At 72.0% G+C, this 111,863-nt stretch carries 112 protein-coding genes (2 of these 112 cut by a window edge); 57 read left to right on the top strand and 55 right to left on the bottom strand.

Annotation, left to right across the window (positions count from 1 at the left end; genetic code table 11):
• A protein-coding gene (locus HAV40_RS08360; protein WP_239085697.1) for an FAD-binding oxidoreductase crosses the window boundary here: on the top strand, positions 1-80 show its 3' end. The gene continues 1,300 nt to the left of window position 1, outside the view; 80 of the gene's 1,380 nt are visible here — the last part of the coding sequence; its start codon lies beyond the left edge, outside the window; the stop codon is at positions 78-80.
• Between the two features lie 21 nt (positions 81-101).
• Here HAV40_RS08360 and HAV40_RS08355 read toward each other — a convergent pair whose 3' ends face one another.
• From HAV40_RS08355 to HAV40_RS08335, 5 genes are all read right to left on the bottom strand, one after another.
• Positions 102-710 carry a DUF6000 family protein gene (locus HAV40_RS08355; RefSeq protein WP_166380297.1) on the bottom strand — a complete coding sequence of 203 codons (609 nt, stop codon included), beginning with the start codon at positions 708-710 and terminating at the stop codon, positions 102-104.
• A gap of 59 nt (positions 711-769) precedes the next feature.
• Positions 770-1,249 carry a hypothetical protein gene (locus tag HAV40_RS08350; RefSeq protein ID WP_166380296.1) on the bottom strand — a complete coding sequence of 160 codons (480 nt, stop codon included), beginning with the start codon at positions 1,247-1,249 and terminating at the stop codon, positions 770-772.
• A gap of 383 nt (positions 1,250-1,632) precedes the next feature.
• A complete protein-coding gene (locus HAV40_RS08345; RefSeq protein WP_166380295.1) occupies positions 1,633-1,830 on the bottom strand; it encodes a hypothetical protein in 198 nt (65 codons plus the stop codon).
• A gap of 66 nt (positions 1,831-1,896) precedes the next feature.
• The gene (locus HAV40_RS08340) at positions 1,897-2,583 is read right to left on the bottom strand and encodes an ankyrin repeat domain-containing protein (protein WP_166380294.1); all 687 of its coding nucleotides are present in this window, start codon (positions 2,581-2,583) and stop codon (positions 1,897-1,899) included.
• A gap of 42 nt (positions 2,584-2,625) precedes the next feature.
• Entirely contained in the window at positions 2,626-5,190 is a 2,565-nt protein-coding gene (locus tag HAV40_RS08335) for an ATP-binding protein (protein WP_166380293.1), read from the bottom strand.
• Positions 5,191-5,343: 153 nt separating this feature from the next.
• Between HAV40_RS08335 and HAV40_RS08330 the strand changes: the two genes are divergently transcribed.
• Positions 5,344-5,880, top strand: a complete 537-nt coding sequence (locus HAV40_RS08330; protein ID WP_166380292.1) for an RICIN domain-containing protein — start codon at positions 5,344-5,346, stop codon at positions 5,878-5,880.
• Between the two features lie 110 nt (positions 5,881-5,990).
• Here the strand turns inward: HAV40_RS08330 and HAV40_RS08325 are convergent, their stop codons facing one another.
• Together HAV40_RS08325 and HAV40_RS08320 are read right to left on the bottom strand one after the other, a co-directional pair.
• Positions 5,991-6,590: a hypothetical protein gene (locus HAV40_RS08325; protein ID WP_166380291.1), complete on the bottom strand. Its 600-nt coding sequence runs from the start codon at positions 6,588-6,590 to the stop codon at positions 5,991-5,993.
• A 135-nt stretch (positions 6,591-6,725) separates the two neighbouring features.
• Positions 6,726-7,304, bottom strand: coding sequence for a hypothetical protein (locus HAV40_RS08320; protein ID WP_166380290.1), 579 nt, complete (start codon positions 7,302-7,304; stop codon positions 6,726-6,728).
• Between the two features lie 225 nt (positions 7,305-7,529).
• Here HAV40_RS08320 and HAV40_RS08315 point away from each other — a divergent pair, with 225 nt between their 5' ends.
• Positions 7,530-8,510, top strand: coding sequence for a hypothetical protein (locus tag HAV40_RS08315; RefSeq protein ID WP_166380289.1), 981 nt, complete (start codon positions 7,530-7,532; stop codon positions 8,508-8,510).
• A gap of 22 nt (positions 8,511-8,532) precedes the next feature.
• On the opposite strand, the gene HAV40_RS08310 is transcribed toward HAV40_RS08315, so the two are convergent.
• From HAV40_RS08310 to HAV40_RS08290, 5 genes are all read right to left on the bottom strand, one after another.
• The gene (locus HAV40_RS08310; RefSeq protein WP_166380288.1) at positions 8,533-8,814 is read right to left on the bottom strand and encodes a hypothetical protein; all 282 of its coding nucleotides are present in this window, start codon (positions 8,812-8,814) and stop codon (positions 8,533-8,535) included.
• A 167-nt stretch (positions 8,815-8,981) separates the two neighbouring features.
• Complete coding sequence (locus HAV40_RS08305) at positions 8,982-10,076, bottom strand: ABC transporter permease (protein WP_166380287.1); 1,095 nt, start codon at positions 10,074-10,076, stop codon at positions 8,982-8,984.
• Positions 10,073-10,966, bottom strand: coding sequence for an ABC transporter ATP-binding protein (locus tag HAV40_RS08300; RefSeq protein ID WP_166380286.1), 894 nt, complete (start codon positions 10,964-10,966; stop codon positions 10,073-10,075). Before HAV40_RS08300 ends, HAV40_RS08305 begins: the two co-directional genes overlap by 4 nt.
• Before the next feature lie 79 nt (positions 10,967-11,045).
• Complete coding sequence (locus HAV40_RS08295; protein WP_166380285.1) at positions 11,046-11,756, bottom strand: response regulator; 711 nt, start codon at positions 11,754-11,756, stop codon at positions 11,046-11,048.
• Positions 11,753-13,054: a sensor histidine kinase gene (locus tag HAV40_RS08290; RefSeq protein ID WP_166380284.1), complete on the bottom strand. Its 1,302-nt coding sequence runs from the start codon at positions 13,052-13,054 to the stop codon at positions 11,753-11,755. Before HAV40_RS08290 ends, HAV40_RS08295 begins: the two co-directional genes overlap by 4 nt.
• Before the next feature lie 102 nt (positions 13,055-13,156).
• Between HAV40_RS08290 and HAV40_RS08285 the strand changes: the two genes are divergently transcribed.
• The gene (locus HAV40_RS08285) at positions 13,157-13,588 is read left to right on the top strand and encodes a hypothetical protein (RefSeq protein WP_166380283.1); all 432 of its coding nucleotides are present in this window, start codon (positions 13,157-13,159) and stop codon (positions 13,586-13,588) included.
• Here HAV40_RS08285 and HAV40_RS08280 read toward each other — a convergent pair.
• The 5 genes from HAV40_RS08280 to HAV40_RS08260 all read right to left on the bottom strand — a co-directional run bounded on the left by HAV40_RS08280 (position 13,568) and on the right by HAV40_RS08260 (position 18,014).
• Entirely contained in the window at positions 13,568-14,842 is a 1,275-nt protein-coding gene (locus HAV40_RS08280; protein ID WP_166380282.1) for a CHAT domain-containing protein, read from the bottom strand. The two genes, HAV40_RS08285 and HAV40_RS08280, sit on opposite strands and share 21 nt — an antisense overlap.
• On the bottom strand, positions 14,839-15,927 hold the full coding sequence (locus HAV40_RS08275) for a PH domain-containing protein (protein WP_166380281.1): 1,089 nt from the start codon (positions 15,925-15,927) through the stop codon (positions 14,839-14,841). The genes HAV40_RS08280 and HAV40_RS08275 overlap by 4 nt, the downstream gene beginning before the upstream one ends.
• 130 nt (positions 15,928-16,057) lie before the next feature.
• The gene (locus tag HAV40_RS08270) at positions 16,058-16,858 is read right to left on the bottom strand and encodes a hypothetical protein (RefSeq protein WP_166380280.1); all 801 of its coding nucleotides are present in this window, start codon (positions 16,856-16,858) and stop codon (positions 16,058-16,060) included.
• A complete protein-coding gene (locus HAV40_RS08265) occupies positions 16,855-17,685 on the bottom strand; it encodes a hypothetical protein (RefSeq protein WP_166380279.1) in 831 nt (276 codons plus the stop codon). Before HAV40_RS08265 ends, HAV40_RS08270 begins: the two co-directional genes overlap by 4 nt.
• Entirely contained in the window at positions 17,682-18,014 is a 333-nt protein-coding gene (locus HAV40_RS08260) for a PadR family transcriptional regulator (RefSeq protein WP_239085698.1), read from the bottom strand. Before HAV40_RS08260 ends, HAV40_RS08265 begins: the two co-directional genes overlap by 4 nt.
• Before the next feature lie 482 nt (positions 18,015-18,496).
• On the opposite strand from HAV40_RS08260, the gene urtA reads away from it, so the two are divergent.
• From urtA to HAV40_RS08200, 12 genes are all read left to right on the top strand, one after another.
• Positions 18,497-19,741, top strand: a complete 1,245-nt coding sequence (gene urtA, locus HAV40_RS08255) for an urea ABC transporter substrate-binding protein (RefSeq protein WP_166380278.1) — start codon at positions 18,497-18,499, stop codon at positions 19,739-19,741.
• A gap of 60 nt (positions 19,742-19,801) precedes the next feature.
• Positions 19,802-20,689: an urea ABC transporter permease subunit UrtB gene (gene urtB / locus HAV40_RS08250; RefSeq protein WP_166380277.1), complete on the top strand. Its 888-nt coding sequence runs from the start codon at positions 19,802-19,804 to the stop codon at positions 20,687-20,689.
• Positions 20,686-21,789: an urea ABC transporter permease subunit UrtC gene (urtC, locus tag HAV40_RS08245; protein WP_166380276.1), complete on the top strand. Its 1,104-nt coding sequence runs from the start codon at positions 20,686-20,688 to the stop codon at positions 21,787-21,789. The genes urtB and urtC overlap by 4 nt, the downstream gene beginning before the upstream one ends.
• Positions 21,790-21,865: 76 nt before the next feature.
• Complete coding sequence (gene urtD / locus HAV40_RS08240; protein WP_166380275.1) at positions 21,866-22,633, top strand: urea ABC transporter ATP-binding protein UrtD; 768 nt, start codon at positions 21,866-21,868, stop codon at positions 22,631-22,633.
• Complete coding sequence (urtE, locus tag HAV40_RS08235) at positions 22,633-23,322, top strand: urea ABC transporter ATP-binding subunit UrtE (RefSeq protein WP_166380274.1); 690 nt, start codon at positions 22,633-22,635, stop codon at positions 23,320-23,322. The genes urtD and urtE overlap by 1 nt, the downstream gene beginning before the upstream one ends.
• Positions 23,323-23,333: 11 nt before the next feature.
• Complete coding sequence (locus tag HAV40_RS08230; protein WP_120320779.1) at positions 23,334-23,636, top strand: urease subunit gamma; 303 nt, start codon at positions 23,334-23,336, stop codon at positions 23,634-23,636.
• Positions 23,633-23,938: an urease subunit beta gene (locus HAV40_RS08225; RefSeq protein WP_166380273.1), complete on the top strand. Its 306-nt coding sequence runs from the start codon at positions 23,633-23,635 to the stop codon at positions 23,936-23,938. Before HAV40_RS08230 ends, HAV40_RS08225 begins: the two co-directional genes overlap by 4 nt.
• 148 nt (positions 23,939-24,086) lie before the next feature.
• Complete coding sequence (locus tag HAV40_RS08220; protein ID WP_239085699.1) at positions 24,087-25,793, top strand: urease subunit alpha; 1,707 nt, start codon at positions 24,087-24,089, stop codon at positions 25,791-25,793.
• 16 nt (positions 25,794-25,809) lie between these two features.
• Positions 25,810-26,517 carry an urease accessory protein UreF gene (locus HAV40_RS08215; protein WP_166380272.1) on the top strand — a complete coding sequence of 236 codons (708 nt, stop codon included), beginning with the start codon at positions 25,810-25,812 and terminating at the stop codon, positions 26,515-26,517.
• A complete protein-coding gene (ureG, locus tag HAV40_RS08210; protein ID WP_166380271.1) occupies positions 26,507-27,277 on the top strand; it encodes an urease accessory protein UreG in 771 nt (256 codons plus the stop codon). The genes HAV40_RS08215 and ureG overlap by 11 nt, the downstream gene beginning before the upstream one ends.
• Positions 27,277-28,017, top strand: a complete 741-nt coding sequence (locus tag HAV40_RS08205; protein ID WP_166380270.1) for an urease accessory protein UreD — start codon at positions 27,277-27,279, stop codon at positions 28,015-28,017. Before ureG ends, HAV40_RS08205 begins: the two co-directional genes overlap by 1 nt.
• A gap of 32 nt (positions 28,018-28,049) precedes the next feature.
• Positions 28,050-29,213 carry a hypothetical protein gene (locus HAV40_RS08200; protein WP_166380269.1) on the top strand — a complete coding sequence of 388 codons (1,164 nt, stop codon included), beginning with the start codon at positions 28,050-28,052 and terminating at the stop codon, positions 29,211-29,213.
• Here HAV40_RS08200 and HAV40_RS08195 read toward each other — a convergent pair whose 3' ends face one another.
• Together HAV40_RS08195 and HAV40_RS38825 are read right to left on the bottom strand one after the other, a co-directional pair.
• Positions 29,214-29,813, bottom strand: coding sequence for a hypothetical protein (locus tag HAV40_RS08195; RefSeq protein ID WP_166380268.1), 600 nt, complete (start codon positions 29,811-29,813; stop codon positions 29,214-29,216).
• Positions 29,803-29,934 (bottom strand): hypothetical protein, encoded by a 132-nt coding sequence (locus HAV40_RS38825; protein ID WP_275413431.1) that lies wholly within the window; start codon positions 29,932-29,934, stop codon positions 29,803-29,805. The genes HAV40_RS08195 and HAV40_RS38825 overlap by 11 nt, the downstream gene beginning before the upstream one ends.
• 188 nt (positions 29,935-30,122) lie before the next feature.
• Here HAV40_RS38825 and HAV40_RS08190 point away from each other — a divergent pair, with 188 nt between their 5' ends.
• Both HAV40_RS08190 and HAV40_RS08185 read left to right on the top strand, forming a co-directional pair.
• Positions 30,123-30,938 (top strand): hypothetical protein, encoded by an 816-nt coding sequence (locus tag HAV40_RS08190; protein WP_166380267.1) that lies wholly within the window; start codon positions 30,123-30,125, stop codon positions 30,936-30,938.
• A 125-nt stretch (positions 30,939-31,063) separates the two neighbouring features.
• Positions 31,064-32,338: a D-alanyl-D-alanine carboxypeptidase family protein gene (locus HAV40_RS08185; protein ID WP_166380266.1), complete on the top strand. Its 1,275-nt coding sequence runs from the start codon at positions 31,064-31,066 to the stop codon at positions 32,336-32,338.
• Between the two features lie 16 nt (positions 32,339-32,354).
• Here HAV40_RS08185 and HAV40_RS08180 read toward each other — a convergent pair whose 3' ends face one another.
• The gene (locus HAV40_RS08180) at positions 32,355-33,029 is read right to left on the bottom strand and encodes a macro domain-containing protein (RefSeq protein ID WP_166380265.1); all 675 of its coding nucleotides are present in this window, start codon (positions 33,027-33,029) and stop codon (positions 32,355-32,357) included.
• A gap of 172 nt (positions 33,030-33,201) precedes the next feature.
• Here HAV40_RS08180 and HAV40_RS08175 point away from each other — a divergent pair, with 172 nt between their 5' ends.
• A complete protein-coding gene (locus HAV40_RS08175; RefSeq protein ID WP_166380264.1) occupies positions 33,202-34,815 on the top strand; it encodes an ADP-ribosyltransferase domain-containing protein in 1,614 nt (537 codons plus the stop codon).
• 439 nt (positions 34,816-35,254) lie between these two features.
• Here the strand turns inward: HAV40_RS08175 and HAV40_RS08170 are convergent, their stop codons facing one another.
• Entirely contained in the window at positions 35,255-35,704 is a 450-nt protein-coding gene (locus tag HAV40_RS08170) for a MarR family winged helix-turn-helix transcriptional regulator (RefSeq protein WP_239085700.1), read from the bottom strand.
• Positions 35,705-35,801: 97 nt separating this feature from the next.
• Between HAV40_RS08170 and HAV40_RS08165 the strand changes: the two genes are divergently transcribed.
• Positions 35,802-36,920, top strand: coding sequence for a substrate-binding domain-containing protein (locus tag HAV40_RS08165; protein WP_166380263.1), 1,119 nt, complete (start codon positions 35,802-35,804; stop codon positions 36,918-36,920).
• Here HAV40_RS08165 and HAV40_RS08160 read toward each other — a convergent pair.
• Positions 36,907-37,701 carry a methyltransferase domain-containing protein gene (locus HAV40_RS08160; RefSeq protein WP_166380262.1) on the bottom strand — a complete coding sequence of 265 codons (795 nt, stop codon included), beginning with the start codon at positions 37,699-37,701 and terminating at the stop codon, positions 36,907-36,909. The genes HAV40_RS08165 and HAV40_RS08160 overlap by 14 nt on opposite strands.
• A 209-nt stretch (positions 37,702-37,910) precedes the next feature.
• Here HAV40_RS08160 and HAV40_RS08155 point away from each other — a divergent pair, with 209 nt between their 5' ends.
• The 3 genes from HAV40_RS08155 (at position 37,911) to HAV40_RS08145 (ending at position 41,547) form a co-directional block, all read left to right on the top strand.
• A complete protein-coding gene (locus tag HAV40_RS08155) occupies positions 37,911-38,651 on the top strand; it encodes an SAM-dependent methyltransferase (RefSeq protein ID WP_166380261.1) in 741 nt (246 codons plus the stop codon).
• A 99-nt stretch (positions 38,652-38,750) separates the two neighbouring features.
• Positions 38,751-40,766, top strand: coding sequence for an FAD-dependent oxidoreductase (locus HAV40_RS08150; protein ID WP_203670904.1), 2,016 nt, complete (start codon positions 38,751-38,753; stop codon positions 40,764-40,766).
• Positions 40,767-40,779: 13 nt separating this feature from the next.
• Positions 40,780-41,547: a metallophosphoesterase family protein gene (locus HAV40_RS08145; protein ID WP_239085701.1), complete on the top strand. Its 768-nt coding sequence runs from the start codon at positions 40,780-40,782 to the stop codon at positions 41,545-41,547.
• Between the two features lie 5 nt (positions 41,548-41,552).
• Here the strand turns inward: HAV40_RS08145 and HAV40_RS08140 are convergent, their stop codons facing one another.
• The 5 genes from HAV40_RS08140 to HAV40_RS08120 form a co-directional block, all read right to left on the bottom strand.
• The gene (locus tag HAV40_RS08140; RefSeq protein WP_166380260.1) at positions 41,553-41,879 is read right to left on the bottom strand and encodes a hypothetical protein; all 327 of its coding nucleotides are present in this window, start codon (positions 41,877-41,879) and stop codon (positions 41,553-41,555) included.
• A 202-nt stretch (positions 41,880-42,081) separates the two neighbouring features.
• On the bottom strand, positions 42,082-42,675 hold the full coding sequence (locus tag HAV40_RS08135) for a hypothetical protein (protein ID WP_166380259.1): 594 nt from the start codon (positions 42,673-42,675) through the stop codon (positions 42,082-42,084).
• A 162-nt stretch (positions 42,676-42,837) separates the two neighbouring features.
• Positions 42,838-43,611 (bottom strand): hypothetical protein, encoded by a 774-nt coding sequence (locus tag HAV40_RS08130; RefSeq protein ID WP_166380258.1) that lies wholly within the window; start codon positions 43,609-43,611, stop codon positions 42,838-42,840.
• Positions 43,608-44,231, bottom strand: coding sequence for an RNA polymerase sigma factor (locus tag HAV40_RS08125; protein WP_203670905.1), 624 nt, complete (start codon positions 44,229-44,231; stop codon positions 43,608-43,610). The genes HAV40_RS08130 and HAV40_RS08125 overlap by 4 nt, the downstream gene beginning before the upstream one ends.
• Before the next feature lie 272 nt (positions 44,232-44,503).
• A complete protein-coding gene (locus HAV40_RS08120; RefSeq protein WP_166380257.1) occupies positions 44,504-45,256 on the bottom strand; it encodes a hypothetical protein in 753 nt (250 codons plus the stop codon).
• Between the two features lie 535 nt (positions 45,257-45,791).
• Here HAV40_RS08120 and HAV40_RS08115 point away from each other — a divergent pair.
• From HAV40_RS08115 to HAV40_RS08105, 3 genes are read left to right on the top strand one after another with little or no spacing between them, the layout of a single operon-like run.
• The gene (locus HAV40_RS08115; RefSeq protein WP_166380256.1) at positions 45,792-47,189 is read left to right on the top strand and encodes a glycoside hydrolase family 43 protein; all 1,398 of its coding nucleotides are present in this window, start codon (positions 45,792-45,794) and stop codon (positions 47,187-47,189) included.
• Positions 47,190-47,201: 12 nt separating this feature from the next.
• The gene (locus HAV40_RS08110; RefSeq protein WP_203670906.1) at positions 47,202-48,659 is read left to right on the top strand and encodes a family 43 glycosylhydrolase; all 1,458 of its coding nucleotides are present in this window, start codon (positions 47,202-47,204) and stop codon (positions 48,657-48,659) included.
• Between the two features lie 13 nt (positions 48,660-48,672).
• Entirely contained in the window at positions 48,673-50,139 is a 1,467-nt protein-coding gene (locus HAV40_RS08105; protein ID WP_166380255.1) for a family 43 glycosylhydrolase, read from the top strand.
• Positions 50,140-50,200: 61 nt separating this feature from the next.
• Here HAV40_RS08105 and HAV40_RS08100 read toward each other — a convergent pair whose 3' ends face one another.
• Complete coding sequence (locus tag HAV40_RS08100; RefSeq protein WP_166380254.1) at positions 50,201-50,503, bottom strand: hypothetical protein; 303 nt, start codon at positions 50,501-50,503, stop codon at positions 50,201-50,203.
• 143 nt (positions 50,504-50,646) lie between these two features.
• On the bottom strand, positions 50,647-51,972 hold the full coding sequence (gene rho / locus HAV40_RS08095; RefSeq protein WP_308440992.1) for a transcription termination factor Rho: 1,326 nt from the start codon (positions 51,970-51,972) through the stop codon (positions 50,647-50,649).
• Between the two features lie 536 nt (positions 51,973-52,508).
• On the opposite strand from rho, the gene HAV40_RS08090 reads away from it, so the two are divergent.
• The 4 genes from HAV40_RS08090 to HAV40_RS08075 are packed head-to-tail and all read left to right on the top strand — an operon-like array spanning position 52,509 to position 55,465.
• Entirely contained in the window at positions 52,509-52,928 is a 420-nt protein-coding gene (locus HAV40_RS08090; protein WP_166380252.1) for a hypothetical protein, read from the top strand.
• Between the two features lie 11 nt (positions 52,929-52,939).
• Complete coding sequence (locus tag HAV40_RS08085) at positions 52,940-53,464, top strand: ImmA/IrrE family metallo-endopeptidase (protein WP_166380251.1); 525 nt, start codon at positions 52,940-52,942, stop codon at positions 53,462-53,464.
• Complete coding sequence (locus tag HAV40_RS08080) at positions 53,394-54,623, top strand: MAB_1171c family putative transporter (protein ID WP_166380250.1); 1,230 nt, start codon at positions 53,394-53,396, stop codon at positions 54,621-54,623. Before HAV40_RS08085 ends, HAV40_RS08080 begins: the two co-directional genes overlap by 71 nt.
• A complete protein-coding gene (locus tag HAV40_RS08075) occupies positions 54,620-55,465 on the top strand; it encodes an oxygenase MpaB family protein (RefSeq protein ID WP_166380249.1) in 846 nt (281 codons plus the stop codon). Before HAV40_RS08080 ends, HAV40_RS08075 begins: the two co-directional genes overlap by 4 nt.
• Before the next feature lie 49 nt (positions 55,466-55,514).
• On the opposite strand, the gene HAV40_RS08070 is transcribed toward HAV40_RS08075, so the two are convergent.
• Together HAV40_RS08070 and HAV40_RS08065 are read right to left on the bottom strand one after the other, a co-directional pair.
• Positions 55,515-55,811, bottom strand: coding sequence for a putative quinol monooxygenase (locus tag HAV40_RS08070; RefSeq protein WP_203670907.1), 297 nt, complete (start codon positions 55,809-55,811; stop codon positions 55,515-55,517).
• Between the two features lie 20 nt (positions 55,812-55,831).
• The gene (locus HAV40_RS08065; protein WP_239085702.1) at positions 55,832-56,659 is read right to left on the bottom strand and encodes an alpha/beta fold hydrolase; all 828 of its coding nucleotides are present in this window, start codon (positions 56,657-56,659) and stop codon (positions 55,832-55,834) included.
• A 703-nt stretch (positions 56,660-57,362) separates the two neighbouring features.
• Here HAV40_RS08065 and HAV40_RS08060 point away from each other — a divergent pair.
• Genes HAV40_RS08060 through HAV40_RS08045 form a run of 4 tightly spaced genes read left to right on the top strand, consistent with a single transcriptional unit; the run spans position 57,363 to position 61,036 of the window.
• Positions 57,363-58,391 (top strand): sulfate ABC transporter substrate-binding protein, encoded by a 1,029-nt coding sequence (locus HAV40_RS08060; RefSeq protein WP_166380248.1) that lies wholly within the window; start codon positions 57,363-57,365, stop codon positions 58,389-58,391.
• Complete coding sequence (gene cysT / locus HAV40_RS08055) at positions 58,388-59,236, top strand: sulfate ABC transporter permease subunit CysT (RefSeq protein ID WP_166380247.1); 849 nt, start codon at positions 58,388-58,390, stop codon at positions 59,234-59,236. The genes HAV40_RS08060 and cysT overlap by 4 nt, the downstream gene beginning before the upstream one ends.
• Complete coding sequence (locus HAV40_RS08050) at positions 59,229-60,056, top strand: sulfate ABC transporter permease (RefSeq protein WP_166380246.1); 828 nt, start codon at positions 59,229-59,231, stop codon at positions 60,054-60,056. Before cysT ends, HAV40_RS08050 begins: the two co-directional genes overlap by 8 nt.
• Positions 60,053-61,036 carry a sulfate/molybdate ABC transporter ATP-binding protein gene (locus HAV40_RS08045; protein ID WP_166380245.1) on the top strand — a complete coding sequence of 328 codons (984 nt, stop codon included), beginning with the start codon at positions 60,053-60,055 and terminating at the stop codon, positions 61,034-61,036. The genes HAV40_RS08050 and HAV40_RS08045 overlap by 4 nt, the downstream gene beginning before the upstream one ends.
• 90 nt (positions 61,037-61,126) lie before the next feature.
• On the opposite strand, the gene HAV40_RS08040 is transcribed toward HAV40_RS08045, so the two are convergent.
• The gene (locus HAV40_RS08040) at positions 61,127-61,636 is read right to left on the bottom strand and encodes an RrF2 family transcriptional regulator (RefSeq protein ID WP_275413433.1); all 510 of its coding nucleotides are present in this window, start codon (positions 61,634-61,636) and stop codon (positions 61,127-61,129) included.
• Between the two features lie 84 nt (positions 61,637-61,720).
• Complete coding sequence (locus HAV40_RS08035; protein ID WP_166380243.1) at positions 61,721-62,311, bottom strand: helix-turn-helix domain-containing protein; 591 nt, start codon at positions 62,309-62,311, stop codon at positions 61,721-61,723.
• A 108-nt stretch (positions 62,312-62,419) separates the two neighbouring features.
• Here HAV40_RS08035 and HAV40_RS08030 point away from each other — a divergent pair, with 108 nt between their 5' ends.
• Both HAV40_RS08030 and HAV40_RS08025 read left to right on the top strand, forming a co-directional pair.
• On the top strand, positions 62,420-63,112 hold the full coding sequence (locus HAV40_RS08030; protein ID WP_166380242.1) for a class I SAM-dependent methyltransferase: 693 nt from the start codon (positions 62,420-62,422) through the stop codon (positions 63,110-63,112).
• 23 nt (positions 63,113-63,135) lie between these two features.
• Complete coding sequence (locus HAV40_RS08025; RefSeq protein ID WP_166380241.1) at positions 63,136-63,285, top strand: hypothetical protein; 150 nt, start codon at positions 63,136-63,138, stop codon at positions 63,283-63,285.
• Between the two features lie 289 nt (positions 63,286-63,574).
• Here HAV40_RS08025 and HAV40_RS08020 read toward each other — a convergent pair whose 3' ends face one another.
• Positions 63,575-63,970: a MerR family transcriptional regulator gene (locus HAV40_RS08020; protein WP_203670910.1), complete on the bottom strand. Its 396-nt coding sequence runs from the start codon at positions 63,968-63,970 to the stop codon at positions 63,575-63,577.
• A gap of 273 nt (positions 63,971-64,243) precedes the next feature.
• Here HAV40_RS08020 and HAV40_RS08015 point away from each other — a divergent pair, with 273 nt between their 5' ends.
• From HAV40_RS08015 to HAV40_RS08000, 4 genes are all read left to right on the top strand, one after another.
• Entirely contained in the window at positions 64,244-65,395 is a 1,152-nt protein-coding gene (locus HAV40_RS08015) for a sporulation protein (RefSeq protein ID WP_166380240.1), read from the top strand.
• Positions 65,396-65,486: 91 nt separating this feature from the next.
• Positions 65,487-66,305: a Bax inhibitor-1/YccA family protein gene (locus HAV40_RS08010; RefSeq protein WP_166380239.1), complete on the top strand. Its 819-nt coding sequence runs from the start codon at positions 65,487-65,489 to the stop codon at positions 66,303-66,305.
• A 126-nt stretch (positions 66,306-66,431) separates the two neighbouring features.
• Positions 66,432-67,466: a zinc-binding dehydrogenase gene (locus tag HAV40_RS08005; protein WP_166380238.1), complete on the top strand. Its 1,035-nt coding sequence runs from the start codon at positions 66,432-66,434 to the stop codon at positions 67,464-67,466.
• A gap of 318 nt (positions 67,467-67,784) precedes the next feature.
• Complete coding sequence (locus HAV40_RS08000; RefSeq protein WP_166380237.1) at positions 67,785-69,041, top strand: sensor domain-containing phosphodiesterase; 1,257 nt, start codon at positions 67,785-67,787, stop codon at positions 69,039-69,041.
• A 10-nt stretch (positions 69,042-69,051) separates the two neighbouring features.
• Here HAV40_RS08000 and HAV40_RS07995 read toward each other — a convergent pair whose 3' ends face one another.
• The 4 genes from HAV40_RS07995 to HAV40_RS07980 form a co-directional block, all read right to left on the bottom strand.
• Positions 69,052-69,417, bottom strand: coding sequence for a Cif family virulence factor (locus tag HAV40_RS07995; RefSeq protein ID WP_166380236.1), 366 nt, complete (start codon positions 69,415-69,417; stop codon positions 69,052-69,054).
• Between the two features lie 29 nt (positions 69,418-69,446).
• Positions 69,447-70,475, bottom strand: coding sequence for a nitronate monooxygenase (locus tag HAV40_RS07990; protein ID WP_166380235.1), 1,029 nt, complete (start codon positions 70,473-70,475; stop codon positions 69,447-69,449).
• Positions 70,476-70,497: 22 nt separating this feature from the next.
• Positions 70,498-71,205 (bottom strand): SDR family NAD(P)-dependent oxidoreductase, encoded by a 708-nt coding sequence (locus HAV40_RS07985; protein WP_166380234.1) that lies wholly within the window; start codon positions 71,203-71,205, stop codon positions 70,498-70,500.
• A gap of 712 nt (positions 71,206-71,917) precedes the next feature.
• Positions 71,918-72,499, bottom strand: a complete 582-nt coding sequence (locus HAV40_RS07980; protein ID WP_203670911.1) for a TetR/AcrR family transcriptional regulator — start codon at positions 72,497-72,499, stop codon at positions 71,918-71,920.
• A 280-nt stretch (positions 72,500-72,779) separates the two neighbouring features.
• Here HAV40_RS07980 and HAV40_RS07975 point away from each other — a divergent pair, with 280 nt between their 5' ends.
• Positions 72,780-74,978: an MMPL family transporter gene (locus HAV40_RS07975; protein ID WP_166380233.1), complete on the top strand. Its 2,199-nt coding sequence runs from the start codon at positions 72,780-72,782 to the stop codon at positions 74,976-74,978.
• Between the two features lie 79 nt (positions 74,979-75,057).
• Here the strand turns inward: HAV40_RS07975 and HAV40_RS07970 are convergent, their stop codons facing one another.
• Both HAV40_RS07970 and HAV40_RS07965 read right to left on the bottom strand, forming a co-directional pair.
• Complete coding sequence (locus tag HAV40_RS07970) at positions 75,058-75,708, bottom strand: class I SAM-dependent methyltransferase (protein ID WP_166380232.1); 651 nt, start codon at positions 75,706-75,708, stop codon at positions 75,058-75,060.
• Between the two features lie 149 nt (positions 75,709-75,857).
• The gene (locus tag HAV40_RS07965) at positions 75,858-77,327 is read right to left on the bottom strand and encodes a cellulase family glycosylhydrolase (protein WP_166380231.1); all 1,470 of its coding nucleotides are present in this window, start codon (positions 77,325-77,327) and stop codon (positions 75,858-75,860) included.
• A gap of 285 nt (positions 77,328-77,612) precedes the next feature.
• Here HAV40_RS07965 and HAV40_RS07960 point away from each other — a divergent pair, with 285 nt between their 5' ends.
• Positions 77,613-78,239, top strand: a complete 627-nt coding sequence (locus HAV40_RS07960) for a HEAT repeat domain-containing protein (protein ID WP_166380230.1) — start codon at positions 77,613-77,615, stop codon at positions 78,237-78,239.
• 15 nt (positions 78,240-78,254) lie between these two features.
• Here the strand turns inward: HAV40_RS07960 and HAV40_RS07955 are convergent, their stop codons facing one another.
• Positions 78,255-78,746 (bottom strand): GNAT family N-acetyltransferase, encoded by a 492-nt coding sequence (locus HAV40_RS07955; RefSeq protein ID WP_166380229.1) that lies wholly within the window; start codon positions 78,744-78,746, stop codon positions 78,255-78,257.
• 223 nt (positions 78,747-78,969) lie between these two features.
• Here HAV40_RS07955 and HAV40_RS07950 point away from each other — a divergent pair, with 223 nt between their 5' ends.
• The 5 genes from HAV40_RS07950 to HAV40_RS07930 all read left to right on the top strand — a co-directional run bounded on the left by HAV40_RS07950 (position 78,970) and on the right by HAV40_RS07930 (position 86,158).
• Positions 78,970-80,205 carry an exonuclease domain-containing protein gene (locus tag HAV40_RS07950; RefSeq protein WP_166380228.1) on the top strand — a complete coding sequence of 412 codons (1,236 nt, stop codon included), beginning with the start codon at positions 78,970-78,972 and terminating at the stop codon, positions 80,203-80,205.
• A 108-nt stretch (positions 80,206-80,313) separates the two neighbouring features.
• A complete protein-coding gene (locus HAV40_RS07945; protein ID WP_166380227.1) occupies positions 80,314-83,823 on the top strand; it encodes an ABC transporter ATP-binding protein in 3,510 nt (1,169 codons plus the stop codon).
• 210 nt (positions 83,824-84,033) lie between these two features.
• On the top strand, positions 84,034-84,771 hold the full coding sequence (locus tag HAV40_RS07940; protein WP_166380226.1) for a lytic polysaccharide monooxygenase: 738 nt from the start codon (positions 84,034-84,036) through the stop codon (positions 84,769-84,771).
• A 92-nt stretch (positions 84,772-84,863) separates the two neighbouring features.
• A complete protein-coding gene (locus tag HAV40_RS07935) occupies positions 84,864-85,472 on the top strand; it encodes a DUF305 domain-containing protein (protein WP_166380225.1) in 609 nt (202 codons plus the stop codon).
• A gap of 89 nt (positions 85,473-85,561) precedes the next feature.
• Entirely contained in the window at positions 85,562-86,158 is a 597-nt protein-coding gene (locus tag HAV40_RS07930) for a hypothetical protein (RefSeq protein WP_166380224.1), read from the top strand.
• Between the two features lie 245 nt (positions 86,159-86,403).
• Here the strand turns inward: HAV40_RS07930 and HAV40_RS07925 are convergent, their stop codons facing one another.
• Together HAV40_RS07925 and HAV40_RS07920 are read right to left on the bottom strand one after the other, a co-directional pair.
• On the bottom strand, positions 86,404-88,899 hold the full coding sequence (locus HAV40_RS07925) for an FtsX-like permease family protein (RefSeq protein WP_166380223.1): 2,496 nt from the start codon (positions 88,897-88,899) through the stop codon (positions 86,404-86,406).
• On the bottom strand, positions 88,896-89,633 hold the full coding sequence (locus HAV40_RS07920) for an ABC transporter ATP-binding protein (RefSeq protein ID WP_166380222.1): 738 nt from the start codon (positions 89,631-89,633) through the stop codon (positions 88,896-88,898). The genes HAV40_RS07925 and HAV40_RS07920 overlap by 4 nt, the downstream gene beginning before the upstream one ends.
• Positions 89,634-89,741: 108 nt before the next feature.
• Between HAV40_RS07920 and HAV40_RS07915 the strand changes: the two genes are divergently transcribed.
• Both HAV40_RS07915 and HAV40_RS07910 read left to right on the top strand, forming a co-directional pair.
• Entirely contained in the window at positions 89,742-90,953 is a 1,212-nt protein-coding gene (locus HAV40_RS07915; RefSeq protein ID WP_166380221.1) for a sensor histidine kinase, read from the top strand.
• Positions 90,941-91,591, top strand: a complete 651-nt coding sequence (locus tag HAV40_RS07910; protein WP_166380220.1) for a response regulator — start codon at positions 90,941-90,943, stop codon at positions 91,589-91,591. The genes HAV40_RS07915 and HAV40_RS07910 overlap by 13 nt, the downstream gene beginning before the upstream one ends.
• On the opposite strand, the gene HAV40_RS07905 is transcribed toward HAV40_RS07910, so the two are convergent.
• Together HAV40_RS07905 and HAV40_RS07900 are read right to left on the bottom strand one after the other, a co-directional pair.
• A complete protein-coding gene (locus HAV40_RS07905; RefSeq protein WP_166380219.1) occupies positions 91,576-91,863 on the bottom strand; it encodes a hypothetical protein in 288 nt (95 codons plus the stop codon). The genes HAV40_RS07910 and HAV40_RS07905 overlap by 16 nt on opposite strands.
• A gap of 24 nt (positions 91,864-91,887) precedes the next feature.
• Positions 91,888-92,640, bottom strand: coding sequence for a carbon-nitrogen hydrolase family protein (locus HAV40_RS07900; RefSeq protein WP_166380218.1), 753 nt, complete (start codon positions 92,638-92,640; stop codon positions 91,888-91,890).
• Between the two features lie 281 nt (positions 92,641-92,921).
• Here HAV40_RS07900 and HAV40_RS07895 point away from each other — a divergent pair, with 281 nt between their 5' ends.
• The 3 genes from HAV40_RS07895 to HAV40_RS07885 all read left to right on the top strand — a co-directional run bounded on the left by HAV40_RS07895 (position 92,922) and on the right by HAV40_RS07885 (position 96,748).
• Positions 92,922-94,781, top strand: a complete 1,860-nt coding sequence (locus HAV40_RS07895; protein ID WP_203670912.1) for a Calx-beta domain-containing protein — start codon at positions 92,922-92,924, stop codon at positions 94,779-94,781.
• 163 nt (positions 94,782-94,944) lie between these two features.
• Positions 94,945-95,790 (top strand): META domain-containing protein, encoded by an 846-nt coding sequence (locus HAV40_RS07890; protein ID WP_166380217.1) that lies wholly within the window; start codon positions 94,945-94,947, stop codon positions 95,788-95,790.
• Between the two features lie 91 nt (positions 95,791-95,881).
• Positions 95,882-96,748, top strand: coding sequence for a hypothetical protein (locus HAV40_RS07885; protein WP_166380216.1), 867 nt, complete (start codon positions 95,882-95,884; stop codon positions 96,746-96,748).
• A gap of 97 nt (positions 96,749-96,845) precedes the next feature.
• On the opposite strand, the gene HAV40_RS07880 is transcribed toward HAV40_RS07885, so the two are convergent.
• The gene (locus HAV40_RS07880) at positions 96,846-98,495 is read right to left on the bottom strand and encodes an RICIN domain-containing protein (protein WP_166380215.1); all 1,650 of its coding nucleotides are present in this window, start codon (positions 98,493-98,495) and stop codon (positions 96,846-96,848) included.
• A gap of 174 nt (positions 98,496-98,669) precedes the next feature.
• Positions 98,670-100,283, bottom strand: a complete 1,614-nt coding sequence (locus HAV40_RS07875) for a RecQ family ATP-dependent DNA helicase (RefSeq protein ID WP_203670913.1) — start codon at positions 100,281-100,283, stop codon at positions 98,670-98,672.
• 225 nt (positions 100,284-100,508) lie between these two features.
• Here HAV40_RS07875 and HAV40_RS07870 point away from each other — a divergent pair, with 225 nt between their 5' ends.
• Together HAV40_RS07870 and HAV40_RS07865 are read left to right on the top strand one after the other, a co-directional pair.
• Positions 100,509-101,903, top strand: a complete 1,395-nt coding sequence (locus HAV40_RS07870; protein ID WP_166380214.1) for a glycoside hydrolase family 12 protein — start codon at positions 100,509-100,511, stop codon at positions 101,901-101,903.
• A 149-nt stretch (positions 101,904-102,052) separates the two neighbouring features.
• Positions 102,053-102,808: an alpha/beta fold hydrolase gene (locus tag HAV40_RS07865; RefSeq protein WP_166380213.1), complete on the top strand. Its 756-nt coding sequence runs from the start codon at positions 102,053-102,055 to the stop codon at positions 102,806-102,808.
• Between the two features lie 54 nt (positions 102,809-102,862).
• On the opposite strand, the gene HAV40_RS07860 is transcribed toward HAV40_RS07865, so the two are convergent.
• Positions 102,863-103,801 (bottom strand): SDR family NAD(P)-dependent oxidoreductase, encoded by a 939-nt coding sequence (locus HAV40_RS07860; RefSeq protein ID WP_166380212.1) that lies wholly within the window; start codon positions 103,799-103,801, stop codon positions 102,863-102,865.
• 161 nt (positions 103,802-103,962) lie between these two features.
• On the opposite strand from HAV40_RS07860, the gene HAV40_RS07855 reads away from it, so the two are divergent.
• Entirely contained in the window at positions 103,963-104,523 is a 561-nt protein-coding gene (locus HAV40_RS07855; RefSeq protein ID WP_239085704.1) for a TetR/AcrR family transcriptional regulator, read from the top strand.
• Here HAV40_RS07855 and HAV40_RS07850 read toward each other — a convergent pair.
• Positions 104,511-105,461, bottom strand: coding sequence for an NAD(P)/FAD-dependent oxidoreductase (locus tag HAV40_RS07850; RefSeq protein ID WP_409364910.1), 951 nt, complete (start codon positions 105,459-105,461; stop codon positions 104,511-104,513). The two genes, HAV40_RS07855 and HAV40_RS07850, sit on opposite strands and share 13 nt — an antisense overlap.
• 73 nt (positions 105,462-105,534) lie before the next feature.
• Positions 105,535-106,227, bottom strand: coding sequence for an HD domain-containing protein (locus HAV40_RS07845; RefSeq protein WP_239085705.1), 693 nt, complete (start codon positions 106,225-106,227; stop codon positions 105,535-105,537).
• 195 nt (positions 106,228-106,422) lie between these two features.
• Between HAV40_RS07845 and HAV40_RS07840 the strand changes: the two genes are divergently transcribed.
• Complete coding sequence (locus HAV40_RS07840) at positions 106,423-107,382, top strand: sulfite exporter TauE/SafE family protein (protein ID WP_166380209.1); 960 nt, start codon at positions 106,423-106,425, stop codon at positions 107,380-107,382.
• A 6-nt stretch (positions 107,383-107,388) separates the two neighbouring features.
• Here the strand turns inward: HAV40_RS07840 and sigJ are convergent, their stop codons facing one another.
• The 4 genes from sigJ to HAV40_RS07820 all read right to left on the bottom strand — a co-directional run bounded on the left by sigJ (position 107,389) and on the right by HAV40_RS07820 (position 111,331).
• The gene (gene sigJ / locus HAV40_RS07835) at positions 107,389-108,327 is read right to left on the bottom strand and encodes an RNA polymerase sigma factor SigJ (RefSeq protein ID WP_166380208.1); all 939 of its coding nucleotides are present in this window, start codon (positions 108,325-108,327) and stop codon (positions 107,389-107,391) included.
• On the bottom strand, positions 108,327-108,764 hold the full coding sequence (locus tag HAV40_RS07830) for a carboxymuconolactone decarboxylase family protein (protein WP_239085706.1): 438 nt from the start codon (positions 108,762-108,764) through the stop codon (positions 108,327-108,329). Before HAV40_RS07830 ends, sigJ begins: the two co-directional genes overlap by 1 nt.
• Before the next feature lie 227 nt (positions 108,765-108,991).
• Positions 108,992-110,650: an MDR family MFS transporter gene (locus HAV40_RS07825; RefSeq protein ID WP_166380207.1), complete on the bottom strand. Its 1,659-nt coding sequence runs from the start codon at positions 110,648-110,650 to the stop codon at positions 108,992-108,994.
• Between the two features lie 63 nt (positions 110,651-110,713).
• Positions 110,714-111,331, bottom strand: coding sequence for a TetR family transcriptional regulator (locus HAV40_RS07820; RefSeq protein ID WP_239085707.1), 618 nt, complete (start codon positions 111,329-111,331; stop codon positions 110,714-110,716).
• A gap of 239 nt (positions 111,332-111,570) precedes the next feature.
• On the opposite strand from HAV40_RS07820, the gene HAV40_RS07815 reads away from it, so the two are divergent.
• Entirely contained in the window at positions 111,571-111,777 is a 207-nt protein-coding gene (locus HAV40_RS07815; protein WP_166380206.1) for a S1 RNA-binding domain-containing protein, read from the top strand.
• Between the two features lie 35 nt (positions 111,778-111,812).
• Here the strand turns inward: HAV40_RS07815 and HAV40_RS07810 are convergent, their stop codons facing one another.
• Positions 111,813-111,863, bottom strand: partial view of a universal stress protein gene (locus tag HAV40_RS07810; protein WP_203670914.1) — the 3' portion only. It continues 819 nt past the right edge of the window; 51 of the gene's 870 nt are visible here — the last part of the coding sequence; its start codon lies off the right edge, out of view; the stop codon is at positions 111,813-111,815.

Genomic DNA, 111,863 nt, shown 5'->3' with positions numbered 1-111,863 from the left:
GCCCGGCCCTGCCCGGCATCCGCGCGGCAGCAGCCGCCAACGACCCGGACGGCCTGCTCAACCCGGGAAAGCTGCCGTAAGCACGGCCTGGTTCTGGCGGGTCAGCCCGACGTCGCCTCGGCCAGCGCGTACACCCTGGCGACCCGGTCGCCGAACCCGGTCGAACCGTCGGTGGGCAACCAGTTCCGCCACCACGGTCCGGCCGGGTCGACGAACCGGGCGGCATGGTCGGTGCCCAGGCGCGAGTCGAGATCCAGCAGCACGGCCAGGACATACCCCTGGTCGTAGGGCAGATCGGTCGGCAGGTAACGCTCCAGGTAACCGGTGAGGATCCCTATGTCAGCCGGCTCGGCGAACCTGGCCAGCGCGAATGCGTAGCCCTTGCCCGCGTGGGCGGACCCGCTTTCCAGCAGCAACTCGCCGAGACGATCCCGGAACCGGGTGCGCAGGTCGAGCCCGATGAGCCAGGCAGCCGACAGGCGTGGCCGCCAGTCGCGCAGCAGCAGCATCGCGGTGAGTTCACCGTCGGTGATCCGGCGGGCGTCGACCCAGAGGCCGCGCATCATCTCGGCGGCCTGCCCGTCCGGCAGGTTGTCCACGAAACTCCCGCCACCCAGCAGCTTCAGGTAGCGGCGATCGGTCTGACCGGGGCCCATGACGTATGGCCGGAACGGCGCGTGCGCAGCCGTCAAGTCGCTCGCCTCACCCATGACCGGCGAGTGTATCGACGGCGGTTCCCCCACCGACGCCTCTGGTCCGGTAATGCGGCTCAGGACGACCGGGCCGCCTTGGCGGCGGCTCCGCACCAACACGCGATGCCACTCGCGAAGAAGCTGGCCATGCCCAGGAAGACCCGCACGTCTTTCTCGCTGGTGGATGTGATGGCCAGCGCCACCACGACGAGGACGGTGAGGAGCAGCAGTGCGATCAGCCACGGAGGTGACTGGTCCGCTTCGTCGCTGAGCACGAAACCCCGGCCGCCCACCCGCAGGTATGGCCAGCAGAGCACGACGCCGACGCCCACCGTCACGAAGTCGGCCAGCCCGAGGGCGACGAACGCCGGCGACGGCACCACTGCGACGTGGCTGACGCCGATGACGGCCAGCCCCGTGATGACCAGCCCGGCGGCGAACCGGCTCACCAGCAGCAGCGCCTTGCCGCGGTACGCCGCAGCGGCGTACGCGAGGCGTGTCGCGCCGACTTCGGCCAGCAGGCTCAACCTCGAACTCGACCCGGTTTCAGCCGCCATGGCGCGAACGGTAGATCATCTGAGCGAGCGTGTCCACGCGCGGTGGCCGGCCTCTCATCATCGCCGTACGCAGGAATCGGCATGCGGTCCATGCTGTCCGCGACGGTTCTGGCCCCTCAGGAGGTCGTTTCGGGGCGGTGCCGGAAGGTGGTGCGGTAGTGCTGCGGGCTGGCGCCGACGATGCGCTTGAACCTGTCCCGGAACGCCGTCGGTGAGCCGACGTCGTCGTCGACGGGGCGTCGATGGCCGGGCAGGCCAGGGCGGGCAGGCTGCCCGCGTCGAAGGTCACCGGGCACCGCGCCACGCCGCCGGAGCGTTGACCGGCAGCCCGCGCGTCGTCGGTGCCACGGTGAGCGACGGTCTCGGCCGCGTAAGCCGTCGGCTCAGAGCGGGCCGCTCGAACTCGACCCGCCGGTGTTGGAGCCGTACGGGCCGTGCGGCGGGCGGGGCTCGCGGTCGCCGAAGTAGACGTCACGGTTCGGGTCGAGCCGGCTGCGCTGCCTGCTGCGCCGCGCGCCGACGACGACCATGGCGACTATCAGCAGCGCCGGCACCCCTACGACGATCAGCAGCCATTCCATGGCGCGAACGGTAGACCACCCGTACGAATCCCGTGCCACACGTGAGGCGGGCGGCTCGCGCCGGAGTCAGCGCGACAGGATGGTGACCAGCTCGCCGTACACGCGGCGGCGCGCGTGTTCGAGGGCGTCGACCCCGTCGTTGTCCCCGATGTCGACCCGCGCTCCGGCGGCCGTCAGGATGCGCGCGATCTCCTGGTACGGCGCTGACCCGTCGCCGAGCACGACGCACTCCAGCAGTGCGGTCCAGCCCAGGTTGTTGACGTGGTTCACGTCGATGCCGGTCTGGACGACCCGGCGCACGTAGTCGACGTGGCCGCGCTCGCTGGCCGGGATGACCGAGATCCCGCCGTACCGGTTGACGATGGTCAGATCCGGCTCGGCGGGCAGCAGCGCCTCCAGCATCGCGACGCTGCCGGTCACACCGGTGACCAGCCACGGGGTGTCGTGCCGGTCGTCGAGCGCGTCGGGGTCGGCGCCAGCCGCGACCAGGGCCTTCGCGGCCTCGACGTGGTCGGCGGCGGAGGCGAGCAGCAGCGCGGTGCGCTGGTTGCCGTCGCGGGCCTCCAGGTGGGCCCCGGCGGCCAGGGCCGCGCGCACTTGTGCGGCGTCGCCGCCTGCGGCGGCAGCCAGCAGCCGCTGGTCGGCGGTCTCGGTCACGATCTCCTCCTGGGACGGGTGCGGGGCGGGGGCGGTCCTGGCACATCCGGCGGCCGCCGCGAGCAGCGGCAGGGTGAGCAGGGTGCGGCGTCTCATCCGTGCGAGTATCCCGCACCTGGTGACGTGATCTGCCGGGAGTCAGGGGGTCTCGGTGCGGTGCGCTTCGGCCACGCCGAGGCCGTGGAACAGTTCCCGGGCCTGCGTGGCGTATCCGCCTGCGTCGGCCGGGTCTGCCGTGCGCGCCAGCCCGGCCAGGGCGCGGGCCCGCTCGTAGTCGTTGCCGGTCTGTCCGGCGAGGTCGAGTGCCCTGGTCAGTTGCTCCCGCGCCCGCGCGGACTGGCCCATCTCGTGCAGGATCGCGCCGAGGTCGGTGAGGGCGCAGGTCAGGATGTCGGCTTCGGCTATCGCGGTGCCGAGTGCCAGCGCCCGTTCGAGATGGTCGACCGCTTCCGGCCACCGGCGCAGCCCGCCCAGCGCCACGCCGAGCCCGCGCAGTGCCACCGCGTGGCCGACGCGGTAGCCGACGGCGCGGTTGATGTCGAGGGCGAGCCGGTGGTGCTCCAGCGCCAGGGTGAAGTCACCAAGGCGTTCGTGGGTCTCCCCGATGTTGTTGAGCACGGCCGCCTCGCCCGCACGGTCGCCGAGTTCGCGATACACGGCCAGCGCCTGTCGAAAGTTGTCCAGGGCGTGGCCGTAGTCGCCCAGGCGCAGTTGCACGATGCCGAGGTTGGCGCGGGCGTTGGCCTGTCCGGCCACGTTGCCGAGGTCGACCTGGATCGCCAGCGCGCGGCCGTAGTGAGCGCGCGCGTCGCGGTACTGGCCGAGACGGCGGTGGACGATGCCCAGGTGGTTGAGTGTGGCGGCCTGGCCGGGCCGGTCGCCGAGGCCCTGGTGCCAGGCCAGTGACGTACTCAGCGTGTCAAGGGCGTCGGTGTAGCGGCCGAGCCGCCACAGGCTGCTGCCGACGCCGAGCACGGCAGCGGCCTTTCCGGCGTCGTCGGACAGCTCGGTGTACTGGTCCAGGGCTGCCGCGTAGTGCTCGAGGCCGCGGGCGTAGTCGCCGAGCCGGCGGTGGATCGCGCCGAGGCGGCAGCGCGCTCCTGCCACGGCGGCCGGGTCGTGCTGCGCTCGGGCGGCCGCCAGGTCGAGTTCGGCGAGGGTGAGCGCGTCGTGGAAGTGGCTGCACGTCTCGAGGTGGCGGGTCAGCGCGGCGGCGAGGCCACGGGTGTGGTGCGGTGCGCCGTACGCGGCAGCATTGATCATGTTCGCGCGGTCGAGGTCGAGTACGCGGCGCGCGGCGGCCTGGTCGGCGGTGGGGTCGTAGGCGGCGCGGACGCTGTCGCGGGCAAGGGCGAGGTAGTGGTCGTGCAGCCGGTCGCGGGCCGCTTCCCGGTCGGCGGCGGGCAGCGCCCGGCCTAGTTCGGCGGCGTACGCGCGCAGCAGGTCGTGCATCGTGTAGCGGTCCCGCTGGTGCTGCTCCAGCAGGTGTGCCCGGGTCAGGGCGGTGACCGTGCGCAGTGTCGCGCCGGGGTCCGCGCCGCACAGGGCGGCAGCCGCGCCGAGGCCGAGATCCTGACCGGGGTGCAGGCCCAGCAGCGCGAAGCAGCGGGCGTCAGCCGGGCTCAGATGCCGCAGGGACCAGGACAGCACGCTGCGTACGGCCGCGTGCTCGTCGCCCATGTCGAGCAGGTCCAGCAGCCCCGGCTCCCGGTCCAGTTCCGCGACGAGTTCGGGCAGCGTGTCGTGGGGCCGGGCGGCGGCGAGCTCGGCGGCGATCCGGACGGCCAGCGGCAGCAGGGCACAGCGCTGGGCCAGGGCCGCCGCGGCGGCCGGTTGCGCGTCGACCCGTACGCCGACGAGTTCTTGCAGCAGTTCGAGCGCTTCGGCGGGGCTCAGCACGTCGACCGCGAGGCGGACGGCCCCGTGCCGGGCGCTCAGCGACGGCAACCGGTCGCGGCTGGTGACCAGCACGAAGCAGCCGGGTGAACCGGGCAGCAGCTCGCGTAGCTGGGCCAGCGAGTGGGCGTTGTCGAGCAGCAGCAGGGTCCTGCGCCCGGCGAGCGCGCTGCGCAGCCGGGCCGCCCGCGCGGCAACCCCGGCGGGGATCGCGTCGCGGGCGACGCCCAGCTGCGCCAGCAGGAACTCCAGTGCCTGGTCGGGTGGCACCGGATGGTCGGGGTCGTAGCCACGCAGATTGATGTAGAGCTGGCCGTCGGGGAACCGGGCGGCGACGCGGTGTGCCCAGTGCACGGCCAGTGCCGTCTTGCCCGCGCCCGCCGTGCCGGACAGCGCGCAGATGACCGTGGCGGTGCCGCCCGGCGCCGTGGCGCGGGCCAGCGTCTGGTCGAGTGCGGCGAGCTGTTCGCCGCGGCCGACGAAACTGCCGATGTCGGCAGGCAGCGTCTGCGGGACGGTGGAGGCGGTCGCGTCGCCGCCGGGGTCGGCCGGTGGGCGGCTGGCCGCCAGCCACAGCCGGTGGAACTGCGCGGTGTCGCCGTCCAGCGCTTCGACGATCAGTTCCAGCAGGCCCCAGCGCGGCAGCCGCGCCTCGGAGAACGCCGCCGAGACCGTGGTGTGGCTGCAGCCGACCTCCCGGGCCATGTCGCGCAGGCTGGGCCAGCCGGCGCGGTGGTGCAAGCGGTGCAGTTCGTCGAACAACACCCCGATCGCCCCGTCGAGGGCCGGCTTGGGCAGCCCGGCCAATGCCACCTCCGTAACGCGCTGTCGGTGAAGCCGCTGTCCAGCATCGTCCAGATTCGTCAACCCGCGTGCGCGGCGTTTCATTATGACCGGGTCGCCGATCCCCTGCATCGATGTGTCAATGGTCGGGATCGGAGTCCGATCGAGGGAGGAAACATGAGGACATTCGTACGGCGGCTCGCCGCGGTGACGGCCGCCGCCGTCGTGGGCGCGGTCATGACGGTGCCGGGAACGGCACAGGCCGAGGTGTCGCGCAATGACGGGATCTACGTGATCTCCGCGCTGCACAGCAGCAAGTGCCTGGACGTGCAGGACGCATCGATGAACCACATGGCCAACGTGTTGCAGGCCAACTGCACCGGCACCTGGAACCAGCAGTGGATCCGCAGATACGCCACGACGGGCTGGTTCATGCTGGTCGCCCGGCACAGTGGTAAGTGCCTGGACGTCGCGTGGGCGAGCACGGCTCACGGTGCCGACGTGATCCAGGGCGACTGCTGGGCCGGCTACAACCAGCAGTGGCGTGAGGGTCCGGTTCAGTCGGACGGCACGATCTCGCTGATCGCCCGGCACAGTGGCAAGTGCCTCGACGTCCAGGACGCGAGCACGGCCCACGGGGCCAACGTCCTGCAGGGCACCTGCTGGAACGGCCGCAACCAGCGCTGGTACATGAATCCGGTCTACGTTCCCTGACCGGCAGGCCCGCTGGTGGCGGCCTGTCCTTCCGGACCGTCACCGGTGTGGGCAGGACAGGCCGCCTCGCCGTCCCACGGGGCTGGCAGGATGGCGGAGACCGAAGCAGGTCAGGGGGCCGGGGTCGGCAGCGTCGCCGGTGGTTCGCAGACGCCGACCTCGGTCATACCGTGGACGGCCGCGACGGGAACGAGGGTGCGCGCCTTGGCGGTGATCCGGTTCGGGGCCTGGCCCGGATCGGGCAGCACGGTGACGTAGCCGTCAGGCTCCAGCGAGACCAGACCGCAGATGATCCCGTGGTCGTAAGTGAGCTGAATGAGCTTGGCAGGGGTGGGGGCAGCCGGGGCGAGCCAGCCGAGCAGCACCGTCGCGCCGAGCACGGCCAGCCCGACCACCGCGAGGCGGCGTACCGGCGTCAGGGCCGAGACAGGCTGCCCGGCAGGTGCCGACGCGGCCGCGATGGCGAGCAGGACCGCTCGCACCAGCAGCGCGAATCCGGCCAGCAGCAGGGCGGCGGACAGCACCCGCACGCTCCAGTGCACGCTGGCGAGTTCGGCGGGGCCGCGTAGCACGAGCACGGCGGCGAGCAGCGCGGTCACCGCGGTCAGTCCGTTGCGCCAGACCGCGGCCTGCGCGGCGTCGGGGGGATCCTGCGGCGGCTCCTCGGCGGCGAGGGACCGTTGTTCGGGTACGGGCTCGTTCTCGGTCATCGGGCGCTACCTCTGCTCTGTCCGTGGCGCACCACCCCGGGCAGGGGGCGCAGCGATGAGCGTAGATCAATGGGCACGCTCCCATCCAGAGTGTCCGGACCGGATCGGGTCCGTTTACACAGATATCGCGCCGGGTCAGACGATGCCGGCGTGCAGGTACACCTCGGTGGACTCGCCGGATGCGTACAGTGCCACGTCGACGTCGACCAGCGGGTCACCCGAGACGGGCCGACGGTGCACCGAGCGGTACCGGCGGTCGTGGTCCTGCGGCCAGCCGAAGCCCGCCGTCGTCTTCGGGTCGAAGGGCAGACCGGCCGACTCCTCCGGCTCGCCGGTCAGGAACATGCCGTTGAGCACGAGGAACTGGTTCATGCAGTGCCGGTCTCCCGCGAAGTGCAGGTAGAACGCGTCCGCCTCCCACTGGGCATACCGGTGGTAGCGCACGCTGCCGGTGGCGCAGTCGGGCAGGCCGAGACGGTAGCGGCGCAGGGTGCCGGGCAGGTCCTGTGACTGGCTGCCGGGGTAGGCGCGCGGGTCGTGCACCGTGTGGCCGCGCGACAGCACGTACCACAGCACCAGCAGGACGAGCACGATCAGCGCCGCCCCGGCCCGCAGCCAGCGCCGGGACAGGCCCGGCCGGCGGTGGCGGGCACGGCCACCCTGCGCCACCCGCTCAGCGGACTCCACGTCGAGCACGTCCATCGGTCCCCCCACCGGATCTTGCTTAGGCGACCCTATCGCGCGATCACGGCGACCACCCCGACTTGGCACGTGCCATGCCGAAGGCTCCTGCGAACGACCGTCCAGGTCGGAGTCCGCGGTCCGACCGCTGATCATGACATGCGCTCACGATCACGGACACCGCCCCGGACGGCGGACACCGGCCCGGCCGGGCGCGTGCCACACTGGGCCACCATCCCGCCGATCATGGAGTCCCGCGTGTCCACGACCGACCCCTACTCCCATCCCGGTCCCGTCCCGAGCGGCGGCTTCCTGCCCCCGGACGACGCCTTTCCGCCGGAGCTGCCGACCGGGCCCGAGGTGCTGGTGAACGTGCCCGGCGAGGGCCTGTCCGGCTGGGCGCGCAAGACGACCGGCGTGCTGCGGCGCGGCTGGCGGCAGCAGCTGGCGATCTTCGCGATCACGCACGCGGTGCCCGGCTTCCTGCTGTACACCGCGGCCGTGGCCGGTCTGATCACGCTCTGGAACAGCGACGCCGGCCAGGTCATGCTCGTCAGCGACCGGGTGGCCGAGGGCGTCGGCACGCTGGTCCTCACCGTGGTCGTGCTCATGCTGCTGACGGCGCTGCCGTTCCGGCTGCTGGGGTACGCCGCGGCGACCTGGTCCGCGGTCCGGCAGGCGGCGGGGCTGCCCGCCCCCGTCGGGCGTGCCCTGGCGTACGGGCTGCGCCGCGTCCCGGCGATGCTGGCCTGGAGCCTGGTCACCTACCTGATCACCGCTGTCGCCATCGTCAGCTTCTTCCTGTGCTTCGCCACCATCTTCTCCTTCGCCGCGCTGGTGCCCACCGTGATCGCGCTCGGCTACTTCATGATGATCGCGGGCATGGTCGGACCGGCCGTCCTGTTCGAACGCCGCAAGGCGCTGCAGCGCGCCTTCGACACGGTGAACAACGCCTTCTGGGCCAACGCCGTCCGGCTGGCGGTGCCCGGCGTGGTCCTGTACCTGGCGTACCGGTACAACCATGTGATCGAGGCCGCCGGCGCGGTGCTCGGGTTCTCGGCCGGGGTGGGTGACCAGCTGGGCCTCGGCCTCGCCATCGCCGCGGTGACCGCGTCGGCGGCGTTCGAGGTGCCGGTCGCGATGCTGCTGTTCCCGTCCGTGCTGGTGACCTACCTGGAACGGCGCGCGGTGGTGGCACGCAACCTGCGTACCCCGCACCTGCTGGCCGAGCTGGGCTGACCCCGCGCACCGCCTGCGGCGCTCAGCGCTGCAGACGGTGCCGGGACACGACCACCGCCAGCCAGGCCGAGCGGACCTGCCGGAACGCGTCGACCTGATCGCAGCCGCCGGGGTAGGGGCCCGCGGCACGTAACCGGCCCGCGGCCAGTTGCAGGTCGCGCACGGCGGCGAGATAGGAACGGCCCGCCCGGGACTGGGTCGACACCCGATGCCGGGTGCGCAGCCAGGTCACGCGCACGTACGTCCTGCCGTCGTTCCTGATCACAAGCCTGATCGACACGCCCTCGCGTTCCCGCACGATCATGTAACGAGCGAACGCGTCACAACCGCACATTCCCGTCGCCGAACGGTTTTCCGAGTGCGGGTTCGCCGCAGATCCTGCGCCGCGTGGTCGAACATCCGGGCGACCGTGACCCGTCCGCACGCATGCCGTGCCGCAGGTTCACGGTCGCCCGGAGCGGCGATCGCCGATCAGGCGGACTCGGCGTCGAGGTCGGCCAGGCGGCGGGCCTCACGGTCGCGCCAGGCGCTCGCCATCGAGATACGGCCGTTGCTGCGCAGCAGCGAGCCCTCGTAGAGCCGGGCGCCGACGAGCAGCACGCCCAGCGCGGTGACCGCGAGCAGCACCAGCGACACGACCGGCTCCCAGCCCGCCGCGTCACCCTGGAACAGCCGCACCGGCATCGCCGTCGGCGCCGTGAACGGGATGTACGACAGCACCTTCATCACGGCCGGGTCGCCGCTGAACATGGCCACCCCGAAGAACGGCAACAGGACGATCATCTGCACCGGCATCGACGCGCCGCTCAGATCCTCCTGCCGGTCGACCAGCGCGCCGACCGCGGCCCACAGGGCCGCCAGCATCACGAAGCCGACGAGGAAGAACGGCAGGAACCAGCCGATGGCGGGTCCGAGCAGGGTCAGCAGGCCACCGTCGGCGGGACCGGCCACCCGCATCCCGGCCAGCGCGACCACGGCGATCAGCGCGATCTGCCCCATCGCGAGCACCGCACCGGCCAGCACCTTGCCCGCCAGCAGCACCCGCACCGGCACCGCGGCGGCCAGGATCTCGACCACGCGGGTCTGCTTCTCCTCGGTGACGCTCTGCGCGATCTGCAGGCCGAACATCAGCGACACGAAGAAGAAGATCAGCGCGAAGAACATGGGCACCAGCACCATCAGCGTGTCGTCGAGCGCGCTCGGGTCGAGCAGCTCGACGGTCGGCCGGGTGCTCAGCGCGTTCACCAGGTCGCTGGGGGCGTCGGTCAGCGCGACCACGGTGCCGTCGCCGAGCAGTGCCGCGTCGACGTCGCCGTCGCGGACCTGGGCCCGCGCGGTCGCCTCGTCGGCGACCGTACGCACGTCCAGCTCGGCCGCGCCGAGTGCGGCCGGGGCCGTGCCGACCACCGCGACCGACGGCGGGCCGCCGCCCAGCAGCACCGGCAGCAGCGTCGCACCGACCGAGAACAGCAGGAAGAACACGGTGCTGAACAGGAACGTCTTGTCACGCAGCTTCACCCTGATCTCGCGGGCGGCCACGACGCGTACGGCTTCGAAGGTGTTCACTGGGAGACCTCCCGGAAGATCTCTGCGAGGGACGGGGTGACCGGGCCGAACGCGCGCACCGGGCCACGGGACAGGGCCGCCTGCAGCACCTGCTGCTCGTCGGCCGACGGGGTGAGCTCGAAGACCGCGTGCGCGCCGTCGAGGTCGAGCAGCCGCACGCCCGGATGGTCACGCAGCCAGCCCGCGTCGCCGTCGACGGTCAGGGTGTACCGGGGCAGCGTGTGCTCGGCGCGCAGCTGCCCGCGCGCGCCCGCGGCGCGGATCCGCCCGGCCGCGATGATGACCAGGTCGTCGCACAGGCGCTCGACGACGTCGAGCTGGTGGCTGGAGAACAGCACCGGCACGCCGCGCTTGGTCCGGTCCCGCAGCACCTCCACCACGGTGTCCACGGCGATCGGGTCGAGGCCGGAGAACGGCTCGTCGAGCACGAGGATGTCCGGTTCGTGGATCAGCGCCGCGGCGATCTGGGCCCGCTGCTGGTTGCCCAGCGACAGCTTCTCCAGCGGGTCACCGGCCCGCTCGCCCAGGCTCAGCCACTCGATCAGCTCCTCGGCGTTGCGGCGTACCGCGTCGTGGCCCAGCCCGTGCAGGCGGCCGAGGTAGATCAGCTGGTCGCGGACGGACATCTTCGGGTAGAGGCCGCGCTCCTCGGGCATGTAGCCGATCTTGCGGCGCACCTCGCGGGTCATCCGGGCACCCGCCCAGGTCACCTCGCCGGCGTCGGGGGCGAGCACGCCCATGATGATGCGCATGGAGGTGGTCTTGCCGGCGCCGTTCGCGCCGACGAACCCGGTCATGCGCCCGGCGGTCACGTCGAACGAGACGTCGTCGAGCACCTGCCGGTCGCCGAACCTGCGGCTCACCGCGTTCAGGCGGAGCACTGTCGTCATACCCGACGACGGTAGGCGCGGCGCGGCGCGCTGAAGTCAGCCCAGGGATCGATCTTGTCTCCGCCGCGAGGGGGATCCGTCAGCCGCCGGGGGTGACCACGCCGTGCTCGTACGCGAACACCACCGCCTGGGTGCGGTCGCGCAGCCGCAGCTTCGCCAGCACCCGGCTGACGTGCGTCTTCACGGTCGCCTCGCCCAGGTAGAGCCGGGTGGCGATCTCGGCGTTGGTCGCGCCGCCGGCCAGCAGGACCAGCACCTCGTACTCGCGCGGTGTCAGCTCCTTCAGCTCCTGCGCCGAGGCCGAGGGCGGCGTGGCGGCGGGCCGGGCGAACTTCGCGATGACCCGGCGGGTGATCTCCGGGGCGAGCAGCGCGTCGCCGCGCGCCAGCACCCGCACCGCCTCGATCAGCGCCTCCGGCGAGCCGTTCTTCAGCATGAACCCGCTGGCCCCCGCCTGCAGGGCGGCGAACAGGTAGTCGTCGCGGTCGAAGGTGGTGAGGATCAGCACCGCCGGGCCGTCACCGGCGGCGGCGATGCGCCGGGTCGCCTCCAGCCCGTCCGTGCCGGGCATCTCCACGTCCATCAGCACCACGTCCGGCGCGGTCTGCGCGGCCAGCGCGACAGCCTCCTCTCCGTCGGCGGCCTCACCGACGACCGTCAGGTCGTCCTCCGTCTCCAGGATGACCCGGAACCCGGTACGCACCAGCCGGTGGTCGTCGGCGACCAGGATCCGGATCACGTCCGGATCGTCGGCTCCGCCGCTGACCGGCTGCGTGGAACGCCCGCTCATGCGGCCGCCTCCGCCGACTCGACCGGGCACAGCGGCTGTGCCGCGAGCGGGAACCTGGCCCGCACCCGGAAGCCGCCCTGCGGCCGCGGGCCGACCTCCAGCGTGCCGTCGTGCGCGGCGACCCGCTCACGCATGCCGATCAGCCCCAGACCGGCGCCGGGCCGGTCGGCGCGGCTCCCGCGGCCGTCATCGGTGGACTCCACCTCCAGCTCCTGAGCCAGATAGCGGATGCGTACGTCGATGGTCGTCGCCCCGGCGTGCTTGAGGGTGTTGGTCACCGACTCCTGCACGATCCGGTACGCGGCCTGCGACAGCGAGTCCGGCAGCGGCACCGGCGCGCCGAACACGCCGAACCGGGCCGCCAGACCGGCGTCGCGGGCCCCGGCCAGCAGGCTCTCCACCCGCTCGACCCCGACCGTGGCGGGCCCCTCGTCGGTGCCGGTGCCCCGGCGCAGCAGGCTGAGCATGCGGCGCAGCTCGTCGACCGCGGTGCGGGCACTCTGCTCGATCGCCGCCAGCGCCGTACGCGCCCGCGCCGGGTCCTTGTCCATCACCCGGCGGCTCGCCGCGGCCTGCACACCCATCACCGACACGTGGTGGGCGACGACGTCGTGCAGCTCCCGGGCGATGCGCAGCCGCTCGCCCATGACCGCCCGCTCCCCCGCCTCGTCGCGGGCCCGGCGCAGCTGCTCGGCCTGTTCGTGCAGCTGGTGCTCCCGGCGCGCGGCCACCCAGGCCGTCTCGCCGAAGAAGAAGGCGAACCCGAACATCAGCGCGTTGACCAGCAGCGCGCTGACGATCGCCGCGAGCAGCGGCGGCACCGGCCCCCGCGCGCCCTCGAACGCGTCCGCGGGCACCGCGTCGATCGACAGCCCGATCGACAGCAGCAGCCAGGAGAACATCGCCGCGATGATGCCCGCCCGCACCTGCCGCGAGCGGCGGTGGTCGCCCGCCCAGGCCCCGGCGGTGTAGATGGCGCAGAACAGCGCCCCGGTCGCGAGCTGCATCTCCGGCGCGGCCCGGACCTGCGCGACGATGAACGCCGCCGACACGACCACGGCGATGGTCAGCGGGAAGCGGCGGCGCACCGCGAGCGGCACGGTGATCGCCAGGCACCAGCACACCTGCTCGGGCCAGCTCGGCGGCGGGCCGAGATGGAACGCGCCGGTGCTCGTGGTCAGGGTCAGGTTGAACAGCGCCACCGCGGTCACCGCCAGCCCGATGAACACATCGGCCCGGCGCTGCTCGGCGGTCGGGCCGGGGCGTCGCCAGGCGTCGGAGCTCCCCAGGGTGGTCATCCCGCGACACTGACACACCGGCGCACCCGGACGCCAACTCGTCCGCCCGGCGTACGCACGCATGGTGTTGAATGTCTTGATCCGCCGACCCCTGGAGTGGCCATGCCTCGCACCGTCGTCCCGCCCGTGCGGTTCCGCAGCCCGAACGCGGGCCCGGTCGGCGGGGACGGGCTGCCCGAGCGGCTGGTCAAGTACGTCCCGGCGGAGACGCTGGCGTTCTTCGTGCCGCTGGCCGCGGTGGTCGGGCCCGAGCGCCGGGCGCTGCTGATCACGCTGGTGGCGGTCGGCCTGGCGGGGACCGTCGGCTACCTGTGGCTGGCCGGGCAGAAGCTGCCCGCCGACGAGCGGCCGCTGCCGCACTTCTACGTGCTGGCGGCCGTGGCCTACCTGTGCTGGGCGGTGGGCACCAGCGCGCACGCCGCCGCGCTGATCGGGCTGGACCAGGTCGCGGCCGGGGTGGTGCTGACCATGGCGGTGTTCCTGGTGCCGCTGGCCGACGAGCTGCTGGTGCGCCTACGCCGCCCGGCCGGCTGACGCGCGGTAGATGCCGGGGCGGGCCCGCTCGACGGTGAGCTGGGTGTCGCCGTACATGACGTACAGCAGGCCGAGCGGGTTGCGGAAGTCGCGCAGCAGGTCGCGGCGGGCCCAGACGACGGCCTCGCCGAGCGGGCGGCGCGCCTCCAGCAGCCGGCCGTAGAACGCTGCCGCGAAGCCGCCCGCGACACCGTCGGGCACGTCGGTCTCGGTGCCGATGAACGCCCGGTGCCCGTGGTTGAGGAACCAGCGCGGGAACGAGTACGCCGTCAGCGGGTTGGTGCGCGAGGACGCGCACGCGTTCAGGATGATCACGGCGCGGTGGCCCGCCGTGCTCCGGTCGGCGAAGAACCGGTCGTAGTAGCCCTCGCGCAGCTCGCCGAAGGTCACCCGGCGGGTCTTGCCGTTGCGCGTCGACAGGACCAGCGCGTAGTCGTCGTCGAACTCGGCGCTGGTGTCGCAGTGGCAGGCGAAGTGCTGCACCTGGACGGGAACGCCGTCACCGGGGCCGCCGTCCAGCGGCGCGCCGTCGTACAGCGCCCGCAGCAGCGAGGTGCGGACGGCCTCCTCGTCCTGCGACACCGGCCACGGGCCCTCGACCTGCACGTGAGCGCCGAGGGAGGCCAGGAAGCGCTCCTCGTCGCGGGCGCTGCCGAGCTCGCGGTGCCGCAGGAACTGCACCGGCAGCGCGGGCTCGTTGCGCAGCACGGAGTCGGCGGTCGCGCGGGCGGGCACCACCCGGCGCACCACGGTCGCGAAGCCGAGGAAGCGCGACGCCGCCCGGACCAGGTCGTCGTACGTACGCAGCGGCGGTAGCGAACCGAAGTCGAACAGCGGCAGCAGCTCCAGCGGCAGGGTCTCGTCCCGGCAGTGCAGCTCGATCATCGGGAGCGGCCGGTGCGGGTCGTCCCACTGCGCGGCCTGCCACAGCGGCCACGCCGCCCGGAACGCCGACTCCAGCCGCAGGAACCGGGCGATGTCGTCCGGGATCAGCATTCCGGTGAGTTCCCGGCCCGCGTTGAGCAGGATGCGCAGCGCGGTGGCGGCCTGCTCGGTGGTCGCGTTGAGCCGGGCGACCAGCGGCACCACGCGGCGCAGGTACTCCCCGGCCTTGCGGCGCATCGCCTCCAGCGCGCGCCGGTCGGGCAGCGGCAGGTACACGGTCTCGCCCGTGGCGGGGAACTCGAAGCACACCTCGACGCCGGGGCCCGAACGCGGTGCGCGGATGGAGACGGTGGCGATGACCTCGCTCAACCGTGCTCCCCGTCCCCGGTGGCGAGGTCGGTCTCCAGCTCGATGCTCTGCAGCGTGCGCCTGCCCTGCGCGACCCGCACCCACAGCCACGGCGAGTCGCTGAGCGCGTCGTCCTCGCTGAACGGCCCCAGCGTGAACTCCGTCGAGGACGCGCGGTCGTGCCAGGCGGGCACGGCCACCGCCGTCCGGCGCAGCGCGGCCTGGTCGCTGTCGATCTCCACCTCGAATCGCACCCGATCGTCGGTGACACCACCGGTGACGACGAGCGGCTCGCTGACGCCACGGATCGGGTACGGCGCGATGGTGATCATCACGCGGTAGGTGCGCGCCGGGTGCAGCTCGAACCTGCGTCGCGGTGACACCGAGACGGGCCCGTTCTCGTCGGACACCTCGACGGCGATCCAGCCGTCGTAGTTGACCAGCGGCGGGCCGTAGAGGGCCTCCTGGACCGCTCCCGCCACGCTCGCGCCGAGCCGCGCCTCCACGGCCTCAGGCTCGTACATCTCCTCCACGATCCGCAGGTACAGCTCGTTCGGGTGGGGAAGGTCGGCGATGCGGCGCAGCGGGCTACGCCACCCCGCACTCTCCACGTGGAAATCGCCGAAGTCGAGCACCCGGCCGGCCGGGGTCTGGAAGTAGCTCATGTCCGTCACCCGCAGCAGCGGCATCATCGCCACCCGCCGGGTCAGCACGCCCTCGATGAGCATCAGCCGCCGGTTGGTGAGCACGAACCGGGAGAACCACCAGTGCGCGGCGCGGTGGGCCGCCAGCAGCAGCGCCCCGACGGCGATGAGCGTCACGACGAGGGTGGTGTACTCGGGCTTGATCCGCTGCACGGCCAGGGTGATCAGCAGCCCGGTGTAGACGGCGATCAGGCAGAGGCCCCTGACCAGCCTGATCACATGCCTGCGCCACTCACCTCGATACCGCTCGGTCGGGAACAGGTAGGGCGCCGTGGTCCGGGTGGGCTCGTCGCCCAGCGGCAGGACCGGCAGCGTGGCCGGCTCCAGCCCCAGTCCGGCCAGCTCGTCCTCGTTCAGCGGGTCGAACGCGACGTCGTCGCCGGGCACCTGATCGCGGCTCACGCCGTACCGGCCGAGGTCGGCTCCACCCTGGATGCTGGCATGGCGCCATGGTACGGGCGCGCTGCGTTCCGCAGTGGACGGACGTCGGCGTCACCCGGTTCGCGGGTGACGCCGACGGTGCGCCGCCGCGCTACGCCCGCGCGGCCGCGACCTCGGGTGCGGACGCCCGAGGTCGCCGGGCCAGGTGGTTGGCGTACACGAGCAGGAAGACCGCCACGTGCACGGGTGTCCGGACGGCGAGCGTGAACAGGTATTCGGCCAGCGGGCCGCTGCCGACGTACCCCGCCGCGATGATCTCGACGCTCATGGACAGGAACCAGAAGGAGACCGGCACGGCCGCCGCCACGATGCCCCAGGACACCAGCGCCGGGCGTGCCCTGGCCGCGAGGGTGCCCAGCGCGACCGCGCTCAACGCCCAGAGCGCCCCGGACGCGAGGTGGGACCGGTTGGGCAGGTGTCCGCTCAGCAGCGGCCAGGCCGCCAGTGTCGCGTACGGGCTGCCGAAGCACCACAACGGCAGCAGCACCGGGCGGATCAGCTGCGTCACCCCCGGGGTGACACGTGCGCAGATGATCGCCAGCCCGGCGGCGGCCAGGATGCTGCCCGCGCCGACCCAGGCCTGCCAGGTGACGGTGTCCTCGCTGTAACCGGTCGTCCAGCCCAGTGCGAGTTCCAGGTAGACCATGGGCAGCCCGGCGAGCAGCACGAGCGACAGCACCGCGTGCGCGAGGTTCCGTCCCGGCCGCACCACGACCGCCGCCTCGCGGTGCGGCCGCGACACGGCCAGGCTCGCCGCGTAGCGCAGCCGCCGGCCGCCTCCGGGCAGGGCGTGCAGCTCCGCCCGCCATTCGGCGAGCATCTCCGCGCGCAGGTCGGCGGGCCAGCGCCGGGCAGCGCTGCTGAGCAGTGCGTGGCACAGGCGCCTGATCACGCGGCAACCTCCTGCGACGCTTCGGCCACGGGTGCCGCGCGGTGTCGCAGCACCAGGACATGCGCGTACACGAACAGGAAGATGATGACGTGGAGCAGTTCCTGCTTGCCGACCGCGAAGAGGAAGGCGGGCAGGTATTCGCCGCCGAAGAAGTACTCCATGCCCAGTGCGGAGAAGTCGCTGAGGGCGCTGTGCAGGTGCGCGAACCAGAACGTCACCGGCACGGCGATCACCACGATCACCCAGGAGAGCAGCCTCCACCCGGCTCCGGCGACCTTGGCCGCCAGCGTGCACAGCGCCACGGCGCTCAGCGCCCAGTACGTCATGTCGGTCAGCATCGCCCCGTCCAGCCCTCCGCCGACCAGGTAGTAGGCCACGACGGTCACGTAGCCGACGCCGACCGTCCAGCGCGCCACCGACATCGGCTCGATCACGCGCGTCACGCCTGTGGTGAGGCTTCCGCAGACGGCGCCCAGCACGGCCGCCGCCACGACGCTCCCACCGGCCACCCAGGTCTGCCACACGACGGTGCCCGGATCCATGCCGGAGGTCCAATTGAGCGCCAGCGGCAGGTAGACCGTCGGCAGCACCGTGATCAGCGCCAGCCACAGCAGTCCGTGGGCGACGGCGCGCTGCGGGCTGATCAGGACAGCTCCTTCCCGATGCGGCCGGGAGGTGGCGAGGCTGGCCGCGTACCGCAGGCGCTGTGCCGTGGTGGGCAGGACGTGCAGTTCGGCCTGCCACTCGGCGAGCATCGCGGCGCGCAGGTCCACCGGCCAGCGCCGCGCCGCGCGGGCCAGCAGCGTGTGGCACAGTCGGCTGATCATGCGGTGGCCTCCTTGGCGGCGACGTGCGGGTGCGCCGGCCGGGTCTGCTCGTGCAGTTCGGCGAGCCGCTGCCGGGCGACCGGCAGGGCCGCGGGGGTGAGCCGGTAGTACGCGCGAGCGGGGCGGCCCGCCTCGGACGGGTCGATGTCTTCCCAGCGTTTGTCGAGCCAGCCGGCTTCGGTGAGGCGGGCCAGGATCGGGTACAGCGTCCCGCTGGGCAGCCCGGACGACTGCATCAACTCCATCCCGTAGTGGTCGCCGGACGGGTCGGCGACCAGGGCCGCGAGCACCCGTGCCACCGGCACGGTCAGGCGCAGTTCGGTGTTCATGGTAGGGACTCTACATAGGGTCGGGCTCCCGCGAGGGGCGCACTGTCCGTCTTGACACGACACCGGCCCCCCAAGATACTTCTCGCGTGAAGCATCCCGCTGACGCGGCGGTGCCGTCACCTGAATCCGAATAGCACGCCGAGCCGATGCCACGACCGCGACCTACGCGGTCCCATGGCGTCGGCTCTTGCTGTTTACGCAGGTCAGCGGCCACATTTCACACGGACAGATACAGCGTATTAAGAGCGATGAAACAGAACTGAAATCGCGCTCGCCGACGCTAGCCGTGCCTGGCATTCAGGCGGACGCCCACGGGCCGGCACAACCGGACGAAGCCTTCGCCGCGCGCTGCCGGCATCCGGATAGGACCGATCTCGCACCACCACGGGCCGGCACGTGACACGCCGAGGACGCCGACGTCTCCCGCCCCGGTGCTTCTCCCCCTTGACCTGTGCTCAGCCGATTCAGGGAGATACCCCACCATGCTCCGATTCCACCGACGCCGCCTCGCGGCATTCAGCGTCGCCCTGGCCGCCGCGCTGGCGGTCAGCGCCTGCGGCAGCAAGACCGGCGAAGGCGACGACACCGGCGGCGTCACCGCCGACACCTCGGGCGACACCGTCAAGGTGGGCCTGCTCAACTCACTGTCGGGCACCATGGCCATCAGCGAGGTCACCGTACGCGACGCCATCATGCTGGCCGTCGAGGAGATCAACGCCGCAGGCGGTGTACTCGGCAAGAAGCTCGCCCCGGTCGGCGAGGACGGCGGCTCGGACTGGCCGACGTTCGCCGAGAAGGCCGAGAAGCTGATCAAAGTGGACCGGGTCGCGGCCGTGTTCGGCTGCTGGACCTCGGCCAGCCGCAAGGCCGTGAAGCCGGTCTTCGAGGAGAACAAGGCGCTGCTGTTCTACCCCGTCCAGTACGAGGGCCTGGAGCAGTCGCCGTACATCTTCTACACCGGCGCGACCACCAACCAGCAGATCGTGCCCGGCCTGGACTACCTCAAGGCGCAGGGCAAGAAATCGGTCTACCTGGTCGGCAGCGACTACGTGTTCCCCCGCACCGCAAACAAGATCATCAAGGCGTACGCCGAGGCCAACGGCCTCAAGGTGCTCGGCGAGGACTACGCGCCCCTGGGCAGCACGGAGTTCGGCACGATCGTCAACAAGGTCAAGGCGTCCAAGGCCGAGGCCGTGTTCAACACCCTCAACGGCGACAGCAACGTGGCCTTCTTCAAGGAGTACAAGTCTGCGGGCCTGACCGCTGCGGCGATGCCGGTCGTGTCGGTGTCGATCGCCGAGGAGGAGGTCAAGAGCATCGGCACGCAGTACCTGTCGGGGCAGCTCACGGCGTGGAACTACTACCAGACGACCACGGGCGCGGCCAACGACAAGTTCGTCAAGGCGTACAAGGCGAAGTTCGGCGCGGACAAGCCGACCAGCGACCCGATGGAGGCCGCGTACGTGTCGGTCTACCTGTGGAAGGCCATGGTCGAGAAGGCCGGCTCGTTCGACGTCGAGAAGGTGAAGGGCGCCGCGGACGGCGTCACCTTCGAGGCTCCCGAGGGCCTGGTCACCATCGACGGCGCGACGCAGCACATCCACAAGACGGCACGCATCGGCAAGATCGGCGACGACGGCCTGATCACCGAGGTGTGGAACTCCGGCAGCCCGGTCAAGCCGGACCCGTACCTCAAGGGCTACCCCTGGGCGTCCGGCCTGTCCTGACCCACCGTCGGCGGTGGAGCGGCCCGGCCGCTCCACCGCCCCGTCCCAAGGCGGCAACGCATGACAGTGATCCTCGGGCAGCTGTTCACCGGCGTCAGCATCGGCGCGGTGCTGCTGCTCATCGCGCTCGGCCTGGCCCTGACCTTCGGCCAGATGAACGTCATCAACATGGCGCACGGCGAGTTCATCATGGCCGGCGCCTACACCACGTACGTGCTGCAGCAGACCGTCACCGACGCGGGCCTGTCGCTGCTCGTCGCCCTGCCCGTCGCCTTCGCCGTCGCGGGCGCGATGGGCGTGCTGCTGGAATGGGCGCTGATCCGCCGCCTCTACACCCGGCCGCTGGACACGCTGCTGGTCACCTGGGGCGTCTCGCTGATGCTCCAGCAACTGGCCCGCGATGTCTTCGGCGCACCGAACGTGCAGACCAAGGCCCCGGACATCCTCACCGAGAGCACCTCGCTCGGCACGGACCTCAGCATCGCCAACAGCCGCCTGTTCATCCTCGGCCTGGTCGTGCTCGCCGTCGCCGCGCTGACCGCCGCGCTCAGGTTCACCCCGCTGGGCCGCCGCATCCGGGCCGTGGTGCAGAACCGCGACCTGGCCGCGGTGTCCGGCATCGCGACCGGGCGCGTCGACCGGCTCACCTTCTTCATCGGCTCCGGCCTGGCCGGGGTCGCCGGGGTCGCGCTGACCCTGCTCGGCCCCATCGGCCCGACCATGGGCACCAACATCATCATCGACGCCTTCCTCGTCGTCGTGGTCGGCGGCATCGGGCAGCTCAAGGGGAGCGTGATCGTGGCCTTCGTGCTCGGCATGCTGCAGGCGATGGTCGAGTACCTGACCACGCTCAGCGTCGCCAAGGTGATCGTGTTCGTCGCCATCGTGGCGTTCCTGCAGTGGCGGCCGCAGGGCCTGTTCACGCTGCGGACCAGGAGCCTGGCATGACGAACCTGAGTCCGCGCACGCGGGTGTGGCTGGGGTTCGGGCTCGGCGCGGTGGTGCTGTTCGCGGCCGCCCCGGCGCTGCTGACCGACTTCCGGCTCAGCCTGCTGGCCAAGTACCTGTGCTTCGCGATCGTCGCCGTCGGCATCGGCCTGGCCTGGGGACGGGGCGGGCTGCTCACCCTCGGCCAGGGCGTCTTCTTCGGCCTGGGCGGCTACGCGATGGCCATGCACCTCAAGCTCGCCGACGCGGGCGAGGGCAACATGCCCGACTTCATGGAGCTGTACGGGCAGCTCGACGAGCTCCCCGCGTGGTGGGCCCCGTTCGCGAACCCGGTGTTCGCGCTGGCCGCCACGGTGCTGCTGCCGATGCTGGTCGCGTTCGGGCTCGGCTCGCTGGTGTTCCGGCGGCGCGTGCGGGGGGCGTACTTCGCGATCCTCAGCCAGGCCCTGGCCGCCGCGATGGTGATCCTGCTGATCGGCCAGCAGGGCACCACCGGGGGCACCAACGGGCTCACCGACATCGAGGGCTTCTTCGGCTACGACCTCGACGATCCGGTCAACCAGCGGATGGTCTACTTCATCATCGCCGGGGTGCTGCTGGCCCTGCTCGCGCTGACCCGCCAGCTGATGCACTCCCGCTACGGCGAGCTGCTGGTCGCCGTACGCGACTCCGAGAACCGGGTGCGCTTCCTCGGCTACAACCCCGCCAACGTCAAGCTCGTCGCGTACGTCGTCGCGGCGGGCATGGCGGGCCTGGCCGGGGCGCTGTTCGTGCCCGCGGTCGGCATCATCTCCCCCGCCCTGATCGGCATCGTGCCCTCGATCGAGTTCGTGATCGGGGTCGCGGTCGGCGGCCGGGCGGCGCTGCTCGGCCCCGTGCTCGGCGCGGTCGCCGTGGCGTGGGCGAAGACGGCCCTGTCCGAGCGTTTCCCCGGCACCTGGACCTACCTGCAGGGCGCGATGTTCGTGCTGGTGGTCGCGTTCCTGCCCGGTGGCCTGGCGTCGCTGTGGGGCATGGTGCGGCGCAGGCGCGAGCGCCAGCCGGACGCCACGGTCCCGGCCGACGGCGACCGGGTGCTGGTGCAGGAGGTGGCCGCGTGAGCGGGCAAGCGGCGGCGAGTGCCGCCGACCGGCGAGCACGGCTGATGGCGCGGGCGACCGGCCGGAGGAGGACGGCATGAGCGAGACGGCAGGCGGCCTGCGGATTCGCGGGCTGCGGGTGGTGTTCGACGGGTTCGTCGCCGTGGACGGCGTCGACCTCGATGTGGAGCCCGGTGACATCCGGTTCCTCATCGGACCCAACGGGGCGGGCAAGACGACGCTCGTCGACGCGGTGACCGGGCTGGTCAAGGCGACCGGTTCGGCGCGCTTCGGCGAGCAGGAACTGCTCGGCCGGGACGTGCACCGCGTCGCCCGGCTGGGCGTGGGGCGTACGTTCCAGACGGCGGCGCTGTTCGAGGAGCTGACGGTGCTGCAGAACCTCGACATCGCGGCCGGTGCGGGCCGCAGCCCGTGGACGATGCTGCGCCGTCGCGGCACGGTGCCCGACGACGTCGCGCAGGCGCTGGAGACGATCGGGCTGACCGGCCGGCGCGACGTGCTCGCGGGCACGCTCGCGCACGGGCAGAAGCAGTGGCTGGAGATCGGCATGCTGCTGGTGCAGAACGCCCGGCTGCTGCTGCTCGACGAACCCGTCGCCGGGATGAGCCACGAGGAGCGCGAGGCGACCGGCGAGCTGCTGGGCAAGGTCGCCAGCGACCGCACCGTCGTCGTCATCGAGCACGACATGGACTTCCTGCGCCGCTTCGCCCGCACCGTCACCGTGCTGCACGCCGGGAAGGTGCTCAGCGAGGGCACGGTCGCGCAGGTGCAGGCCGACCCGAAGGTGCAGGAGGTCTACCTCGGCCACACGGCCGACGCGGTGGCCCAGGGGGCGGAGGCGTGATGCTGCGGATCGAGGGCGTGCACGCCGGGTACGGCCGCAGCAGCGTGCTGCACGGCGTCGACGTGACCGTCGAGGACGGCACGGTCGCGGCCGTGCTCGGGCACAACGGCGCGGGCAAGAGCACCCTGCTCCGGGTCGCGATCGGCCTGCTGAAACCGAAGCAGGGCATGGTGCTGTTCGGCGGCGAGGACGTCACGAGGCTCGCCCCGCACGTGCGGGTGGCGCGCGGCATGGCGTACGTGCCGCAGGGCCAGCAGTGCTTCCCGCACCTGACCACGGCCGAGAACCTGCAGCTGGTCGCCGACGGGCGGCGCGGCGGCAGGCAGGCCATGGCGTCGGCGCTGGAGCTGTTCCCGGCCCTGCACGGGCTGCTGCGCCGCCGGGCCGGGCTGCTGTCCGGCGGGCAACGCCAGCAGCTCGCCATCGCCCGCGCCCTGATCACCCGGCCGAAGCTGCTGCTGCTCGACGAGCCGACCGAGGGCATCCAGCCCAACGTCGTCGCCGAGATCGAGCAGGCGGTGCTGTCCCTGGCCGGGGACGGGCTGTCGGTGCTGCTGGTCGAGCAGCATCTGGGGTTCGCGCTGCGCGCGGCGCACCGCTACCACGTGCTCGAATCGGGCAGAGTGACGTCATCCGGCGCGGGCGGCACCGGCGCCGAACCCGCCGTACGCGCTGCCCTCACCGTGTAGAAGGACGGTTCATGTTCCTCACCCAGCATGAGCAGGAACGGCTGCTCATCCATGTGGCGGCCGACGTCGCCGAGCGGCGCCGTGCCCGCGGCCTACTGCTCAACCACCCCGAGTCGGTCGCCATCATCACCCGTTTCCTGCTGGAGGGCGCCCGCGACGGGCGCACCGTGGTCGACCTGATGGACGCGGGGGCACAGGTGCTCACCCGCGCGGACGTGCTCGACGGCGTCCCCGAGATGCTGAAGGAGGTGCAGGTGGAGGCCACGTTCCCGGACGGCACCAAGCTGGTGACCGTGCACCACCCGATCCGATGATCCCGGGCGAGATCCTCTTCGGCGAGGGTCCGGTCGCGATCAACGTGGATCGGCCGATCACCACGCTGACCGTCGTCAACACCGCGGACCGGCCCGTACAGGTCGGCTCGCACTACCACTTCGCCGAGGCCAACCCGGGGCTGGACTTCGACCGGGCCGCGGCCTGGGGCCAGCGCCTGGCGGTGCCCGCGGGCACGGCGGTGCGCTTCGAACCCGGCGTGACGCGTGAGGTGGAGCTGGTCCCGCTGGGCGGGGCGCGCATCGTGCCCGGCCTGCGCGGCGAGTGCGGAGGCGAGCTGTGACCGCGACTTCCGGGCGGCGTCGGCGCCGATCGACCCCCATAGACGCTGGCCTATCACGTGGAAAATCCGGCCCCGAAATTCGACGTCATAGGCCAACGTCTATGCGCAAAAGCCGCGTCACACACACGCGCCAGTCGAGGGAGGGCCTGTGACGATCCTGGTCAGCCGCGAGCGCTACGCCGCGCTCTACGGCCCCACCACCGGTGACCGCATCCGGCTCGCCGACACGAACCTGCTCATCGAGGTCGAGGAGGACCGCTGCGCGGGCGGCGACGAGGCCGTCTTCGGCGGCGGCAAGGTGATCCGCGAGTCGATGGGCCAGTCGCGGGCCACCCGCGCGCAGGGCGCGGTCGACACGGTCATCACCGGGGCGGTGATCCTGGACCACTGGGGCATCGTCAAGGCCGACATCGGCATCCGCGACGGGCGGATCGTCGCGATCGGACGCGCCGGCAATCCCGACACCATGCCGGGCGTACACCCGGATCTGGTCATCGGACCGGCGACCGAGGTCGTCGCGGGCAACGGCAAGATCGTGACCGCCGGGGCCGTGGACACCCACGTGCACTTCATCTGTCCGCAGCTCGTGCACGAGGCCCTCGCGGGCGGCGTGACCACGCTGGTCGGGGGCGGCACCGGCCCGGCCGAGGGCACCAAGGCGACCACGGTCACCGCGAACGCCTGGCACCTGGCCCGCATGTTCGAGGCGCTGGACACGTTCCCGGTCAACGTGCTGCTGCTCGGCAAGGGCAACACGGTCTCCGAGGAGGCCATGTGGGAGCAGCTGCGCGCTGGGGCGGGCGGGTTCAAGCTGCACGAGGACTGGGGCACCACCCCGGCGGCGATCGACGCGTGCCTGCGCGTCGCCGACGCGTCCGGGGTGCAGGTGTCGATCCACACCGACACCCTGAACGAGGCCGGGTTCGTGCAGGACACCCTGGCCGCGATCAACGGGCGGGCGATCCACTCGTACCACACGGAAGGGGCCGGGGGCGGGCACGCGCCCGACATCATCACGGTGGCGAGCCTGCCCAACATCCTGCCGTCGTCGACGAACCCGACCCGGCCGTACACCCGCAACACCCTGGCCGAGCACCTGGACATGCTGATGGTGTGCCACCACCTGAACGCGGCCGTGCCCGAGGACCTGGCGTTCGCGGAGAGCCGCATCCGGCCGTCCACGATGGCCGCCGAGGACCTGCTGCACGACCTCGGCGCGATCTCGATCATCGGCTCGGACTCGCAGGCGATGGGCCGCATCGGCGAGGTGGTGCTGCGCACCTGGCAGACCGCGCACGTGATGAAGGACCGGGTCGGCTCGCTGCCCGGCGACTCGTCAGCCGACAACCACCGGGCCAAGCGGTACGTCGCGAAGTACACCATCTGCGCGGCGATGGCCAACGGGCTGGAGGAACAGATCGGCTCGGTCGAGCCCGGCAAGCTCGCCGACCTGGTGATCTGGGACCCGGCGTTCTTCGGGGTGCGGCCGCACCTGGTGATGAAGGGCGGCATGATCGCGTACGCGCAGATGGGCGACGCGAACGCGTCCATCCCCACTCCGCAGCCGATGCTGCCCCGCCCCATGTTCGGCGCGTACGGCGTCGTGCCCGCCAAGACCTCGCTCGCCTTCGTCGCCCCGGCGGCCCTGGACGCGGGTCTGGAGCTGGACGTCAAGCGGGCACTGGTGCCCGTCGCGGACGTGCGCTCGCGTGGCAAGGCCGACCTGCCGCACAACAGCGCGATGCCGCGCATCGAGGTCGACGCGGACACGTTCACGGTCCGCATCGACGGCGCGGTCGTCGAACCGGACCCGCCGACGGTCCTGCCCATGGCCCAGCGGTACTTCCTCTTCTGAGGCACGGTCTGTTCTGATGCACCGCACCGCATACCTGCTGCTGGCCGACGGGCGCTTCCCGTCCGGCGGCCACGCCCACTCCAGCGGCCTCGAAGCGGCCGTCGTCGCCGGCCGGGTCACCGACCTGGCCGGCCTGGAGCAGTTCCTGCACGGCCGACTCTCCTACGCCGCCCCCGTCACCGCCGCCTTCACCGCCGCCACGCACCTGTCCGCCACACGGATGGGAAGGGCACCTTCCTTCGCGGAATCCGATGTGAAGGTGCCCTTCCTCTCCCTGGACCGGGAGCTGGAGGCGCGGACGGTGTCACCGGCGCTGCGGCTGGCGTCGCGGCGGCAGGGCCGGGCGCTGCTGCGAGCGGGGCGGCTCACCTGGCCGAGCGAGCTGTACGGGCACCTGCCCAAGCACCCCGACGGCCCACACCAGCCGCTGGCGCTGGGCATGACGGCGGCCGCGGCGGGACTGTCCACGGAGGAGGCCGCCCAGCTCGCCGTGTACGGGGTGCTCACCGGACCGGCCAGCGCGGCGGTGCGGCTGCTCGGGCTGGACCCGTACCAGGTGCAGAATCTGCTGGCCAGGATGGCCGGCGCATGTGACGAGATCGCGGCAGCCGCCGCGGCGGTCGCGCACAAGTCCCCGCAGGAGTTGCCGGCCCACGCGGCGCCGCTGGCCGACATCTCCGCCGAACTGCACGCCACCTGGGAGGTGCGTCTCTTTGCGAGCTGACCACGCCTACGACCACGACGAATCGGTGCCCCACACCCACCCGGAGCCGGGCGTCGATCCGCACCCGCCGCTGCCCCGCCTGGACCGGGCGGTGCGCATCGGCATCGGCGGGCCGGTCGGCTCCGGCAAGACCGCGCTGGTCGCCGCCCTGTGCCGGGCGCTGGCCGGGGAGCTGCGGCTGGCGGTGGTGACCAACGACATCTACACCACCGAGGACGCCGACTTCCTCAAACGGGCCGGGGTGCTCGACCCGTCCCGTATCCGCGCCGTGGAGACCGGCTGCTGCCCGCACACCGCCATCCGTGACGACATCTCCGCCAACCTCGACGCCGTCGAGGAGCTGGAGGACACGCTCGGCCCGCTGGATCTGGTGCTGGTCGAGAGCGGCGGCGACAACCTCACCGCCACGTTCAGCAAGGGCCTGGTCGACCAGCAGATCTTCGTGGTCGACGTGGCCGGTGGCGACAAGGTGCCCCGCAAGGGCGGCCCCGGCGTCACCACGGCCGACCTGCTGGTCATCAACAAGACGGACCTGGCCCCGCTGGTCGGGGCGGACCTGGCCGTGATGGACCGCGACGCCCGCGCCCGCCGGGGCACGTTGCCCACGGTCTTCCAGTCGATCGCGAAGGACCCGCACGCGAGTCAGGTCGCCGACTGGGTACGCCACCTCGTCGCACACCGCCGAGGCGACGCCGAGGCGCACGGTCACGACCACGCCGACGAGCTCGGTCGCGGGCCCGCGACCGCCGGGATGCGCTGATGCGGGCGCTGGCCAGGATCGTCGCCGAGGCCGACGGGCGCGGCGGCACCCGGCTGGCGCGCCTGCGCGGCGAACCGCCCCTGCAACTGCGGCACACCCCGGACGGCTCGGCGGCGGCGACGGTGCACCTGATCGGCAGCGCCGCCGGGCCGCTCGGCGGCGACGACCTGCGCATCGAGATCGAGGTCGGCGAGGGAGCGGTGCTGTGCGTACGCTCCGTCGCCGCCTCGATCGCCCTGCCCGGCCGGGACGGGTCGCCGTCCCGCACGACGGTCACCGCGACCGTCGCGGCGGGCGGTGAGCTGCGCTGGCTGCCCGAGCAGCTGGTCGCCGCGGCGGGCTGCCGCCACCTGGCGTCGTCCACCGTGGAGCTGGCCGCCGGGGCGCGCCTGCTGTGGCGGGAGGAACTGATCTGCGGCCGCCACGCCGAGCAGCCGGGCGACGCCACGGTGAGCACGTCGGTCGACTACGACGGTGCCGCCCTGCTGCGGCAGTCGCTGACGGTCGGTCCGGGCACGCCGGGCTGGGACGGCCCGGCGGTGCTCGGCGGGGCCCGCGCGACCGGTTCGCTGCTGACCGTCGACGCCGCCGCGCCGCCCGCGCCACCGGCCGTGCTCGGCGCGACTGCGGTGCGGATGCCGCTGACCGGCGCGGCGACACTGGTCAGCGCCACCGCCCCGGACGCGCACGTGCTGCGCGGCTACCTCAGCACCGGAGAGCGCTCTCCGTACGGGGGATGACGCGATCACGATCGAAGGTGTTCACTGGCGGAGTGCGCGATTGGGAGGCCGACTACACCGACTTCGTCACCGTCTACGCCGGACGGCTGCGTCGCCTGGCGTACGTGCGCTGCGGCGACTGGGACACCGCCGACCGGCTCACCCGCCGGGTGCTGCTGGCCGTCTACCGGCGCGGCAACTCCCCCCACCAGGACCCGCCCGAGGTGTACGCCGAACGCGCCCTGCTCGGCCTCCTCGGCGCCCGCACCGGCCCGCAGGACGCCGGGGACGGGTCCGACGTGCTCGCGCCTCCGGTGCCGTTCCACTCCGACGAACTGCTGGCAGCCGGACGGGCCCGCCGCCGGGTGGTCCGCGCCGTCACCGCCGCCGTCACGGTGATCGGCGTCGTCGCGGCCGGTGCCGCCCTGATGCTGCTGCGCCCGGTCCCCGGCGGCACACCCGTGCCCGAGGCCGAGGACTGCATGGCCGGGCTCCCGTCGACGAGCGCGCCGCCGTCCCCGAGCGTGCTGTCACCGACCGGTACGCCGTCGCCCGGCCCCGCCGATGACGCCGGTATGGACCGGCTCACCGCGCTGACCGGCGACCTGCCGCTGCGCGGCGCGACCGTGATGCCCGAGCAGGTGCGGCGGGAACGGCTCAGCTGCGAGGTGGGCGCGTACTTCCGCAGCAAGGTGAACCCGGCCGGGCTGGAGCGGATCGACCTGGGACTCGACGGGCGCGGCGACGAGCGGCCGCTGGCGGCGCTGCTCGACCCGGCGATCGGGCCCGCCGCGCTGACGGTGAGCGTACGGGTCGCCACCGCCAGCGGGCAGGGCACCGTGACCATCTCGGCCGCGCCCACCGTCGCGGTCCCCGACCAGCGGCACTGCGCCCGTCTGGCCATCTGCCGGCTGTCCACGGTCACCGAGGACGGCCTGGTCATCGAGCAGTACGGCGTACACGACACCCCCGAGGCCCAAGCCGCCGGACACCGGCTGGGCGCCGACGCGGACTGGTGGTCGGTCGCCGTCTACACCGGGCACAGCATGGTGCTGGTGACCATCACGAACACCCTCGACGTCCGGGCGGCGCTACCGGCCAGCACCCAGTACACGCCGCTGGGCGAGCAGGTGACGGCCCTGGCCGCCGACCCCCGGCTGGCGGTGTTCGACCCGCCCGCCTCCGCGACCCCGACCGACCCCGCGACCAGCCGGTGATCACTTCGTCGCTGTGGCCCGATACTCGGACCACTGTCGTCGCACTTCGGCGATCGCGGCCGCATGCCGCTCGACGAATCGCGCCAACTCCGGCTGCACGGCAGACATGACGTGCGTGTGAAGATCCGAACGGCAGCCGCTGTCCACGTCGGCCGCAGTCCGCTCGAACGCCACCGCCGCAGTCCAGCGGGCGTCGGACTCCATGACCTTCCAGCCAGCTCCGGGGTCGGGAAACCTGCTCTCCACCAACTGATAAAGCTCAAGGAAGTTCCGAACGGGATAGCCAGTCTCCGTCATGCAGTCGCCGTAGGCCGTCAGTTTGACCGCGGCCGACGGACTCTTCTCCTGATCACCGAGCAGCTTTTCCAGTTCGGCGGCGAGTTCGCCCTGGCCGTCGGGGACGAAGGTCGCGACGTCCGGTGCCGCCGTGATGCAGGGGCCGAGCGCGGCACCGTAGGCGGCACAATCCGCATCCGTCCGCAGCGCCGTGTAGCCGGTGTTGGACCGCGCGTCGGCCGCCTTCGCGACGTTCTGCTTGAACGACGTGATGCCGAACCCGTACTCGCCCAGCGGGGCCAGCGACGTCAGGTCACCTAGCACGATGGGACGGCCAGTCGCCGCGTTCCCGGGCGTCGGCGCACTCGGCGATCATCCAGCCGGGCACCGCGTGCCGCTGGACCAGCCGCCGTTCGCCGAGGGTCGCCGCGATCCCGCTCACCACCGTGCCGTCCCCCGAGTCCGCGCGTGCGGGCCGGGACAGCCCCGGCCTCGTCGCGGCGGATCATACGAGGGGCCACCGATGTTTTCGGATACATCGCGGACGGCCGGATACGCGACCGCCGGGGCGGTATCAACGGCCCGTCGCCGCCGCTCTCCCCAACCGACATCGCTTCGGCCTCAGGAGAGAACATGCCACTCGTCAACGCCTCGATCGCGACCACTCTCGCCGCGCTGGTACAGCTCGGCGGCAGCAACCCGGCGACCGCCGCCGAGGGCACCGTCGGGCTGACCACCGACCCGGTGAACCCGCAGGCCCCGCAGTGGACGATCAACGTCACGCACTCCGGTGACGGCGACAACCGCCGCTACTTCGGCCAGGTCGTCGTCAACGCGAACTCCGACCAGGGCACCAACGCCTCGCACTACCTGGCCGCGGGCATCTACGAGACGAACCTGGCCATCGACATGACGGCCTACAACGCCGCCCCGAACGTACGCGACAGCCTGTGCCCGTTCGAGGGCTACGACGACGACCGGGTCTACCTGTACCTGACCGCCCCGATCGCGCTGCGCAACCGCGACGCCGAGCTGGAGCACTGCGCCGACCACGTGTACGCGTACAACAACTCGCTGGTGCAGCTGGACAACGCGCTGGCCGCGGTCGCCGCGCGGGGCAGGTTCGGCCCGTTCACCACGGCCGACGCGGCGACGGCGCGGGTGACCTCGGAGATCGGGCTGGCCCTGCCGGTGGCACTGCGCGGGGTCGCGATGACCCGCGCCGCGTGGGTCGCGGAGTACCTGCGGCTGTGCGGCGAGTCCAGCCAGCGTGACATCGCGGGCTACCACACGTTCGGCCTGCAGTTGCTGGGTGCGGCTCCGGCGGGGGCGATCACCTACCTGACCGGCGCGGCCCGCGACGGCGCGGGCGTGACGCCGCGGTTCGTGCAGCTGACGAACGGCACGACGGCGATCGGCGTACACGCGTCGGCGACGTTCATCGTGTGATGAGCCGTGCGAGCGCCGCGGGCCGGGCGTCGGCCCGTGGCGCTCGGCCTGGCAGGTCGTAGGGATGCATGCGGATTCTGCGAAGATATCTCCGCTCACGGGCGATTTTTACTAACGTGCCGTACATGAACCGTTTTGCGTACACCGGGCAGCGCCTTGCCGTCGCGGTGGCCACCGCCGCGCTGGCCGTCTCGGCGGCCGCCGCCCCCGCGACCGCCCATACCGGCACCGCCGTGTCGCGCGCACAGGATGTCGCGGCCCTGCCCGGCATCTCGAAACGGATCATGCCTTGTCCCAAGCCCGCCGGGCCGAAGGTGTCCGCGCCGACGCGCCCGTCGCCGCCCGCGGCCGATCCGGTCCAGCGCACCGTCGGCGGCGACCAGCTGGCCACCGCGGGCCTGGCCGTGCCCACGGGCGCGACCGCGCCGCCCGGTGTCAGCGCCACGTCGTGGCTGGTCGCCGACCTCGACAGCGGCGCGGTGCTCGGCGCGTGCGGGGCGCACGAGTACGCCACCCCGGCCAGCGTGCAGAAACTCCTGCTGGCGGCGGCCATGATCGCCAAGCTCGACCCGGAGCGGACCGTCACGATCACCCACGCCGACGTCGACATCGAGCCGGGCAGCTCCTCGGCCGGGCTGGTCGAGGGCGGTCGCTACACGATCGAGACGCTGTGGCTCGGGCTGCTGCTGGCGTCCGGCAACGACGCCGCCAACACGCTGGCCCGGCTCGGCGGCGGCACGGCAGCCGACGGCGTACGCGAGATGAACGCCGTCGCCGCGCGGCTGGGCGCGTTCCAGACGCACGCGGTGACCCCGTCCGGCCTCGACGCGCCGGGACAGTTCACCAGCGCCTACGACCTCGCCCTGATCATGCGGGCGTGCCTGGCCGAGCCCCTGTTCGGCAAGTACGCGCTCACCCGGTACACGCAGATGCCCGACCAGGGCAAGCACCACAAGGGCTTCCAGATCCAGAACCAGAACCTGCTCATCGACCACTACCCCGGCGCGCTGGGCGGCAAGACCGGCTACACCGACCTGGCCCGGCACACCTACGTCGGCGCGGCCGAACGCGACGGCAGGCGGCTGGTCGTCGCGCTGCTCGGCGCGGAGTACGTGCCGCTACGCGGCTGGGAGCAGGGCGCGGCACTGCTCGACTGGGGCTTCGCCCAGCCCGCCGACGCCGCCGTCGGCAGGCTCGTCGACCCGGGGGCCACCGCGGCGAACCCGTCCGCGGCGGCCCAGGCGGCCGACACACCCGGCACCGGCGCCAACGCGCTCGCCGGCGCCGGTGGCACGGGCACGCCGTCCCTGCTCGTCTTCGGTGCGGTGATCGCGGCGGCCGGGCTCCTGCTGTCCCTGGCCGCCCGGCGTCGCCGCGCCAGCCACGTGGCCCGCCGCTGACGGCACCGGGCCGGGTTCAGCGGCGGGCGGCGGGCCGCGCCGGGGGCGTGATCCGCACCCGCTGCACCGGACGGCTGTCGATGTCGCCGAGCTGGCCGCAGACCGTCGCGCGCAGCTCGTCGTAGTCGCCGAACGAGTGGTCCTGGAACAGGGTGTAACCGGCCCACATCAGGTTCGCGCACACCTGCGGCGGCACCTTGCCGGTGGCCGCGCCCATGCCGACCAGCGCGATCGACGTGATGCTGCCGGGCTGGCGCTCGTTCTGCAGGTGTACGGCCTGGAATGCGGCCGCGCAGGCCAGTGCCACGTTGAGCGTCTCACGTACGTTCTCCGCCGAGTGGTGCATCGTCGGCGTCGAGATCAGGAACTTGGGGTTGGCCGCGCCGGACGGCACGCACACCGCGCTGCCGATCGGCAGCGCGCCGCCGAACCCGTCCCGGATCGCGCGCTGGACCCGCAGCTCGATGCCCGCGCCGAGGTGCCGCTTGATGACCGCGTCGACGCCGCCGTTCATCGCGCCGTGCGCGTTCGTCGGGCTGACCCACGCGTCGACGTGCCGGTCGATGATCGAGCCACGGGAGATCTCGACCTCGGGGGTGTCGGCGAACGCCGACTGCCACGCCTGCACCACCTTCGCGTTGACGTCGCTCAGCACTACCTTGAGCTGGGGCTTGGAGTTGCTGACAGTCATGATTCGCTCCGGTCGCGACTAGGGATTCGGTGCAGCGGCTCGAAAGATAGCGGTCCGCACCGACGAAATCCGAGCGGGACAGTCGAGATCGAACTGCCCGCGGAGAGTTGTCGTCGGGCGGTGTTAGCGTCCGCCGGTCCGCCGTCAGCACGACCGCTCCGGGAGCACGTTCATGAGTGACAACGCCGCGCCGCCGCCGTCCGGGCAGGACGACCCGCTCGCCCTCGCCGACCTGTTCAACGGTGGTGGCGAGCCGTGGCTGCCGCTGTTGAAGCCGGTCATCGAGGCGCAGCCCGCCGCGGCGACGTTCATCGGCCCCGGCCGTGGGCCGCAGGTCGTGCCGGTCCGCGAGCTGACGTTCCAGGCGCTCAAGCCGCATCCGCCGCAGAAGTGGAAGGTCGTCGTCTTCGGGCAGAACCCCTACCCGCGCCCGGAGAGCGCGACCGGCATCGCCATGTTCGACAACACGTTCCACGACTGGAACGACAGCCAGTTCGGCAAGGTGATCAGCATCCGCTGCATCATCAAGGCCGCGGCGATGTGGAAGCACGGCATCCCGAAGAAGACCCCGATCGCCGACATCCGCAAGCTGCTGCGCGAGCACGACACCGTGCAGCCGCCGGAGTGGTTCCAGGCGATGCTGACCCAGGGCGTACTGCTGCTGAACGCCTCGCTGACCGCCAGCGCCGACGGGGCCATGGGCGTCGACCAGCACACCGCGTTCTGGCGGCCGGTCGTCGAGAAGCTCGTCGAGGAGATCCTGCGCGCCAAGCAGGCGACCGACGACGAGCAGGACAAGGGCGTCGTGTTCGCATGGTGGGGCGCGCACGCCCGCACCCTGAAGAACCTGGTCGTACGCCTGCAGAAGAAGTATCCCGGCGTCGAGGTCCGCCACATCGACCACCCCAACCCCGCCGCGCAGGGCGACATCTTCTGCGACGGCGACCACTTCGGCGCGGTCAACGAGGCGCTGCGCACGCTCGGGGCCGACGAGATCGACTGGCTGCCCGCCAAGGGCTGGAACACGGACGCGGGGTCTGACGGCCAGCCGGGCACGGCCGACCGGATGGGCGCGTTCATCGCCTCCACGATGGAACTGCACAAGCTCTACCTGGAGCGCCTCGCCAGCGTCAAGGACGAGGGCTTGGCCCTGCCCGCGATCACCGGCGTGTTCGACACCCCGCTGATGGACTTCCGCGAGGCCGTCGCCCCGGCCGCAAAACTGCTGTCCGGGCTCGACTGGTACGTGCAGAGCTCACACGACTTCGGCCGCCAGCACGCCGCGCAGGCGACCGGTGGGCTGTCGGCCGACGAGGTCGCCGCGCTGTACCTCTACACCTGCGAGTCGGCGTTCTACCGGCAGATCAACGCGACGCTGCGCCACCCCGACCGCACCCGGATCGAGCCGTACCTGCCGTACCTGCGGCTGCTGTTCTCGGCCGTGTCGCGGCTGCCCGCCCGCACCGAGCCGCTGTGGCGCGGCGTGGCGCTGGACCTGCGGGCGCCGTACCCGGTGGGCCAGACCGTGACCTGGTGGGGTGTGTCGTCCTGCACGTCGAAGCTGGGCGTGGCGCGGGCGTTCCTCGGCAGCCGGGGCAAGCGGACCATCTTCGAGGTGACCCCGGTGCGGGCGGTCGGCATCCGCAGCTTCTCCGCCTTCACCGGCGAGGAGGAGTACATCCTCGCCCCCGGCACCCAACTCACCGTGACCGACGTCCAAACCGACCGCGGCGGCCTGTGCACCGTCCACCTGACCGAACTCACCGACCAACACATGGTCTCCTGACCACCCACCCACCCACCCCCAACCCCGCCCCACCCTGCGACAACTCTTAAAGAGTCGCGGCCTCAGGGGGCTGCCGAGGCCGCGACTCTTTAAGAGTTGCGACAGGGGAAGCGGCGGGGTGGGCGGGTGGAGGCGTCCCGGTGCGCGGGCTGTACCCCCAGGCACCGGGACGGGTCGGCATGCCCCTCGGGGGCGTCGATCATCAAGTGGTGAAGTGGAGTGGCGCGGCGCGTGCGGCACGGGTCCGGTGGCGGGACGCGGGCGCATCGCGCCTCCCGCGATCTGCCACACCGCGACCGATGTGGACTCCGGCGTCGTGGCCCTTCGCCCGATGTCATCGCGGAACGCTTCGCACCTGCCCGAGCCGTGGAAACGCTCCCGCCCACCGCAGCCTCATATTAAGGCAGGTCGATCCCCTTGGCAATGACCGTCGCGCCGGTCAGGCGGCGGCAGGGTGGCGTGACAGCGCGCCGGTCAGCGCGCCCAGCAACGCTCCGAGCTGATCGCGCTCGGCCACGGGCATGGCCAGCTCTCCGATGCTCGCGCGCACCCGCTCGGCGACGCGATCGTGCAGCTGGCGGCCGCGTGGGCTGAGGTAGGCGCGGACGCGCCGGCGGTCCAGTGGATCGACCCGCCGGTACACCAGGCTGTGCTCGACGAGCTGGTCGACGACCTTGGTCAGGGTGCCGGGCGGCAGGAACGCCCCGTCGGCGACCTCGGTCATCGGGCGTCCGCCCTCGGCGGCCAGCAGCGTCAGCACCCGCCACGCCTCGGGCGAACACTGCTCGGCGCGCAGGATCGCCGACAGCCGCCGCTGCAGCAGCCGCTCCGCCTGGGTCAGCAGCTGCAGCAGATCGGGGGTCGGACCGTGGGGAGCTGGGGCGGGCAAGGTCCCTCCTCGGCCGATGGACGTGACTCATCCTATCGAACGGCTTAAGGTTCGGGAACGGCTGGAGATCGTGCCCGGTCCACGGGAACATGTGCCCATGCCCGTACCGCCGCAGCGGTTGCCAGGCCTGGTCGTCCCCGGACTGCCCGGCCGGAACACGGGCACCCTCGGTGAGACCGTGCACGTGGCACTGGTGTTCCCGATGCAGGGCCCGGCCGGGATCTTCGGTCCGACCTGCGAGCTGTGCGCGCAGCTCGCCGTCGAGGAGGTCAACCGCAACGGCGGGGTGCTGGGCCGGGAGCTGAGCCTGGTGCCGGTCGACGGCGGGGCGGCTCCGGGGCGGGTCGCCGCCGAGGTCGAGGCGCTGGTGGCGCTCGGCGCGGTGCACGGGGTGACCGGCTGGCACATCTCGTCGGTGCGCCAGGCGCTCGCGCCGCGCATCGCGCACCGTGTGCCGTACGTCTACACCGCCCTGTACGAGGGCGGCGAGCGCACCGACGGCGTCTACCTGACCAGCGAGACGCCCGACGAGCAGCTGCTGCCCGCGATGCGGCTGCTGGCCGGGGAGCACCGGGTCCGGCGCTGGTTCATCGTCGGCAACGACTACGTGTGGCCCCGGCGCACCGCGGCGGCCGCCCACCGGTACGCGGTCGAGTCCGGTACGCGGGTGTGCGGGCAGGCGTTCCTGCCGCTGGGCGTGCACGGCTTCGCCGACGTGCTGCGCCGGGTCGAGGCCAGCGCGGCCGACGCGGTGCTGATGCTGCTGGTCGGCAACGACGCGGTGCGCTTCAACCGGGCGTTCGCCGCGTCCGGCCTGGACCAGCGATGCCTGCGGCTGAGCACGCTGATGGACGAGAACATGCTGATGGCCAGCGGCGCGCACGCCACCCGTGGCCTGTTCAGCACAGCCGGGTTCTTCGCGACGCTGGTGACGCCGGAGAACCTGGACTTCCACGGCCAGTACGCGCGCCGCTTCGGCGTCGAGGCGCCGCAGCCGGGCAGCCTCGGCGAGTCCTGTTACGAGGGCGTGCTGCTGCTCGCCGCGCTGATCAACCGGGCGGGGTCGCTGGACGTGCGGGCGATCGGATCGGGTGCGGACACGGTCACCTACGAGGGCCCGCGCGGCGCGATCGCGATGCGCCGCAGGCACGCCCGCCAGCGCATCTACCTCGCCGAAGCCGACCGGCTCGACTTCAACGTGCTCACCCAGCTGTGACCGGCGCGCTGGCGATCACGTGGAACAGCCGCGCGGTCAGCGGGAACGGCATCCGGTCCGACAGCGCGATCTCCAGCCGCTCCAGCTCGGCGAAGAACGACGCGTCGTACTTGCGCTCGTCGTCGGGGATGTAGTCGCACACCGAGCGGATGCCGTAGTGCCCGAGCACGCCCGCGCCGAGCCGCCGCAGCGCGGTGCACACCTCGTCGGCGGTACGCGGATACACCGGGGTGTTGAACGTGTGGGTGAACCGCTCGGACGCGTCGAGGGTCTCGTACGCGGCGGTGAGGTCCATGTCGCGGATCGCCGCGCGCAGCGGCTCGGAGTGGGCGTTGCCCGCGATGACGCTCAGCAGCCCGCCCTCGGCCAGCGGCGCCATCACCGTCTGCAGCGTCGACTCGACGTCGGCGACGTACGGCAGCAGGTTGTGGCACAGCACCAGGTCGAAGCCCTGCTCGACGACGTCGCCGAGCTTGGCGACGTCGGACTCGATCACGGTGACCCGGTGCGCGACGCCGGTCGACTCGGCCAGCGAGCGCGCCGACACCAGCATCTGCGGCGAGTAGTCCACCAGGGTGACCTGGTGCCCGGCGACGGCGTAGCGGACCGCCTCGACGCCGTTGCCGCCGGCCACGTCGAGGATGCGCAGGCGGCGTCCGTCGAGGTGGCGGGCGATGTTGTGCTCGGCCAGGGTGTAGCGCAACCGGCCCCAGGGCGCGTCCTGCCACTGCCGCCAGGCGGACACCTTGTCGTCGAACACGTCACGGGTCACGTTGCTCATGGGTTCGACCGTAACGGTTGTCAAGCCGCCCGGCACCCCGGAACACGCGTTTACTCCATACGACGTCAGGTGCGCTTTTTCGGTCGTACGGGGGTGCGCGGGCGGCCCTCGCCCGCCACGCCGGTGAACGCGCTGGCACGGCCGCGCGGACACCGTCCGGTCACGACGGTGCGAGACTGTACGCCGCACCTCGCATAAGGAGAAGATCGATGACGACGCAGCCGCAGGCCCCGAGCACCGCCCGAATGATCGACTATTGGCTGGGCGGCACCGGCCATCACCCGGTCGACGTCGCCGCCGCGCAGGCGTTCGAGGGGGCCTACGGGCCGTGCGCGGAGATCTTCCGCTCGCTGCGGGCGTTCTCCGGGCGGGCGACACGGCAGCTGGCGACCGAGGGCGTGGACCAGTTCCTGGTCTTCGGCGCGGGCATCCCCGCCCAGGGCAACGTGCACGAGACCGCACCGGGCGCGCGGGTCCTCTACACCGACGTCGACCCGGAGATCGTCGCGGCCGGTCGCGAGCTGCTGGCCGGGCACCCGAACGTGGACTACGTGCTGGGTGACGCGGCGAATCCGGGCGGCATCGACCCGGCCGCGCTGGACCGGGCGCTGCCCGACCACGCCACCCGCCCCGTCGGGCTGATCTTCCTGGGCCTGGCCGCGTTCCTCGACGACGCGACCCTGGCCCGCGCCCTGGACGCCATGTACGACCTGGTCCCGGCGGGCAGCCAGCTGGCGTTCGACTTCGACGCCATGGAGCTGGCCGCCTACCCCGAGGCGCTGGCCATGATGGGCCCCGGCTTCCACATGCGCGAACCCGCCGACTTCGGCAAGCTGCTCGGCCGCTGGCAGGTCACCGCCGACGGCATCGTCCCGGTCGCCGACTGGCGCCCCGACGCCACCCCCGAGCAGGTCCCCGACGCCTTCTGGGGCGGCCTCGCGACCAAGTAGCCCACGGAGCGCTTGACAGGGGTCGATGGACGCATGATCCTTGTGGCCGGGTGCGGCGGCGCGTTCCCTGACCGATCGTCTGCCGATCAGGAGCGTCCCATGCCGTACACCCGCCGCCATGTCCTGCGACTGGGCACCGCGACCCTGGTCGTCGCCGCCGTCCCGGCCGTCTCGCTGCCCGCCCTCGCCGCCGCCGCCGTCACCGCCGACCTGGTGATCTACGGCGCGACGTCGGCGGGCATCGCCGCCGCCGTCACCGCCCGGCGGCTGGGCCGCAGCGCGCTGATCGTCGAGCCGGGTGCGCACGTCGGCGGCCTGTCCACCGGCGGCCTCGGCATGACCGACAGCGGCGTCAAGGCCGCCATCGGCGGCCTCGCGGGCGAGTTCTACCGCCGGGTGTACGCCAAGTACAACGGCACCGCCGTCACCCCGACCTCGCCCGCCCGGTTCACGTTCGAACCGCACGTCGCGGCCACCATCTTCGACGAGCTGCTGGCCGAGGCGGCCGTGCCCGTCTACCTGAACACGCGGCTGTCCGGGGTGACCATGTCCGGCAACCGGATCACGGAGCTGGCCTGCGACAACGGTCAGGCGTTCCGGGCGCCGATGTTCGTCGACGCGACGTACGAGGGTGACCTGATGGCGCGGGCCGGGGTCGGCTGGACGGCGGGGCGCGAGGCCAACAGCGCCTACGGCGAGACGATCAACGGGGTGCAGCTGCGCAGCGGGCACCAGTTCAACCGGTTCGTGGACCCGTACGTGACCGCGGGCAGCGCGGCCAGCGGGCTGCTGCCCGGCATCTCGGCGGCCCCGGTCGCGCCCACCGGCAGCGGGGACGGGCGGATCCAGGCCTACAACTTCCGGATGTGCCTGACCCAGGCCGCCAACCGGATCCCGTTCGCCAAGCCCACGGGCTACGACGCGATCGGCTACGAGCCGCTGGCCCGCTACGTGCAGGCCGGATACACCGGCCCGTTCTTCACCACGCACCAGGTCGGCGGCGGCAAGACCGACTCCAACAACGACGGGGCGTTCTCCACCGACTTCATCGGCCAGAACTACACCTACCCGACCGCGTCGTACGCCACCCGCGCGAGCATGGTCGAGGAGCACCGCGTCTACCAGCAGGGACTCATGTGGTTCCTGGCCAACGACCCGCGCCTGCCCGCCTCGGTGCGCAGCGCGACCGCGTCGTGGGGCCTGGCCGCCGACGAGTTCACCGGCAACGGCGGCTGGCCGACCCAGCTGTACATCCGCGAGGCGCGGCGCATGGTCTCGGCGTACGTGATGACCGAGGCCGACTGCCGCGGCGGCCGGACCGCGGCCGACTCGGTCGGGCTGGCCAGCTACACCATGGACTCGCACAACTGCCAGCGCGTCGTGGTCGCGGGTGCGCTGAAGAACGAGGGCGACGTGCAGATCGGTGTGCCGCAGCCGTTCGGGATCAGCTACCGCTCGATCGTGCCCGTGGAGTCGCAGTGCGCGAACCTGCTGGTGCCGGTGTGCCTGTCGGCGAGCCACATCGCGTACGGCTCGATCCGGATGGAACCCGTGTTCATGATCCTCGCGCAGTCGGCGGCGACCGCCGCGCACCTGGCGATCACCGCCGGGTCGGCCGTGCAGCAGGTGCCGATCGCGTCCCTGCAGGCCCGGCTGCGCGCCGACGGGCAGCTGCTGACCTGGCCGCTCACCACGCCCGGCGAGATCGTCGTGGACAGTTCGACGTCGGCCGGGGTGACCCGGGCGGGTGTCTGGCTGAAGTCCACCTCGATCGCCGGATACCACGGCGCGGACTACGAGCACGACGACAACACCAACAAGGGCGTCAACCGGCTGCGGTTCACCCCGGCGATCCCGGTGACCGGCTCCTACCAGGTGTTCCTGCGGTGGACGTCGCACGCCAACCGGGCGAGCAACGTGCCCGTCGACGTCTGCGCGGGCGGCACGGTCACCACCCGCACCGTCGACCAGCGCACCGGCGGCGGCCAGTGGGTGTCACTGGGCACGTTCACCCTGCCCGCCGGGTCCTCCCCCACCGCCGCCAGCGTGCTGATCCGCACCGAGGCCACCGACGGGTACGTGGTCGCCGACGCCGCCCGCTTCGTCGCGGCGTGACAGGATCGGCGGTGTGACGACTGCTCGTTTCGGCCCGGTGTCGCGGGTCGCGGCCCTGGCCGACGTGCACGGCAACGTGCCCGCGCTGCTCGCGGTGCTCGACGAGGTCGCCGCCGTCGGCGTCGACCTGATCGTGTTCCTGGGCGACCTGAGCTGGGGACCCGAACCGCAGACCACCGTCGACCTGGTACGGGAGCTGGGGCGGCGGGCGGTGTTAGTACGCGGCAATGCCGACCGTGCCGTCGTCGAGCTGGCCCGTGGCGAACGTGAGCACACCCGCCCCCGCGACCCGTGGATGGTCCGGCAGCACACGCCCGAAGCGGTCGAGTTCCTTGCCACGTTCCCGCTCAGCGTCGTCGTCGACGTGACCGGCCTGGGCGCGGTGCGGTTCTGCCACGGCTCACCGCGCGACGACACCGAGTGCGTGACGCCGCAGACGTCCGAGGAGCGGTTCGCCGACCTGTCCCGTGACGTCGACGAGCAGGTCATCGTCACCGGGCACACCCACCTGCAGTTCGACCGCCAGGTCGCCGAGCGGCGCAGCGTCAACCCCGGCAGCGTCGGCCTGCCCTACCACCTGGGCGCACCCGGCACCGCCTACTGGGCCCTGCTCGGCCCCGGCGTCGACCTGCGCGCTACCCGGTACGACGTCCAGGAGGCGGTCGACCGCTGCCGGACGACCGGCGACCCGAGCGGCGACACCGTCGTGCGCTACCTGCTGACCCCGCCGACGCCGGACGAGGTCGTCGCCGACGCCGAGAGCCGCGTCTTCGCCGACTGACCGGCCTACCGTTGTCCGGGCGGCGGCATCGGCATCGTGCCGTTCTCGATCTGCGTTACGGCCTTGACCGCGTCGGCCCAGGGGACCCCGGTCGCGTCGCGCCAGACCTTCACGGCCTGGACGAGTCGCCGCCGGTCCAGGAGCATCCGCACCTGCTGCACCAGCGCGACGGCGTCCGGATCCGGGGCGGCCGTCCGGGCGTGCGCCGCCGCCCGCACCGCGAGCGCGGACCCGAGCAGGTCCTTCGGGTCGACGCGCCGGCGCCGCCGGGAGATCCACACGCCGATCCGCACGAGCATCAGAACGACGGCGGCCACCATGAACGGGGTCATCCGCACAAGCTACCGGGCAGTCACCCGCCACACCCGCCCCGATGCCATCGAGGCGGGTGCGAGTCCGGCCCTCGCCGGCCTGGGGGTCCCACGCGCCGCCCACCCCCGGCGCAACTCTTAAAGAGTCGCGGCCTGCGTGTCTGTCCGAAGGCGTGACTCCTTAAGAGTTGCGGCAGAGGGGTGGGCGGCGGCAGGCTGCCCATCAGGCCTGGGCGGCGACGGCGCGCAGTTGGCCGAGCGTGGTGCGGAAGCCCTTGCTCGAGGCGGCCGGGTCCTCGGCGAGCAGGCCGCTGACGGCCATCGCCTGCGAGCGCGTCGTCGCGGAGGCCGCGTCGTCGGAACCGGTCACGTCGAACACGCCGAAGTCGCCGCTCAGCGTGGCGAACGCGTCCCCGTCCTGGGCCAGGTAGAGCACGACCGTCTGGCCGGGCTCCAGCTTCGACATGTGCGCCATGTCGACGGTCTGGCCGTTGAGGCCGGTGAGGGTGATCCGGTCCCCGGCCTTGGCGGTGGCTCCGTTGGCGGCGCGCAGCACCTCGTCGACCCGGAACCCGCTCGCCTCGACCTGCCCGCGGGCGATGACGTCGGCGGCGGCGGTCAGTTCCTTGACCGTGGTGTACCCGCGCAGCTTGCCCTTGATCGGCGGCGCGGCGGGCTCGCTCGGCGCGGCGGCCGCGCTGGTGGCCGGAGCCGCCGCCGGGGTGGCCGGGTCGGCGGTGCAGGCGGCCAGCCCGGCCGCGGCGAACAGGGCCACGGTCGCTGCCAGAGCGCGGGTGCGGTGGGGGTGGTCGTTCATGGCACGCTCCTAGCGTCTCGGCGCCGGTCCACGCGGTTCCCGCCCGGACCACGGCGCTGCTTTCGCCATGTATCTGTGCGTCCCGGCCGCCGAGTTCCCGATTTTCCCGGACTGATTCCCGGGCGCGCTCGCGGTGAGGCGCCGCCCAGCGGTCGGCGTCGCTCAGCCGCGTTCGCGGGCGAGCGCGCGCAGTTCCGCCAGTGTCGCGGTGAACCGCCGGTCGGCGGCGGTCGCGTCCTCTTCCCGCAGCCCGCTGACCGAGAACATCGACGAGCGCGCCGTGACCGTGTCGCCGGTGACGTCGAACACGCCGAAGTCACCGCTGAGCGGGGTGTAGACGGGCACGGCCGCCTGCGGATCGTCGGCGCTGAGGTAGAGGACCGCGTGCTGGCCGCCCTCCAGCCGGGACATTACCGAGACCTCGGGCACCCGCAGCGTGATGACGGCGGTCGCGGGCAGCCGGGGCAGCCGGTAGAGCACCTCGGCGACGCCGAACACCGCCGTCCGGTCGGCCCCGGCCCCGTCGACGCGCAGCACGTCGCCGCGCACCACCAGGTCGGCGGTGTCGGTGAGCTGGCGGACGGTGCCGTACGCCCGGATCTTGAGCGAGGCTCCCCCGCCGGTGGGTTCGGCGGCCGGGGTGGAGGCGCCCGGCGTCGGGATCGCGACCACGGGATCGCCGCCGCCGGTCGCGATCACCGCCGCGACCGTGCCCGCGACGGCGACCAGCGCGGCCGTCGCCAGGGCGGGCCGCAGCAGGCCCCACCGGGGCGTACGGCGCGCCGGGACGGCGGTCCGGGCGGGCTCGGTGATCGCCGACAGCAGGCGCTCGCGGTGCAGTTCGCGGCGTCCCGGGGGCAGCTCACGCTGGCCGGGGTCGGGCAGCAGTTCGGCGAGCTCCGCCCACTCGGACGGATCCAGCGGCGGGTGCTTCATCGGTGGCCCTCCTCTGCCAGACGAACGGTGGTGTCTTTCATCTGTCCGGCAGGACCGGCCGGGTTCCGTGCTGATCGCGGTCTGTCGTCGACGAGCTGCCGCAGTTTGGTCCGCGCCCGCGAGAGCCGGGACCGCACCGTGCCGACCGGGATGCCCAGCGCCTGCGCGGCGGCCTCGTACTCCAGGCCCTCCCACAGGCACAGCGTGATCACCTCCCGCTCCTGGCGGCGCAGCGACGCCAGCGCGTCGATCGCGGCGGTGAGCCGACCGCTGTCGTCGAGCCGCCCGGCGACCTCGTCGGCGTGGTCGGGCGCGGTGAACTCGGCCGCGTGCAGCGCCGACGCCGCGGCCCGGTAGCGGCGGTTGCTGCGGGTGTGGTTACGTGCCTCGTTGGTGGCGATGCCGAGCAGCCACGGCCGCAGCGAGCCGCCGTCGTCGCTGATCCGGTCCCGCGAGCGCCAGGCCTGCAGGTACGTGGCGGCCATCACGTCCTCCGCGGTCGACCAGTCGGCGGTGAGCCGGAACGCGTGGTTGTAGACCGACCGCGCGTACTGGTCGAACAGCTCGGCGAACGCGCTGGCATCGCCCGCCCTGATCCGGGCGCGCAGACTCGACTCCATGACCACTTCTCTGTCCGGCGGACGCCGCGAGTTCCCGTGATCCAGGCCACTCCGGTCGCGCCCCTTGGCACCCCGCGACCCTATCCACCTGCGGTCCCGCACGGCCACCGCCGCCCGCCCCGGCCCCGGCACCGCCCGCCCCGCCGGTGATGATCACCGTTTGTGGTCAGAACGTGGGGTCAGAGCGCAGTTCTTGACCGGAAACAGTGATCTTCGCCCGGAAGCTGGCCCACTCCCCGCGCCGGACCGGGCGGTCCGGCGCGGAAGACCGCTCAGCCGCGCCGCTCGATCTGGGCGCGGACACGCAGGAAGGCGGACTTGGCCTCACTCTGGTCGTAGTCCCAGAGCATGATCATGCCGATGCTGCCGCTGTCGGCCCAGATGCACACGAAGACGCTGCCGAGGATCTGCTGGTGGCCACACTTCGCCGCGCCGCCGAGCCAACCGGCGGGCACGGTGGCGAAACCGGTGAACCCGTCCTCGCCCATGCGCTGCGACAGCCACTGCACCTCGCTCGCGGGGGTGCCGAGCCTGCTCGACGTGGCCGCGTAGAAGGCGAGCTTCTTCCCGGCGACCTCCTCCTCGTCGCCGTATGCTCCCGACACCCACTTGGCCTGCGGATAGTGCTGCTTGATGTCATCGGGCAGCGGGCCACCAGTCCCCGGCGCCTTGGCGATGCCCTCCAGCGACGCCGGAACCCGCAGCGTGATCTTCACCGCGGCCTTGCTCGGCGACCTCGACGGCGTGGGCTTCACCGACGGTTTCACCGAGGGGGACGGCAGCGCGGACGGCGACACCGACGGCTGAACGGACGGCGACGGCGATGCCGACACGTCCGCGGTGTTGAACGCGGCCGGCGCGGTGGCGAGTGGGGTCTGCCCGTCGTCGCCGGAGGACACCCAGGCCACCGCCCCGCCGCCGACGGCGAGCACCGCCACCAGGGCGAGCGCCGCCCACAGCCCGCGGCGGGGCCGGTCGGCCGACGGCACGACCTCGGTGTCGCCGCCCTGCGAGTGCTCCTGCATGTGCCCACTCCCTGCCATCCACGATGAACCCGGTCCGCGGTGACCACCGGGCCGGGTCCAACGAAGTTAGGGCACGACGGCGAGCCGCCGACACCCACGAACGGTCGGAGATCCTCTTCGTACGATCACTTGACCGTCCATGATCGAGTAGCGATAAAGTTTCGGGAAGATGACGGGCAGCCCTTGTGAGCGTTCGCCTGACCCCCTAACCTCAGATCCACGACGCGTCCGGGATCGTCGAACACCGATCTGTGGGCCGGGTGGGGAACACCGCAGCCACCCAGCGTCGTGGCACCGGCGCAACGCCCGTTCACGCACCCGCAGGCTCCGATCCCTGCGGCGGCCGTCCACCTCCGACGATGGCGCTCCCTGGCCGCAAATGTGAGCGCTCACAAGGAGTAGATCGCCTCAATCACGACAACTTAACAACGCCCCGATCAGGACCGACGCCCACGGCGACGGCCCCGACCACGTCTGTGCCCGATCACGGCCACGCCGCCGGGCACCCGCCCTCCGCTCCCCGGAAGGAACCACCTTGACCACCAGACGCGAGCTGCTGTCCGGCCTGCTGTCCACCGCCGCGGCCACCGCGACCGGCGGGCTGGCCCTGGCCGCCACCGGCTCCCCCGCCCACGCCGCCGCGCCGCTGACCGGCTACGTGATGGGCTACTTCACCGAGTCGCCCAACCGGCTGGCCGACAACTACGGCCTGCACCTGGCGATCAGCACCGACGGGCTGAACTGGACTCCGCTCAACCACAACAACGCCGTGGTCACCCCGACCGCCGGCACCGGCGGCCTGCGCGACCCGTTCATCCTGCGCAGACGCGACGACACGTTCGTCGTGCTGGCCACCGACCTGACCGGCACCGACTTCACCCAGCCGAACCAGTACATCCACGTCTGGGACTCGGCCGACCTGCGCAGCTTCACCGGCTACCGGCGGGTCCGGATGCACACCATGAACACCCACACCTGGGCCCCGGAGGCGTTCTGGGACAGCGCCCGCGGCCAGTACGGCATCATCTACTCCGCGCACAACGGCACCCGCGACGTGTTCATGGTCAACTACACGACCGACTTCGTGAACGTCGGCAGCGCGCAGGTGTTCTTCGACCCCGGCTTCAACGTCCTCGACGCGACCGTGCACCTGGGCGGCGGCACGAACTACCTGTACTACAAGAACCTCGCCGACGGCAGGCTCTACGGGGCGCGCTCCAACACCCTCAACCCCCACAGCTTCAGCACGTACACCAGCGGCATCGTCAACGGCGGCATCGAAGCCCCGATCGTGGTCAAAGCCAACGACCGCAACGAGTGGTGGCTGTGGGGCGACTCCTTCAGCCCCGTCAACGGCGAGTTCTACGTGTGGCGCAGCGGCGACGTCAACGCCAACGCGTGGACGGCGCTGGACAAGGCCGCCTACACGCAGCCGCTCAACGCCAAGCACGCCACCATCGCGGCGATCACCGCCACCGAGCACGCCAACCTGCTCAGCCGGTGGGGCGCGCCGACGTGGAACCGGATCAAGTCGTACAACCTCCCGGACCGGCTGATCCGCCACGCCAACCGGGTCGGGCGCATCGACCCGTACCCGTTCGACCCGTACGCCGACAGCCAGTGGCGGCTGCGGCCCGGCCTGGCCGACGCGTCAGGGGTGTCGTTCGAGTCGGTCAACCTGCCCGGCAACTACCTGCGCCACAGCGGCTACGTGGTCGGCCTGGCCGCCAACGACGGCACCGCCCTGTTCGCCGCCGACGCGACGTTCCACCGCACCGCGGGCCTGGCCAACAGCGCCTGGACGTCGTTCCGCTCGCACAACTTCCCCGACCGCCACCTGCGCCACAGCAACTACCTGCTGCGCATCGACGTGCTCGGCTCCGGCTCGCCCGCCGCCGACCGGGCCGACGCGACCTTCCAGCTCGGCTACTGAAAGGACCCGGACATGTCTCCGCTCCCCGCGAAACCGGCCCGGCGCTGGTGGCGCCTGGCCGCCATGACGGTGCTGTGCGCGCTGGCCGCCACCGGCCTGCACGCGCCCGCCGCGTCGGCCTCCCCCGCCGTGAACCACACGAACCCACTGGTCAACCAGCGCGCCGACGCCCAGATCCACAAGCACACCGACGGCTACTACTACTTCACCGCGACCGTGCCCGAGTACGACCGGATCGTCCTGCGCCGGGCCACCACCCTGCAGGGCCTGTCCAGCGCCCCGGAGACGGTGATCTGGCGCAAGCACTCCAGCGGCGTCATGGGCGCGCACATCTGGGCCCCGGAGATCCACTTCATCGACGGCAAGTGGTACGTCTACTTCGCCGCCGGGGCCACCAACGACGTCTGGGCCATCCGGATGTACGTACTCGAGGGCACCGGCGCGAACCCGCTGACCGCGAGCTGGGCCGAGAAGGGCCAGATCCGCACCCCGTGGGAGACGTTCGCCCTGGACGCGTCGACGTTCACGGCCAGCGGTGTGCGCTACCTGATCTGGGCGCAGGCCGAGCCGGGCATCGCCACCAACACCAATCTCTACATCGCCCGGCTGGCCAACCCGTGGACCATCACCGGCACGACCACCCGGTTGACGATTCCGACGCTGGCCTGGGAGACGCGCGGCTACAAGGTCGCCGAGGGGCCGACCGTCATCCAGCGCAACGGCAGGCTGTTCATGACGTACTCGGCCAGCGCCACCGACGCCAACTACTGCCTGGGCATGCTCACCGCGACCGCGGGCAGCAACCTGCTCAGCGCGTCGTCGTGGACCAAGTCGGCCAATCCGGTGTTCGCCAGCAACGCCGCGACCGGGCAGTGGGGGCCGGGACACAACTCGTTCACCGTGTCCGAGGACGGGGCCAGCGACATCCTGGTCTACCACGACCGCAACTACCGCGACATCAGCGGCGACCCGCTCAACGACCCGAACCGGCGCACCCGCCTGCAGAAGCTCTACTGGAACGCCGACGGCACCCCCAACTTCGGCATCCCGGTGCCCGACGGCGCGACGCCGGTACGGCTGAAGTCCTACAACTTCCCGGACCGCTTCGTACGCCACTGGGAGTACCGGGCCCGGATCGACCCCAACGTCACCAACCTCGCCGACTCCCAGTTCCGGATCGTCACCGGCCTCAACGGCGGCGGCAGCGTGTCGCTGGAGTCGACCAACTTCCCCGGCTACTTCCTGCGCCAGCGCGGCAACGGCGAGGCCTGGGTGGACCGCAACGACGGCACGGCGGCCTTCCGCGTCGACGCGAGCTACTTCCAGCGTTCCGGGCTGGCCGGTGCGGCCGTGTCGTTCGAGTCGCAGAGCTACTCCGGCCGCTACCTGCGCCACAGCAACTACCTGCTGTACGTCCAGGCGGTCACCGACACCGTCGGGCGCGCCGACGCCACCTTCATCCTCGAATGACCCTGGAGTCATCATGTTGTTCACCTGGCCACCTGCTCTCACCAGGCGGGCGCTGTCGCTCGTCTTCGCCGCCCTGCTCGCGATGTCCCTGGCCGTCGTCGTGCACCCCGGCCGGGCCGACGCCGCACCGGGCCCGACGTTCCGCAACCCGGCCGTCGACGTGCCCAACAGCGGCGACCCGACGCTGACGTACTACAACGGTTACTACTACTACGTCGCCACCACCTGGTCCTCCGATGTGGTGATGCGCCGGGCGCGGACCATCTCCGCGCTGCGCGGCGCGCCCGAGCAGGTCGTCGTGCGCACCGGCGGAACGACGATGTGGGCCCCGCACCTCGAAATGATCAACAATCGGTGGTACCTGTACTACTCCGTCGAGCAGAGCGGCGGCGCGCGGCGTACGCACGTCGCCGAGAGCGCCGGGACCGACCCGCTGGGCCCGTACACCATCCGGGGCATCCTCAACCTGATGCCCGGCAACGGCTGGGCCATCGACGCCGCGATCCTCAAGCTCAACGGCGCGAACTACGTGATGTTCTCGGCGTTCCACCCGAGCGACAACCTGCAGTCGCTCTACATCGCCCCGCTGACCAACCCGTGGACGGCCGGGGCGTACGGCACGCGCATCTCCGCGCCGACGCTGTCCTGGGAGACCCAGAACGGTGCGGTCAACGAGGGCGCGTTCGCCCTGCAGCGCAACGGCCGGACCTGGATCACCTACTCGGCCAGCCACTGCAACGGCCCGAACTACAAGCTCGGCATGCTCGAATACCGGGGCGGCGATCCGCTGGCCATGGCCTCGTGGGCCAAGACCGCCAACCCGATCTTCCAGCGCAGCGACGCCAACGGCGTGTACGGGCCGGGTCACCACTCGTTCTTCACCTCACCCGACGGCACCGAGACCTGGATCGCGTACCACGCGAACAGCTCGGCCGCGCAGGGCTGCGGCACCACCCGGACCACCCGCGTGCAGAAGATCTCCTGGAACGCCGACGGCACCCCGAACCTGGGCGTGCCGGTGTCGCTGTCGACGGTGCTGCCCGGACCGGCCGGGGAGACCGGAGCGACCCCGGTGGAGATCCGCAATCGGCACAGCAACCTGTGCCTGGACGACTTCGACTTCGTCACCACGCCCGGGGCCGAGGTGCGGCAGTGGACCTGCAGCACGGCCACGGTGCAGGACTGGTACCTGACCCCGCTGGCCGACGGCTACTACCAGATCAGCAACCGGCACAGCGGCCTGTGCCTGGACGACAAGGATTTCGGCACCGCGGCCGGAGCGCCGGTGCAGCAGTGGACCTGCAACGGGCTGGCCGTGCAGCAGTGGCGCACGACCGACGCCGGCGGCGGGTACGTCACGCTCGTCAACCGGCACAGCGGCCTCTGCCTCGACGACTACAACTGGAGCACCACCCCCGGCGCGGAAGTGCGCCAGTGGACCTGCCTGAACAACAACGCCCAGCACTGGCGTATCGCGTGACGACAGCGCGGGCGCCGGTGCGATCCCGCACCGGCGCCCGCGCCCATCGAACAGCCCGCCGCTACGGGCTGACGGAGTACGTGCCGCCCAGCGCCTGCCGGCCGCCGGAGCAGGTCGCGTAGGAGTAGCCACCGACCTTCACCCAGGCGCCGTACGCGGTGCTGCCGCCGAGGCACCCGGTGCGCGCCTGGACCTTGTAGCTGCTCGGGTAGCCGGTGCACGCGCCCGCCCGGAAGGTGGAGTAGCTGGTGTTACCCGTGTTGCAGCCCGCGGCGGCCGCTGGAGCGGACGTGGCGGCGACGAAGCTGGCGGCCATGAGGCCACTGACGGCGGCGATCCGGACAGCCGACTTGAGGGTGCGCAATGTTCCTCCTGCTGGGGACGTTACAGGGACATGAACACGCATGAATTTACCGTTCACGTTCCATACAATCAAGAGAGAAAGTCGAATTCTTGCATGCCTCGATTGCACCAGCTTGCATAATTCTTCGGATATCTTGCGCTTGTTCAGTTCGCGCCGCGAGCTAGCTGCATGAGGAACTCGGCGTTGCTGCCGGTCTTGCGCAGCCCGTCGACCAGTTGCTCGCCGGTCTGCTGGGTGTCCATCGTGTGCATGGCCCGGCGCAGGCGGCGGATCAGCACCAGCTCCTGCTCGCCGACCAGCAGCTCCTCCCGGCGGGTGCCGGAGGAGTCGACGTCGACGGCCGGGAAGACCCGCCGGTCGGCGAGCCCGCGCAGCAGCCGCAGCTCGGCGTTGCCGGTGCTCTTGAACTCCTCGAAGATGACGGTGTCGCCCAGCGAACCGGTCTCGACCAGCGCGGTGGCGATGATGGTCAGCGATCCGCCGCCCTCGATGGTGCGGGCCGCGCCGAGGAAACGCTTGGGCGCGTGCAGCGCACCCGCTTCTATGCCACCGGACATGACGCGGCCGTTGGACGGCGCGGCGAGGTTGTAGGCCCGGCCCAGCCGGGTGATCGAGTCGAGCAGCACGACGACGTCGCGGCCCTGCTCGACGAGGCGCTTGGCGCGTTCGATGGCCAGCTCGGCGACCGCGATGTGGTCCGACGGCGGCCGGTCGAACGCCGAGGAGACGACCTCGCCGCGTACGGTGCGCCGCATGTCGGTGACCTCCTCGGGGCGCTCGTCGATGAGGATCGCCATGACGTGCACGTCGGGGTGGTTGACCGCGAACGCGTGGGCGATGGCCTGCAGCACCATGGTCTTGCCCGCCTTGGGCGGGGACACGACCAGGGCGCGCTGCCCCTTGCCGATCGGGGTGAGCAGGTCGATGACGCGCGTGGTGAGGATGTGCGGCTCGGTCTCCAGGCGCATGCGCTCGCGTGGGTAGATCGGGGTCAGCGCGTAGAAGTCGGGCCGGTCGCCCAGCTGCTCGGCGGGTTCGCCGTTGACGGTGTCCACCGCGGACACGGTGAGCCGCTGGGCACGGCGGGTGTCGGCGCGCTCGGCCGCGCCGGTGCGCCGGTTCCCTCCCGGCTGCGCGGCGGTGCCGGTGACGACGTCACCGCGGCGCAGGCCGAGGCGCTGCACCAGGCCCGGCGGCAGGTAGGGGTCGGCCGGGTCGGGCAGGTAGCCGGTCACGCGCAGGAAGAAGTTCTTGTCGCGCACGTCGACGATGCCGCTGACGGCGGCCGCCGGGGCGGGCTCGGCTACGCCGGGTTCGGTGCCGCCGTGATCGGCGTCGTTCGGCGTGGCAGGGCGGGTCCGCACGGGCACGCGACGTCGGCGGATGGTGGTCGCCGGTCCCGTCACACCGTTGCCGGCGGCGGGGTTCCCGGCGGCTGCGGCCGGGGCCAGCAGGTCGAGATCGGTCATGGGGTACTCCTCGGAGACGGTGCGCCAGGACACGGGCGCGCTGGGGCGCGATGAGGCACCGTGCGCGTGTTCACGTTCGCCCTGGTAGGTGTCGGAAGCGTGCCGAGGCGCCAAGGCTGTGGCGGCGGTGCGATGAAGATCGAACTCCGGCGGGCACAGATGCGCGACCGGTGATCGGGGAAGGGGCATCCTCGGGGCGGAGACTCACGCCTGCATCGAGTGATGCTTGATCAAAGGTACCTCATCGCGCCGGGCGCGGCAACCCGGGTGCCGGGCGCGTCACAAGGAGAGTGGCCTCGGGCCGCTCCCCTTGTGCCCCCGTTACGCCACTGGGCAGGCCCTTCGCCCCCGAAAGCCTGCCGCCCGCGCGAGTCGCCGCCCGCGCGGTCCTGATCGTCCCGGCCCAGAACGCAAGCAGCGCACGGCCTTCGGCCGTGCACGGCTCAGAATTGAGTCTTGGACCTCGACAGCATAGGCTGTCGACTATGGATTCTGTCAACCACAGATAACAGTTCCGTGGTTGGCGTCAGCTTCAGATGACTAGGGGAGTCATGGGCGTCAACAGCGGCCCGGGAACGGTCGCCGAGCGCTTGAGCAGGCTTTTCGACACCGTCACCAGCCCGCACACCGGCAAGCGCTTCACCGACCGCGAGGTGGGAGCGGCGGTCGGCTGCTCCCATACGCTGATCTTCGATCTACGCAAGGGCAACACCCCGCCCGAGAAGACCCAGGCAGGCATCCTGATGCGGCTGGCCAGGCACTTCGGCATGGACGACAACCACCTCATGCCGGCCGGCTCCAGCCCGGTCGACCCCGAGGTCTGGTCCTTCGCGATGCGCGCCAAGACCATCTCGCCGCAGGGCCTGGCGATGCTCAACGGTGTCCTGGATCACATCGCCGAACTGGAGGCCCGCGCGGCGACCCGGCCGGAGGCGGCCGGGAACGCATCGATCTAGGCTCTGGCCCTATGCCAGCCAGCCGCGAGGTCGTCGCCGAGTGCCGCAGCGCGCTGGACGGGCTGGCCATTCCCGACCCCTGGGACGTGGTCGCCCTGGTCGAGTGGCTGGGCCAGCGGCGCGGCCGGCCGATCATCCTGATCCCGTGGCCGACCGCCGGCGGGGTCACGGGCTGCTGGGTGGCGGCCGCGCACCAGGACTACATCGTGTACGAGCGCACGGCCACGCCGCTGCACCGCTCGGTGATCGTCTGTCACGAGATCGCGCACATCTGGCTGGGCCACCGTGGACACCCCACGACCGCCCTGGCCGACCAGCCGGTGCTGCCGCACGGCTACAGCCACGACGAGGAACTGCGCGCCGAGACCCTGGCCGAGCTCATCCTCGAACGCGCCGCCCTGCCGACCCCCCAGGTGCCCGACGACGTCCTGCGGGTGATGAAGACACTGGATCAAGGAGTGACCGTTGATTCCCTGGCTGACCAGCGGGGCGTTTCTGCTCGCCGCCGTCGTCGTTGGCTCGGTCCTCGCGCGTAGGCCGCGGGCCCGCACCCCCGCGGGCAAGGCGCTGCTCACCTGGAACCTGCTCGGCGGCGTCGCGCAGGTGGTGACCATCCACCCGGTGTACGAGGCGATCACCTCGCTGACCGGGCACCACAACACAGCGATCGTGCTCAGCCACGGGCTCGGCCTGGTCGCCGCGTTCTTCGCCGAGATCATGATGCTGTGCTGGACCCGCGGAACCGACGGCGCGCGGGCCGCGGCCCGCTACCGCGCCGCGATCATCGCCACGGCGATCGCCGTGCTCGCGGTGCTGTTCGCGCTCACGCCCGAGGTCGCCGACACCCCGTCGAGCTGGCGGCTGGACAACATCGAACGGCCCACCGTGGCGCTCTACTCGGTGGTGTACGCCCTGGCGTACTCCTGGGTGCTGCTGGACCTGTGCCGGCTGAGCGTCCGCTACTCCCGGATGGTCGTCACCGCGCAGACCCGGATCGGGTTGCAGCTGTTCACCACAGGCACCGCGTTCGGCCTGGCCTACCAGCTGATGGCCGCGGTCGACGGGCTGGTCGGCCTGACCGGGCACCGGCTGCCGCCGCACACGCCGCTGAGCCTGGCGCTGGTCTGCACCGGTGTGGTGTTCCTCTGCCTCGGCGCGGTCGTCCCGCTGGTCACCACCGCCGTGATCGAGTTCGTGCGCCGCTGTCGCCAGGCTCGACTGTGCCGCCGTATGGAACCCCTCTACCGGGACCTGGCCACCGAGTACCCGCAGGTCCTGAAAGGCCCGGTCTGGTACGGCACCACGGGCTGGCTGGTCAACTGGTACGGCAACGGCAGGCGGCTGATGCAGCGCACCATCGAGATCCACGACGGGCTGTCCGAGCTGCGGCCGTGGATGGACGAGCTGGCGTACCGGGTCGGCGCGGCGGAGGCGATGCGGGAGGGCTTCGACGCCGCGACCGTGGCGCTGGTGGCGCAGTCGACGCAGGTGGCCGACGCGCTGCGGGCCAAACGCGGCGGCGCGGCCGGGCACCGGATCCACGTGGAGATGGTCGAGGTCGCCAAGGACCGGGAGGCGGTGTGGCTGGCGCAGCTCGCCCGGACCTACCAGACCCGCCTGGTCGAGCACGCCCTCGACGAGCTGACGACGCGGCGGGACCCCGCCGCTCAGCAGGCAGTGAGGAATCCCTCGTGACATCACCGGCGGCCCGCGACACCCCGCTGACGGACGATCACCTGGCCGTCTACCGGCGACTCGCGCTGCGCGAGTTCGGCGCGGACGTGCGCATCGGCCTGAACCTCGCCTTCTACCGTACGTTCGCGGTCCCGGGCATCGCCCGGCTGCTGGCCGACACCGGCGAGATGACCGAGCGCACCCAGCAGCGGGCCGACGACACCGGGCTGATGATGTACGAGCTGATCGCCCACGGGCCGCACCACCCGCGCGGCCGCGAGGTGATCGCGTCGCTCAACCGCATCCACCGCGTCTACGACATCACCCCGGACGAGTACCGCTACGTGCTGGGCACGTTCGTCTTCATCCCGACCCGGTGGATCGACCGCTACGGCCCGCGCCGCCTGCGCCCGCACGAGCGCGAGGCGACGTGGCGGTTCTGGCGCGAGGTCGGCAGGCTGATGAACGTGCGCGACGTGCCGGACACCTGGGACGCGTACGAGCGGTGGTTCAACGCCTTCGAGCGGGCGAACTTCGGCCACGACGAGGCCGCCACCCGGCTCCTCGACGCCACCCGGGACCTGCTGGCCTCGCGTTTCCCGAAGGCGCTGCGCCGGTGGGCGGGCGCGGCCAGCGACGCCCTGCTCGACGAGGACGTGCGCCGCGCCCTGGGCGTGAGCGCGCCGCGCCCGGCGATCCGGATCGCGGTACGCGGCCTGCTCCGGGTCAACGCCCTGGTGCGGCGGTTCAGGGCCGTGCCGCCGGAGGTCTTCACGCCCGGCCAGGCCACCCGCCACTACCCCCGCGGCTACGCGGTCGCGGAGCTGGGCCCGGACCCGGTGCGGCCCGCGGCACGGCGCTGACGCGGCGGAGCCCCGTCCACCACCGGGACGGGGCTCCGCCGTGATCCGATCACGGCATCTTGTAGGTCAGCAGGTCCACCGGGTTGATCCGCGGTGGCGGGTCGAACAGGTCCGCGCGGGCCTCCAGGCCCTGGCGCACCTTGCCGGCCAGGTGGAACTGCCGGTCGTCCTCGTTGTCGAACGCGTCGAAGATGCGGAACGAGGTCGGGCCGACCTGGAAGGCGTACCAGACGATCGTGCCAGGTTCGGCGTCGACGAGCGCCTTGGCCTGCTTGAGGAACTCGGCGACCTCGCCCTCCCGGCCCGGCTTGGCCTCCATCTCGACGAGGAATCCCAGGGTGAGCACGTGGTGCTCCTCTCCGACGGTCAGCCCTTCAGGAAGGCGAGCAGGTCGGCGTTGAACTCGTCCTGGTTGGTGGCGAACAGGCCGTGCGGCGCGCCCTTGTAGATCTTGAACGTGTTGTTCGGAATGATCTTCGACGACTTCATGCCGGACGCGACGATCGGCACGATCTGGTCGTCGTCGCCCTGGATGATGAGCACCGGGACGTCGATCTTCTTGCAGTCCTCGGTGAGGTCGGTCTCGGAGAAGGCCTTGATGCAGTCGTACGCGGCCTTGAAGCCCACGGTCATGCCCATGAGCCAGAACGAATCGCGCAGTCCCTGGCTGACCTTGTTGCCCTCGCGGTTGCCGCCGTAGAACGGTGCGCTCAGGTCCTGCCAGAACTGCGACCGGTCGCGCTCGACGCCTTCGCGCAGCCCGTCGAAGACGCTGCGGGGCAGGCCCTCCGGGTTGGCGTCGGTCTGCAGCATCAGCGGCGGGATCGCGCCGACCAGCACGGCCTTGGACACGCGGTCGGTGCCGTGGCGTCCCATGTAGCGCACGACCTCGCCGCCGCCGGTGGAGTGTCCGACCAGGACGATGTCGCGCAGGTCGAGCTTCTCGATCACCGCGGCGAGGTCGTCGGCGTACGTGTTGAGGTCGTTGCCCTCCCAGGGCTGGCTGGAGCGGCCGTGGCCGCGGCGGTCGTGCGCCACACCGCGGAAGCCGTTGGAGACGACGTACCACATCTGGTCGTCCCAGGCGTCGGCGGTCAGCGGCCAGCCGTGACTGAACACGACCGGCTGCCCTGTCCCCCAGTCCTTGTAGAAGATCTGGGTCCCGTCCTTGGTGGTTGCCATGCCGGTGCTCATGGGGCGACTCCCTGCTGCGAAGCGCTGGAAACGAGTACGTCGCGGCACACCGTCGGGCCGACTCCCCGAAGCTAGCATTACCGGCTAGTCGGACTTGTCGGTTCAGAGATGAAACAACCTACCTGGTCTTCTGCCACATTTCATGGGTTTTCGTCTGGTTTCATGCCTCGCGGCCGATCAGTGGCTCCGCATAGAGGAAGGTGCCCCTCTTAACGCGCACCGTTTCGGGCGGCTGGCGATGATCACCGTTTCGGGTCGAAACCTATGGTCAGACCGCACTTTCTGACCACAGACGGTGATCTTCGTCCGGCGGCGGCTCGCATCACCCGGTGGCGATCGGGTCGCGGGGCTTACCGGAGAGACCTATCGACTCTCCACGTGGGGTGCAGCGGATGACGGCGGCTCGTCCGTTCGGCTGCTCATAATTTCCCAAATACGGGCATATGTCTTGTATGTGCAGGGCCCGCTCGGCAAACCATTGAAAGTCTAGCGGATTAGTGGGATATTCACTGCGTGGCCGTTCCGGACCACGTCCCGCCCGGCTCAGGCCAGGCGGTCGTGGCATCGGAGCCCGACGTCGCACGTGCCGGACGGCCATGCCCCGCACCAGAACTGCACCCCCAAACATTGATGATTGCCGATCACGCCGAGCTCTCGGCGTTAATCGGTGTGCGCATTTGCGCTCGAGGAGGACAGGTTCCGCATGAAGAACCGGATCAGAGCAGCCGCCGCACTCGCCGTCACCGCCGTACTGGCGCTGTCGGCCTGCGGTGGAACTGACGACGGCGGCACCACCGGATCCAGCACCACGCTGAACATCGTCGGCTTCGCCGTGCCGGAGGCGGCGAACAAGGCGATCGCGGCCGAGTGGAACAAGACCGACGCCGGCAAGGGCGTCAAGTTCCAGACGTCGTACGGCGCGTCCGGCGACCAGAGCCGCGCCGTCGTGGCCGGCCTCAAGGCCGACTACGTGCACTTCTCCGTCTCCAGCGACGTGACCCGGCTCGTCGACGCGAACCTGGTGGCCAAGGACTGGAACACCGGCCCGAACAAGGGCATCGTGTCGTCCTCGATCGTGGTGCTCGCGGTGCGGGCGGGCAACCCGAAGAACATCCAGGGCTGGGACGACCTGATCAAGCCGGGCGTCCAGATCGTCACTCCGAACCCGGCCTCCTCGGGCGCCGCCCGCTGGAACGCGCTCGCCGCGTGGGGCCACATCGCCGCCAACGGCGGCACCGACGCCCAGGCCACCGAGTTCCTGACGAAGCTGTTCGGCAACGTCGTCGCCCTGCCGGGCAGCGGCCGCGACGCCACCACCGCCTTCGTCGGCGGCACCGGTGACGTCCTGCTCGCCTACGAGAACGAGGCCATCCTGGCGACCCAGGCGGGCGAGAAGTTCGACTGGATCGTGCCCAACACCACGATCCTGATCGAGAACCCGGGCGCGATCACCGTCAACGCCGACCCCAAGGCCAAGGACTGGCTGAGCTTCGTGCTGAGCAAGGACGGCCAGCGTCAGTTCGCGCTCAAGGGCTTCCGCCCGATCATCGAGGGCGTCGACACCACCGGCGTCGAGGGCGCCAAGGACCCGGCCAACCCCTTCCCGGCCCCGCAGAAGCTGCTCACCGTGTCGAAGGACTTCGAGAGCTGGTCCAAGCTGTCGAAGAAGTTCTTCGACGAGAAGGAGGGCATCATCGTCAAGATCATCGCTGCCTCGGGCAAGGCTAAGTGACCTCGACCGCGCTCTCCCCGGACCGGCCGGCGACCTCTCGCCGGCCGGTCCGGACCGGCCGCCCGCTGACCCGAGTCTCCGGACTCGGGTTCGGCGTGGCGATGATGTGGTTCAGCCTGCTCGTGCTCATCCCGCTCGCCGCCGTGGTGGTCACCGCGTCGGCCGGCGGGTGGAGCACGTTCTGGCAGGCGGTGACCAACGAGCAGACCGCCGCGGCGATCGAGCTCACCGTTGGCACCGCGTTCGCCGTGACGCTGGTGAACATCGTCATGGGGACCATGATCGCGTGGGTGCTGGTCAGGGACCGCTTCTTCGGCAAGCGCGCGCTGGAGATCCTGATCGACGTCCCGTTCGCCCTGCCGACCATCGTGGCCGGTCTGGTCCTGCTGTCGCTGTACGGCAGGAACAGCCCGCTCGGCGTCGACATCGCCAACACCCGCCCCGCGGTGTTCCTCGCGTTCCTGTTCGTCACCCTGCCGTTCGTGGTCCGCACGGTGCAGCCGGTGCTGGCCGAACTGGAGCGCGACGTCGAGGAGGCGGCGATGTCACTGGGCGCGAGCCGGTTCACCGTCTTCCGGCGGATCATCCTGCCCAGCCTGACGCCCGCGATCGCCGCGGGCGCGGCGCTGTCGTTCGCCCGCGGCGTCAGCGAGTACGGCTCGCTGGTGCTGCTGTCGGGCAACCTGCCGATGAAGACGGAGGTCACCTCGGTGCGCATCCTCAGCAGCATCGAGAACGACAACCTGGACAGCGCCGCCGCGGTCGCGACGATCCTGCTGCTCATCTCGTTCGTCGTGATCGTGCTGCTCGACGTCATCCAGCGCCGGATGGTGCGCCGTGGCTAGCCACCCCGCCACCCGCACCCGCCGCGGCCCGGTCGCGTACCTGGTCCGGCTGCTGGTCATCGTCTACCTGTTCCTCCTGGTGGCGTGGCCGGTCTACCTGGTCGGCAAGAACACGTTCGCCGACGGCATGGACAACATCAACGGCATCCTCGAAGACCCCGACATCGTGCACGCGATCAGCCTGACGGTGCAGGTCGCGATCATCGCGGTCATCATCAACACGCTGTTCGGCGTCGGCATCTCGCTGCTGCTGGTGCGCTACGACTTCCGCGGCAAACGCCTGCTCAGCGCCATGCTGGACATGCCGCTGTCGGTGTCGCCGATCGTCGTCGGCCTGGCCCTCGTGCTGGTCTACGGCGGGCGCACCGGCTGGTTCGGGCCGGCCCTGGAGGGCATGGGCTTCCAGGTCATCTTCGCCACCCCCGGCATCGTGCTGGCCACGGTGTTCGTGGCGCTGCCGCTGGTGATCCGCGAAGTGGTGCCCGTGCTCGAAGAGGTCGGCGAGGAGCAGGAACAGGCCGCCCGCAGCCTCGGCGCCAACGCCTGGCAGACGTTCCGCCGGATCACCCTGCCGTCGATCAAGTGGGGTGTCGTCTACGGCGTCGTGCTGAGCCTGGCCCGGTCGCTGGGCGAGTTCGGCGCGGTCAAGGTCGTGTCCGGCAACGTGCTCGGCGAGACCCGCACCGCCACCCTGGTCGTCGAGGAGAAGTACCTCAACTTCGACAAGGGCGGCGCGTACGCCACCGCGTTCCTGCTCGCCCTGGTGGCGGTGGCCTGCATCATCATCGTCTCAGTCATTCGGCCGAAGGAAGACCGTTGAGTATCGAGATCGTCAACGTTTCCAAGCGCTTCGGGGACTTCGTCGCGCTCGACAACGTGAACGTGAGCATCCCCGCCGGGCAGCTCACCGCGCTGCTCGGCCCGTCCGGCGGCGGCAAGTCGACCCTGCTGCGCATCATCGCCGGGCTGGAGACGGCCGACAGCGGCCGCATCGAGATCGAGGGCGTCGACGCGACGAAGCTGTCGCCGCAGAAACGCAACGTCGGCTTCGTGTTCCAGCACTACGCCGCGTTCAAGCACCTGTCGGTCGCGCGCAACGTCGCGTTCGGACTGGAGATCCGCAAGCGGCCCAAGGACGAGATCCGCGAGCGGGTCCACGAGCTGCTCAAGCTGGTGCACCTGGCACAGTTCGCCGACCGGCTGCCCTCGCAGCTGTCCGGCGGGCAGCGCCAGCGCATGGCCCTGGCCCGCGCCCTGGCCGTGCAGCCGACCGTGCTGCTGCTCGACGAACCGTTCGGCGCCCTCGACGCCAAGGTGCGCAAGGAGCTGCGCGACTGGCTGCGCCGCCTGCACGACGAGGTGCACGTGACGACGGTGTTCGTCACGCACGACCAGGAGGAGGCGCTGGAGGTCGCCGACGAGATCGTGGTGATCAACGAGGGTCGGGTGGAGCAGATCGGCTCGCCCGACGCGCTCTACGACACCCCCGCGAACGACTTCGTGATGCGCTTCCTGGGCCCGGTCACCGAGCTGGGCGACCGCCTGGTGCGGCCGCACGACCTCCAGCTGCTCACCGGTGGCGGCGAGAGCGGCGCGGTGCCCGGCCGGATCACCCGGATCACCCGGGTCGGCTTCGAGATCAGGGTCGTGGTCGCCGTACGCGACCAGTTCGTCACGGTCACCCTGACCCGCAACGAGTTCCTGTCCCTGGACCTGCACGTCGGTTCCGAGGTGCAGGTGCGGGTCGCGCCCGAGGTCGCGAACTCGGTCGGGCAGTCGCGGGTGCTCGGCGCGGTCTGAGCCGCGACACGGAGGCCTCCGGGCGGTATGGCACGGTCCTGACGCGCCATCACCCGCTCCGGAGGCCTCCGTGCGCGGTGGTCTGCGCGCTCACGAGTGGCGGCCGTCGGCCGTGGCGTCGCGATCGGACCGCCGGTCCGCCTCGTCGTCCCGGAGCAGGTCGAGCAGCGTGGTGCTGTCCAGCAGGTCGCTGGTGGAAGCGTGCACCGACCGCCAGAGTCCGGGCAGCGCGGTGGCCGCACCGGTGTACGTGATGGTGTGCGGCGGGCGGCCGCGCACGCTGGCCAGGGCTCCGCTCACCGCGCGCATGATGTCCCCGACGCTGATCCGCTCGATCCGGCGGGCCAGGCTGAAGCCGCCGTCGGTGCCGGGCCGGCTGCTGAGCAGTTCGGCACGGCGCAGGTCGGCGAGGATGGACGGCAGGTAGCTGACGGGTATGCCCTGCAGGGCGGCCAGATCGCTCGTCTTCACCGGACCGCCGCCCGCCGCGGCGATGGCCAGCATGGCCTGCACCGCATAGTCGTGTCGCGCTGAAATGTGCACGGCCCCATGGATTCCTGCTCGTGACGCGCAGCGGCGCGCAGCTTGCGGTGACGGCATATTCCTATAACTTCGATAGATAATATAGGGGTTAGCCGCCGGGGGCAATGCCAGGTCACGATCCGATCTCGACACCCGCGCCGATCAGCTCTCCTTCGGCTTGGGCCGGGCCCGCAGGTGCGCCCGCTCCCCCTGGGTGCCGAACAGGCTCAGGAACTCCACCGGCTCCGGACCGGCCGCGCCGAACCAGTGCGGCACCCGCGTGTCGAACTCGGCCGCCTCACCCGGCACGAGCACCAGGTCCTGGTCACCGAGCACCACCCGCAGCCGGCCGTTGAGCACGTACAGCCACTCGTAACCCTCGTGGGTCTTGGGCTCCGGAACCTTGCGCCGACTGTCCGCCGCGATGATCAGCTTGTACGCCTGGATGCCGCCCGCCCGGCGGGTCAGCGGCAGCATGGTCATCCCGTGCCGAGTGACCGGGCGCAGGTGGATGCGCGGATCGCCGGTCGGCGGGGCGTCCACCAGCTCGTCGAGGGTGACACCATGCGCCCTGGCCAGCGGGAGCAGCAGCTCCAGGGTCGGCTTGCGGGACCCGGACTCCAGCCGGGACAGGGTGCTCACCGAGATACCGGTGGCCGTCGACAGGTCGGCCAGGGTCGTCTCCCGCTGCTGGCGCAGGGCACGCAACCGGGGTCCCACCGCGCCGAGCGCTTGATCAAGGTCGTCGTCCATGCCACCACCTTGCCAGATCAGCAACAGGATTTGCGACTTCGGCCGGTCGTCTCGCATGGTTGACCCTGGCCACGACCGCGGCCTGGGCGAGCACGGAAGGAACCCGGCATGACCGAGGAGTTCAGCAAGGCGTACTGGGAAGACCACTACGCTTACGGCCACGATCACGGCCACGATCACGGCCACGATCACGGCCACGGGCACGGACACGCCGCGGGTCACCGTCAGCCGCCGAACCCGCACCTGCTGGCTGAGATCGGTGCGCTGGCCCCCGGCGCGGCGCTGGACGCGGGCTGCGGCGAGGGAGCCGAGGCGATCTGGCTCGCCACCCAGGGTTGGCAGGTCACGGCAGTGGACATCGCCGACGGCGCGCTGCGTTCGGCACGCGAGCACGCGCGCGGCGCCGGGGACGAGGTCGCCGCGCGGATCGACTGGCGGCAGGCCGACCTCGCCGACTGGACGCCGCCGGTGGACCGGTTCGACCTGGTGTGCGCGTTCTACGTACACCCGAAGGCGTCGCGGGAGTCGCTGGCGGCCCGGCTGGCCGCCGCGGTGGCACCCGGCGGCACGCTGCTGATCGTCGGCCACCACCCGGCGGACCCCCGGCCCGGGGTGTCCCCCGCCGCCGTCCGCGACGTGCACTTCACCGCCCAGGACGTCGCCGACGGCCTCGACCCCGACCGGTGGGAGATCGGCGTCGCCGAGAGTCGGCAGCGCCCGGTCCACGGTCCCGACGGCGGCGAGCGCACCCTGCACGACACCGTGCTGCGCGCCCGCAGGCGCACTGACGACCGGGCGTAGCGCCCCGGTGGGAACAGTCCGACGTGCTGTTCTCGCTGGCGGTCGCGGCGATGTTCGCCCTGATGGGATACTTCGCGTTCGGCCGGGCCGTGCTGCGCCACGACCTGGCCGAGCGGGGCATGACCGTCGACGCGCGGGGGTGGATGAGGAACGCCCGCACGGTGGCGGTATGAACGCGACGGTCAGCTACCCGGTCGACGGCACCCGGATGACCTCACAGCTGGCGTCCTACCACTCCTCCGCGACCAGCATGACGCCGCGGATCCGTTAGGACCCCGAGGATCCGGCGCGGGTGATGCTCGCCTCCGACGTGGACGCTCCGGTGCAGGCGTACGGTGCGGTCGCGCAGGCGCTGTTCTGGATGGCGCTGGCGCTCGCCGCGGCGGTGTGGCTGGCCCGCGAATCCCCCGGCGACCACGGCCGACCCTGCCGAGTAGGGCCCGGTCCGGTCGGCAGACGGGGTCAGGGCGGCGGCATCGTCGACAGCAGTTCCATGGCTGTGGTCAGCAGCTGGTTGGCGCGCACGGCGAGCGTGGCGGCCAGGCCCTGGGCCGTGTCCCCGGCGTTCTCGGCCAGCGCCCGCAGCGCGGCCAGGTCCTGGTCCAGGCGGGTCAGCACCCCGGTCAGATCGGTCGCTCCCGCGCCGCGCAGCTGCGCCGCGATGTCGTCGAGGGCCATGCCGCTGGACTCCAGGTGCTGCACGGTGGCGATCTGCTCGACGGCCGCCGGGTCGTAGAGCCGGAAACCGCCCGTGGTGCGCGACGCCGGGGTCAGCAGGCCGAGGCTGGTGTAGAAGTCCACGGTGCGGTTGCTCACGCCCGCGGCAGCCGCGAGCTCACCTATTCGCATCAGCGTCATGAGCAGCCTCGTTCCAGCAACCGTACAGTTTCACGTGTTAGTGTCAGCCTCGTGGCTGATCATACCGCCGGCCGCCGCGAACGGCACCGGTCCCGACCGCAGGCGACAGCGCCACGGCGGAGCCGAGGAGCGCCCGCGCGGCCAGGCTGATCCCCTGCGCCCGATGAGGCGGCCACCCCCGCGGCCCTGCACACCGCCCGATTCCCGGCCGCCGCCTCCGCACACCACCGCCGTGGTCCACACCCGGCGGCGTTCCACAGGAGAGGGAAACACATGGTCTTCAAGAAGCTGCTCGCCGGACTCGGACTGGGCGGCGTCGAGGTCGACACCGTGCTGTCGCCGCACCCCGCGGTCCCCGGCGGCCAGCTGAGCGGCCAGGTGAACCTGCGCGCCAAGTCCGACACCGACATCACCACGATCTCGCTGCTGCTGGTCGCGACCGGCCCGGCCGGTGAGCTGGAACTGGCCCGCTACCAGGTCGCCCAGCACCTGCGCCTGCCCTCGGGCAGCAGCCAGGCCGTGCCGTTCTCGGTGCCGGTCCCGGTGCACGCCCCCTTCACCACCCTGTACGGCCAGACCCTGCCGGGCGTCGGGGTCGGCGTGCGCACCGAGGTCGCGGTCGCCTCGGGCAGCGCCAAGGGCGACTTCGACCCCGCGCGCATCGACGCGGCACCGGTCCAGCAGCAGATCATGGACGCGCTCGGCACGATCGGCTGCCGCTTCGTCCGCACCGAACTGCGCCCCGGCGGCGCGGGCAACCTGCCCGTGCCCGTCGCACAGGCGATCACCTGCTACGCCCCGCTGCCCGAGGGCGACCGGCACGGCCCGCACATCCCGCTGCTCACATTAACCCTCGCCCCGCTCGGCGACGGGCTCGTGGTGCTGGCCGAGCTCACGGGCCGGTTCGGCGCGCCCGACCGGCACCAGCTGTCGGCCGACGACCTGCAGCGGCTGGCCGCGACCGACGGCGGCTGGATCGCCGAGGTCGACCGCTGGCTGACCACCGCCCTCGAGAGGCTCGGCGCGCCGGCGGCCGCCGCGCCCGGGGCCTTCCTCCAGTCACCCGCCCCCGGCCAGCCCGGCTACGGCCACGCGCCCGGCGGCTACGGCCAGCCCGCCTACGGGCAGCAGGCACACGGCCGTCCCGGTTACGCCTACGGCGGCCACGGCGGGCACCACGGCGGCTACAAGTACGGCGGCTACCGGGGCAAGCCCAGCATGGCCGGGGCGATGGCGGCCGGGGTCGGCGGCGCGGCGCTCGGCTTCCTCGGCGGCATGGTGATCGGCGACATGATCGGCGACGCGATGATGCCCGACCTGGGCGACGCCGCCTCCGCGGCGGGTCTGCCGGACACCGGCGCGGTCGACGCCGGTTTCGACGACTTCGGCGGTGGAGATCTCGGAGGCGACTTCGGCGATTTCTGACCGCCCGAGCCGGGTGGTGCGGGCCTGTCCTAGCCGGAGGCCCGCACCACCCACCCCTTGCACCTACCGCCCGTGATTAAGGAGTCCCTGCGTGAAGTCCTCCAACCCGGTGCTCGGGCGGATCACCGCCGCCGCGCAGCAGCAGCCGACCTACACCGTTCCCGGCGGCCAGCCGTACAGCTACGGCGGCCAGACCTACCAGCAGCCGCCCGGCCACGGCTACCCCGAGACGGTCCAGGCGTCGCGTGACGTCATGACGGTCGACGACGTCGTGGTCAAGACCGTGTCGCTGCTCGGGGTGGCGGTGGCCGTGGCCGCCGTGACCTGGATCCTGGTGCCGCCGCCCGCGCTGGGCCTGGTCTGGATCGGCGCGATGCTCATCGGCCTGGTGCTGGGCCTGGTCATCTCGTTCGCCCAGATCACCAACCCGGCCATCCTGTTCACCTACGCCATCGTCGAGGGCGCGTTCCTCGGCGCGGTGTCCAAGGCCTTCGAGACACGCTGGCAGGGCATCGTCCTGCAGGCGGTCATCGCGACCCTGGGCGTCTTCTTCATCATGGCCGCGCTGTACAAGGCCCGGATCATCCGGGCCACGCCGAAGTTCATGAAGGTCGTCATCGGCGCCGCGGCGGGGCTCGCGGTGGTCATGCTGGTCAACTTCGGGATCAGCCTGTTCACCGGGTCGGCCGGGCCGCTGCGCGACGGCGGCACCTTCGCGATCATCTTCTCGCTGGTCTGCATCGTGGTCGCGGCGCTGATGTTCGTGGTCAGCTTCCAGCAGATCGAGGACGGCGTCGCCGCCGGGCTGCCGCGCAAGTACGGCTGGCTCGCCGCGTTCGGCATCCTCGTCGAACTCGTCTGGCTCTACCTGGAGATGCTGCGCCTCATCTCGTACTTCCAGGAGGACTGACACCGGCCAGGCGGTCCGGGCACCCTCCCCTGCCCGGACCGCCGCCGATTGCCCGCAATGACCGGATGCCGCGCCCGCCGGACCCCGATACTGATCGTTGGACGAGATCACGGAACGGGGAGTCCCATGCGAGCCACGTTGATCTACGGCGCCGGTGACATACGGGTCGAGGACGTGCCCGACCCGGTGCTGCACGAGCCCACCGACGCACTCGTACGCGTGCTGCGGTCCTGTATCTGCGGCAGCGACCTGTGGCCGTACGCGTCCCGGCCCGCCAGCGCGCAGGGCGACCGCATCGGCCACGAGTTCCTCGGCGTCGTCGAGGACACCGGCTCGGACGTGTCCGGGCTGAAGAAGGGCGACGTGGTCGTCGCGCCGTTCGTCTGGGCCGACAACACCTGCGACTTCTGCCGCGAGGGCCTGCAGACCTCCTGCCGCCACGGCGGCTTCTGGGGCGCGGACGGCGTCGACGGCGGCCAGGGCGAGGCCGTCCGCGTGCCGCAGGCCCAGGGCACCCTGGTCAAACTGCCCGTCGGCGAGGACTCGGCGCTGTTGCCGTCGCTGCTGTCGCTGTCCGACGTGTTCCCGACCGGCCACCACTGCGCGGTGACCGCCGGGGTCGGTCCCGGCAAGACGGTGACCGTGATCGGTGACGGCGCGGTCGGGCTGTGCGCGGTGCTGGCCGCGCAGCGGCTCGGCGCGGAACAGATCATCCTGATGGGCCGCCACCCGGCCCGCACCGACCTCGGGCGCGACTTCGGGGCGACCGACGTGGTCGCCGAGCGCGGCGACGAGGGCGTGGCCAAGGTCCTGGAACTGACCGGCGGTGACGGCACCCACGCCGTGCTGGAGTGCGTCGGCCTGCGGCCCGCGATCGAGACGGCGTTCGCTGTGGCGCGTGCGGGCGGCAGGGTCAGCCGGGTCGGCGCGCCGCAGTATCCGGAGGTGCCGGCCGGGTCCGACGCGTTCCGCCGCAACATCACCCTGACCGGCGGCATCGCCCCGGCCCGCGCCTACATCGAGGAACTGATGCCCGACGTGCTCGCCGGTGACATCGAGCCCGGCCGGGTGTTCGACTCCACGATCGGCTTCGACGAGGTGCCGTCCGGCTACCAGTCCATGGCCGACCGCACCGCCCTCAAGGTCCTCATCCGCCCCTGAGCCGCGACTCCGCAGTCCGGCGCGCGTTCACCACAGCCAGGCTCCCGGCCATGATGGCTGATTCGTGCCACAACCTGCGGTGGAACCGTGTACATCGACACGAAACCGCGATCTTCACCGAGGAGCCGCCAGCAGGCCCGCCTATGTGGCAAGCGGTCATGCGCCGAGCTTGGCCGCCACCGCGCCTCGATATAGCCATTTACGGTAATTTGCTGTTAATTTGGCAAGTCCACAGAAGTCCGGAACCGGAGTGCCGTCGGACCGTTAGCCTTACAACCGGTATAAAACGCGCGAACTAGCTGGCGGGCTGGAGACGTAGTGAACGATCCGCAGGACGGGTCCACCGAGCTCGACCGGACGGTGACCAGGCGTGCCGTCTACCCGGTGTTCCAACCGGTCATCTCGCTGCGCAGCGGCCGCGTCGCCGGCTACGAGGCGCTGGCGCGCGGCCCGGCGGGCTCCGAACTGCGCAACCCGGCGGAGCTGTTCGCCCAGGCACAGCGGGCCGGGCGGCTGACCGAGCTGGACTGGGTCGCCCGCGCGGCGGCGTGCCGGGCCGCGCTCGCTGCGGGCCTGCCGTGGGACATCCCGCTGTTCGTCAACGTCGAACCCGCCACTATGGGCACCGACTGCCCGCCGGGGCTGGCCGAGACGATCGAGACGGCCAACCGCGAGCTGCAGGTCGTCATGGAGATCACCGAGCGCTCGCTCAGCGACGACCCCGCCGCGCTGCTCACCTCGGTGGCGCGGGTGCGCGGGCGCTCGAACCGCATCGCGCTCGACGACGTCGGCGTGAATCCGGCCAGCCTGTCCCTGCTGGCGCTGCTCAGCCCCGAGATCATCAAACTGGACCGGCACATCGTGCAGGGCCGCCCGACGCACGAGACCGCGCAGGTCGTCAACGCGGTGCTGGCCGAGTCCGAGCGCACCGGGGCGATCATCCTGGCCGAGGGTATCGAGACCGAGCGGCACCTCGCGGCGGCCATCTCGATGGGCGCGACCCTCGGGCAGGGCTGGCTGCTGGGGCGGCCCGGCCCGCTGCCCGGCCAGTTCGAGCGGCCCGACACCGACCTGCCCTACAGCACCGCCCCGGACTCGGGGGCGCGTACGCCGTTCGAGGTCGCGCGGCGGCAGCGCCGGGCCACCCGCGCCACCAAGCGGCAACTGATCCCGCTCAGCAACCACCTGGAGAGCATGAGCGAGCACGCCCCCGAGGCGACGGTGCTGCTGGGCGCGTTCCAGGACGCGTCGTACTTCACCGAGCACACCCGCCACCGCTACCAGGCCATCGCCGACAAGGGCGCGCTGACGGCCGCGTTCGGCCGCGGCATCTCCGCGCAGCCCGCTCCGGGCATCCGGGGCGGGTCGCTGAGCGCCGACGACCCGCTGACCGCCGAGTGGTCCGTGATCGTGCTGGGCAGCTACTTCTCGGGCGGCCTGTTCGCCCGGCAGCTACCGACGTCGGCCCGGTGCCGCGAGGCCGACCGCGAGTTCGACGTCATCATCAGCTACGACCGATCCCTGGTCGCCGAGGCGGCCCGCACGCTGCTGAGCAGGCTCGCGCCGATCTCCTGAGGCGCTCCGGTCACAGCTGCGAGACCTGGTAGTGGGCGATGAGCCAGTCAACTTCGCCGACCCGGCGTGCGATGACGCACAGGAACACGTTCCTGGTCGGGCGGTCGGTGAACGAGAAGTCCACGTTCGCGTAGCCCAGGACCAGATCGTCGGCGAGCCGCCGGGTCTCCAGCAGGCGGTACTCGGCTTTCATGCCGATCGGCTGGCTGTCGTAGTACGCGGCCACCGACCCCGGCCCGACGCTGTACGGATGCAGGCCCTGGAAGATCACGTCGTGGGTGAAGTGCTCGGCGACCCGCTGGGGCTCGTGGGCGTCCACGGCAGACTTCCAGCGGTCGAGCACGCCGCCGATGATCTCGGCGTCGGTGCTGGTCATGGGGTTCTCCTCGCGTTCGGATGGGGTGGTCAGAGCCGGGCGGCCAGGCCGGTGACGATCGCGGCGGCCGGACCGGTGGCGGCCTGGCGGTAACCGGTCCCCGCCCACAGGTGTACGCGTTCGGCGTCGCCCGCCGCGGCGGCCGCGCGGCGCAGCCCGGTGGTGAGGTGATGCACGGCCGGGTAGCCGTACGGGGCGTGCTCGCCGTGCTCGTCGATGAAGCCGTTGCGCAGCGCCCGCGCGGGGCGGCCGGTGAACGCGTGCGTGATGACGGTGCCGGTGCGCGCCGGGTCGGTCAGCGCCGCGCGGTGCACCGCCGAGGTGCCCGCCTCGTCGCTGCGCAGCAGCACCGTGCCGACCGAGACCGCGTCCGCGCCCGCCCGTACGGCCGCGGCGACGTCCTCGGGTGTCGTGATCCCGCCGGCGGCGACCAGTGGCAGGCCCACCGCGTTCCTGATCGCGGCGAGCAGGTCGGTGAGCGGCACCGCCGCGGCCGGGCGCGTCGGGGTGAAGGTGCCGTAGTGGCCGCCCGCGGCCGCGCCCTGCACCGCTAGCGCATCGACGCCCGCCTCGGCGGCCGCCTTCGCCTCTTCCACGTTGGTGACGGCCTGCAGCAGCAGCGCCCCGGTGGCACGCAGCGCGACCAGGTCGGCGGGTGCCGGGATGCCGAAGGCAAGGCTGACCAGGGGCACCCTCCGCTGCCGGAGCAGGTCGAGTTTGTCGTGCCAGTGGTCGTCGTCCTCGACGGGTTCCGGATCCAGGGTGATGCCGTGCCGTCGCGCGTCGGCCGCGAGCCGCTCGGCGTAGCGGCGGAAGGCGACCGGATCGACCGGCACCAGGCTGGGCACGAACAGGTTCACGCCGAACGGCACCCCGGCAGCGGTCACCGTGGTGATCTCGTCGGCGAGAGCCTGGGGCGTCTTGTAACCGGCGGCGACGAACCCGAGCCCACCGGCGCGGGCCGCGGCGACGGCCAGGGCGGGCGTGCCCGCGCCGCCTGCCATCGGCGCGGCGAGCACGGGCAGGTCGAGGCCCAGCGTACGGAGGAACGTGCTCAACAGTGCTCCAGTCCCGTCCTGTTCAGTGTCCGGCGCTCTGTCCGCCGTCGACGTGCAGGATCTCACCGGTGACGAATCCCGCGCCTTCGAGGTACATGACCGCGTCGACGACGTCGGACACCTCACCCATCCGGCCGACGGGATGCAGCGCGGCCAGGAAGTCGTGGTCGTCGTCGGCGTGCATCGGGGTACGGATGACGCCCAGCGACACCGCGTTGACCCGGATGCCGCGGCTGGCGTACTCGATGGCCAGGGAGCGGGTGACCGCGTTGAGCCCGCCCTTGGTGAGCGCGGCGATGGCAGCGGGGACCTCCGAACTCGCGTGCTCGACGAGGCTGGTGGTGATGCTCACGACGTGGCCGCCGCCCTGGTCGAGCATCGCCGACACGGCCTGCTGCGTGATCGCGAACAGCCCGCGCATGTTCACACCGGCGACCAGGTCATAGTCGGCGGCGGTGTACTCGGTGAACGGCTTGGCGATGAACAGCCCCGCATTGTTGACCAGCGTGTCGATGCGCCCGAACGCGGCCAGGCCCTCGCCGACGACCCGGACCGCGACAGCCCGGTCGGCGATGTCGCCCGCCACGGACAGCACCATCGGATCACTGCTCGGCGGGATCGTCCGCGAGTTCGCGACGACCGCATAACCCAGCTTCCGGTACGCGACCACGAGCGCCGCCCCGATGCCCTGCGACGCGCCGGTGACGACGGCGACCTTCTGCGTGCTCATCGGATACGTCCTTGTCTGACGGTGAACGGCCGGCCTGTGCGCCCGACCGACGTCTCCAGGGTGCGCCCTGGTGAACGGCCCGCGCAGGCGCTCGCCGACACCGGCGGGTCAGCGTTCGGGCTGGTCCTCTCGCCACGCCGCCGACATCGGCCAGTCGCGATCGAAGATCCGTCTTCGTAGACGCTTGCGCAGGTCCGGGACGGCTGTCACCGAGGCTGGCCGGTGATGTCGTGATCGACAATGGCGGTCGGGTGCCCGCACTTGCACCTTTTGCCATTGATTGTCTGGTGCGCTACCACGGAGTGCCGTGTCATCAGAGCCGTGCGGTGCCGCCCGAGCATGCCGCGCGCCCAGCTGCGTGCCCGCATACCTTGCATTCCGGGCATATCGCGGTGGCCAGCGCCAGCCGCACTGGCCTTGATCGCTGTTTCGGGTCAAAAAGTGCGTTCTCACCTCACGTTCTGACCCGAAACAGCGATCAAGGCCGGTGGACGCGCTTCTCGGGACGAGAAGGAGGGGCGGTAGGGGCACTTTGTCCGTTTCGGAGCATGCGCGGGCCGAAGGCGCCGGGCGGGCGGCGCAGGCCGGGAGGCGCGGGCGGGCGGCGCAGGCCGGGAGGCGCGGGCGGGCGGCGCAGGCCGGGAGGCGCGGGCGGGCGGCGCAGGCCGGGAGGCGCGGGCGGGCGGCGCAGGTCGGCTGGATGGTTCGTGGGTCAGGTTTTGCGGGCGCGGAGGCCGAGGATGCGGCGGCCGGCGGCGAGCAGGTGGCGGCGTAGCACGTCGGCGTCGTGGTGTTGCATCACCGGAGAGGAGGCTGTGGTGGCGATCCCGGCCAGGGCGAGCGTCGCGTTGATCTCGGCTTCGGCGGAGCCGTCGAGGGCCATCAGCTCGCCGGGGCGGCGGAACAGTTCGACCACGTCGGGATGGCTCTGCAGCGCGCTGGTCACGCCGGGGTCCGTGCCGATCATGGCGATCAGGCCGCGGTGCTTGACGGTCAGGTCGACCAGGCCCGACAGCATCGCGTCGGCGCGGGCGGACGGGGTGCGCTGGGCCTCGGCGGCCTCGATGATGGCGTACATCTCGGAGATCGCGGGCTGGATCACGGCGGTCAGGATGTCGTCGCGGGTCCGGAAGTGGTGGTAGACGGCCGCCTTGGTGACGCCGAGGGTGTCGGCGATCATCTGCAGCGAGGTGCCGGCGAAGCTGTGCATGGCGAACAGCCGGCAGGCCTCGTCGAGCAGGCGCTGCCGGGTGCGCTCCGGGCCGCGCGAGTCGGCGTGTGTCGCAGCTCTCACGGCACCCTCCTTACCAGATCATCGACGGCGGGGGAAGTCGCCCGTCCTGAGCAAATCTAGCTGATCAGCAGCCATTCGCCTAGCCGACCGGCAAGCTGCAAGCTTGCCGAATGACTAGCTGAAAACTTGCCGATCGACAGGTTCACTCCTTGCCGATCGGCTTGCTCACTCCTTGCCGAACGGCTAGGGTCGGCCGTGGTGCGGCGACCCCTGAACACGCACATGAACAGCGTGTTTCGCCGCGATGACGGCCACCCATCCCTCGTTTGGAGTACCTACCGTGGCGACATTCCTCTACCGGATCGGACGGTTCTCCTACCGCCGACGCTGGATCGTCCTCGGCCTCTGGGTGGTGCTGATCGCGCTCGCCGGGGCCGGCGCGGCGACGCTTTCGGGCAAGATGTCCAACGACTTCAGCATTCCGGGCACCGAGGCCCAGCGGGCCATCGACCAGCTCGGCGAGCGCTTCCCCGAGGCGCACGCGGGCGGGGCGCGCGCCCGCGTCGTGTTCGCCACGCCCGAGGGCAAGACCGTCGCCGACCCGGACATGCAGGCCGCCATCGGCCGCGTGGTGGGCGCGCTGAACGGAGCGCCGCAGGTCGCACGGGTGCTCGACCCGTACACCGCGAGGTCCATCTCCCCCGACGGCCGTTACGCCTTCGCCCACGTGACATACGCCGTGCAGGGTATGGAGCTGACCGACGGCGACCGGGACGCGCTGCTGGACGCCGCTGCCCTCGGCCGCGACGCGGGCCTGACCGTGGAGGTCGGCGGCGACGCGCTGCGGGCCAACCCGAAGACCGGCGTCGTCGAGGTCATCGGCATCGCCATCGCCGCCCTGGTCCTCATCATCACGCTGGGCTCGCTGGTCTCCGCCGGCCTGCCGCTGCTCACCGCCGTCGCCGGGATCGGCATCGGCCTGTCCGGCGTCGCCATCGCGTCCCGGTTCGTCGACATCAACTCCAACAGCCTCATCCTGGCGCTGATGCTGGGCCTGGCCGTCGGCATCGACTACGCGCTGTTCATCGTCTCCCGGTTCCGGCACGAGCTGCTGGTACGCAAGGACGGCGCCGAAGCCGCCGGGCGCGCGGTCGGCACGGCGGGCTCGGCCGTGGTGTTCGCCGGGCTCACCGTCATCATCGCGCTGGCCGCGCTGACCATCGTCGGCATCCCGCTGCTGGCCGGACTCGGCCTGTCCGCCGCGGCGACCGTCGCGGTGGCGGTGCTGGTCGCGGTCACGCTGCTGCCCGCACTGCTAGGCTTCACCGGCGACCGCCTGGTCAAGGGCCGCCTGTTCGGCCGCTCGACGCCCGACCCGGAGGCCGACGGCGGCCCGGTGCCGATGGGCGAGCGCTGGGCCAGGTTCGTGGTCCGGTTCCGGATCCCCGTGCTGGTGCTCAGCATCGCCGCGCTCGGCGTGCTCGCGATCCCGGCCGCGGACCTGCGCCTCGGCCTGCCCGACGACGGCATGCAGGGCGCCGACACCACCCAGCACAAGGCGTACGACCTGGTCACCAACGGCTTCGGGCCGGGCTTCAACGGCGAGCTGGTCGTCGTGGCCGAACTGCCCGCCGGGGCCGACCCGCAGGCCGTGCCCGGCCAGCTCGCCGGGCGGCTGATGACGGTCGACAACGTGCTGTACGCCGCACCCAACGGCGTGAGCGCCGACGGGCGCACCGCCCTGCTCGCCGTCATCCCGAAGACCGGCCCGAACGACGTGGCGACCGCCGACCTGGTGCACGAGCTCCGCGCCGAGCGGGCCGCGATCACCGAGGGGACCGGCGCGACCATCGCGGTCACCGGTGTCACCGCGCTGGCCATCGACGTGTCCACCCGGCTCGACGAGGCGCTGCTGCCGTACCTGGCGGTCGTGGTCGGGCTGGCGTTCCTGCTGCTGCTGCTCGTGTTCCGGTCGGTGCTGGTGCCGCTGAAGGCGACGCTCGGCTTCCTGCTCAGCGTCGCGGCGACGTTCGGCGCGGTGGTGGCCGTGTTCCAGTGGGGCTGGCTGGGCGACGTGTTCGGCGTACAGGAGACCGGCCCGATCATGAGCATGCTGCCGGTGCTGCTGATCGGCATCCTGTTCGGCCTGGCCATGGACTACCAGGTGTTCCTGGTGACCCGGATGCGCGAGGACTTCGTGCACGGCGCTTCGGCGCGCGACGCCGTCGTGACCGGCTTCCGGCACGGGGCGCGGGTGGTCACCGCCGCCGCCATCATCATGATCAGCGTGTTCGGCGGGTTCGTGTTCTCCGGTGAGACGCTGATCCAGTCGATCGGTTTCGCGCTGGCGTTCGGTGTGCTGATCGACGCGTTCGTGGTACGCATGACCATCGTGCCCGCGCTGATGTCGCTGCTCGGCCGGGCCGCCTGGTGGCTGCCGCGCTGGCTGGACCGCGTCCTGCCCAACGTGGACGTCGAGGGCGAGCGGCTGCACAAGGCTGAGGAGCCGGTCCTCGAACCGGTCGCCGCAGGCGTCTGACCAGCGGCTCTCACCGCCAGACCGAAGGAAGGGCACCTTCCACGACGCACAGCGTTGGGAAGGTGCCCTTCCTTCGCCGTCAGCGGCGGGTCGCCGTGAGCACGGCGTCGTGGATGGTCACGGGGTTGCCGTCGGGGTCGGTGATGTCGCGGCCCGGGGTCGTCGCGCTGATCTGCCAGTCGCGCTCGTCCAGCGTGGCCGCGACCTGCTCGGCGGTGAACATCAGCTCCGGCAGGCGGGGGCGGCCGATCGTGGTCTCCAGGTCGGACGGGTGGTGGCCGACGATGAGCAGCGTTCCGCCGGGGCGGACCACTGCGGCCAGGCGGCGGTGCAGCGCCTCCAGCGCGGGACGGGGCAGGTGCATGAACTGGGCCGAGACCAGGTCGTACCGGGCCGGGGCGGGATCCCAGGACAGGACGTCGACCTGCTGCCAGGTGATGCGCTCGGCGAGTTCGCCCCGCTCGGCGGCGACGGCGGCCGCCCGGCCCAGTGCCACGCCCGACACGTCGACCCCCGTGACCCGCCAGCCCTGCGCGGCCAGCCAGATCGCGTCCGCGCCCTCACCACAGCCGACGTCGAGCGCCTCCCCCGGCGTGAACCCGGCGACGGTGGCCACCAGGTGCGGATTCGGATTGCCGCTCCAGATCCGCTCCTTCGAGCCGTACCGCTCGTCCCAGAACTCCGCCGTGAACATGATCTCGGTTGCCTGCTGCGTGTGCGCGTCGGTCATGGTGACCACCTCCGCCACCCACCCTGCTGCCACCACCGGCATCGGGGCAAACCCCGTTGCCGTTCCAGCAAACAGCCCGGGGCGAGGGCAGCTCGTCAGCCGCCCTCGCCCCGGACCTCGGCCCCACCCGCTGAGCGGACGGCGGCGGATCAGAAGTCGTCGGGGGTGCGGATGCGGTCGCGGACCCAGGCCCCGGCGGGCTTGAGGCGGCCGGTGCCGCCGTACTGGCCGGTGGCGCAGGTGCCGGTGGTGAAGACGGCTCCGGAGCGGAAGTCGTCGGAGTAGTTCCAGTTGGTCCAGCTGACCTTTTTGGCCGCCATGAGGTCCAGGTAGCGCTGGGCGTTGGTGAAGTCGTTCGGGCCGTCGCCAGTGGCCTGCTGGGTGCCGAACTCGGTGACGAACATCGGCAGGGTGTCGACGGCCTGGGCGAAGGTGTTGTAGTAGGCGTTGCCGTGCGAGGCGGCGTAGAAGTGGAAGACGTACATCAGGTTGCCTGCGGTGACGGGGTTGGCGGTGATGGTGGCTACGCCGTTGCCGTTGCCGGACACCGACAGCGAGGACCAGTCGGGGGTGCCGACGAGGACGACAGCCTCCGGGTCGCGCTGGCGGATCACCGGGATGACCTGGTCGGCGTAGCTCTTGATGGACGACCAGCTGACCTCGTTGGGCTCGTTGGCGATCTCGTACAGCACGTTGACCTTGCCGGCGTGCCGCTCGGCGATCTCGGCGAAGAAGGTCTTCGCGCGGGCCAGGTTGACGTTCGGGTCGCCGGGGTCGAGCATGTGCCAGTCGACGATGGCGTACATGCCGCGGGCGGTGGCCAGCTCGATGTAGTTGTGCACCAGGTCGGTGAAGCGGCGCGGGTCGGTCTCGTACCCGCCCTCCTGGATGTACATCGAGATGCGCAGCACGTCGGCTTTCCACTCGTTGGCCAGCACGTCCAGCGAGCCTGCGGTCGCGCAGTCGGCGTACCACTGGATGCCGTGCGTGCTCATGCCGCGCAACTGGATCGCCTTGCCGTTCTTGTTGCACAGCTGCCGCCCGCAGACCCGCAGCTGGCCGTTGGCGGCCACGGGGGTGCCGGTGGGGCCGGAACTGGCCGACGGGCTCGGCGACGGCGGCTTCGAGGGCGACGCGGACGGCGACGGCGGGCGTGACGGGGAGGCCGAGGGCGACGGTGGGCGGGGCGTGGACGCCGACGGGCTGGGCTGGGTGCCGCCGGCGCACGGCTGGCCGTTGAGCAGGCAGCCGGTGGGGCTGCCGGTGCCCGTGCCGATGAATCCGAACACGACCGAAGCGCCCGGGGCGACGGTGCCGTTCCAGGACAGGTTGGCGAAGACGACCTGCTGGCCGCTGCCCGAGCGCGTGGCGTCCCAGTGCGAGCTGATGCCGGTGCCGGAAGGCAGGGTGAACGACACCTGCCAGGAGTTCATCGTGCTGCTGCCGCCGTTGGTGATCGTGTAGCGGCCCTCGAATCCGGAGCCCCACTCGGACACCTTGGTGAAGGTGGCGGTCGGGGTGGTCGCGGCGCTGGCGGAACCCACCGCGACGGCCAGCGAAACGGCGGCCAGCACGGACACCGTACCGGCGACCAGGACGTTTCTCAGGTTTCGTGACATGCGCGCCTCCACGGGGCGTCGACTTCGGACGGGTTCGGTGGCGTGGCAGATGTGCGGCCCGGGGCAGGGCCGCACATCTGTTAGGAAAATTAACTTACTATCGATCACCCTAAGTTCGTCGATGGAGCACGTCAAGGCGAGCAGGCTTAATGATCGCTTAAATCGACGGCACCGCGGATGGTCGCGTCCCGCGACCCCGCTGACGGACGGCGCGCGGATCGCGATCTGCCCGTCCGGCACAATGACCGGGTGGGAATCGCCAGGAGCCGACGAAACGCAGGCCGTATGCATCAGGAGCCGACCGTCGACGGCGGCGGCACGCCCGTGCCGCGGCCCGACCAGCCCGAACCCGACGCGGCGTACGACGAGCGCCCGGCCGAGGGCGAGCACTGGGGCCCGTTCGCCCGCCGCCTGCAGGCGACCCGCCACCCGCGAGCGCTGCCGGCGCTGCTGGAGGCGCACGACGACCTGCACCGCGAGCCCCGGTTCTGCTGCGTCGGCGCGGTACGGGCCGCGATCTACGAGATCGCGACGGCCCGCGAGAACGCGGCCAGCGGGCCGGTCGCCGACCTCGTCGACCGGTGGTGGGACTCGCCCGACCCGTGGGAGGAGATGGTCGCGGTCACCGCCCGCGCCGGAGCCCTGGACGAGGCGGAGCGGCCCGCGCTGCTGGAGAAGGTGCGCTCGCCCCTGCCGACGGTGGCCACCGCCGCCATCGAGGGCCTGTGCGGCATGTCCGACGCGGCCGAGATCGAGGCGCTGCGCGACATCGTCAGCCGCCCCGACCCGACCCTGCACTGGGCGCACGAGGCCGCGTCGCGGCGGCTGGCCGAGATCGGCGGCCCCGAGGCCGAGGCCGCCCTGGCGCAGCGCCACACGAACCCGGCCAACGACCTGTGGCAGCGCCCCTGACGACGGGGTCCCAGGTCAGGCCGCGCGGGTGTAGCGGTGGCAGGGAACGGGGATCGGGCCGCCGGAACTGCGGGCCGGGTAGTCGAACGCGCCCTCGTCGGTCCAGCCCTCGCGCTCGTAGAAGCGGCGGGCGCGGGTGTTGCCGCTGACGACCGCGAGCCAGGCCCGGTCGTGTCCGTTGGCGCCGACCTGGCGAAGGCCCTCGGCCAGCAGCGTTCCGGCGACCCCGGTGCCGCGACGGTCCGCGGCGACGTACACCTGCTCGACCTCGTCGGCGACGACCATCACGAAACCCGCGACCTCGTTGCCGACCTCGGCCACGGTCGTGTCGGCGACGCGCTGCGCGGCGCGCAGGTCGAACGACTCCGGCGTACGGATCGCGACCAGTTCCTCCGGCACGTGGCCCAGGTGGCCGTCGCGCCAGCCGTCCCGCCAGATCAGACCGACGGTGGGCGCGTCGGCGGCGGTCGCGGGGCGGATCCGGACGTCGTCCTCACGAGTGATCATGCAGTCCAGCCTATCCGGCACCGCGGCCGCGGCCCACTCGCGCGGATCGTCCGGCATGGATACAGGCGGTGAGCCGGGCCAGGATCGGGCGGTCGTCGGACGGGTCGCGACACGTTCGGGGTGTGTCGGTGCTTTCGGCGGAGCCGGATGACGTGCCGCAGGGCATAGGCTGAGATCCAGAGCGGTCCTGATGGGACGGTCCGGTGAAGGCGGAGGTGGCGGCATGTACGCGGTGATCGATGTGGAGACCACCGGCCTGCGCACGACCTGGCACGACCGGATCTGCGAGATCGCGATCGTGCACGTCGACGCGGCCGGCCGGATCACCGGCGACTGGTCCAGCCTGGTCAATCCCGAGCGCGACCTCGGCCCGCAGCACGTGCACGGCATCACCGCCGCCGAGGCCCGCCGCGCGCCGGTCTTCGCCGACCTCGCCGGGCAGGTCGGGGCCATGCTGCGCGAACGCGTGATCGTGGCGCACAATCTCGCGTTCGACGCCGCGTTCCTGGTCGCCGAATACTCCCGGCTCGGGCTGACCGCCCCGGTCGGGCGGGAGTACGGGCTGTGCACCATGAACCTGGCCGCGCAGCTGCTGCCCTCGGCCGGGCGCAGCCTGCGGGACTGCTGCCTGGCGGCGGGCATTCCGCAGCAGCGGGCGCACAGCGCGCTCGACGACGCCCGCGCGGCCGCCGGGCTGCTGACGCGTTACCTGCAGCGGGTCGGCTCGCCGCCGCCGTGGCAGCAACTGGTGCTCGACGCGGCCACGCTGACCTGGCCGCCGCTGCCCGACGACGAGGTGCTGCCGGTGGTGCGCCGCCACCCGCACGAGGCCGAGGAGCACTTCCTCACCCGGCTCGTCGACCGGCTGCCCCGCGTGGCGACACCGCCGCAGGCCGACAGCTACCTGTCGCTGCTCGACCACGCGCTGCTCGACCGGCACGTGTCGGCGATGGAGGCGGACGCGCTGGTCGACGCCGCGTACGCGCTGGGCCTCAGCCGCGACGACGTGCTGGACCTGCACCGGCTCTACCTGCGGGCGCTGGCCGTCGAGGCCGCCGACGACGGACAGGTGACCGAGACCGAGCGGGCCGACCTGCACACCGTCGCCGCACTGCTCGGGCTGGGCCGCGCCGACGTCGACGGGGCGCTGGCCCCCGACCCGGACGACCGGCACCTGCGCACCACCCGGCCGCTGCCAGCGCCCGCGTTCCGGCTGCTGGCCGGCGACACGGTCGTGTTCACCGGGCAGACCGCCGAGTCGCGGGAGCTGTGGGAGGAACGGGCCCGGATGGCGGGGCTGACCGTCGGGCGTGCCGTCACCCGGACCACCCGGCTGCTGGTCGCAGCGGACCCCGACACCATGTCCGGCAAGGCCCGCCAGGCCCGGCGGCACCGTATCCCGATCGTGCACCCGGGCGCGTTCCTGAGCATGCTGGTGGCGCTGCGCGTCGCGGAGTAGCCCGACTGTGGTGATCACCACCCACCCGCCGCCGTAATTGCGTTGAGCTCGGACGGGGCGGCCTTGCATGCTGGGGACCAGTTCAAACCAGCTGCAAGGGGCCCCGCGATGCGTCTGTTCCGTGACCTGTGGGCCACGTCGCCCCGCCGAACCCTGGCGGTGCTGGTCCTCATCGTCGCCGGTGCGGCCGCCGCCGCGCTGTCCGCGGCCCTGGCCGGCACCGTACTGGTGGACCGGTCGACGCTCGCCTTCACCGCGCTCGCGACCGCGCTGGCCGTGGTCGTGCTCAGCGACCTGACGCTCAGCCTGATCATGGCGCGGCTGACCGCCGACTGGGCGGCCGACGTGCGTCGGCGGCTGTGCAAGGTCGCCTTCGGGCAGAGCCTGCCCGCGCTGGAGGGCACCCCGGTCGGCGAGCTGCTCGACCGCATCGACGGCGACGTGTACCAGGTGGGTTCGCAGCTGCGCGGCAGCGGCGTGCGGCTGGCCCAGTCGGGCGCGGTGGCGGTGCTGTCCGTGGTCACGGCGTTCGTGGTGTGGTGGCCGGCGGGCCTGGCCATGCTGGTGCTGTCGGTGGTGCTCGGCTTCGGGCTGCGCCGCCCGACCGCCGCCATCGGCCCGGCCCGGATGCACGAGGAGGAGGCCTGGTCGGACCTGGCCGCCGTGCAGGAGGAGTCGGTACACGGGCAGGACGACGTACGCACCAGCCTGGGCCGCCCGTACGTGCTGCATCTCTACGCCCGGCGCGCGGCCGAGGTGCTCACCCGGGGCCGCCGCGTCTGGAAGCTGTCGTCGCGGGTCAGCACCATCGCGTCCGGCGTGACCAGGATCGGGATCGCCGTGCTGGTGCTCGGCGGGGTCTGGGCGCTGTCGGCGGGGCAGCTCGACGCGGCCCGGCTCACCGGCGCGTGGCTGCTGGCGCTGGCCTTCGGCGGCACCGTCGAGCAGGTCAGCCGCATGTTGCCGGAGTTGCAGCACGCGCTGGGCGCGTGGGCGCGGGTGCAGTTGCTGCGCGACACCCCGCAGGAGCCGACCGGCGGCGGCGCGCCCGCCACGGGCAACTTCGAGGTACGCGGGCTGACCTTCCACTACTCCGCCGACCGCCGCCGCCCGGCGCTGCGCGAGCTGGACCTGACGTTCGCGCCGGGACGCTCGTACGCCCTGGTGGGCCGGACCGGTTCGGGCAAGTCGACGCTGGCCAAGGTGCTGACCAGGGCCGTGGACGTGCCCCGGGGCACCGTGTTCCTGGGCGGGACGGACCTCAACGACCTGGACGTGGAGCAGCTGCGCCGCTGGGTGGCGATCGTGCCGCAGCGCACCGAGATCCTGGCCGGGACCCTGGCCGAGAACATCGCGCTGTTCGATCCGGACCTGCTCGGCGGGGCCGGGCCGGCCATGGACGAGCTGGGGCTGGCCTCCTGGGTCGACACGCTGCCCGACGGCCTGGACACGAAGCTCGGCGAGGGCGGCCAGAAACTGTCGGCGGGCCAGGAGCAGCTGGTCGCGTTCGCCCGCATCCTGGTCCGGGACCCGCAGGTGGTGATCCTCGACGAGGCGACCGCCCGGATGGACCCGGTCACCGAGTCGCGGGTGCAGCACGCGGCGCAGCGGCTGCTGACCGGCCGGATCGGCGTGGTCATCGCGCACCGGCTGTCGTCGGTGCGCGACTGCGACGAGGTCGTGGTGCTGGCCGACGGCCGGGTCGTGGAGGCCGGGCCGCTGGCGGAGTCCGAGCGCTTCGCGCAGCTGCTGGCCACCAGCCACAGCGCGGTCGACGGTGAACTGGTGCTGGCCAGCGCGTACGGGCTGTCGGCTGCCGAGGGCGCGGCGCCCGGGACCGGTCAGGCCGCCCCGGTCCGTACGGTCTCCGCCGGCGGCGACGGGCCGGGCGTGGACCTTGTCGCGCTGCCCAAGGCCGCGCCGCCGCCGCTGCCCGCCCCGCAGAAGGTGCGCACCCTGCGCGAGATCTTCCGGCTGACGGTCAACGACTTCCGCTTCGGCCAGGTCTCGGTCGCGCTGTTCACCGTGATGGTGCTGTTCGGTCTCGACGGCACGGTGCTGCCGTGGCTGTGGGCCGACGTCGTCGACGGCACCGGCAGTCCGTGGTGGCCCGCGGTCGGCATCGTCGCCGGGCTGGCCGTCACGGCCCCGGCCGGTTACTACGCGGGTGTCTGGTATCCGGAGTGGTGGGTCCGGCAGATGCTGCGGATCAACCTGCGCCTGGTGCACGGGCAGACCGGGCCGCGCCGGGTCAGCGCGCACACCCCGGCCGAGGTCGTCGCGCAGGGCGGCGACAACGAACGCGTGGTGATGCTGGCCGACAACCTGATCGACCAGACCATCGGCATCATCATGATCGTCGCGATGACGGTGGTGTCCGGCTCGATCGTGCCCGCGCTGTTCTTCGCGGGCACGATGGTGGTCTCGGCGCTGGCCGCGACAGTGTTCGCCCCGGTGCTCAAGCGCTCGGCCGCGCACACGGTGGCGGCGCGGGCCGCGTTCGCCACGTTCCTGGTGTCGTCGCTGTCGTCGGCGCGCACGGTCAAGCTGGCCGGGGCGACCGTGCCGGTGCTGGGACGACTGGCCGGGCTGGACGCCGCGCGCAGCGAGCGCCAACGCCAGGAGATCGCCATGCAGGTGTGGGCCCGGTCGACGCCCTCGCTGCTGGCGGGCCTGCTGCCGATCGCTGTCTGGGCGCTGTTCATGGCCGGGGACCTGGGCGCGGGCGCGACCCTGGTCGCGGTGTCGACGCTGGGTTCGGCCCGCTGGTTCGCCTGGACGACGGCCTCACTGGTGTCGCAGCTGCCGTCGGCGAAGGTGTGGACCAGGCGCACGGTGGCGATGGCCGGGATCGGCGCGTACTCGGCGGCCGTGCCGGGGGTGGACCTGTCCGCGGGCACCGCGCCGGGGCCGGTGGCCGCGCCGCGCAACCCGCTGCACCGGCTGGAGCTGTCCAAGTTCGGCGCGGTGCACGAGGACGGCACGGTGGGCGTACGCGGCGTCGACCTGACCGTCGAGCGCGGTGACCTGGTGCTCGTGCTCGGCCCGGTCGGCTCGGGCAAGTCCTCGCTGCTGCGGGCCCTGGCCGGGATCGTGCACCACGACGGCGCGCTGCTCTGGAACGGCGACCCGGTCGCCGAGCCGGAGGTGTTCCTGCGGCCCAACCAGGTCGGCTACGTGGCCCAGCTGCCCCGGGTGCTGTCCGGCACGGTCGGCGACAACATTCGGCTGGGCCACGACGTCGACGCCGCGCAGGCGGTGGCGACGGCGCAGCTGGAGCACGATTTGGCGGCGGCGGGCAGCGGCATGGAGCTGCTCATCGGGCACAAGGGCACCCGGCTGTCGGGTGGCCAGTTGCAGCGCCTCGCGCTGGCGCGGGCGCTCGCGCCGGGCACCGAGCTGCTGATCGCCGACGACGTGTCGTCCGCCCTGGACGTGACCACGGAGCTGGCGCTGTGGCAGGCGCTGCGGGCGCACGGGCTGACCGTGGTCGGCTCGACGTCCAAGCGCGCGGCGCTGGTGCAGGCCGACCGGGTCGTCGTGCTGATCAACGGCGAGGCGGTCGCCCAGGGCGCCTGGAGCGAGCTGGAGGCGGGCTGGGGTCACCTGGCCGGTTGAGCGATCGGACCGAAGCCCCGGCCGGGTGATCCGGCCGGGGCTTCTCGCATGTCGGAGCACGTGCCAACTTGAACGGAATCTCAGTTAAGCGTATTTACAGTTAGGACTGTTTATTTTATGTTTTCGTGAACGAGTGTCGATGTCTCCTCTCACGACACCGGCACTCGTCCCACCCGGTCCGTCCATCCCGCACAGAAGCGAGGAGGAGACATGAGAAAACGGATCGTCCTACCCGTCCTGTCCATCTTCACGATCCTGGTGTCCGGCATGATCGCCGCCCCGGCGAGCGCGCACGGGTACATCTCGTCCCCACCCAGCCGTCAGGCCAACTGCGCCCGGGGCGTCGTCACCGGCTGCGGTGACATCGTCTGGGAGCCGCAGAGCGTCGAGGCCCCGAAGGGCTCGATGCAGTGCAACGGCGGCGGCAGCCGATTCGCGGTCCTCAACGACAACAGCAAGAACTGGCCCGCGGCCTCGGTCGGCAACAACGTCACGTTCAACTGGGTGCTCACCGCCCGCCACCGCACCAGCACCTGGGAGTACTTCGTCGGAAGCACCCGCATCGCGGTCTTCAACGACAACGGCGCCCAGCCCGGCGCGACGGTCTCGCACCCGGTCAGTCTCGGCGGGCGCACCGGCCGGTTCACCGTGCTGGCACGGTGGAACGTCTACGACACCGCGATGGCGTTCTACTCCTGCGTCGACCTGCAGGTAGGCGGCGGTGGCGGCGGGGGCAACCCGACGCCGCCGCCGACGTCGCCCTCGCCCAACCCGCCGCAGTCCCCGCCGCCGACCAACCCCGGCGGCGGCACCTGGGCCGCGGGCACCGCGTACGGTGTCGGCGCCACGGTGACCTACGGCGGGCTCAGCTACCGCTGCCTGCAGGCGCACACCGCGCTCGCGGGCTGGGAGCCGCCCACCACGCCTGCCCTGTGGCAGCGCATCTGAGTCCCTGCTGACCCGGTCCGCGGCTCACGCCGAGCCGCGGACCGGCCCCCGGCCAGCAGTCCTCATCTCCGGTCACGAGGAGCCCGCCGCACATGAAGCGCTTCGTCCTGCTCGCCGTCGCCCTGGTGACCCTCGCCGCCTGCGACGCACCGCCCGGGGTCACCACCGGGCCGACGTCCGCGCCGTCGTTCGCGCCGCCCGCCGGGTCGCCGCCGCCACCGTTCTCCCAGACCGACGGCTACAACGACACCGACGTGATGTTCCTGCAGATGATGACCGCGCAGTACGGTCCCGCGTCCGAGCTGCTGAAACTCGCCGCCGAGCGCAGCGCGAACACGAAGGTGCGCGACCTGGCCGCAGCGATGGACGTCACCCAGGCCGACGAGCTGGTCTCGGTGCAGAAATGGCTGCGTGCCTGGGCCAAGCCGCTGACGCCCGCCGCCGACCCGAACCTGCACGCCGGACACGGCGGCCTGCCCGCGACCGGGCCCGAAGAGGTCAAGGCGCTGCGCGACGCCCCCGCCGCCGAGTTCGACAAGGTCTTCCTGAACCTGCTGATCGGCCACCAGCACCAGGCGATCGAGTACTCCCGGCTGGAGCTGACGTCGGGCGTCAACCCGACGGTGCTGGAGTTCGCGACCCGCGTCGACTCGTCCCGCACCGCCCAGGTCACCATGATGCTCGGCATGGTCTCCGGCTGAGCCGCGCTCGCATCCGGAGGGTCACCACGGCGGTCCGGATCGTGCGATGATCGGCGCCGCAACCGCCGGGACCGACGCCGAGGAGCACGGTGCAGACCCTCATCCCCGCCAGCTGGGCCGCCGTGGGCCACGGCATCCCGAGCGTGTGCAGCAGACACGGGCTTCCGGCCACGCTGCGTGCCCGGACCAGGTTCGAGTCCGCCCCGGCCGGATGGACGTACGCCCTGATCCCGCTGGGTCTGCTCGTCTTCCTCATCGTGCGCGCCGCCACCCGGCAGGTCGTCGACGCCCCCGTGTGGCACTACTGCGACCGCTGCCGCAGCAGGCGACGGCAGCAGCGGGTGTGGTTCGGGCTGCTGCTTGCTGCCGGGTTCGCGATACCGGTGGCCGCGATCGCGCTGGAGGCCGGCGAGCCCGCCGCGCCGATACTGATGGCCGTCGCGCTGCTCACGGTCATCGTCGGCTATGTCGGACTGGCCCGCGCACGCTGGGAGGTCATCGCCCAGGCCCGGGTCACCCGCGACGGGCTGTGGATCGCCGTCCGCGACGCCGCGCCCGAGTTCGACGCCGAGTTCACCGCGGCGATAGCTGCCGCCCAGCAGTACTACGCGGACCCGGCCGCGCCCGACGGGCCCGCCGCCGTCGCGGCCGCGCCCACGGGTGCGGGCTGGACCACCCCGCACTGACAACGCTCAGGGCAGCACCCGGCGGGCCGCGTCGGCCGACCACTCGACCAGCATCAGCATCGCGTCGTCGCGCGGCGGTCCGTCCCGGAACGCCGCGACCCGGTTGCCAGACCGCGCAGCGTCTCCAGGCGGGGAGTTTCACGGCAGAGATCGGCGTTTCGTGTCGATAGCTCGGATCTGACCGTAGCCATCGACACGAAACGCCGATCTTGACCAGGCCCGCGCCGGCGGGCCGCCCCACGGCCTCAGACCCGCGGCGCCGAGCGCGCCGGGCGGGCGGAGCCGAGCGCGGGCAGCAGCGCCGCCGCGACGGCCAGCACCAGGCACACGCCGACGGTCGCGGCCAGGGTGCCCCACGGAATCACCATCGGCACCGCCACCCCGAGCTGCGTGCTCAACCCCCGGGCGAGCGCCGCGAGCGCGGCGACCGCCACGGCGAGCCCGAGCGCCGCGCCGGTGGCCACCACGGTCGCGGTCTCGGCGGCCAGCACCCCCAGCACCTGGGCGCGGGTCGCCCCGGACAGTTTCAGCACGCGCAGATCCCCGGCCCGGCCCGTGGTCGACATGAGCATCGTGTTCACGACCGCGAGCAGCCCGAATCCGGCCGAGACGCCGATCAGCAGCGCGGTGAACACCCATACCAGGCGGTCGTCCTCGTCCTGGCCGCTGCCCGCGTAGGCGGCGGCGGTCAGCGTCCGCGCACCCAGCCCGGCCAGGGCGCTGTCCGGGACGAGGCGTCCCGAGTAGACGACGGTGGTCAGCGCCGACGGGTCCATCGCCCGCACCGCCGCACGGTCGAGCAGGATGCTCGCGGGCAGCGGGCCACCGTCGACCACGGCGACGACCACCACGGTCAGCGCCCGGCCGTCGGGGCCGAACACCTGGTGCGTGCTGTCCAGAACCCAGCCCTGCGAGCCGGCGAATCCTTCGGCGACCGCCACGGGGACCAGCCGGCCCGGCCCGCCGCCGGGTTCCTGGCCGGTGGGCGTCGCGGCATGCAGCGCGGACAGGCTGCCCTGCGCGGTGTGGAACACGGTGTGCTCGGCGGCGGTGACGCCAGCGGCGGCCAGCGGTTCGACGCCGTCGTACAGGGTGGTCGGCAGGGCGGACCGGCCACCGGCCGCGGTGACGGCGGCGTCGGACAGGCCCGTAGCGCCGTCGGGCACGACGACGGCCGTGGCGTTCGCGGCGCTGACCCGGTTGAGGCCGTAGTAGGCGGTGGTGGTCTGCACCATGCCGCCGATCAGGACGGTGAACGCCACACAGAGCAGCACCGGAGCGGCGGCGGCCGCCGAACGCCGGGCCGCGGTGCCCACGTGCTGGCGCACCAGCAGCGCCGTCGCGCCCCGGCCGCCCGCGAACGGCGCGGTGAGCAGGCGCACCACGGCCGGTAGCAGCACCGGGGCCAGCAGGCTGGCCGCGGTGACCAGCGCCATCGCCGCGTACAGCGCGTAGGTGCCGAGGTCGGCTCCGGACGCCTCGGTCGCGGCGACTCCGGCGGCGATCGCGGCGGCCAGCGCCAGTCCACCGCCGATCATCCGCACCAGGGTCACCGGGCGGTCGTCGACGGCCGCCGTACGCAGGGCCGCCAGTGGCCCGACCCGGGCCGCGCGCCGCGCCGCCGCCCACGCGCCGGCCAGCGCCACCAGCACCCCGGCGGCCAACGCGGCAACCGGCACCACCGGCTGGTACAGCACAGTGAACGACGCGGGCTCGAAACCGGTGCTCACCAGCCAGTTCGCCACCGGCCTGGCGGCCAGTAGCCCCGCGGGGACACCGATCGCGCCGCCGAGCAGCCCCAGCAGCACCACCTCGCCGAGCACCCAGCGCCGCACCTGCCCTGGCACCGCCCCGAGCAGCCGCAGCAGCCCCAGCTCGCGCTCCCGCTGCCGGGTGGCGAAGGCGAACGTCGACGCCACGATGAACACCGACACGAACAGCCCGAGCGCGCACAGGGCCGACAGCACCTGCATCCCGATCCACCGGGTCCGGGCATCCCCGACCGGCTCCAGCGCCCCACGCCCGTCGCCGGTGAGCACGACACCGTCCACGCCGACCACGGCTGCCACCGCGGCGGCGATGTCGGCATCGGCGGCCTCGCCCGCACCGCCGTGACCGCCGGCAGCACCATCGGCATCGGTCGAAGTGGAGGCGGTCAGCAGGCCGATCACAGGCACGCCGCCGCCACGGGCGGCCGCCATGCCGTCGGCCACCCAGATCCCGGTCCCGTCGACCGTGCCGGTCACCGTGTAGTCCTCCGGCCCGGCGGCCGTCAGCAGCACGACCCGCGCCCCGACCGGCGCCGCCTGTGCCGCACCCAGCACCACCTCACCGGTCGCGGCCGGAGCCCGGCCCGACGCGAGCACGTGCCCGCCGAGCGCGGCGGCGGACCAGTTGTAGGCGTCCTGCTCCCCCGCGACGGCACTGCCGTCGCGCAGCAGCTGCGCGTGGAAGCGGTGTACGGGCACCACCTGCGACACCCCGGGCACCGCCGCCAGCCGTACGGTCAGCGCCGCGGCCTGCTCGGCCGGCCACGGGCGGGGCTCGGTGAACGCCTCCGGGCTGGTCGGCGGCACCGGACGGATCAGCACAGGGCTCGCCGCGTACCGGGCGGGAGTCACCGGGCGGGCCGAGACGAGCAGCAGGCCGCAGACGGTGAGCACGGCGACGGCGACGGCGAGGGTCAGCAGGGTGCCGAGCAGGCTGCGGCGGCGTTCCCGCAGCGAGGCGAGCGCGATCACGCGGTCACCGCACCGGCGGTCAGCCGTGCCGCGATACGTGCCGGGTCCGCGCCGGTGATCTCGTCGACCACTCGCCCGTCGGCCAGCACCAGCACCCGATCGGCGGTCGCCGCAGCCACCGGGTCGTGGGTCACCATGACGACGGTCTGCCCGTGCGCGTCGACGAGCCGCCGCAGCGCGGCCAGCACCACCGCCGACGACGTGCTGTCCAGGGCCCCGGTCGGCTCGTCGGCGAACAGCACCGCCGGCCGGGTGATCAGCGCGCGGGCGATGGCGACCCGCTGCTGCTCGCCGCCGGACAGCTGCGCCGGGTAGTGCCCGGCCCGCTCGGCCAGGCCGACCTCGGCCAGCGCCTGCGCGACCGCCTCGGGCCGGGGCGCGCGCCTGGCCAGTCGCAGCGGCAGGGCCGTGTTCTGGGCGGCGGTCAGTGCCCCGACCAGGTTGTACGCCTGGAACACGAACCCGATCCGGTCCCGGCGCAGCAGCGTACGGGCGTGCTCGGACAGCCCGGCCAGGTCGGTGCCGTCGATGGTGATCTGGCCGCTGTCCACGGTGTCGAGCCCCGCCGCGCACTGCAGCAGCGTCGACTTGCCCGAGCCGGAGGCGCCCATCACCGCGGTGAAGCTCGCCCCGGCGAACTCCGCGCTCACCCCGTCGAGGGCGGTGACCGTGTTCTCGCCGGTCCCGTACGTCTTGCGGACCGCGTGCAGGCGGACCGTCGCCGTTGATGTCATGGGTCCACCCCACCCGAGCGCGCGCCCCGGCACACTGGTGCGGCGGCGAGGATCCGCACTAGTCCCAGCACTACTGTGCCGGGCATCGGCGCACGTTAGGGTCGTGCGGTGACCCCCCGCACCGCCCTGTCCGCCGCCGCGACCCCGCCCTGGCGGCTGGCCCGCTCGGCCTGGCCGTGGCGGTCCCTGGCCTACCTGGCAGCCGGGCTGGTCCCCGCGGCGCTGCCGATGGCGCTGCTGGCCGGCATCGAGCTGCTGCGCCCCGGCCGCACCGCGCTCATCGGCCTGCTGGCGGCCGCGCTGCTGATCGTCATGGCCGCCGGGCCGCCGATCGCCTGGTTCGACCGGCGGCGGCTGCGCCTGGTCGACACCCGCCCGCTGCCGGTACGCCCGCCGCTGCGGCTGCGCGAACCCGGCACCTGGCGCGAGATCGGGTACGCCGTGCTCAGCGCCTGCGTGGCCTGGTGGCTGGACCTGGCCGTGGTGCTGCTGTCGCTGCTGCCGCCGCTGATGCTCATCTCGGCTCCGGTGCAGCCCTCCGGCCCCGGCAGCGAACTGCCCGCCTCCCCGTGGTTCTCCGCGCTGCTGTGCGCGGCGGGAATCATCATGCTGCCGCTGGCCGCGTACCCGATCACAGCCTGGGCGGGGGCGCGCGCCGCGATCGCCCGTGCGGTGCTCGCCACCGACGATCCCGACCTGGTCGAGGTGATGCGCTCGCGGCAGCGGCTGGCCGCGGGCTTCGACTCCGAGCGCCGCCGCATCGAACGCGACCTGCACGACGGCGCGCAGCAGCGGCTCGTCGCGCTCAGCGTCACCCTGGGACTGGCCCGGTTGCAGCTGGCCGACGACCACGCGGTCGCGCCGCTGCTCGACGACGCCCGGCAGCAGACCACCGCGGCGCTGGCCGAGCTGCGTGAACTGATCCGCGGCGTACACCCGCAGGTCCTCAGCGACCGCGGCCTGTCCGCCGCGATCCGCGACATCGCGGGCCGATCGCCCGTGCCCGTCGAACTCGACCTGCGCCTGGACGGCAGGCTGCCCGCACCCGTCGAGGTCACCGCCTACTTCGCGGTCAACGAGGCGCTGGCGAACCTGGCCCGGCACAGCAGCGCCGCCGGCGGGCGGGTCGCCGCGTGGACGCAGGACCGGCGGCTGGTGCTGGAGGTGCACGACGACGGCGCGGGCGGCGCCGACCCGGCCCAGGGCACCGGGCTGACCGGCCTGGCCGACCGGGCCGCCGCCGTCGGTGGCAGGCTGCTGCTGGCCAGCCCGCCCGGCGGGCCGACGCTGCTGCGGGTGGAGCTGCCATGCGAACGCTGAGGGTCGTGCTGGCCGAGGACTCGGTGCTGCTGCGCGAGGGCCTGACCAGCCTGCTGCGTCACTTCGGGCACGAGGTAGCCGCCGCGGTCGGCGACGCCGACGCGCTGCGTGAGCAGGTGCGGCTGCACCGGCCCGACGTCGTCGTCACCGACGTGCGGATGCCGCCCGGGTTCACCGACGAAGGGCTGCGGGCCGCCGTGGCGCTGCGCGCCGAACTGCCCGAGCTGCCGATCTTGGTGCTCAGCCAGTACGTCGAGCAGACCTACGCCGCGGAGCTGATCGACGCCGGGCGGTCGGCGGGCACGGGATACCTGCTCAAGGACCGGGTCGGCGAGGTCGCCGAGTTCGTCGACGGGCTGGGCCGGGTCGCCGACAGGCACACCGTCATCGACCCGGAGGTGGTCCGCCAGCTGCTGGACCGCCGCCGCGACCCGCTGCACCGGCTCACCCCGCGCGAGCGCGAGGTGCTCGGCCTGGTCGCCGAGGGCCGCTCCAATGCGGCCATCGCGCGGCGGCTGGTGGTCACCGAGGCGGCCGTGGCCAAGCACATCGCGGGCATCCTCGCCAAACTCGACCTGCCGCCCGCCGCCGACGACCATCGGCGCGTCCTGGCGGTGCTCGCCTACCTGCGCGGCTGACCGCCGTCCGTCAGCGGGCGAGTGCCACCAGGTCGTAGACGGGGTCGTGCCAGATCCGGGGGCTGCGGCCCTGCCTGGCCGACGAACCGGGCCTGCCCGGCCAGGCGCAGGCCGTGGCCCGACGCGATCCGCGCCACCCGGTCGGCGGCGTCGGACTGCGGCGGGTAGTGCCTGGCCCGCAGGGGCTCGATCGCGGCGGCCGCCGCGTCCGCGCGGGCGTCACCGCCGCGCGTCTCGTCGTAGCGTCCGGCTTCCTGCGTGTAGTCGCGCACGGTCGTCCTTCACAGGTCCAGTGGTCAGGGGTGCAGCGTGGCCCGCGCGATCGCGCCCGGTTCGGGGCCCGCCTCGGCCAGGACGGTGCCGTCGGGGGCCCACACCGCCGAGCCGCCCGCGGCCTGGTCGAAGCCGCCGCCGGTGGAGCCCGCGTAGCTCGCCGCGGCGACCCATACGCCCCGGTCGGCCGCGACCCGGCGGGCCCGTTCGGGGGTGTGCGGGGCGTGGGCGTGGTCGAGCACCGAGGCGACGTACACGTCCATGCCCAGCTCGGCGGTCGCGGCGTCGTGCTCGGCGAACCTGGTGTCGCGGCAGATCGCCAGGCCCAGCCGCCACCCGTCGACCTCCACCACGGCCGGGCCGTCGCCGGGGCTGAACCGCTCCTCGGACTCGTGCACGTGCACCTTGCGGTAGGCGACCCGCACCCCGCCGCCGTCCACGGCGAGGGTGGCGATGAACGCGTGCCCCGCCTCGTCCCACAGCGGCGCGCCCACCAGGGCAAGAGTTCCGGTCTCGGCGCAGGCCCGCACGAGCGCGTGCAGCCGCGGGTCACCGGTCGTGATCGCGGGCGCGTCGAGCTGGTAGCCGGTCAGCGACAGCTCGGGGAACACCACCACCCGCGCGTCGGCGGCGCGCACCACGGCCGCGTGCTGTGCGGCGTTGGCCGCCACGTCGTACGCCACGATCGGCGGCTGGGCCACCGCGATGACCAGTGGGCTGCGTTCCACGGCACTCCCCGCTATCGAATAGCCGTCACACGTGCATCCGGTAGTCATTCACTTCACGCCACCGGGTCCGGGCACAGCGTAGTCCGATCGGGTTACGCCGAACGTAGCGATAGACCTCCATCACCCAGCGCGGTCGCGCTCACACGTGTGGTCACTTAATCGCCGCGCTCCGGATAGTCAAGCGTTGTTGGCCTCGATATTCATCGCTTTGACTCTAGGCACACCCAGCAGCCGTACGCTCCGGCACACCCGCCGGACGCCGGACGCTGCCCGAAAGGATGTGCCACATGTTGCACCTGCACAGGCGGAAGGCTACCCACCGGTGGGGCGTGAGCGTTCTGACGGTGGCCGCCATGGCGGCGACGGGTCTGCTCTCCCAGCCCGCTCCCCCGGCACACGCCGCCGCACCCGGCGTCGAGCCGTCCGCCGTCACCCGCACCCTGCCGCCCGGCGGCTCCGCGACGATCGCCAAGGTCGTGCACACGCCTGCGGTCCCACCGAACCCCGACATCGTGTTCCTGGCCGACACCACCGGCAGCATGACCGGCGCCATCGCCAACGTGAAGACCAACGCGGCCGACATCCTGACCGCCGTGGTCGGCTCGCAGCCCAGCGCGCAGTTCGCGGTGGCCGACTACAAGGACGTCAACGACACGCCGCCGTTCGCCGTCAAGCAGGCGCTCACCGCCGACCAGGCCCTGGTGCAGGCGGGCGTCAACGCGTGGACCATCGGCGGCGGCGGGGACACCCCCGAGGACGGCCTCAACGCCCTCTACCAGCTCGCCACCGGCGCGGTCACGTTCCGCCCCACCGGCACCCGCATCGTCGTCATCTTCGGCGACGCGGTCTCCCACGAGCCGAGCATCGGCCACACCCGCGCCGAGGTCATCGCCGCGCTCCAGGCGGCCGACGTACGCGTGGTCGCGGTCAACGTCGGCGCGGGCGGGCTGAACCAGAACGGCCAGATCCAGGCCGTCACCGACGCCACCGGCGGGGTGTTCCTGGACAACGTGCCCGCCAACCAGGTCGCCGACGCGATCCTGGCCGGCATCCAGGCCATCGAGGTGACGGTCACCCCGAGCGTGGACTGCGACGACGCCCTGTCGGTGTCGCTGTCGCCCGCCTCGCGGACCGTGACCAGCGGCGACGACGCGGCGTTCAGCGAGACCGTCGACGTCGACGGCGAGGCCGCGGGCGGCACCTTCCAGTGCGAGGTGGACTTCCTCGTCGACGGCACCAGCCGCGGCTACGTGCAGACCCTGACCGTGCACGTACCCGGCCTGAGCGTGTACGACGTGCAGGTCAACGAAGGCGCGGGCACGGTCGACTTCACGGTCACCCTGTCCAGCCCGGCCCCGTTCCCGGTGAGCGTCAGCTACGCGACCACGACCGGCACCGCCGGGGCAGCGGACTTCACCGCCAAGTCGGGCCTGCTGACGTTCTCCCCGAACGAGACCCTGAAGACGGTCACCGTGCCGATCACCGACGACGCCCTCGACGAGCTGAACGAGACCTTCAAGCTCGGGCTGTCCGCACCGAGCGGGGCGGCGCTGACCGACCCGTCCGGTGAGGCGACCATCGTGGACAACGACCGCGACGGCGCGTTCACCTGCCAGGCGACCGCGCTGAACCTGGCCGGCCAGGTCTCGACGCAGGCCAACCCGGCCAACTCGCCGTGCGCGGAGGCCACCGTGGCCGGCCCTGACAACACGCTCAACGCGGGCCTGGTCACCGTACGGACGACGGGCCTGTCGGCGAGCACCGACCTGACCCCGGACAACCTGGGCGCCGCTCCGGCGGCGGGCGACAAGGCCGTCTCCACCTCGGCCGCGGGCTCCACGAAGATCACCGTCGCGGGCCTGGTCACCATCGAGGTCGGTCTCATCAAGGCGACCGCCTCGGTGACCTGCGCGACCGGATCCGGCGGCCTGGTCCCGCAGTACGCGGGCTCGTCGATCATCACCAACCTGAAGGTCAACGGCGCGACGGTGACGGTCGGCAGCGGCCCGCTCACCATCCCGCTGGTGGTCGGCAGCCTGAAGCTCAACAGCACCACCACCACCGCCACCGGCGTCACCCAGCAGGCCCTGGTCCTCGACACCCTGCTCACCGACCTGGTGATCGGCGAGGCCAAGGCCGGGGTCACCGGCTCCCCCACCCACCCGACCGGCAACCCCTGCCGCGCCTGACCGCGTGCGAGGAAGGGCACCTTCCCATCGCCACGCGCGATGGGAAGGTGCCCTTCCGACCACCCGCTGACTGCCGCGTTACCCCGACGCCCGCTGTCGGGACATCGTGGTCCCTGTATGGAACCCATCGGGCTTACGGAAGGTCGAAGGTAAGGTGAACACCGTGCGCGTAGTACCGCTGCTGACCCTCCTGCTGCTCGCCGCGTGCGCGCAGCCCCAGGACACCGGCGCGGGCAGCCCGCCCGGCGACGGCGCCGTCCTGGCCGGGCGGACCTTCCTGTCCACCGCCGTCGTCCGCGACGGCAAGCCCTTCGCCCTCGTCAAGGACACCCGCATCCGGCTCACGCTCGACGACCGGGGCCATGTCGGAGCCACCGCCGGATGCAACAGCATGGGCGGCGACGCCGACCTGACCGGCGGCCGCCTGCGTATGACCGGCGACGTCAGCATGACCGACATGGGCTGCGACCCGGCCCGGCACGCGCAGGACGAGCTGGTCTCCGGCTTCCTGCAGGCCGGGCCGACCTGGGAACTGACCGGAGACGTGCTGAAACTGCGCACCGACACCATGGAGGTCACCTTGCAGGACCAGGAGTCCGCCGATCCGGACCGCCCGCTGACCGGCAACCGCTGGCAGGTCGACACCGTGCTCGACGGGCAGAGCGCCGGCTCCGTGCCGAACGGCGCGACCGCCTACCTCGAATTCGCCGACGGCAAGGTGCAGGGCCACACCGGCTGCAACACCATGGGCGGCAGCGCCGTGCTCGGCGAGAAGACCATCACCTTCGGCGACCTGTTCACGACGAAGATGGCCTGCGCCGACGACGTCGACAAGCTGGAGCGCGCCGTGCTCGCCACCCTGAAGGGCGAGGTGACCTGGCAGGTGACCGCCGACCGGCTGACCCTCACCGGCCCCGACGGCAAGGGGCTGCAGTTGCGCGCAGCGGTGAGGTGGCGGGCCGTCCGTCGGATCGGCGACTTTGCGCAGGTCAGAAACCCGTCGCTGTAATCATGGCCACCGCCGGTGTGTGGAGAAGTCCACATACGAGTCCCGCTCGCGTTCATACGTTGAAGTCTCCCTACCAGCACAGGAGACTTCGATGCAGGCACGAGCGAACCACCACCGGCTGTCCCGCGCTGCCCTGGCCACCGGCCTGGCGCTGAGCTCCCTCGCGGTGAGCCAGCTCGCCCTGGCGGGCCCGGCGGCGGCGGTCCCCGGACTGACCCGCCAGAGCTCCACCGGCCCCAGCGACAGCGTGGCCAAGACCCAGAACAGGGCCTGCCCGGCCGGCACCGTCGCGCTCGGCGGCGGTGGTGCCGTCACCGGCGCGACCGGCAACATCGGCCTGGACTTCATGCTGCCCGTGTCGGGCGACACCACGTGGTCGGTGACCGGGCGCGAGGATGAGAACGGCACCGCGTCGAACTGGTCGCTGTCGGCGACCGTGCTCTGCGCCCCGGCCCCCTCGGGCTATCAGGTCGTCTCCGGCAGCTCCGCCTGGTCGTCGCCGAGCACCAAATCGCACCTGGTCAGCTGCCCGATCGGCAAGGTCGCGCTGGGCGTGGGCGGTGCGGTCAGCGGTGCGTCGACCAGCGAGCTGATCCTGGAGGATCTGCGGATCGACACCAGCAGCGTCACGGTCACCGGCGCGGAGGACGGCACCGGCTTCGCCGCCGACTGGCAGGTGCAGGCCCGCGCGATCTGCGCGAACCAGCCCGCGGGCTACGAGCGGCTGCTCGACGACAGCGTGCTCAGCTCCACCAGCGTGAAGTCGGTGACGGTCACCTGCTCGGCGGGGCGCCGGGTGCACGGGGTCGGTGCGGAGATCCTCGGCGGCGAGGGGCAGGTCCGGCTGACCGCCGTGCATGCCGTGTCGACCACCGCGGTCACGGCGACCGCGACCGAGGACGACAACGGCTTCAGCGGCAACTGGAAGGTCCGGGCGTTCGCGGTCTGCGCGAACTGACCTGCCTGACGCCGGTGACGCCCGGTCGCGGTGGAGTCCACCGCGACCGGGCGTCGTTCGGCCACCGGCACCGGGCGCCGGTGTCACCGGTGGTCTGTCAGGCCACGACCCAGTTCTGGTTGGACTGGACCGGGCTGCCGCAGGTCCAGATGATCATCTGGGTGCCGTTGGCGGTGCCCCAGCCGTCGGCGTCGAGGCACTTGCCCGACTGCTGGTTGACGAGGGTGCCGTTGGCGTTGACCGTCCAGCGCTGCGCGCCGTTGCCCAGGCAGGTCCACAGCCGCACGATCGTGCCGTTGGCCGTCGCGCCGCCGGCCACGTCCAGGCACTTGCCCGAGTTCGGGTTGACCAGCGAGCCGTTGGACTCCACCCGCCACTTCTGCGCCGGGTTGTTCAGGCAGTCCCACAGCTGCACCTTGGTGCCGTCGGCGGTGCGGCCCCCGGACACGTCCAGGCAGCGGTTCGAGCCGACGCCCCGGACCGTACGCTCCGGCGTGCCGCTCCCCGATCCGTTGACCCAGCGGGAGTTGCCGAGTTCGGCCAGGAACCGGCTGCGGATCGTGGCGTCGGCCTGGATACGCGAGTCGCCCCAGTAGCCGTTCGCGCAGCCCGGCTGGCCCGCCGGAGCGCCGTTGCACTGCCAGTTGGGCTGGGCGTCCCAGTTGGCGTTGATGTACGCCACGGCCCGGATCACGTCGGTGTTCGCGGCGATGTAGCCGAAGAAGTCGGCGTACCAGGTGTTCCAGATGGAGTCGGCGGTGGTCGCCTGCGGGCTCTTGTTGAAGATGCAGCTGCGGGTCTTCGCGCCGGTGGTGAAGCCCTGCGGCGACGCCTCGGCGATCATGACGGGCTTGCCGTGCCCGCGGGCGAAGTTCAGCACCCGGTCCTGCAGCGCGCGCGGCGAGGTCGACGGCGCCTTGCAGGCCCACTGCACCTGGTTGTACGTCGCACCGTAGAACGCCGACAGCCCCACCCAGTCCACGTACGCGTCACCCGGGTACCACACGTCGAAGTGGTTCGTGGCGGTGACGATGTAGTTGTACTCCGGGTTGTTCGGGCTCTCGTCGATCGGCCACGCCGCCGACTGCCACACCGTGGCGACCCTCGTCGCGCCGAGCGCGTCGATGCGGCCCTTGATGTAGCGGAACGCCTCCTTGTAGAAGTCGGCGCTGTAGCAGTTCCACGGGCCGTCGTACTCGTAGCCGATGCGCAGGAACACCTCCCGGCCGGTGTTCTTGAGCCAGTTCACCATCTCGTCGACCTTCGCCCGGTACGACGTGATCAGGTTGGGGTTGCCGCTGGTGACGTCGGCGTCGTTGCGGCCCATGATGGCGCGCAGCGGCTGGTTGCCGCAGCCCGACGTGGCGTCCGACAGGTACAGGCCGACGGCCAGCGACGCGCCGGGGTACTGGCTGAGCGTGGCCGGGAAGTCGTAGACGCCCGAGCCGTAGTCGACGGGGCCGTAGAAGCCCGCCAGCGGGCCGGGCGTGCCGCCCAGCAGCAGGTTGGTGTACAGGGTGACGCCGCCGGGCCGGGGCGCGGACGGGGCCGGGTCGAGCACGTCGCGCTTGTAGTCGGCCAGCGTGGTCGAGTCCTGGCCCATGAACAGCCGGACCTTGCCGTCGGGGGGCAGGTTGCGGCCGTTGACGGCGGCGTGCGCCGGTGGCGCGACGAGCATGGTCAGAGCGGCGGCAGTAACGGCGAGGGCAGCCGCGAGCCGCCCACGCCCGTACAGGGAACGGGTCATCACTACTCCGAATGGTCGGGTGGAGCCGTGCGGGTGCCCGACGCTAAACCCGCCCGCGAGCGGAGGTCCCTAGTTTTCGTAAATGTTTCGAAGCTTGCACGGATCCGATGTGGCACGAGTCGCGGGGCCCGCCACCAGGCGCTCACGAGACGAGCACCTGGTGGCACAGGCGGATCAGGCCGGGGTGAGCAGGTTACGCGCGCGCACGGCCTTCAGGGACAGGGTGCGGTAGCCGACCTCGTCGAACAGCACCGTGATCCGGTCGTTCTCCTCGCGCATCACGACGCCCGGACCCCACTGCCCGTGGGTCACCCGCGACTGCACCGGGAAGCCGGTGTCCACGTCGGACTGGGCGTCGGCGGTGCCCGCGGCGCACGTGTCGCAGCTGCCGCACGTCTCGACCAGGTCTTCGCCGAAGTAGCCGAGCAGGAACTGGCGGCGGCAGTCGCCGGTCTCGGCGTACCCGCGCATCATCTCGACCCGGGTCAGCTCGATGGTGCGCATCTGCGCGGCCTCGACCGCGGCGGCCGCGACGGCGTCGGCCAGCTCGCCGCCGGTCCAGCGCACGCCCTTGCCCGTGGTGAGGACCGCCCCGGCCTCCTGCAGCAGGTTGATCGACCGGGTGACCCGCGAGCGGGTCACGTCCAGCTCCTCGACGAGGTCGTCGATGCGCACCGGGCCGTCGGCGGCGATGACGCCCGCGCCGACGCGGGTCAGCAGCTCCTCGTCGACGGTGCCGGAGGAGAAGAAACGCGGCAGGCGCAGGTCCTCGGGGCGGAAGTAGAGCACCGCCGTGGCCGGGTCGCCGTCGCGTCCGGCGCGGCCGATCTGCTGGTAGTAGGAGTCCAGCGACTCGGCGGGCGCGGCGTGCACGACGAAGCGCACGTTCGGCTTGTCGATGCCCATGCCGAACGCCGACGTCGCCACGACCACGACCCGGTCGGAGGCCAGGAACGCGTCGTGCACCGCCGAGCGTTCCGCAGAGCTCAGACCCGCGTGGTACGCGTACGACTCCTCACCGGCTTCGCGCAGCGCCTGCGCGTACTCCTCGGTCTCGCCGCGCGTCTGCACATACAGCAGGCCCGGCGGGTCGAGGGCGATGATGCGGTCGATGATCTCGCGGCGCTTCTCCCGCTCGGTGATCTCGCGGGACACCTCCAGCCGGATGTTGGGCCGGTCGAAGCCCTTGACCAGCTGCACCGCGTCGCGCATGCGCAGCCGCTCGACGATGTCGGCGCGCACCGGCGGCGACGCGGTCGCGGTCAGCGCCAGCACGGTCGGGTGGCCCAGTCGCTCGATGACCTCGCCCAGGCGCAGGTAGTCGGGCCGGAAGTCGTGGCCCCACGAGGAGACGCAGTGCGCCTCGTCCACCACGAACAGCGACGGCTTGGCCTCCAGCAGCTGCGCCACGACCTCGTCCTTGGCCAGCTGCTCGGGCGCCAGGAACAGGAATTCGGCGTCACCGGCGCGCAGCGCCTCGAACGCGGCGTCGTTGTCGCGGTTGCTGCGCGACGAGTTCACCACGTGCGCGTCGGGCGCGCCCCGGTCGACGAGGTTCTTGACCTGGTCGCGTTGCAGCGCGATGAGCGGCGACACCACGATCGTCGGCCCGCCCACGACCAGCGCCGGGACCTGGTAGATGGCGGACTTGCCGGAGCCGGTCGGCGACACCACGATCGTGTCGCGGCCCGCGACGACGTGAGCCATCGCCTCCTCCTGCGCCGGGCGCAGCTCCGTCCAGCCGTACACCTGTGCCGCGACCTCGCGCAGCCGCTGCAGATCTCCCACCGCGTACCCCTCCCCAGACTCGAACCCGCATCCTCCCATCCGGTGCGTGGGCAGCCAGCGGCGGTCCGAAAGGTAACGAAACCGTGCCGCGCGTGTAACTTCCATGAAACTGATTACTGTCGATGGTTTTGTTTACAGGGACTTCGACGATGGCCTATGGTGACCGATGGAAGCGCTCCCAGTCCTGGCACCACCCGATCTCTCCTCCCCTGCCCAAGGAGTGACATGCCCGCCACGACGAGCAGAAAGCACCGCCTGACGACGATCGCCTCAGCCATCGCGCTGACCGTCGCCGCGACCGCCGTGAGCCTTCTCGCGGCGCAGCCCGCCCAGGCCGCGACGATCTGCGAGCAGTACGGCACCACCGTCGCCGGCAACTACGTGATCCAGAACAACCGGTGGGGCACCAGCGCCACCCAGTGCATCAACACCACCGGCAACGGCTTCAGCATCACCCAGCAGGACGGCGTCGGCAGCACCTCGGGTGCGCCGGTGTCCTACCCGTCCATCTTCCTGGGCTGCCACTACACCAACTGCAGCCCCGGCTCCCCGCTGCCCAAGCAGCTCAGCACCATCGGCACCGCGCCCAGCAGCATCAGCTACAGCTACCCGGGCAGCGGCACCTACAACGCCTCGTACGACATCTGGCTCAACGCCGACACCAACGTCTCCGGCGTCCAGGACACCGAGATCATGATCTGGTTCAACCGGCAGGGCAGCATCCAGCCCATCGGTTCGCAGACCGGCACCGCCAGCATCGCCGGGCGCAGCTGGGCCGTCTGGACCGGCAGCAACGGCGCCAACAACGTGGTGTCGTACCTGTTCACCGGCTCGATCATCAACTCGCTCAGCTTCGACGTGATGGACTTCGTCCGCGACACGTTCACCCGCGGCTCGCAGTACGGCACCAACAACTGGTACCTGACCAGCGTCCAGGCCGGATTCGAGCCGTGGATCGGCGGCGTGGGCCTGGCCGTCAACTCGTTCTCCGCGTCGGTAACCACCGGCGGTGGCACCCAGCCGCCCGGCACCCCCGGCACGCCGAGCGCGTCCAATGTGACCGCCAGCAGCGCGTCGCTGAGCTGGTCGGCGTCGTCCGGCACGGTCGGCAGCTATCTGATCGAACGAGCGACAGGCGCTTCGAGCACCAGCTTCAGCCAGGTCGGCACGTCGTCCTCGCCGTCGTTCAGCAACTCGGGGCTCGCCGCCAACACCACGTACCGGTACCGGGTGCGCGCCAGCAACGCGGCGGGCACGTCCGGTTACTCCGGCATCGTCAACGTCACCACCACCGGTGGCGGCGGAGGCGGCGGCGGCTGCACGACGACCGCCACGGTCCAGAATCAGTGGAACAACGGGTACGTCATGCAGGTGACGGTCACCAACACCGGCTCGGCCACGATCAACGGCTGGTCGTCGACGGCGACCCTGCCCTCGGGCCACGCGCACACCGGCTCCTGGCCGCAGGCGGCCGTGGTCAGCGGGCAGAACGTGACCGAGACCAACCAGAACTGGAACGGCACCCTCGCGCCGGGCCAGACCGCGTCGTGGGGCTTCCAGGCCAGCCGCCCCAACGGCAGCACCGCGCTGCCGACCGTGTACTCCTGCAGCGCCTCGTAGTCCGCGTACCACCCGATGACGTGCGGCGGGGCCCACCGGCTCCGCCGCACGTCACGCATCTGCCGCAGCCCAGCGGCCCGCGCGCTGCGGCGCGGTCGCGCTTTCGCCGGTGTATGGTCTCCCCTGATCATCTTCTTGGGAGGTCCCCGGTGCGCACCGCTCATCTCGCCTGGGAGCGCCACGGCGGCGAGCCCGGTCTGCTGCTCCTGCACGGCTTCTCCGACTCCGGTGCGTGCTGGGACCCGGTGCTGGCGGAGCTGACCGCGCACGCCGGCGCGATCACCCTGGACGCCCGTGGCCACGGCTCGTCCGGGCTGCCCGAGGCGCCCACCGGCACCGCGGCCAACGCCGCCGACGCCGCGTTGCTGCTCGACGCGCTCGGGCTGCCGCCGGTCGTCGTGATCGGGCACTCGATGGGCGCGCTGGCCGCCGCAGCGCTGGCCGCCGCCCGACCCGAACTGGTCCGGGCGCTGGTGCTGGAGGATCCGCCCGGCCCGCACCACACGCTCGCCGCCGACGCCATGCCGTCCTGGCTGGCCGAACTGCAGGCACTGGACCTCGACGCGCGGATCGCCAAGGGCCGCGCGGACAACCCGGGCTGGCCCGACGCCGAGTACGGCCCGTGGGCGGTCAGCAAGGGCGAGTTCGACGCCCGCTACTACGACCTCCCCTACGAGCCCGGCCCGCCGCTGCTCACCTCACTGGCTGCGGTCACCTGCCCCACCCTGCTGATCTACGGCGAGGCCTCCCGGGGCGGCCTGCTCACCGAAGCCAACGCCGACGACTGCGCCGACACCGCCGCCGGACCCTTCACCGCCCTCCGCGTCACCGGCGCAGGCCACTGCGTACGCCGCGACCACCCCGCCGCCTTCACCGCCGCCGTCACCGACTTCCTCGCCGAGTAACCCGCGGCATCGCCGGACGGGTGGCCTGTCCGTGGGGACGGGCCACCCTGACGATCAGCCCGCCAGGGTCTGCTCGGTGACCTCCCACAGCCGCTGCGCGGCGGCCGGGTCCAGCGCGTACGCCGCCACTCCGCGACGGCTGCCGCCGGTGGCGGGCTCCGCCTCGGCGCAGTCCTCGAAGTACCGCCCGCCGATCCCGTCCAGCAGCGGCGAGGTCGCCAGCAGCACCGAGGTGGACGCACCCTGCTCCGGGGTCTTCCACAGGAAGTCGCCGCCGCCCATCTGCGCCCGCAGCCGGTCCAGCTCCTCGTCGGAGACGTAGCGCTGCAGGTTGGTCCGGATCGCGCCGGGCATCACCGCGTTGACCGTGATGCCGTCGCCGGCCCAGCGCCGCGTCCCCTCCACGGCGAACAGCACGTTCGCGGTCTTCGACTGCCCGTACGCGGCCCACGGCTCGTATTCGCGGGTGGCGAAGTGGATGTCGTCGAACACCACCGGCGAGCGCAGGTGCGCCGAGGAGCTGACCGACACGACCCGCGCCTTCCCGGCCGCCGCGAGCGCGCCGTGCAGGCCACGGGCGAGCGCGAAGTGTCCGAGGTGGTTGGTCGCGAACTGCATCTCCCAGCCCTGCGGGGTGCGCATCAGCGGCGACGCCATGATCCCGGCGTTGTTGACCAGGATGTCCAGCGGGCCGTCCCAGGCCGCGGTGAAGGCGGCGACGGAGTCCTGGTCGGCGAGGTCGAGCCGGGCCACGTGCACGGCCTTGTTGCCGGTGGTCGCGGTGACGTCGGCGGCGGTGCGGTCGCCGGCGGCGGTGTCGCGTACGGCCAAAGTGACCTCAGCGCCCGCACCGGCCAGGGCGCGGGCGGTCTCCACACCGATGCCGGACGCGCCGCCGGTGACCACCGCGCGCCGTCCGGTGAGGTCGACGCCCTGCACCACCTCGGCGGCGGTGGACGTGGCGGAGAACGGGGTGGTGATACGAGTGCTCATGATCTTTCCGTCCTGATCGACGATGCCGGTTCGGGCTCTCCGGTACAGTCAACAACCGGAGGCCCCTCCGTTACGCCTTCCACGTTAACCGGAGCCTCCTCCGTTTTGCAACCGTCCCGACGAGACGCACAATGAGCTGCGTCACCCCGGAAGGAGGAGCCGTGACCCGGCCACTGCGCGCCGACGCCCAGCGCAACCGCGAGCGGCTGCTCGAAGTCGCCGCCCAGGTGTTCGCCAGCGACGGCCCCCAGATCTCCCTGGACGCCGTCGCCAAGCAGGCAGGCGTCGGCATCGGCACCCTCTACCGGCACTTCCCCACCCGCGAGGCGCTGATCGAGGCGGCCTACCGCAAGGAGCTGGCCCGGCTCTGCGACGCCGCGCCGGGCCTGCTGGAGACCATGCCCCCCGACCGGGCGGTACGCGCCTGGATGGACCTGTTCGCCGAGTACATGACGACCAAGCGGGGCATGGCCGACGCGCTGCGCGCCGTGATCGCCTCCGGCGGCAACCCGTTCGCGCAGAGCCGCGACCGCATGCTCGACGCGATCGGCACCCTGCTCAGCGCGGCCACGGCGGCCGGTTCGGTGCGCGCCGACGTAATCCCCGGCGACGTGCTGGTCAGCCTCAGCGGCGTCTGCCTGGCCACCCCGGAACCCGCACAGGCCGAGCAGGCCGGACGCCTGCTCGACCTGCTCATGGACGGCCTGCGCTACCGGGGCTGAGCCGCCGCGACGGCCCGTGCGGTGTCCTCGGTGACCAGGTCGAAGTTGATGAACGCGGCGGCCCGCGAACCACCCGCCGCAGCGTGGATGACCTGCGCGGACAGATCGGTGACGTTACCGGCCACCCACACCCCGGGCACCTCCGTCAGGCCGGACTGATCAGCGGCGACGTAGGCGCCCATCGGGTGCTCGGTGACCGTCAGGCCCAGCGGCTCCAGCATCCCCACCCGGGGCACCGCCCGCGCCGACACCACCAGTGCCTCGCACGCCAGCACGGTGCCGTCGGCCAGCCGTACGCCGGTCAGCCGGTCGTCGGCCACCTCCAGCCCCGCGACCTGGCCGTCGACCAGGCGCACCCCGCGAGCGGCCAGCTGGGTCAGCTCCGTAGCGGTCGGCTCCGGGCCGGTGTGGCGCAGCAGGGTCACGTTCGGCGTCCACTGGCGGTAGAGCAGCGCCTGCTGGGCCGCGTGCGCCCCGGTGGCGAGCACGGCGACAGCCTGGTCGCGCACCTCCCAGCCGTGGCAGTACGGGCACTGCAGCACGTCGCGGCCCCACCGCTCGCGCAGGCCCGGAACGTCGGGCAGCTCGTCGACGACACCGGTGGCGACCAGCAGCCGGCGCGCCCGGATCACCCGGCCGTCGTCCAGGGTCACCGCGAAGCCGCCGTCCTTGCGTGCCACCGAGTTCACCTGCGCCGAAACGATCTCGCCGCCGTAGCCGCGCACCTCCTCCCGGCCGATTTTCAGCAGCTCGCCGGGCGGCATGCCGTCGCGGGACAGGAACGCGTGCATGTGCGCCGCGGGCGCGTTGCGCGGCTCGCCACCGTCGACCACCAGCACCGAGCGCCGCGCCCGTGCCAGGGTCAGCGCCCCGTTCAAACCGGCGGCCCCGCCGCCGAGAACCACCACGTCGTACGCCTCAAGGGTCATCGTGACCACCTCCGTGACCCACCCTGCGCCTGGCACGGTAGTTTCGGCAAACAAGGTTGCCGAACCAGCAAAAGGCGCTGGTCTACAGCGGGTGACGGGACTGGAAGGCCAACCGGGCATCGGCGTCACGGGCCAGCCGTTCCAGCAGGTCGTCCAGACGCAGGAACGCCTCCCAGGGCTGCTCGCCACTCGCCGCGCAGCAGCGGGCGGTGACCTCGTCCTCCAGACCCGGCACGCGCTTGCCCTTCCACACCTTGTCCGCGAGCACCACCAGCAGATCCTCGACACTGAGCCCGTCGTAGGCCACCGATCCGTGATCGCGGGCGAACCGGGCCAGGCGCGGCTCGACACCGTGCGACACCAGCAGTTCGTACCCGGCGGGCTCGTGCGCCGAGCCCGGTCCGGACAGTTCGGACGGGTGCACGACCTTGCCGATGTCGTGCGTCGCCGCCCCGAACAGCACCTCGTGGGCGTGGACGGCCAGCCCTGGACAAGCGTCGGCCAGGCTGGTGACCAGGCTCGCCGCGACGTCGTGCACGGCCCGCAGGTGCGCACCCAGGCGCGGCGGCGCGTCGAGTTCGCCGAGCAGCGTGACGACGTCGTCGGGCAGGGCCCGCAGCGGCGGATCGGCGGCTTCGGTCAGGGCGCGATGGAGCGCGACGCTACGCATCCGCCAGACACTAACCGCGACCACGCACGGCCGTACGGTGTCGTCGTCGGCGAGCAGCCACAGGTCGCGTTCGGGCGGGGCGGCAACCGCTTTTCGTCCGGCCACCGGGTCCACCGACCGTCGGCTTCGCGCGGTCCCGACGGTCTCATTTCTGACGCAGCGCCGTCCCACACTGCCGGATAGGATGCGCCGACAGGGCCGGTGAACAGCGCGTTAATGAAACCGTGAGCCAGGTTCGGGACATTTCGACTGCTGGGACGCCGCCGCGCGCCAGGGACCGAGCGCCGCTATGGTCACCGCATGGATCTCTGGGTGGCGATCGCCGGTTTCGGCGTGGGCATCGTCGTCGGGCTCACCGGCATGGGCGGCGGCGCGCTGATGACCCCGCTGCTGGTGCTCGTGTTCGGAGTGGCTCCACTGAGCGCTGTCTCCAGCGACCTCGTCGCCAGCGCGATCATGAAGCCGTTCGGCGGCGCGGTGCACATGCGGCGCGGCACCGTGGACAAGCGACTGGTGCTGTGGCTGTGCGCGGGCAGCATCCCGGCCGCGTTCGGCGGGGTTTTCATCGCCAAGGCCGTCGACGCCGAGGGCATGTCGCAGGTCATCCAGTCGCTGCTGGGCGGGGCGCTGCTGCTGGCCGCGTCGGGTCTGGTGCTCAAGGCCTGGTTCGGGTTGCGCGACCAGGCCCGCGCCGCCGCCGACCCGTCGCTGCGGGAGGTCGTCGAGGGCACCCTGAAGCCCGTCAGCGTGCGCATAATTCCGACCGTACTGGTCGGAGCAGTGGGTGGCCTGGTCGTCGGCGTGACGTCGGTGGGCTCGGGCTCACTGATCGTGATCGCGCTGATGGCGCTGTATCCAGCGCTGCGGCCGCAGCAGCTCGTCGGCACGGACCTGGTGCAGGCGGTGCCGCTGGTCGGCGCGGCCGCGCTGGCCCACCTGCTGTTCGGGGACTTCCAGCTGGCGCTCACCGTCGCCCTGGTCATCGGGGCGGTGCCCGGCGTGCTGCTCGGCGCGGCGGTGTCCTCCCGCGCGCCCGGCGGGCTGATCCGGGCCGCGCTGACGGTCGTGCTGACGGCGAGCGGCCTGAAGCTGCTGGGTGCGGACACCGTCGTGGTCGGATACGCCACCGGGGCCCTGGTCCTGCTCATCCCGGCGGTGTGGGTGCTGGCCCGCCGCCACCACGGCCTGCCCCTGCGTACGGCGCAGATCCCGGCCGCGCGCGCACCCGAGGTCCCCGCCGAGCAGGTCCACGCCGCCTGAGCCAGGTCAGAGGCGTCTCCAGGCGGCGCGGGCCACGGCCGCCGGGCTGTGCTCGTCGGCGAACAGGCCCAGCGCGCGTAACTTGTCAGGGTTGGCCAGCAGCTGGATCGCGACGAGCCGGCCGCGGTCGGTCTCCCAGGTCATCAGCGACCACCGCGCGCCCAGCCGCACCAGCGCGGCCGGGCCGCCGTTGACCTCCAGGAACCACCACTCGACGTCGGGCGACTTGGCGGCGACGCCGGTCAGGAACCGGGCCACCCGGGACGGGCCGACCACCGGGTTGAGCGCGGCGCGGGCCTTGCCGCCCCCGTCGCTCCACAGGGTGACCTCGACGGCGAGCAGCGCCTGCAGGGCGGCCCGGTCACCGGTGGCGGCCGCGTTCATGAAGCGGTCGACCAGGTCCCGGTGCCGGGCGTTGTCGACGCTGAAGCGCTCGCGGTCGTCGCCGATCCGGTCGGCGGCACGGCGGTGCAGCTGGCGGGCGTTGGTCTCGGTCAGCCCGAGCACGTCAGCGATCTCGGCGTAGGGCAGCTCGAACGTCTCGCGCAACAGGTAGACCCCGCGTTCGGGGGGTGTGAGCTGCTCCATCAGCCGCAGCGCCGCCAGGGACAGCATGTCGCGCTGCCGGGCGGTCTCGGCGGGGTCGCCGACCTGGGTGCCGACCGGAATCGGTTCGGGCAGCCAGGTGCCGGGGTAGGTCTCGCGACGGTGGCGGGCCGAGCGCAGCTGGTCCAGGGCGAGCCGGGTGGTGACCGTGACCAGCCAGCGCCGTGGATCGTCGATCGCTGCCCGGTCGGCGCCGTGCCAGCGCAGCCAGGCGTCCTGGAGCACGTCCTCGGCGTCCCACCAGCTGCCGAGCATGCGGTAGGCGACTCCGAGCAGCACCGCCCGGTGCTGCTCGAAGGCCGCCGCGTCCGCCGGGCGCAGTTCCGTGTGTGCCGTCATCACACCGCCGGGTGCATTCGGGTGGTCACGCCTATGCGGTTCCACAGGTTGATGGTGCCGATGGCGAGGATGAGGTCGGCGACCTCCTTGTCGGTGAAGGCCGCGCGGGCGGTGTCCCACACCTCGTCGGACACGCCGTACTCGCCGAGCTTGGTCACCGCGTCGGTGAGTGCCAGGGCGGCCCGCTCGCGGGCGTCGAAGCCCGAGAACTCCCACCACGCGCTGACGCCGAGCACCTCGCGCACGTCGGCGCCCTGCTTGACCAGGTCCGTGCCGTGCAGGTCGATGCAGAAGGCGCAGCCGTTGAGCAGCGAGGCGCGCAGCTTCACCAGGTCCAGCAACCGGGCGTCGAGGCTCTTGCGCAGGTACTTCTCCAGTCCCAGCACCGCCTGGTAGCCCTCCGGTGCGAGTTCGCCCAGGTTCATCCGCTGATTCATCGGTTTGCCCCTCCGTGTTCCATTGTCGCGGCAACCGACGGCCGCCGCCGTAGGAATGACGGGACAGCCCGGCCACGGTGTGACAATCCGGGGCGGTCATGCGACGCAGGCCACAGCCGGCGGGCTCAGGCCAGCCGGTTCGGCCGGCATTCCGGCACAGGTCACCTGCCCGGATACGCGAAGGGGCGTCCGCGCGCTCGGCACGGACGCCCTCGACCGGCATCCGGTCACTTCACCTGGACGAGCCCGTCCGGCTGGTCGTCCGACTTCGCCACCGGCTCGGCCGCGGACTCCGCGCCCAGGTCGGTGCCGTCGGCGGCCGCCGACTCCATGGCGAGCCGGTCCGCGCCGCTGAGCGTGCTGAGCGGCTTCTCTTTGATGAACAGCACCACGATGAACGCCAGCGCCGCGACCGGTGCGCCGACCAGGAACAGGTCGGCGGTGGCCAGGCCGTAGATCTCGGCGACGATCGCCTTGACCTCCGGCGGCAGCGAGGCCAGGTCGGGCACCTGGCTGGAGCTGCTGCCCGCGGGAGCCGGGCCGAACCGCTCCTCGCGCAGGTCGCTGATCCGGCTGGTCATCACCGCACCCAGCGCGCTGACACCGACCGCGCTGCCCATGCTGCGGAAGAAGGTCAGCACCGAGGTGGTGACGCCCAGGTCGTGCGCGGGCACGTCGTTCTGTGCGGCCAGCACCAGGTTCTGCATGAGCAGGCCGACGCCGATGCCGAGCACCGCCATGTACACCGACACCAGCGGCACGCTCGTCGTGTGGTCGATGGTGCCCAGCAGCAGCATGCCCGCCGTCATCACGATCGCGCCGACGACCAGGTAGATCTTCCACTTGCCGTACTTGGTGATGAGCCCGCCCGCGATGGTGGACGAGAACAGCAGACCGAAGATCATCGGCAGGCTCATCAGGCCGGCCACCGTGGGCGTCTTGCCCAGCGAGATCTGGAAGTACTGCGACAGGAACACCGCGCCGCCCATCAGCGCCAGACCGACCAGCACGCTGGCGATCGTGGTGAGGGTGACGGTGCGGCTGCGGAAGATGCCGAGCGGGATGATCGGCTCCTTGGCCCGCGACTCGACCCACACGGCCAGCGCCAGCAGCACCAGGCCGACGGTGACCAGCAGCGCGGTCCAGCTCGACGCCCACGCGAACTTGTTGCCCGCCAGCGTCGACCAGATGAGCAGCGTCGAGACGCCCGCGGTGATCAGGAACGCACCCCAGTAGTCGATCTTCACCTTGCCCGGCGGGGTCGCCGGCAGGTGCAGCGTGCGCTGCAGAATGAAGATGGCCAGCAGGGTGAACGGGACGCCGATGAAGAACGTCCAGCGCCAGCCCAGCCACGAGGTGTCCACCAGTACGCCGCCGATCAGCGGCCCGGCGATGGTGCCGATGCCGAACACCGCGCCGAAGATGCCCGAGTAGCGGCCCATCTCCCGAGGCGGGATCATCGCCGCCATGACGATCATGGCGAGCGCGGTCATGCCGCCCGCGCCGACGCCCTGCACGACGCGGCTGACGAGCAGGATCTCGACGTTCGGGGTGAAGCCCGCGATGAGCGAGCCGACCACGAACAGGCTCAGCGAGAGCTGGATGAGCAGCTTCTTGCTGTACAGGTCGGCGGCCTTGCCCCACAGCGGCACGGTCGCGGTCATCGCCAGCAGCTCGGTGGTGACGATCCAGGTGTAGACGGACTGGCTGCCGTCCAGGGCGGCGATGATGCGCGGCAGCGCGTTGGCCACGACCGTCCCCGCCAGGATGGACACGAACATGCCCAGCATCAGCCCGGACAGCGCCTGCATCACCTCACGGCGCGACATCGGCACCGTGTCGGGGTCGGGTCCGGCCGTCTGCGCCGGTATCTCGGTCGTGGTCATTCTGTTCCTCACGTGGTGCGACTACCGGGTGAGGACCACCCGGGGGGATTCAGGGGAACCGGGTCAGTCCGGATCGGGCAGTCCCGCGGCCAGCGCGGTGAACGCCCGGTCGACGAGCGCGCCCAGGGAGCGCGCGCCCGCCGCGGCCATCCAGCCGGTCGCGGCGACCCGGAAGGCGGCGCTGGTGGTGGCGACCACCAGCGCCGGGTAGACGTGGGTCGCCGGGTCGACGCCGAGGTGCGCGGCGATCTGCTCGGTGGTCGCGCGCTCGGCCTCGGCGTTGCTGAGCACGAGCCGCGGCAGCAGCTGCGGGCTGTGCTTGATGATCTCCATGCGCAGGAACCAGTGGTCGCGGTCGGCCTCCATCGCGGCGACCGGCAGCAGCACGGCGCGGCGGATCGCCTCCAGCACCGGCATGGTGGGCAGCAGCACCGCCAGCCGGGCCCGCATCGCGTCGACCTCCACCAGGTGGTCGCCGAGCACGGCGTCCTCCTTGGAGGCGAAGTAGTTGAAGAAGGTGCGCGAGGACACGCCCGCCTCGCCGCTGATGTCGTCGACGGTGACCTGGTCGAAGCCGCGCAGCGAGCACAGCCGCAGCGCCGCGCCGGTCAGCGCGGCCCGGGTCTGCTGCTTGCGGAGGTCGCGCCGGCCCAGCGGCGCATCCTGGTCGATCGGGGTCACGGGCAGATCAAACAACAAACTTGCAGTGGCTGCAAGTTCATTTCGGCGGTGTCACCCCCACCTCGCGCTTGCCGGGCACGGTCGTCCCCGTTAGGGTCACCGCTGTGACTGCCGGGTCGGCCCAGTGCCGTGATCAGATGAGGCATCCGGCTGAGCCGTGATCGCCCGGCGGGCCCGTGGCCCGCCCTCCTTCGACGACGCCCGCACCAGCGGAGCCTGCCGAGGAAGGAGGTGATCGCATGTCCCGCTTCGAAGAACTCAACGCCGGTGACGTCCTGGTAGGCCAGGTCGTCCAGATCGTGCCGTTCGGCGCCTTCGTCAGCATCGCCGACGACGCCCACGGCCTGCTGCACGGTGAGATCGAGCCCCAGGTCGGCGCGAACGTCACGGTACAGATCATCGAGATCGATCGTGAGCGCAGACGCGCCAGCCTGAGACTGGCGTGATCGCGGCGGGGAGACGGCTCAGCCCGTCTCCCCGCTCACCCGGGCGTATGCCGCACCACCAGCACCGGGCACGCCGCATGGTGCAG

This window comes from Catellatospora methionotrophica, from assembly GCF_011297335.1.
GTDB lineage: Bacteria > Actinomycetota > Actinomycetes > Mycobacteriales > Micromonosporaceae > Catellatospora > Catellatospora methionotrophica.
This window is presented reverse-complemented; position numbering and strand designations above follow the sequence as displayed.

Bases quoted from the DNA above. Each gene is read 5' to 3' on its own strand.
- HAV40_RS08355 (WP_166380297.1), bottom strand. From the start codon at position 710: ATGGGTGAGGCGAGCGACTTGACGGCTGCGCACGCGCCGTTCCGGCCA.
- HAV40_RS08350 (WP_166380296.1), bottom strand. From the start codon at position 1,249: ATGGCGGCTGAAACCGGGTCGAGTTCGAGGTTGAGCCTGCTGGCCGAA.
- HAV40_RS08345 (WP_166380295.1), bottom strand. From the start codon at position 1,830: ATGGAATGGCTGCTGATCGTCGTAGGGGTGCCGGCGCTGCTGATAGTC.
- HAV40_RS08340 (WP_166380294.1), bottom strand. From the start codon at position 2,583: ATGAGACGCCGCACCCTGCTCACCCTGCCGCTGCTCGCGGCGGCCGCC.
- HAV40_RS08330 (WP_166380292.1), top strand. From the start codon at position 5,344: ATGAGGACATTCGTACGGCGGCTCGCCGCGGTGACGGCCGCCGCCGTC.
- HAV40_RS08325 (WP_166380291.1), bottom strand. From the start codon at position 6,590: ATGACCGAGAACGAGCCCGTACCCGAACAACGGTCCCTCGCCGCCGAG.
- HAV40_RS08310 (WP_166380288.1), bottom strand. From the start codon at position 8,814: ATGATCGTGCGGGAACGCGAGGGCGTGTCGATCAGGCTTGTGATCAGG.
- HAV40_RS08300 (WP_166380286.1), bottom strand. From the start codon at position 10,966: ATGACGACAGTGCTCCGCCTGAACGCGGTGAGCCGCAGGTTCGGCGAC.
- HAV40_RS08295 (WP_166380285.1), bottom strand. From the start codon at position 11,756: ATGAGCGGGCGTTCCACGCAGCCGGTCAGCGGCGGAGCCGACGATCCG.
- HAV40_RS08290 (WP_166380284.1), bottom strand. From the start codon at position 13,054: ATGACCACCCTGGGGAGCTCCGACGCCTGGCGACGCCCCGGCCCGACC.
- HAV40_RS08285 (WP_166380283.1), top strand. From the start codon at position 13,157: ATGCCTCGCACCGTCGTCCCGCCCGTGCGGTTCCGCAGCCCGAACGCG.
- HAV40_RS08265 (WP_166380279.1), bottom strand. From the start codon at position 17,685: ATGATCAGCCGACTGTGCCACACGCTGCTGGCCCGCGCGGCGCGGCGC.
- HAV40_RS08260 (WP_239085698.1), bottom strand. From the start codon at position 18,014: ATGAACACCGAACTGCGCCTGACCGTGCCGGTGGCACGGGTGCTCGCG.
- urtA (WP_166380278.1), top strand. From the start codon at position 18,497: ATGCTCCGATTCCACCGACGCCGCCTCGCGGCATTCAGCGTCGCCCTG.
- urtB (WP_166380277.1), top strand. From the start codon at position 19,802: ATGACAGTGATCCTCGGGCAGCTGTTCACCGGCGTCAGCATCGGCGCG.
- urtC (WP_166380276.1), top strand. From the start codon at position 20,686: ATGACGAACCTGAGTCCGCGCACGCGGGTGTGGCTGGGGTTCGGGCTC.
- urtD (WP_166380275.1), top strand. From the start codon at position 21,866: ATGAGCGAGACGGCAGGCGGCCTGCGGATTCGCGGGCTGCGGGTGGTG.
- urtE (WP_166380274.1), top strand. From the start codon at position 22,633: ATGCTGCGGATCGAGGGCGTGCACGCCGGGTACGGCCGCAGCAGCGTG.
- HAV40_RS08230 (WP_120320779.1), top strand. From the start codon at position 23,334: ATGTTCCTCACCCAGCATGAGCAGGAACGGCTGCTCATCCATGTGGCG.
- HAV40_RS08225 (WP_166380273.1), top strand. From the start codon at position 23,633: ATGATCCCGGGCGAGATCCTCTTCGGCGAGGGTCCGGTCGCGATCAAC.
- HAV40_RS08215 (WP_166380272.1), top strand. From the start codon at position 25,810: ATGCACCGCACCGCATACCTGCTGCTGGCCGACGGGCGCTTCCCGTCC.
- HAV40_RS08205 (WP_166380270.1), top strand. From the start codon at position 27,277: ATGCGGGCGCTGGCCAGGATCGTCGCCGAGGCCGACGGGCGCGGCGGC.
- HAV40_RS08190 (WP_166380267.1), top strand. From the start codon at position 30,123: ATGCCACTCGTCAACGCCTCGATCGCGACCACTCTCGCCGCGCTGGTA.
- HAV40_RS08185 (WP_166380266.1), top strand. From the start codon at position 31,064: ATGAACCGTTTTGCGTACACCGGGCAGCGCCTTGCCGTCGCGGTGGCC.
- HAV40_RS08180 (WP_166380265.1), bottom strand. From the start codon at position 33,029: ATGACTGTCAGCAACTCCAAGCCCCAGCTCAAGGTAGTGCTGAGCGAC.
- HAV40_RS08175 (WP_166380264.1), top strand. From the start codon at position 33,202: ATGAGTGACAACGCCGCGCCGCCGCCGTCCGGGCAGGACGACCCGCTC.
- HAV40_RS08165 (WP_166380263.1), top strand. From the start codon at position 35,802: ATGCCCGTACCGCCGCAGCGGTTGCCAGGCCTGGTCGTCCCCGGACTG.
- HAV40_RS08160 (WP_166380262.1), bottom strand. From the start codon at position 37,701: ATGAGCAACGTGACCCGTGACGTGTTCGACGACAAGGTGTCCGCCTGG.
- HAV40_RS08155 (WP_166380261.1), top strand. From the start codon at position 37,911: ATGACGACGCAGCCGCAGGCCCCGAGCACCGCCCGAATGATCGACTAT.
- HAV40_RS08150 (WP_203670904.1), top strand. From the start codon at position 38,751: ATGCCGTACACCCGCCGCCATGTCCTGCGACTGGGCACCGCGACCCTG.
- HAV40_RS08140 (WP_166380260.1), bottom strand. From the start codon at position 41,879: ATGACCCCGTTCATGGTGGCCGCCGTCGTTCTGATGCTCGTGCGGATC.
- HAV40_RS08135 (WP_166380259.1), bottom strand. From the start codon at position 42,675: ATGAACGACCACCCCCACCGCACCCGCGCTCTGGCAGCGACCGTGGCC.
- HAV40_RS08130 (WP_166380258.1), bottom strand. From the start codon at position 43,611: ATGAAGCACCCGCCGCTGGATCCGTCCGAGTGGGCGGAGCTCGCCGAA.
- HAV40_RS08125 (WP_203670905.1), bottom strand. From the start codon at position 44,231: ATGGAGTCGAGTCTGCGCGCCCGGATCAGGGCGGGCGATGCCAGCGCG.
- HAV40_RS08120 (WP_166380257.1), bottom strand. From the start codon at position 45,256: ATGCAGGAGCACTCGCAGGGCGGCGACACCGAGGTCGTGCCGTCGGCC.
- HAV40_RS08110 (WP_203670906.1), top strand. From the start codon at position 47,202: ATGTCTCCGCTCCCCGCGAAACCGGCCCGGCGCTGGTGGCGCCTGGCC.
- HAV40_RS08105 (WP_166380255.1), top strand. From the start codon at position 48,673: ATGTTGTTCACCTGGCCACCTGCTCTCACCAGGCGGGCGCTGTCGCTC.
- rho (WP_308440992.1), bottom strand. From the start codon at position 51,972: ATGACCGATCTCGACCTGCTGGCCCCGGCCGCAGCCGCCGGGAACCCC.
- HAV40_RS08090 (WP_166380252.1), top strand. From the start codon at position 52,509: ATGACTAGGGGAGTCATGGGCGTCAACAGCGGCCCGGGAACGGTCGCC.
- HAV40_RS08085 (WP_166380251.1), top strand. From the start codon at position 52,940: ATGCCAGCCAGCCGCGAGGTCGTCGCCGAGTGCCGCAGCGCGCTGGAC.
- HAV40_RS08065 (WP_239085702.1), bottom strand. From the start codon at position 56,659: ATGAGCACCGGCATGGCAACCACCAAGGACGGGACCCAGATCTTCTAC.
- HAV40_RS08060 (WP_166380248.1), top strand. From the start codon at position 57,363: ATGAAGAACCGGATCAGAGCAGCCGCCGCACTCGCCGTCACCGCCGTA.
- HAV40_RS08040 (WP_275413433.1), bottom strand. From the start codon at position 61,636: ATGCCGTCACCGCAAGCTGCGCGCCGCTGCGCGTCACGAGCAGGAATC.
- HAV40_RS08035 (WP_166380243.1), bottom strand. From the start codon at position 62,311: ATGGACGACGACCTTGATCAAGCGCTCGGCGCGGTGGGACCCCGGTTG.
- HAV40_RS08030 (WP_166380242.1), top strand. From the start codon at position 62,420: ATGACCGAGGAGTTCAGCAAGGCGTACTGGGAAGACCACTACGCTTAC.
- HAV40_RS08020 (WP_203670910.1), bottom strand. From the start codon at position 63,970: ATGACGCTGATGCGAATAGGTGAGCTCGCGGCTGCCGCGGGCGTGAGC.
- HAV40_RS08015 (WP_166380240.1), top strand. From the start codon at position 64,244: ATGGTCTTCAAGAAGCTGCTCGCCGGACTCGGACTGGGCGGCGTCGAG.
- HAV40_RS08005 (WP_166380238.1), top strand. From the start codon at position 66,432: ATGCGAGCCACGTTGATCTACGGCGCCGGTGACATACGGGTCGAGGAC.
- HAV40_RS07995 (WP_166380236.1), bottom strand. From the start codon at position 69,417: ATGACCAGCACCGACGCCGAGATCATCGGCGGCGTGCTCGACCGCTGG.
- HAV40_RS07985 (WP_166380234.1), bottom strand. From the start codon at position 71,205: ATGAGCACGCAGAAGGTCGCCGTCGTCACCGGCGCGTCGCAGGGCATC.
- HAV40_RS07970 (WP_166380232.1), bottom strand. From the start codon at position 75,708: ATGACCGACGCGCACACGCAGCAGGCAACCGAGATCATGTTCACGGCG.
- HAV40_RS07965 (WP_166380231.1), bottom strand. From the start codon at position 77,327: ATGTCACGAAACCTGAGAAACGTCCTGGTCGCCGGTACGGTGTCCGTG.
- HAV40_RS07960 (WP_166380230.1), top strand. From the start codon at position 77,613: ATGCATCAGGAGCCGACCGTCGACGGCGGCGGCACGCCCGTGCCGCGG.
- HAV40_RS07955 (WP_166380229.1), bottom strand. From the start codon at position 78,746: ATGATCACTCGTGAGGACGACGTCCGGATCCGCCCCGCGACCGCCGCC.
- HAV40_RS07950 (WP_166380228.1), top strand. From the start codon at position 78,970: ATGTACGCGGTGATCGATGTGGAGACCACCGGCCTGCGCACGACCTGG.
- HAV40_RS07945 (WP_166380227.1), top strand. From the start codon at position 80,314: ATGCGTCTGTTCCGTGACCTGTGGGCCACGTCGCCCCGCCGAACCCTG.
- HAV40_RS07940 (WP_166380226.1), top strand. From the start codon at position 84,034: ATGAGAAAACGGATCGTCCTACCCGTCCTGTCCATCTTCACGATCCTG.
- HAV40_RS07935 (WP_166380225.1), top strand. From the start codon at position 84,864: ATGAAGCGCTTCGTCCTGCTCGCCGTCGCCCTGGTGACCCTCGCCGCC.
- HAV40_RS07920 (WP_166380222.1), bottom strand. From the start codon at position 89,633: ATGACATCAACGGCGACGGTCCGCCTGCACGCGGTCCGCAAGACGTAC.
- HAV40_RS07910 (WP_166380220.1), top strand. From the start codon at position 90,941: ATGCGAACGCTGAGGGTCGTGCTGGCCGAGGACTCGGTGCTGCTGCGC.
- HAV40_RS07900 (WP_166380218.1), bottom strand. From the start codon at position 92,640: ATGACTACCGGATGCACGTGTGACGGCTATTCGATAGCGGGGAGTGCC.
- HAV40_RS07885 (WP_166380216.1), top strand. From the start codon at position 95,882: ATGCAGGCACGAGCGAACCACCACCGGCTGTCCCGCGCTGCCCTGGCC.
- HAV40_RS07880 (WP_166380215.1), bottom strand. From the start codon at position 98,495: ATGACCCGTTCCCTGTACGGGCGTGGGCGGCTCGCGGCTGCCCTCGCC.
- HAV40_RS07870 (WP_166380214.1), top strand. From the start codon at position 100,509: ATGCCCGCCACGACGAGCAGAAAGCACCGCCTGACGACGATCGCCTCA.
- HAV40_RS07860 (WP_166380212.1), bottom strand. From the start codon at position 103,801: ATGAGCACTCGTATCACCACCCCGTTCTCCGCCACGTCCACCGCCGCC.
- HAV40_RS07840 (WP_166380209.1), top strand. From the start codon at position 106,423: ATGGATCTCTGGGTGGCGATCGCCGGTTTCGGCGTGGGCATCGTCGTC.
- sigJ (WP_166380208.1), bottom strand. From the start codon at position 108,327: ATGACGGCACACACGGAACTGCGCCCGGCGGACGCGGCGGCCTTCGAG.
- HAV40_RS07830 (WP_239085706.1), bottom strand. From the start codon at position 108,764: ATGAATCAGCGGATGAACCTGGGCGAACTCGCACCGGAGGGCTACCAG.
- HAV40_RS07825 (WP_166380207.1), bottom strand. From the start codon at position 110,650: ATGACCACGACCGAGATACCGGCGCAGACGGCCGGACCCGACCCCGAC.
- HAV40_RS07815 (WP_166380206.1), top strand. From the start codon at position 111,571: ATGTCCCGCTTCGAAGAACTCAACGCCGGTGACGTCCTGGTAGGCCAG.